Genomic DNA, 115,343 nt, shown 5'->3' with positions numbered 1-115,343 from the left:
GCCGACGGAGTACCGGACGAGTTGTGTGCCGCGATCGAGCAGGCAATGTCGGTGGATCCCGACTCTCGCCCGGAGACCGCAGCCGAATTCGGCGAGATCCTGCGCGCTGTGCAGGCCGACCACGGGTTGCGAGTCGATGATCTCGCGGTCGCCGGAGCCGAGAACGACGCCGACACGACCGCGGGCCACACCGCAGCGACGGCCGCCACGGGCGGGCGGGTGAGCACGCGGCGTACGGGCAGCCGATCGACCACTCCGCCGGCGCCGGCGACGAGATTCCGCCCACCCGTTCCGTCCAAACGACTCGTGGCACGGTGGTCGCTGCTGAATCTGCTCAGTGAGTCGCACCGCCGCAGGCTCATCGTCGTGCATGCGCCACCCGGCTTCGGGAAGACGATGTTCGCCATCGAATGGCGCTATCAGCTCGACAACCAGGGCGTTGCGGTGGCGTGGCTCAACGTCGACCACGACGACAACAACGTCGTGTGGTTCCTCGCGCACCTCATCGAAGCCATCAGGCAGGTTCGGCCGACTCTCGCGCAGGAACTGGGACAGGCACTCGACGAACACGGCGACGACGCCGAACGCTACGTTCTCACCTCCCTGATCGACGAGATCCACACCGCAGGAGAGCGGCTCGTGGTGATCATCGACGACTGGCATCGCGTCACCGACCCGGCGACCATCGCAGCCCTGGCCTTCCTGCTCGACAACGGGTGCCATCACCTCCAGGTCATGGTGGTCGGACGCACCCGTGCCGGACTGCCCGTGAGCCGCATGCGGGTGCTCGACGAGCTCGTCGAGATCGACCACCGCATGCTCACCTTCGACATCGACGAAACCAAGAAATTCCTTGCACGACACATCGGTACGGATCTCGACGACGACATCATCGCCGATCTCGTCGCCGCCACCGAAGGCTGGCCCGCCGCTCTGCAACTGGCGTCGGTGTCGCTGCACGGACACGACGATCCCGCGCATCTCGTGGCGCACCTGTCCGGCCGGCACCGCGGGATCGGACAGTTCCTCACCGAGAACGTCCTGAGCTTGATCGACGAGGAACTCGTCGACTTCCTGCTCACCGCGGCGGTGACGGAGCAGACGTGCGGGAGCCTGGCCTCGGCGTTGAGCGGGCACGGACACGGTCAGGCGATGCTCGAAGACATCGAGGACCGCGACCTGTTCCTGCACCGTGTCGACGAGGAAGGCCGGTGGTTCCGCTTCCAGCCGCTGTTCGCCGAGTTCCTGCGACAACGACTCGAACGCGACTTCCCGGAACGGATGCCAGGGCTCCACCGGATCGCTGCGCATTGGTTCGAACAGCATGCGATGACGTTGGAAGCCGTCGATCATGCTCTCGCGGCAGCCGACGACGACTACGCCGTCGACATCGTCGAACGTCACGCGCGGGACCTGCTCGCCGACGGCCGTGCCACCACACTGCTGGGGTTGGCCGCGAAACTTCCGCGCGGCGCCGTGGCAGCGCGGCCGCGCCTGCAACTCGCCCTGGCGTGGGCAAGCATCGTCGTCCACGACACCGCGCGTGGCCAGCGTGCACTCGCCATGGTCGAACGCGGTCTCGATGCGGACAAGATCACCGGCGACGAGGCCATCGACGTCGCCGTCGAGGTGGAAGTGGTGCGGCGCATCGTCGACGTGCGCCGCGACCGGACCGGCCCGGCCGACGGGCTCGCCGAGAGGCTCCTGGCGCGCGCGGACACCCTCGCGCCGATCGTCGTGTCGTCGGGTCTGAACGCCGCGACGTTCGATGCCGTCTACCGCGGTGAATTCGAGGAGGCACGGCGACTGCAGGATCTCGCTGCTCCGTACCACGATCTCAACGCCGGGCCGTACAACCTGATGCACGGCAACGCGCTCCTCGGACTCGCCGCACTCGAACAACTCGATCTCGATGCGGCGGGCGAACTCCTGCGAGAGGCGTGGAGATTGTCGCGGCTCGGTAGCGGTGCGTATTCGTCGTCGGCGTTGCTCGCCGGATCGGTGCTGGGTGAGTTCCTGTACGAGCAGGGAGATCTCGACGAGGCAGAGCGGCTGCTCGACGACGGTTACGAGCTGGGCGCCGAAGGTGGCGTCGTGGATTTCAAGATCGCCCGGTATGTGGTCGGTGCACGGGTGAAGGCGCTGCGTGGCGAGCATGGCATTGCGGTGTCCCGATTGGAGGACGGTGCGCGCGCTGCCGAGGCGATGAAACTGGACCGTCTCGCTGCGGCTGTCGAGAACGAACGTGTCCGGCTGGGATTTCCGATCGCGCATCCGCGACCGGTGGCCGAATACGGTCGTCCGCGTCCTGAGCCGGGAATTGCGTTGCACACCGCCCAGATCGAAGAGGACACCGCGATCCGGTTGCTGCTCGCGGATCCCTCGCCGGAGCATCTCGTGCTCGCCCACCGGTGGGCGAGTGAGTGGTTCGTATTTCTGCAGGAACTCGGATTCCTGCACCGCGCGCAGCGCGCCTTCGAACTTGTCGAAGAATGCGAAAAACACGGTGCCGCACCAGATCACAGTTGATCCGATGCGGCACCGCGTCGCTACAGGCCCCTGATCAGACCCACAGAGTGGTGATGTCGGTGGCCTTGCCCGCCGGCGCAGCCGGCTCGCCCGCCGGAGTGCGGGAGAACCGCGGAGCCGGAGCATGCTGGGTGATGCCCTCGATCTCGATGAGCGACCCGCGCGCCGCAATGTGCTCGTTCGCGGGTGCCTCCGCGAACGTGAGTACGGGGGAGACACACGCGTCGGTGCCCAGGAAGATCGCCGACCACTCGTCGCGTGTCTTCGACAGGAACTTCTCGGTGAACAGCTTCTTCATCTCCGGCCACGACGCCCGATCGTTCTGGGCGGGCAGCTCGGCCGCGTCGAGATCGAGCCCCTTCAACAGCAGCGCGTAGAACTGCGGCTCGATCGAGCCGACAGCCATGTACTTGCCGTCCTTGGTCTCGTACACCTCGTAATACGGGGCGCCGGTGTCGAGCATGTTCACACCGCGTTCGTCCGACCACGCACCGCGGCCGCGGAATGCCCACATCATGTGCGACAGCGCCAGCGCGCCGTCGACCATCGCCGCGTCGACGACCTGGCCCTTCCCGGACACACCCCGCTCGACGAGCGCGGAGAGGATGCCGAAGATCAGGAACATCGAGCCGCCGCCGAAGTCGCCCACCATGTTCAGCGGTGGCACCGGACGTTCACCCTCACGACCGATCGCGTGCAGCACGCCGGTGAGGGAGATGTAATTGATGTCGTGGCCGGCGGCGTTCGCCAGCGGACCTTCCTGACCCCAGCCCGTCATCCGGCCGTAGATGATCCGCGGGTTGCGTTCGAGCACCACGTCGGGGCCCAGACCCATGCGCTCGGTCACTCCGGGGCGGAAGCCCTCGATGAGCACGTCGGCGCGCTCGAGCAGTGAGAGCACCTTCTCGATGTCGTCGGGGTTCTTGAGGTCGGCCTCGATGATGCGGCGATTCCGCTGGATCGGGTCGCGCGCGCCCTCCGGCGGGATCCCGCCGGGGCGCTGGACCGTGACGACGTCGGCGCCGAGATCGGCGAGCAGCGTCGCAGCGTGCGGTCCGGGGCCGAGCCCCTTGAACTCGACGACGCGGATACTCGCGAGGGGGCCCTTCTTCTCAACTGCTTCAGCGGACACTCGTCGAACCTCACTCCGGTGCGTAGGGACTATGCAACGGAGAGTACCTTAGCGAGCGTTCAACATATTGGCTGTGTCACTGCTGTGTCACTGCTCGTAGAGGTCGGCCTCGCCGAGTCCGGTCGCTTCGAACGCGTCCTGGAGACTGGCGTGACGCACGACCGTCACAACCTGGTCCTCGACCACACGGAACGCGATGGCCTCCTCGACCGGGGTGCCGGGGTCGGATGCCCACGTGGACTTCTCTTCGACGACGACGATGCCGTGGTGTACGAACATGCGACCCATCTCGAGCGTGACACCCGACGAGGTCGCCCACTCGCGCAGTTCGTCGAGGCCCTGGTCGGGATCATCGTCATCGGTGGGCAGCACAATGTCGTCGCTGGACAACTCCACCAGGGTGTCGATGTCGTTGCTGTTGACGGCATCCTGCCAGGCCAGGACGGTCGCGATCTCCGAGGTGCTCATGCGTCCCAGCGTAGGTCAACGCGGTCGGAGTCGACACGATTGTGACCTGATCTGTTGCCGAGTGAGGTGCGTACGGAGCAGAGTGGGTGCCATGACGATCAGCGGCCAACTCGTGAGCTTCGTGCCGAGCACCGATCTCGATGTCTCGGAAATGTTCTATGTCGACACCCTCGGCTTCCGGAAGATCGATCGGGACAACTTCACGCTGGTGATCGACGGAGGCGAAGGAGCCCCCGTGCGGATCACCCTCGTGCAATCGCGCGGCGAGACCGGATACACCGCCCTGGGCTGGCGGGTGCTCGACCTCGACGAGACCGTCGACCGACTCCGGGCCAAGGGCGTCGACTTCATTCGGTACACAGGCATGGATCAGGACGACCACGACGCATGGACCGCGCCCGACGGGCTGCGTGTCGCGTGGTTCCGCGACCCGCACAGCAACGTGCTCTCGCTCATCGAGAATCACGTCTGACCGAGAAACACGACCGGCACAGCGCTCACGCCAGGAAGCTGCCCTTCACGAACCCGGCGAGCAGCACCGCGAACCCGCCGGTTTCGCCGATGATGAGCCCGGCCATCGCGACACCCAGGCCTCGCGTGGGATGTGCGAACTGGTTGGTGGTGTCGCGCAGCACGCCGTGGAGGATGTAACTCGCGATCGCGCCGACGAAGAACACCACGACCACCGCGGCCGCCGTCAGATTCACCCATGTCGGCCACGCGCTGAGCTCCACGAACACAGCGATGAGCAGCGTCGCGAATGCATACATCAACGCCGAGCGGTGCGCGATGTCCACATACGGGTGCGCGAGATGCGTTTCCGACGTCGCCATCTGCCGGTACTTCCACACACCCAACGCCAGAGCGAGCAGGAAGATCAGCCCTGCCGCGAGCAACGTCAGTTCGGTGTCGACCGCCAAGTCCATCCGGCCAGTATGCGATACGAGCGCCGATCAGCTGCAGCCACTCGTGTTACCGCATGACGGGCAGGCGTGACACGAGCCCGACCGCTGCATCTGCACGCCGCATTGCATGCAGTACGGCGCGTCCGAACCGGAGCCGGATCCTGCCGGACCCGACGCCGCATGCCCCTGACGGGTGTCGGCGGTGACGTGCGCATCGTCCGTGGTCTGCAGATCGGGGGCGAGCCCGTCCTGCGCGGCCCGTTCTCCACCGGTACGCACACCGAGTTCCCTCCGCTCGTCGGTGTCGAGGTAATCCACCGCGAGCCTGCGGAAGATGTAGTCGAGGATCGACGAGGCGATCCGCAGATCGGGATCGTCGGTGATGCCCGCCGGTTCGAATCGTGTACTGGTGAACGCCCGCACGAACGTCCGCAGCGGGACCCCGTATTGCAGGCCGTAACTGACGGCCATGGAGAACGCATCCATGATGCCGGCGAGGGTGGAGCCCTGCTTCGAGACGCGCAGGAACAGCTCTCCGGGGCGCCCGTCGTCGTATTCGCCGACCGTCACGAAACCCTTGCAGTCGGCAACCCGGAACTCGAACGTGCGCGAATTGCGGGTGCGCGGCAGACGCTCCCGACGAGCAGTCGCAACCGGAGTGCTGTCCGAGGCGGCCGGAGCCGGGGGTGTCGACGGTGTCGATGTCGACAGTGGTTGCCCGAGCTTGCAGTTGTCGCGGTAGACGGCGATCGCCTTGAGGCCCAGCCGCCACGCGTCGACGTACAGGTCGGCGATGTCGTCGACGGTCGCGGACTCCGGAAGATTCACCGTCTTCGAGATCGCACCCGACAGGAACGGCTGCACCGCCGCCATCATCGTCACATGTCCTCGCGGCGCAATCGCGTTGCTGCCCATCGATGTTGCGAACACCGGGTGATGTTCGACGCGCACATGCGGAGCGCCCGCGAGGGTGTGCTGCCGGTCCAGGTGGGCGACGATATCGGCGACCTCGGCGGGATCGTATCCGAGCCGTGACAGTGCGCGCGGCACACTGTGGTTGACGATCGACAGGCTGCCGCCGCCCACGAGTTTCTTCGTCTTGACCAGGGCCAGATCGGGTTCGATGCCGGTGGTGTCACAGTCCATCGCCAGACCGATCGTGCCGGTAGGAGCGAGCACCGTCACCTGGCTGTTCCGCACCCCGTGCTCGGTGCCGTCGGTGACCGCGCGATCCCACGCCTCACGTGCCGCCGCGAGCACGACCGGCGGAGCGAGTTCGGCGTCGATGTCGTCGACCGCGCCGCGATGCCGTGCGAGCACGCCGAGCATCGAGTCGCGGTTCTCTGCGTACCCGTCGAACGGGCCCAGCCGCTCCGCGAGGCGCGCCGACACCTCGTATGCGTGCCCCGTCATCAATGCGGTGATCGCGGCGGCATAGGCGCGGCCGGCCTCGCTGTCGTACGGAAGCCCCGATGCCATCAGCAGCGCACCGAGATTCGCGTACCCGAGGCCGAGCTGCCGGAACCGGCGGGACGTCTCACCGATCTTCTCGGTGGGGTAGTCGGCGCGACCGACGAGGATCTCCTGCGCGGTGAGCATCACCGCGACGGCGTGCCGGAACCCGTCGACGTCGAACACGCCGTCCTCCCGCAGGAATGCCAGCAGATTCAGGCTCGACAGGTTGCACGCGGAATCGTCGAGGTGCATGTATTCCGAGCACGGGTTGGATCCGTTGATCCGGCCGGTCGACGCCGCGGTGTGCCAACGGTTGATCGTGGTGTCGTACTGCATGCCCGGGTCGGCGCACTCCCATGTGGCAGCAGCGATGCGCTGCAGGAGGTCTCGTGCTCGGACCGTACGGACGGACTCGCCGGTCGTCACCGCGCGCAACGGCCACTGCGCGTCGTCGACGACGGCCTGCATGAACTCGTCGGTGACCCGCACCGAATTGTTCGCATTCTGATACTGCACCGAATGGATGTCGGAACCACTCAGCCCCATGTCGAACCCGGCGCCCGCGAGCACTCGCGCCTTGCGTTCCTCGATCGCCTTGCAGTCGACGAACTCCTCGATGTCGGGATGCGCGACGTCGAGGATCACCATCTTCGCGGCGCGGCGGGTCTTGCCGCCCGACTTGATGGTCCCCGCCGATGCGTCGGCCCCGCGCATGAAGCTGACCGGGCCCGACGCCGTGCCACCTCCTCCGAGATGCTCGACGGACGATCGGATGCGTGAGAGGTTCACGCCGGCCCCGGAGCCACCTTTGAAGATCACTGCTTCTTGCCGGTACCACTCGAGGATCGAGTCGATGCTGTCGTCGACGGACAGGATGAAACAGGCGCTTGCCTGCTGCGGAGTGTCGGGCACGCCGATGTTGAACCACACCGGGCTGTTGAATGACGCCTTCTGATGCAGGAGCAGATGTGTCAGCTCGGCGGCGAACGCGGACGGGTCGTCGAGGTGACCGTCGGAGGTGCCCCATGCGGTGATCGTGTCGACGATGCGCGCGACCACATCACGCAGCGAATGTTCGCGCGTGGCGGTGCCGAGCTGACCGCGGAAGTACTTCTGCGTGACGATATCCGTGGCGTTCTGCGACCAGAATTCCGGGAACTCGACACCCGGTTGCTCGAAGACGACCTCGCCGGTGCCGTGGTGGACGATGCGAGCGTCGCGGCGCTGCCAGGTCACCTCGTCGGCGGGATCGACCCCGGGTGTCGTGAACCAGTGGACATCAGCGCGAGCGCGGTGGACATCCCCGCGAGCGTGATCGGGACGCGCAATCATGGTGCGCTGCCCTGTGCTGCTCGACTGTGGTGCACTGCTCATCGCTTTCCTTCCGGGACGGCGACGGTTGCCACATATAGTCCCACCATGGTCTCACCGCGTCCCCGTATCTCTCCACGTCTCGGCACTCCGCTGTCTCCCTCCGCCACCCGTGTCCTGCTGCTCGGGTCGGGCGAGCTCGGCAAGGAGGTGACCATCGCATTGCAGCGCCTCGGTGTCGAGGTGATCGCGGTGGACCGATACGCCGACGCCCCCGGTCATCAGGTCGCGCACCGAACCCATGTCATCGACATGGGCGACCCGGAAGCCGTGCTCGCGGTCATCGAGGCCGAACGCCCCCATCTGGTGGTTCCCGAGATCGAAGCCATCGCCACCGACGCGCTCGCCACCGTGGAGCAGCGCGGCCTCGCCGAGGTGATTCCCACCGCGCGGGCCACGCAGCTGACGATGAACCGGGAGGGTATCCGCCGGCTCGCCGCGGAGGAACTGGGTCTGCCGACGTCGCCCTACCGATTCGCGAACTCGCTCGACGAGGTCCGGGTTGTTACCGAGGCGATCGGCTTCCCGTGTGTGATCAAGCCCGTCATGTCGTCGTCCGGCAAGGGCCAGTCGACGGTGCGTTCGGCCGACGACCTGAACGCCGCGTGGGAATACGCCCTGGCCGGGGGACGCATCAACCACGGCACTGTCATCGTCGAAGGATTCGTCGACTTCGACTACGAGATCACACAGCTCACCGTGCGCGCCGTCGGCGAATCGGGGGAGGTCGAGACTTACTTCTGCGAACCGATCGGCCACCTGCAGCGCGACGGCGACTATGTCGAATCGTGGCAGCCGCAGCCGATGAGCGACGCGGCGCTCGCCCGGGCGCGGGAGGTCGCGGCGGCCGTGACCGGCGCGCTCGGTGGCCGGGGAGTATTCGGCGTCGAACTGTTCGTCAAGGGCGACGAGGTCTACTTCTCCGAGGTGAGCCCCCGCCCGCACGACACCGGGCTCGTGACCATGGGGAGTCAGCGCTACTCCGAGTTCGAACTGCACGCCCGCGCGATTCTCGGGCTGCCGGTGGACGTGGAGCAGTTGCGTCCGGGTGCATCCGCCGTGATCTACGGCGAACTCGACGCGCCCGGTATCGCGTTCGACGGTGTCGCCGAGGCCCTGCGTACACCGGAGACGGATGTGCGCCTGTTCGGGAAGCCCGAATCGTTCCTGCGCCGCCGGATGGGTGTGGCCGTGTCGACCGGCCCGGACGTGCACACTGCCCGTGAACGCGCGACGCGCGCCGCTTCCCTCGTTCGCCCCGTCGCGCCGTGAGTGCGGGGGAAGAACTTCTCGTCGGCCTCGCGATCCTCGTCGGGCTGGTCGGCATCGTCGTGCCGATCCTGCCGGGTGTGCTGCTGATCTTTGCGGCGATCGCGGTGTGGGCGTTCATGACGGGCGGCACGGTCGCGTGGACGGTGTTCGCAGTGGCGACGGTCGCGCTGCTGGTCACCGGGGTCGTCAAATACACCTGGCCCGGTAAGCGGCTTCAGCGGTCGGGAGTGCCCAATCGGTCGCTGATCATCGGCGGGTTGGTCGGCATCGTCGGGTTCTTCGTGATCCCGGTGATCGGCCTGTTTCTCGGGTTCCTGCTCGGCATGTACGTGTCGGAGGCCCAGCGGCATCGGACCCACAAGGACGCGTGGCGTTCGACGGTGGAAGCGACGAAGGCCGTGGGCCTGTCGATGCTCGTCGAACTGCTCGGTGGGCTCGTAGCAGCCGGTGCATGGTTCGGTGCCGTGCTGTTCGCCTGAAACGAGACCGGCCGGGTGCCACATCCGTAGATATGGCACTCGGCCGGGAGAATTCGCAGGTGGTGGCGTTTACTTGTGGGGTTCCGAGGCGCGGAACATGTCCTCGCGCTCGACGACCTTCACACGCTCGCGACCCTCTGCCTCACCGAGGCTGCGCTCGTGCGCATCGAGACGGTACCAGCCCTGCCACGTCGTGTAGGGCAGCTGCTTCTCCTCGAGGAACTTCACGATGTCGTCCACACCCGGGGCTTCCGGGGTGTTGAGCCGACCCGCCGCGCGGTCCTCGAGCAGGTTCGCGACGGTCTCGTTGGCATCGCCCTTGGTGTGGCCGATGAGGCCGACCGGGCCGCGCTTGATCCAGCCGGTGACGTACGTGTGCGGCATGAACCGGTCGGGTCCTTCGACGGTCTCGTCGGCGAGCACACGCCCGGCCTCGTTGGGAACGGTGCCGGCCTGCTCGTCGAACGGCAGGTTCGCGATGTTCTGCGACAGGTAGCCCACTGCGCGGTACACGGCCTGCACGTCCCAGTCGCGGGTCTTGCCGGTGCCGCGGACGTTGCCCGTGCCGTCGAGTTCGGTGCGCTCGGTACGCAGACCGACGACCTTGCCGTTCTCGCCGAGAACCTCGGCGGGCGACTCGAAGAAGTGCAGGAACAGTTTGTGCGGGCGATTTCCTGCGTCGCGGATGGCCCAGTCCTGCAGGGTGTTGGCCACCATGTCGACCTGCTTCGAGTTGCGGCGCGCTGCCTCGGATCCGGCGTCGTAATCGATGTCCTCGGGGTCGACGATGACCTCGATGGTCGGCGAGTGGTCGAGTTCGCGCAGCTCGAGAGGGGTGAACTTGGCCTGGGCCGGTCCGCGACGCCCGAAGACGTGCACCTCGACGGCCTTGTTGTTCTTCAGGCCCTCGTAGACGTTCGGCGGGATCTCTGTGGGCAGCAGTTCGTCGCCGGTCTTGGCGAGCACGCGCGCGATGTCGAGCGCGACGTTGCCGACGCCGAGGACCGCGACCTTCTCGGCGTCGAGCGGCCAGGCACGCGGCACATCGGGGTGGCCGTCGTACCACGACACGAAGTCGGCGGCGCCGTAGCTGCCGTCGAGGTCGATGCCGGGGATCGTCAGTTCACGGTCGGCGTTGGCGCCGGTCGAGAAGATCACCGCGTCGTAGAAGCGGTACAGGTCGTCGAGAGTGATGTCGACGCCGTAGTCGAGGTTGCCGAGCAGGCGCACGTTGGGCTTGTCGAGAACCTTGTGCAGCGCGGTGATGATGCCCTTGATGCGCGGATGGTCGGGTGCCACGCCGTAGCGGATGAGGCCGAACGGCGCCGGCATGCGTTCGAACAGGTCGATGCTCACCCCGGGATCCTGCGCAGTGTCGGACTTCATGAGTGCATCGGCGGCGTAGATACCGGCGGGGCCGGCACCGACTATCGCGACGCGAAGGGGACGGCTCTGATCAGTCACAGGGGATCAACTACCTCTTCGGTGTGCGGACGGACATATCCAGCTTAAATTAAGGCTGCCCTCAGTGGGCGGGCGCAGGGTCGCGCGGGATGACGATGGAGGAGAACTCCGGGAAACGTCGGGAGAATCGCTTCAGCGACAACACATGTGGGCACTCACGCGGCACAGGTCGACGGCGAGGCGTCGGACGAGCGGAGTGGTGGCCATGGTCAATTCCTACCTCACTAGGGTTTATTGGCGCAAATGCAGCCGATCAGGGTGGATCCGCCGAGGATAGGATCATCCGCATGGCACAACGGCGTGACCCCGATCCCGAACCCGACGGTCTCGAACCGGACGGACCCACGAGCAGCACACCCTGGCCGTTCATCGGCGCGGTGCTCGTGATCGTCGTCCTCGCGCTGGTGCTCGTCGTCACGCAGTTTCTCTCGCCCGAAGGTGAGACCCTCGACGACAACGAACGGATCACGCGCACCACCAGCGACTACGTCAAGGCCGTCAACGCAGACGACGAGGACGTTCTCGTCATCCTCCGCTGCGGGGAACTGCGCCGCGGTGAGGGACCGCTCGCCGGGGTCGACAGCGACATCGAACTGCAGCGCACCGACAACATCGTCATCGACGGCGACAAGGCCACCGTCGACGTGACCACAGTGATCGACGGTGAATCGACGACCGAGATGTGGAACCTGACCCTCGCCGACGATGTGTGGCGCGTCTGCACTGCCTGATCAGCCCGGTTCGATCCTCGTGATCGTGCTCCGACCCACCTCCCGCGTAGTCGCGCGGGCTTGACCTGTGAAAAGGTATTCGCGTGAGCTACGCAGGTGATATCACGCCGCAGCACGCCTGGGAGCTGCTGCAGGAAAATCAGGATGCCGTGCTCGTCGATGTGCGCACCGACGCCGAATGGAAATACGTGGGTGTCCCCGACACCGCATCCATCGGGCGCCGCACGCTGTTCGTCGAATGGGTGTCGTACCCCGCGGGTGCCCCCAACGCGCGCTTCGTCGACGAGCTGAAGGCCGCCGGGATCGGCGGCGGACCGGTGATCTTCCTGTGTCGCTCGGGCCAGCGTTCGATCGGCGCCGCCGAAGCTGCGACGGCCGCGGGCCTGGCCCCTGCCTACAACGTTCTCGAAGGATTCGAAGGGCCGCTCGATGCCGACAAGCATCGCGGCGGACAGGGCTGGCGGGCCGCGGGCCTGCCGTGGAGGCAGTCGTGAGTGCAATTCCCCAGGGTGGTGCGTTCAGCAAGGCACTTCCCGATTCCGTGCGTCCCGCCACGCTCGGTGTACGGGGCGGGGTGATGCGATCCGGTTTCGAGGAGACGTCCGAGGCGCTATACCTCAACTCGGGGTTCGTCTACGAGTCGGCGGAGGCCGCCGAGCAGGCGTTCACCGGCGAGGTCGATCACTTCGTCTATTCGAGGTACGGCAACCCCACCGTGACGATGTTCGAGGAGCGGCTGCGGTTGCTCGACGGGGCGGAAGGCGCGTACGCCACGGCTTCGGGCATGTCGGCGGTGTTCACGGCGCTCGCCGCCCTGCTCGGCAAGGGTGACCGTCTCGTCGCTGCCCGCAGTCTCTTCGGCTCGTGCTTCGTCGTGTGCAACGAGATCCTGCCGCGGTGGGGTGTGGAGACGGTGTTCGTCGACGGAGAAGACCTCGACCAGTGGGAGAAGGCGCTGTCGGTACCCACCACCGCCGTGTTCTTCGAAACCCCGTCGAACCCGATGCAGACCCTCGTCGACGTGCGCAAAGTCTCGGAGATGGCCCACGCTGCAGGCGCAAAGGTGGTGCTGGACAATGTGTTCGCAACCCCGTTGCTGCAGCGCAGCCTCGACCTCGGCGCCGACATCGTCGTGTACTCGGGCACCAAGCACATCGACGGCCAGGGCCGGGTGCTCGGAGGAGCGATCCTCGGACCGCAGGACTACATCGACGGACCCGTCAAGAACCTCATCCGCCACACTGGTCCGTCGCTGAGCCCGTTCAATGCGTGGACCCTGCTCAAGGGCCTCGAGACGATGCCCGTCCGGTTGCGTGCCGCGGTCGATTCCACGTTGCGCATCGGCAAGTTCCTGGAGTCGCATTCCGAGGTGAGCTGGATCAAGTACCCGTTCCTCGAGTCGCACCCACAGCACGAGCTGGCGAAGTCCCAGATGAGCGGTGGCGGCACGATCCTCACCTTCGAGCTCGCTGCCTCCGAGGGCACAGGCAAGAAGCGGGCGTTCGAGCTGCTGAACAAACTGCGCGTCATCGACATCTCCAACAACCTCGGCGACTCCAAGTCGCTCATCACCCACCCCGCGACCACCACTCATCGGGCGATGGGTCCGGAAGGGCGTGCCGCGATCGGCCTGTCCGACGGCGTCGTGCGCTTGTCGGTGGGGCTCGAAGATCCCGAGGATCTGCTCGAAGATCTGGAGCAGGCGCTCGCCTGATCCGGGAACGCCGTGGGATACGCTGCGGGTGCTCTGCCAATCGGGCAGGGCACCCGCAGCGTTTCGGTGAAGCCGGTGAGAATCCGGCGCTGTCCCGCAACTGTGAGCCCGGCGTTCGGTCGGCGAGTCAGGTCAGCCGGCGCCGCGGGCACGTACTGGTCCTCGGACGAAGGACGGTGTCGTGCCGCAACTTGTCGTTGCAGCCGTGCTGTTTTCGTCCTCCGAGTCAACGGAGGATGGCTGTGCCCACCACTTCCCGCAGGTTTCTCACCGCCGGTGTCGCTGCCCTCGCACTGGTGATCGCCGGTTGCAGCAGCGGTGACGACGCTTCGTCCGACGGCACCACGACGGTGCCGTCCGATCGCACCTCGATCACCGAATCCGAGGCCCCGCAGGCCATCGTGTCGCTGAGCCCGACCACCACCGAGATGCTCTACGCGGTCGGTGCGGGCGATCAGGTGATCGCCGTCGACGACCAGTCCGATTACCCCGAGGGCGTCCCTGTCACCGATCTGTCGGGCTACAACCCCAATGTCGAGGCCATTCTCGGCTACGACCCGGATCTTGTGGTCGCCACCGACGACAACGGCAACCTCGTCGCCGGACTCGAGAACGCCGGTGTGGACGTCCTGATCCTGCCCGCCGCCGTCACCCTCGACGACACCTACGCACAACTCGAGCAGGTCGGTGCTGCGACCGGCCATGTCGGTGACGCAGCCGAACTCGTCGCACAGATGCAGAAGGAGATCGACGAGATCGTCGCTTCCGTGCCCGAGCGTGAGGCACCGCTGCGGTACTACCACGAACTCGACAACACGTACTACAGCGTCACCGACGACACCTACATCGGCGAGATCTACGCGATGCTGGGCCTGACCTCCATCGCGACCGGCGGTGACGGATACCCGCAACTGTCCTCCGAGTTCATCGTCGAACAGAACCCCGACCTGATCTTCCTCGCCGACTCGCAGTGCTGTGGTGTCACACCCGAAACCGTCGCCGAACGCGCCGGCTGGGCGGAGCTCACCGCCGTCCGTGACGGGCAGGTCCATGTCCTCGACGAGGACATCGCGAGCCGGTGGGGTCCGCGCGTCGTCGACCTCGTGCGTGAACTCGCCGCGATCGTCGTGGCCGCCCCCGCGGGTCAGCCTGCACCGTGATCACCTCGCGCCGCCGCGCACTCGTGCTGGGTGGCGCGGTGATCGCCCTCTTCGCGGCGATGCTCGTCGGGATCCTCGTCGGACCGGCCGGGCTCACCCCGAGGGCAGTGTTGCTCGACGTGCTCGACAAGGTTCCGTTCGTCGACGTCGAGTCGGGTCTGACCACGCGACAGCAGGCGATCCTGTGGAACATTCGGATGCCGCGGGTGGTGCTCGGCGTGATCGTGGGCGCGATGCTGGCGGTCGCCGGCGCCGCCTACCAGGGTGTCTTCCGTAATCCGCTCGCCGACCCGTACCTCCTCGGTGTGTCGAGCGGTGCGGGTCTCGGTGCAACACTCGCGATAGTCGTGGGTGGAGCAGCCGGATTCGCCGGGGTCCCCGTCGCTGCGTTCGCGGGCGGGATGCTCGCGGTCGGCGCGACCTACGCCCTCGGGCGCACCGTCGGGGGCAGCCGCACCGAGGTGATCATCATCCTCGCCGGGGTTGCGGTTGCGGCGTTCGCCAACGCCATTCAGACCTTCTTCATGCAACTCCACGACGACACGCTGCGGCAGGTCTATTCGTGGATGCTCGGACGCCTGGCGACGGACGGCTGGTCCGATGTGCGGACCGTGCTGCCGTACGTCATCGTCTCGGTGGTCGTGATCATGCTGCACCGACGCACCCTGGACGTCATGTCGGTCGGCGATGTCGAAGCCTCGAGCCTCGGCATCAACCCGGCCCGGGTCCGGCTGATCCTGGTGTGTATCGCGACGCTCGGCACCGCCGCCGTCGTCTCGGCCAGCGGCCTGATCGGGTTCGTCGGCATCGTCATTCCCCACGCTGTGCGGTTGCTGATCGGCCCGGGGCATCGCCTGCTGTTGCCGTTGTCGCTGATGGTCGGCGCCGCGTTCCTCGTTCTCGCCGATGTCCTGGCCCGCACCGTGATGTCCCCGGCCGAACTGCCGATCGGTGTCGTGACCGCGGCGATCGGCGCGCCGTTCTTCCTCGTCGTGCTGCGGCGGAGCCGAGGTGTTGCATGAACGGGGTGACCTGCCGCGGCCTGTGCGCGGAGCGCGGCGGCGTGCAGGTGCTGCACGACGTCGATCTCGTCGTCGGAGCGGGGGAGTGGGTGTCGCTCGTGGGACCCAACGGATCGGGCAAGACCACGCTGCTGCACTCGCTCGCGGGACTGGTGTCGGCGGACGGCGACGTACAGGTCGCGGGGGTGACGCCGCACCGCTCGGGGCGTCGTGCAGTCGCGCGCGCGGTCGCACTGATGCCTCAGCGACCCATCGTTCCCGAGGGTGTCACCGTGCGCGAGCTGATCCATCTCGGCCGCACCCCCCACATTCCCCGCTTCGGGAGCGAAACCCCGCGCGACCGCGAGATCGTCGAGCGGGTCATCACGCGGCTCGAACTCGAGGACTTCGCGTCGCGGCTCGCGACCGCGCTGTCGGGTGGCGAACTACAACGGGTCGTGCTGGCGCGAGCGCTCGCACAGCAACCGCAGGTCCTGCTGCTGGACGAGCCCACCAGTGCCCTGGACATCGGACATCAGCAGCAGGTGCTCGACCTCGTCGACTCGATGCGCCGTGAAGGAGAGTTGACGGTGATCGCGGCGATGCACGACCTGACGTCGGCGAGTCAGTACGGCGAACGGCTGGTGCTGCTGGATCGAGGGCGGATCGTCGCCGACGGACTGCCCGCGGACGTGCTCACCGTCGAGCGCATCGCCGAGATCTACGGTGCCCGCGTCGAGGTACTGGACCGACCTGCCGGCCGTGCGGTGCTGCCCTTGCGTGACCGGCCCGAACCCGTCGAATCACAGGAGCCGTGATGGAAGTACTGCTGCTGGGCACCGGTGCTGCAGATGGGTGGCCCAATCCGTTCTGTCGGTGCCGTTCGTGTGTGGATGCGGCGGACCGGCACGAGATTCGCGGTCAGACGGCCGCAATGGTCGACGACGTGCTGATGCTCGACTGCGGGCCGGAGGCGCCGCGCGCGGCGGTCCGGTTCGGCCGGACCCTCGCGGATGTGCGCCACATCCTGCTCACCCACGCGCACACGGATCACCTGGGCCCGCAGGCTCTGCTGTTCCGATCGTGGGTCGACACGGGGCACACCCTCGACGTGATCGGCCCGTCGGACGCCCTCGACGTGTGCCGGCCGTGGGTCGGGCCCGACGATCCGGTCCGGTTCGTACCGGTGGTGGCGGGCGACGAACTGCCGGTCGGTGAATACACGGTGCGAGTACTACCGGCGCAGCACAGGGTGTTCCGCGACGGAGATGCCGTACTGTACGACGTCACGGGGCCCGACGGATCGCGGATCCTGTGGGCCTGCGACACCGGACCGCTGACGGTGTCCTGGTTCGACGCGGTGCGTGCCGCCGCGTTCGATGCGGTATTCCTGGAGGAGACGTTCGGCGACCGAACCGACCTGTCTTCGGGCCACCTGGGTCTGCCCGAATTCGCGGAGACCGTCGAGGCTCTGCGCGGATGCGGCGCCGTGGTGGACTCGACGGATGTCGTCGCGGTGCATCTGGGACATCACAACCCGCCGATCGCTCGGCTTCGTGAACGGTTGCGGCATTGCGGTGCCCGCCCGGGAACCGATGGGGAGGTACTGGACATGGGATCCGGATCGTCAGGATCGTCGGGTTCCCGCACTCTCGTGCTGGGCGGGGTTCGCTCGGGTAAGTCGCGTCACGCGGAGGAACTGTCCGCGGCATACGAATCGGTGACATATGTCGCGACCGGGGGCACTCGCGAAGGGGACGAGGAATGGGCACGCCGTGTCGCGCTGCATCGTGAGCGGCGACCCGAGACGTGGGTGACGATCGAAACAGCCGACGTCGCCCAGGCGTTGCGTGAGGCCACCGAGCCGCTGCTGATCGACTGCCTCGGCACGTGGCTGACCGCGCGACTCGACGTGCACGATGTGTGGAACGGCGGAGATGTCGCGGCCGTCGACGCCGACATCGACGAGCTGCTCGACGCGTGGAAAGCGTGTCGTGTTCCCGTAGTTGCGGTGAGCAACGAGGTGGGCAGCGGCGTGGTGCCTGCCACCGCTTCCGGGCGATTGTTCCGTGATCTGCTCGGCCGGCTCAACGCGTCGGTTGCGTCCGTGTCGGATTCGGTGACGCTGGTCGTCGCGGGCATCCCGATGCGGCTGCGCTGACACGCGACGCACACAAATTGGACGTGGGCCACATTTCCTAGTTTCCGGCCTCGAATCGTGGCACACTGGATCCTCGGTGCCAGCAGGCAGAACATGGAGAGGAGGACCCGGATGCGTACCAGTCCATATCTGTGGAACGGATCGCGATCGATGATCCGACTCCTCGGCCATGAAGTCGAAAAGTCCGGTCGACCAACCGGATTCAGCTGCTGACATCCCGATTCCCGGGGTGTGTGCGCCCCGGGTTCGCAGTCTCCTCACGGTGACACCCCGGGCCGTTCACTCTTCGAGAATGTGCAATCCCAGAAGGACATGACGTCCCCGCTGCCTGTGTGGGACACACCTGTGCCGCGACGGCCCGGAAGGAGACAGACCCGATGACCATGACTTTGGCAGACCTGCTTGCTCCCACCTACGACGCCCCCGACTGGGACGTCGCCGCATGCCGCGGTGACGCACACCCCGATCGGTGGTTTCCGGACCCGAGCGAGGACTTCGACTACGCAGCCCGCGTGTGTGCCCGATGCCCGATCCTCGATGCCTGCCGCACCTACGCTGCCGAGGACAAGCAGTCCGGCGTGTGGGGTGGCCACGAGTACCGCCGAGGCAAGATCATTCGCTGACCCTGCGGTTCGGCTGCCTGGCGCCGGCGTGAAAAGGCTTGAGCCGGATACCTGTTCGTGGCCGAGTCAGAACGGGTTGCCGGTGCGGCCGACCAGATCGGCGACCGAGTCGATGATCCGCGTCGGGCGGTAGGGATACATCTCCACCGATGCGTGAGTGCTGATTCCGGTGAGCACGAGCAACGTCTGGAGCCCGGCTTCGAGACCGCAGACGATGTCGGTGTCCATGCGGTCGCCGATCATGAGTGTGTGTTCCGAGTGCGCGCCGATCGCCCGCAGCGCCGAGCGCATCATCAGAGCGTTGGGCTTACCGACGAAGTACGGGTTGCGGCCGGTGGCACGGGTGATCAGCGCAGCGACCGAACCGGTGGCGGGCAGAGACCCCTCGGGCGACGGGCCCGTCGGGTCGGGGTTGGTCGCGATGAACCGCGCACCGCGTTCGACGAGCCGGATCGCGGTGGTGATCGCCTCGAACGAGTACGTTCGGGTCTCGCCGAGCACCACATAGTCGGGGTCGCTGTCGGTCAGCACATAACCGATGTCGTGCAACGCCGTCGTCAGGCCTGATTCACCGACGACATAGGCGCTTCCGCCGGGACGTTGATTGGCGAGGAATGTCGCGGTGGCCAGGGCCGACGTCCAGATGGAATCCTCGGGCACATCGAGGCCCGTTCTCAGGAGCCGCGCCCTCAGGTCGCGCGGCGTGCGGATCGAATTGTTGGTCAGCACCATGAACGGAATCTCGTTCGCGCGGAGCTCTGCGAGGAGCGCGTCGGCGCCGGGAATCAGTGCGTCCTCGTGTACGAGGACGCCGTCCATGTCCATGAGGTAGTTCCAGACAGGTGCGGTGGCAGGGTCGTCATCCGAACTCACCCGCTCAGTCTCTCATCGGAATGTCAGGCGAGCAGCCGATACAGGCCGATCAGGCCGACCACGACGATCACCGTGCGCAGTGCGACGGGCGACAGACGCCGACCGTAGTGGGAGCCCAGCCACCCGCCGATGAGTGATCCGACCGCGATGAGGGCGGCGACGGTCCAGTTGATCCGGTCGAACGCGACGAGGACGTACGCTGACGCGGCGACGATGTTGACGACCAGTGACAGAAGGTTCTTCGCTGCGTTCTGTCGTTGGATGTGGTCCTGCAGCAACGCGCCGAAGAGTCCCATCAGCAGGATGCCCTGAGCTGCGGTGAAGTAGCCCCCGTAGATGCCGACGGCGAAGGTGCCGACGATCAGCAGGGTCGTGCGCACCGGACCGAGGTCGCCGTCGGCGTTGTCCCCGGTGCGTTGCAGGACCCACTTCTGGATCTTCGGCTGAAATACGACGAGAAGCAGCGCCAGGATCAGCAGAACCGGGACGACTGTTTCGAACACGGTCTCGGGCAGGTGCAGCAGCAACCACGCACCGAGGAGAGCGCCTGCGAAGGACGCAGGGATCTGCCAGCGCAGCCGCGGCCACTGGCCCCTCAGTTCCTTCCGGTACCCCCAGGTTCCCGACACTCCGCCCGCGACCAGGCCGATCGCATTGGACATCGTCGCGGTCACGGGCGGTACACCGAAGGCGATCAGCGTGGGAAACGTGATGAGGGTGCCGGAGCCGACGAGCGAATTGATCGCGCCGGCTCCCAGCCCGGCAAGGGCGATGAGAAACAGTTCGAGCGGGGTCACCGAGGGGAGTCTAATCCGCCACGACCGGGAGATTCTGCGCGGCTCACTCGCAGAGAGGCATCTACAGCCTCCCGCTCGAATCCGCAACAGCCGGGGGCCGTCTGTGGACAACTCTCAGACTTATGCACATTGGCACGCAACCCGTTTCGTCCCGTCTCGAGCACATGCACTCTGGTCTGATGATGGATTTCGACGAGCCGTTCAGAGGGACGGAGGCGGTCGCGACGGGAGTGCTGACGAGGCATCGTCTCGCCCGTCATTTCGTACGGCTTCATCGTGACGTCTACATCGAACCGGGTGTCGAGCCGACCGCGCTGCTTCGGGCAAAGGCTGCGTGGCTGTGGTCCCGCGGTTGCGGGATCCTCGCGGGGACATCAGCGGAAGCCGTGCATGGAACTCGATGGCTGGATCCGTCCGCTTCGGCCGAGATCGTCAGGGACGGTCATGTACGTGCGGTGCCGGGAATCATCGTTCGAACAGCTCAGGATGTGGAGTCCTGCGTCGTCGACGAGATGGTGGTGACGACGACGGCTCGTACCGGCTTCGATATCGCGCGGAGTGGCGGCGACGTCGGCCGACGCATAGAGATCCTCGATGCGTTGTGCCACGCGACCGGGCTGAAGGCTCGGGAGATCACGGCACACGCGGCTCGGCACCGAGGTGCTCGTGGTGCGGCCCAGGTGGAGCGCATCCTCGGACTCGTGGACGGTGGAGCTGCCTCACCGCCCGAGACTCACACGCGACTGCTGCTCATCCGTGCCGGGTTTCCGACGCCCGAAACCCAGATCGAGGTGTTCGACGGCGACCGCTTCGTCGCCCGCGCCGACTTGGGTTGGAGGCAATGGCGTGTTCTCGTCGAGTACGACGGCGCGCATCATTGGACGGACCCGAGCCAGCGCACGCGCGACATCGAGCGATATACGGTGCTGCCAGAGATGGGGTGGACGGTGATCCGTGTAGGGGCAGATCTGCTCTATCGCCGAACAGAGGTCCTCGTTGACAGGGTTGGGCAGGCGCTGCGTCGAGCCGGGCTTCGCTCTGATCGATCGGGAGGTTGTGTGCGAGATGCTGCCCGCCTCCGCACATAACCTCCCGCTCGTGGGCGGACATCCGTGCGGGCGCTGGGCATACTCGACGCAACAGCAGACGACGACGGTAGGAGACACCGGTGGCACAGGCTCTGAAGTTGGGATACAAGGCATCGGCCGAGCAGTTCGGTCCACGTGAACTGGTGGAACTCGGGGTGCTCGCCGAGGCGCACGGGATGGATTCGGCGACGGTGTCGGATCATTTCCAGCCGTGGCGGCACAACGGTGGTCATGCGCCGTTTTCGTTGGCGTGGATCACTGCGGTGGGTGAGCGTACCGAGCGGTTGCAGTTGGGGACCTCGGTGCTGACGCCGACGTTCCGGTACAACCCGGCGGTGATTGCGCAGGCGTTCGCGACGATGGGGTGTCTGTATCCGGGTCGGGTGTTTCTGGGTGTGGGGACCGGTGAGGCGCTCAATGAGATCGCGACGGGTTATGAGGGGCAGTGGCCGGAGTTCAAGGAGCGGTTCGCGCGTCTTCGTGAGTCGGTGCGGTTGATGCGGGCGTTGTGGTCGGGGGAGCGGACGGATTTCGCGGGGGAGTTCTACAACACGGTGGGGGCGTCGATTTATGACGTGCCCGATGGTGGTGTTCCGGTGTATGTGGCGGCGGGTGGTCCGGTGGTGGCGCGGTATGCGGGTCGGGCGGGGGATGGGTTCATCTGTACGTCGGGTAAGGGGATGGAGCTTTATACCGACAAGTTGTTGCCTGCGGTGGCCGAGGGTGCGGGGAAGGTCGGGCGTGAGGTGGCGGGGATCGACAGGATGATCGAGATCAAGATTTCGTATGACACGGATCGTGATCGGGCGTTGGAGAATACGCGGTTCTGGGCGCCGTTGTCGTTGTCGGCGGAGCAGAAGCACAGTATCGAGGATCCGGTGGAGATGGAGGCGGCGGCGGATGCGTTGCCGATCGAGCAGGTGGCGAAGCGGTGGATTGTGGCGTCGGATCCGGATGAGGCGGTGGAGTTGGTGAGGGCGTATGTGGATGCGGGGTTGAATCATTTGGTGTTTCATGCGCCGGGTCATGATCAGCGGCGGTTTCTGGAGTTGTTCGAGCGGGATCTGGCTCCGCGGCTGCGCGCCCTCGACTGAGTTCGGATCATGCGGGCCGCGCCGCGCGTCTGTGCGGCCCGCATTAGGGTGAGATCCATGAGCGCCAACGTAGGGTCAGTGTCGAGCATCTACATCGCGGCCCCCGAGGGTGACACCGGGAAATCAGCCGTTGCGCTGGGCGTACTGCAGATGTTGTGCGCCTCCACCGCACGCGTCGGGGTGTTCCGGCCCATCGCCCGCTCCGACAGCGACACGGACTACATCCTCGAACTTCTCCTCGAATACACCACCGTCGACCTCGACTACGACGACTGTATCGGCGTCACGTACGACGATGTCCATGCGGACCCTGAAGCGGCGCTCAGCGACATCGTCACCAAGTACCATTTCGTCGCTGATCGGTGCGACGCCGTCGTCATCGTCGGCAGCGACTTCACCGAGATCACGAACCCCAGCGAGTTGTCGTACAACGCGCGGATCGCCGCGAATCTCGACGCACCCGTCCTGCTCGTCCTGCGCGGTGCGGGGCGTACCCCCGACGAGGTCGCCCAGATTGCCGCGGTGTGTGCGCACGAACTGTCGGCGCACCACGCCCACCTCGGCGGAACCGTCGTCAACCGTTGCGATCCGGACCGACTCGAGGATGTCACGGCGGCGCTCGCCGACCGCACCGAAACCGTGTGGGCGCTGCCCGAAACCCCGATTCTGATGGCTCCGACGATGGGTGAATTGCTGACCGCCATCAACGGTGAACTCTACAGCGGTGACTCCGACCTGCTGCAGCGCGAAGTGCTGCGCATCATGGTCGGCGGTATGACAGCCGAGCACATCCTCGAACGCCTCACCGAAGGCGTCGTGGTGATCGTGCCCGCCGACCGGACGGACGTCATACTCGCGCTCGTCAATGCCAATGCAGCAGAAGGATTCCCGACGCTCGCAGGCATCATCATGAACGGTGGGCTGCTGCCGCACCCGGCCATCGCGCAGCTCGTCGCGGGTCTCAAGCCGAGCCTGCCGATCCTCACCACCGGGCTGGGCACCTTCGATACAGCGTCGGCGGCCGACCGCACACGAGGACGCATGGCGCTCTCGGCGCAGCGCAAAATCGAGACCGCGCTCGCGTTGATGGAGCAGCATGTGGATGCGTCGGAATTGCTCGAACGACTGCGGCTGCCGCGTCCCTCGGTGACGACCCCGCAGATGTTCGAATATCAGCTCGTCGATCGGGCACGCGAACAGCGACGTCACATCGTGCTGCCCGAGGGCGATGACGACCGGATTCTGCGCGCCGCGGGACGGGTCCTGCAGCGACGCATCGCCGACCTGACCATTCTCGGTGACGAGACCGCGGTGCGTCAGCGAGCCGCCGAACTCGGCATCGACATCTCGGCGGCGAAAATCGACGATCCGCGCAGATCCGCGCACATCGACACGTTCGCCGAGGAGTACACGCGGCTGCGGGCGCACAAAGGCATGACCGTCGAGCGGGCGCGCGAAATTATGGGCGATATATCGTATTTCGCCACGATGATGGTGCACCTCGGGATCGCTGATGGCATGGTGTCCGGTGCCGCGCACACCACCGCGCACACGATCCGGCCCTCCTTCGAGATCATCAAGACCGAACCGGGCGTCTCGACGGTGTCGAGCATCTTCCTGATGTGCCTGTCGGATCGCGTACTCGCCTACGGCGATTGCGCCGTGGTGCCCGACCCGACCGCCGATCAGCTCGCCGACATCGCGATCTCGTCGGCGACCACCGCGGCGCGATTCGGTATCGAACCGCGCATCGCGATGCTCTCGTACTCGACCGGCGAGTCCGGATCGGGCGCAGACGTCGACAAGGTCCGCACAGCAACTGCTCTCGTACGAGAACGGCGACCGGACCTGCCGGTGGAAGGGCCGATTCAGTACGATGCCGCGATCGAGCCGTCGGTGGCCAGCACGAAACTTCCCGACTCCGCCGTGGCGGGAAAGGCGACCGTTTTCATCTTCCCCGACCTGAACACCGGCAACAACACCTACAAGGCGGTGCAGCGCAGCGCCGGTGCGGTCGCTGTCGGCCCCGTGCTCCAGGGTCTGAACAAGCCCGTCAACGACCTGTCGCGCGGTGCGCTCATCCAGGACATCGTCAACACCGTGGCGATCACCGCAATCCAAGCCCAGGGAGATGCCCAGTGAGTGCTCCGAACCCGCTGACGGCAGGGACCGTCCTCGTGCTCAATTCGGGATCGTCGTCGATCAAATTCCAACTCATCGACCCCGAGACGGCCGACGCACCGGCACACGGACTCATCGAACGGATCGGTGAACCCGACGGGCGGATCATCTTCCACCACACCACGGGAACAGAGGAGCACCTCGGGGAGATCCCCGATCACCGGACCGGTCTGCGCAAGGTACTCGAGATGCTCGAAGGGCTCGGTCGTCCGCTCGAAGAGGTCGGGATCGTCGCAGTCGGCCATCGACTCGTCCACGGAGGCGACCGATTCTACAAGCCGACGCTCATCGACGACTCGGTGGTGCAGGCCGTCTCCGACCTCTCGGTGCTCGCGCCCCTGCACAATCCGGCGAACGTCATCGGCATGGAGGTGGCCCGCGAAGAGCTACCCGACGTCCCGCATGTGGGAGTGTTCGACACCGCGTTCTTTCATTCGCTGCCGCCCGCTGCGGCGACCTACGCGATCGACCGGGACATCGCGCGGGAGAACGGTATTCGCCGCTACGGATTCCATGGGACGTCGCACGAGTACGTCTCGAATCGTGCCGCCGCGTTCCTGCGCCGTGACTACGGTGAGTTGAATCAGGTGGTGCTGCACCTCGGGAACGGTGCGTCGGCGTCGGCGATCGCCGGTGGCCGCCCGCTCGACACGTCGATGGGTCTGACCCCCCTCGAAGGGCTCGTGATGGGCACGCGCAGCGGCGACATCGACCCCGGTGTCCTGATGCATCTCAACCGGGCCGCCGGGATGGACGTCGACGAGATCGACCGTCTCCTCAACCGCGGTTCGGGGTTGAAGGGACTCTCGGGTGTCAACGACTTCCGGGCCCTTCTCGCGCTGATAGCCGACGGCGACGCCGACGCGAAACTTGCCTACGACGTGTATGTGCACCGTCTGAAGAAGTACATCGGTGCCTATCTGGCGATCCTCGGCGGAATCGACACGATCGTCTTCACCGGCGGGGTGGGGGAGAACAACATCGACGTCCGCCGCGACAGTCTCGCCGGCATGGAACGGCTCGGCATCGTGGTGGATCCGGAGCGCAACGAGGCATCCGGTGGCGGTGAGCGTCGAATCTCCGCCGACGACTCGCAGGTCGAGGTGCTCGTGATCCCCACCGATGAGGAGCTCGCCATCGCGCGGGCCGCTGTCGCTTTCGCCTGATCCGATGTTCCGCGCGAGGACTACAGGAGGCTCCGGGGCCGGATGGCGTTGGCGAGGTCGACGAGCGTATAGCGATGCATGCGCGCCGGCGCCTGTCTCGCCAGTTGACGCAACGCGGCCTCGGTGCCTCGTCGCAATCCCCGCTCGGTGAACGGAACGTCCAGGAAACGGGTGTGTTCGTGCCGGGAGCTGTGGCCGGCGCGCACCCACTCGAGCGCGGTGCTGAGCACGAGCGCTTCCATCTGAAGGGCGCGTCCCTCATCCGGCGGTAGAGCGGACACCCGGCGCGCCGCTTCTCGGAGGTCGGATTCGGTGACCGACTCGATGTCGCCGTCCCGCAACAGGATCAGCGTGCTCGTCATGTTCGCTGCGCTGTGATGACGTGACGTGGCCGGCACCTGATCGAGGATCTCCACCGCCGAGGTGAGGTTTGCGCGCGCGGTGAGTTGACGCGCCAAACCGAATGCGGCACTGACGATGTTGTGGTCTGTGCGCCACACAGTGCGATAGGACTCCTCGCAGAATCGTCGCCACGCGGACGGGTCGTCGCTCTCCCAATGCTGAAGGATCAACTCGGAGGTGGCGGCCAGCGCGAGCTTGGGTGCCAGCTCACCCGGCAACGCCTCGATCACCTTCTCGAATCGTCCGAACGCAACCTCGAGTTCCTCCATGAGCACCGACGCGAGTCCCGCGTACCAGTCGATGCGCCAGTCGGAGCCGATTTCGTTCTCCAGACGTTGGAGGACCTCGACGGCGTGTTCGGCTTCCCCGAGATCGAGATAGGCGCGTGTCTCGGCGAGTGTGAGTTCGCGGGAGAAGGCCACACCCGCGCTCCCGACGACGCGCTCGATCCCGCTCTCGCGGGCGTGCCGCAGTGAGTCGAGGGTCTGTTGCGGTTCACTGTGGACTGCAGCGGCGAGCAGTGCCGCGCTCGGATCGTTCGGATCGAGTAGCGGAACGGGAAGTGCCGCAGCCACATCGCTCGCTTCGATCGTGGAGTCCCGGTCGACCCCGTCGACATACACATCGGTCTGCGCGACCGCCTCGTCGGTCCCGAAGGTGGTGCGCGGGGGACTGAACATGCGCGACAGACCCGGGTGTTCGGTGCCGCTCTTCTGCGACAGGATTTCTCGCAGAACTCCGGTCAGCTGGCCCGCGAGCTCGTCGGCCGACGCGAAACGCTGATTCGGGTCGGGATCGGTGGCGCGCAGCAACAGCCGGTGGAACGAGTCGTGCTCGGCGAGGAGCGGCGCGTCGACGGGTGTGGGAAGTCCGTCGAGATAGCGGCCCTTGTCGGAGGGCATGTCGAGGGTGAGCACCGCGAGGGTACGCCCGACGGTGTAGATGTCGCTGGCCACGGTCGGCCCGGTCCGTGCGATCTCCGGTGCCTGGTAGCCGGGCGTGCCGTACAGGTACCCGTAGTCCTCGATTCCCGCGACGGCACCGAGATCGATGAGCTTGAGCTGCTCGTCGGTGACCATGATGTTCTCGGGTTTGAGGTCGTTGTAGACCAACCCGATCTCGTGCAGGTAGCCGAGCGCGGGCAGCGTCTCGAGGAGATAGCCGATGGCCTGTTCGACAGGCATCCGCTTGTCGGGATAGGTACCGAGCACCTCGCGGAGCGAGTTACCACCCACGTACTCCATGACGATGTAGCCCATCGGGGTGCCGTCGGGCTGCGGGTGTTCGACGAAGTTGTAGATCCGGACGATGCTCGGATGGCTCACTTCGGCGAGGAACTGCTTCTCCGCGACCGCGACCGCCTGGGCTTCCGCGTCGCCGCTGTGGAGAAGTCCCTTGAGGACGACCCACCGGTCGCTGACATTCCGGTCGATCGCGAGGTAGATCCAGCCGAGCCCGCCGTGTGCGATGCATCCCTGTACCTCGTATTGACCTGCGACGAGCGCACCCGGCTGCAAGGCGGGCGTGAACTCGAAGCGTGACCCACATTTCGGGCAGTTCCCGGACGTGGCACCCGGGCCCTTCGGGGTGCTGCGCCCTACCGGGGTACCGCATTTCCAGCAGAAGCGTTTCCCCTCGGCGACATGGGGGTTGCGCAGGATCGCGGAGGACGGGTCGATGGGTGCGGGTACCGGGACCTCGACCAGATCCGCGACCCGTCGCCGCAGGTGCCCGCGCGAGCGTGAACGCCGTGTCGACGACCGTTGCGACGGAGTGCTCGCATGTGGTGCCGAATCGGGCAGTGGTGATCGCTGTGTGGCGGGAGCGGACCGTTGTGTCGGTCGCGTCGAATGTCCGGGTGACGATGTCGGAGGCGGCGATGCTGCGCCGGAGGTCGACCCCTCTGCTGCCGTCGCACTGCGTTCGGTTGCCGGGGTGGCCGCCTGCGTCACGGGGCCGGAGTCGGGTTCTTCGGGGACATCAGGTGATTCGGTGCCGGTCATGGATTACCTCGATCGACGTACGTCGGGGCCGGTGGGGCGGGCGCCGGACCGAGAACCTGGAGGTACCGGTCGTACAACTCTGTCCACGTGCCGTCGGCACGGATTCGCGCGAGGGTGCCGTTGACGGCGCGCACCACGGCGTCGTGGTCGCGGGGGATACCGATGCCGTACGGCTCGGAACCCAGCGACGGGCCGACGAGCTCGAGGTACGGGTCCTGCGAGGCGAGTCCGGCGAGGATCGTGTCGTCGGTGGACACCGCGTCGACCTGTCGCTGCTGCAGGACGACGAGGCAGTCCGCCCACGACGGAACGGTGAGGATCGACGCCGCTGGTTGCAGCTGCTGCATCCGGGTCAGCGATGTCGTACCGGCTGCGATACACACGCGCCGACCGGCGAGGTCGGATGCGCTGCGGATGTCGGAGTCCTTGACGACGAGTACCCGCTGCTGGGCCAGGAAGTACACCGTCGAGAAGTCCACATGCTCGCGTCGTGCGCAGGTGATACTCATCGTCTTCGCGACGATGTCGACCGTCCCGTCCTGCAGGGCTCGCTCGCGTTCCGCGGAGTTCAGGATCCGGAACTCCACGGCCTCGGGGTCGCCGAGGATGTCGCGGGCGATCTCGCGGGCGATGTCGACGTCGAACCCGGCGATACGACCGGTCGCGGGGTCGCGGTAGCTCATCAGGTTGCTGCCGGTGTCGAGCCCGACGATCAGACGACCACGGGCCGAGATGGCGTCGAGAGCAGGTCCGGTCTCGTTGCCTGTGGGACGCAGACTTGCGGTGGGATCGCCGCACTCCGGCGGGGTGGGGAACGCCGTCGGCGACGGAGCGAAGGCTGCGCCCTCGGGCATCGGCAGCGAGACGGTCGCGGTTTCGGTGGTCGACTCGCGTGGCGGTACCTCGGCGGAACACCCCGTCGTCACCGCTGCGGCAACACATAGGGCAGCGAGCCAGGGACCCACCTGGCGTCGCCGGGTCACTGGTACTCCCGAAGTCGTGGCCACAGCCCGATGATGACACTGATCAGAGACAGCACCATCAGTGCGATCGCAACGGGTGCGAGACCCGACAACGTGCGCGAGGCTCGGAACTCGTTGTCGCGAAGTTCGTTGCGGGTTTCCTCGATTCCTTCGCCCAACGCTGTGTCGAGACGGGCGAACTGTGCGGTCGCTTCGTCGGGACCGGGCCCGGTGGCGAGTACGGCAGCAGCGGCGTAATCGCCGCGCTCGAGTGCCGCCACGGTCCGTGCGTGCGAGTTGATCCATGCTGTCCGGGCTGCTTCGGCCCGGTCGGCCGCGTCGGTGCCGATCTCCACCGCACCGTTCGATGTGTACTGGTCGAGGAGATCCCCGAGTCGAGTGATCGTCTCGTCGAATGCCCCGGTGTACATGCCGGTCACATCGCGCCGCGCGAGCAGGAGCGTTTCGGCTGTGCGGGACTGTTGTGCGAGGATCCGGCTCTCGGTGAGATCGGCGAGCGGCTCCGCGCCCTGTTCGATGGCGCGTTCGGTGGCATTGGACGACACGAGCCCGGCTATCAGCAGCCAGCACAGCAGTGCTCCGGTAGCGCCGATGGCGATGATCAGCCCGGGGTTGAACGTGCGACGGGTCTTGCGGCTGATGAGGACATGGGCAGCACACAACGCGGCCACGGTGACGAGGAGCAGGCCGATCGCACTCCAGGGGGGAGCGACCGCGGCCCGCTGGGTCGAGTTCACCGCGGTCTCACCTTGCGTGTGGAGCTCCTGGGCCACCGGGAGCATCGACGTCTGCATCATGTTGGATGCTTCCGTCAGGTAGGCGGCACCCACCGGGTTACCGGTCCGATTGTTGGCGCGTGCGGTCTCGATCAACCCCGTGTACATGGGGAGCAGGCGCGCGATCACCGCGATGTTCGCGGCGCCGAACTCGTCTTCTTCTGCCAGGCCGGCCGCCGCGACCACGAGCTCTCCGGAGGCCTCCGCGATCGCCTCGACATAGCGGTCGCGGACCTCGACGGGTTCGATCCCACCCGAGATGAATCCGGTGACGGCTGCCGCATCGGCAATCGACAACGCGCTGTACAGATTCTGGGCGGCGTTCGCAAGCGGCTCGGTGGTGGCGAGGAGCCGGTCGTGCGTGGCCTTCCGGCTGCTCGCGACCTGGGCGGATGCCGTACCCGACACCACCAGCAGCACCGCGAGTACCAACCCCAGCGAGATCAATTTGGCGGGCGTCGAGCGGAACAGCTCCCGCAGGCCGTCGACCCGGCCGCCCGGCCCTTCGGAATCCTCTGCGGGCAGTGCCGAACCGCCGACGGAATCGATCGGAGGGGTCACTCGTACAGTCACGGCGAGCCCCTTCCTGGAAAACCTGATTGTGGCGAGCATATAAGTTGAATGGAGAGAATCGGCAGGCGTCCACATTGTCGGAGTTCCTTCCGGAGTTCGCGAGCCTCGGAGTCCGAACCTCGGAAACCCGACACATGAATCGGGACGTCGTGCTCTCGTGATGTCGAGAGCCAGGAAGGCGGAAGCAATGCGCGGTGACGGGGACGGCTGGGCCGTAGGACCCGACGGAGGACGTCGATGGGGTGTGCACGGCGCCGCGGGACTGCTGCTGCGTGCACCCTGCAGTGACGGAACCCCCTCGGTACTGCTTCAGCTTCGCGCGGCGTGGAGCCACCAGGGCGGAACCTGGGCGTTGCCCGGCGGTGCACGCGACAGTCACGAATCCGCTGTCGACGCCGCCGTACGCGAGGCACACGAGGAAGCAGGCATCGACAGCAATTCCGTTGCGGTGCGTTCCGAGAGGATCACCTCGGGAACACCTGGTTCCTGGACCTACACGACCGTCGTCGCCGACGCTCCCGCACCGCTCGATACCACCATGAACGGGGAGAGCACCGAACTGCGGTGGGTGTCGGAGTCCGACGTCGAATCGATGCCGTTGCACGCGGGATTCGCAGAGGCGTGGTCTGCGCTGCGCACCCGCCCGGTGCGGATGCTGCTCGACACCGCGAACGTGCTCGGGGCCAGTGGGCCGTCCGGCTGGTGGCGCGACCGGCCCGGCGCCACCGGCGCGCTGCTCGCAGACATCGCCGCGTCCCTGCCGCGCACCGTCGAACTCCCGGATGGAACGTTCGGGTGGGTGTCGCGGGTCGAGGCAGTTCTCGAAGGGCAGGCGCGCAGAGCAGTCGTCGACGATGCCCGTACCCACGTGCATACGGCCGACGGAAGCGGCGACGACGAACTTGCGCGGCTTGCCGCGACCACAATTCCCACCACGGCGACCGCGCTCGATCCGGCGGTGACGGTGGTGGTGACCGCCGATCGTGGTCTGCGTGATCGGCTACCTCAGGACACCGTCGCGTTGTCCCCGTCGACGGTGCTCGGCTGGCTGTAGCGCGTCAGGCGGGCAGCGCAGCCTTCAGCGCCGCAGCAGCAGCGCGGGGGTCGTCGGCCTTCGTGATCGCTCGCACCACAGCGATGCGCCGGGCGCCCGCGTCGAGCACCTGCGGGAGACGTTCGAGATCGACGCCGCCGATCGCGAACCACGGCCGCTGCGGATGCGACGTGTGCACCTCGCGGATCACGTCGAGCCCCGCTGCCGAGCGTCCCGGCTTCGTCGGGGTGTCCCACACCGGACCGGACGCGAAGTAGTCCACACCCTCCTCGCCGTCGGCGAGGACGGCCTGTGCGCGGCTGGCCGTCGACCGGCCGATGACGATGTCGGCGCCGAGGATCCGCCGCGCCTGCTTCACCGGCAGGTCGCCCTGCCCGAGGTGCAGGATGTCGGCGCCGGCGGCGAGCGCGATGTCGGCCCGGTCGTTGACCGCGAGCAGCGCACCGTGGCGTACGCACGCATCGGCGATCACCTTGAGTGCAGCGAGTTCCTCACCGGCCTCGAGTCGGCCGAACTTCTTCTCACCTGCGGAATCCTTGTCGCGTAACTGCACGATATCGACGCCGCCGACCAGGGCTTCTTCGATGAACCGGGCGAGGTCTCGGGTGTCGCGACGGGCATCGGTGCACAGGTACAACCGCGCTGTCGCGAGGCGTCCACGGGGGTCGGGATGGTTGCCGCGGTAGGTGGTCCGGTAGGTCGTCACGGACAAGACGGTAGCCTCTACCTCGGAAGTGACAACACGGGAGTCCCGAGGAACGCGGGGCTGAGAGGGGGCCTGCCGGCCCCGACCGTTATGACCTGAACCGGATCATGCCGGCGCAGGGAGTGAGGTGGATGTCGTGTCGACAGTAGCTGTCATCGGTGGCGGTGTGATCGGTCTTTCCGTCGCGTGGCGCGCGGCCCGAGCGGGGTGGACGGTCACCGTCCACGACCCCGATCCGGGGTCGGGCGCTTCGTGGGTGGCCGGTGGAATGCTCGCGCCGCTGTCGGAGGGATGGCCGGGGGAAGAACACGTCCTCGGTCTCGGAGCGGCGTCGCTGCAGCGCTGGCCGGAGTTCGCGCACGCCCTCGAACGCGACACAGGCGTCGACGTCTTCACAGCGGGCGCGTCGCTGACCGTTGCACTGGACGCCGCGGACGCCGCGGACCTGCGCACGATCGCGTCGTGGGTGGGGGAGCAGGGCCACGAGATGCGGATCCTCACGCGGGCCGAGATCCGCGATCTCGAGCCGTCGCTCGGCCCGAGGATCAGGCTCGGCCTGCTTGCCCCCACCGAACTGTCCGTCGACAACAGAAGACTCGTCGAGGCGCTGCAGAGTGCCGCTGTCGCTGCGGGCGTGCGGTTCGTCCACACTTCCGTCGGAGACCTCGACGAACTGCGCGAAGACCGCGTCGTCCTCGCGGCCGGTTCCGCATCGGCGACGCTGTGGCCGGGTCTTCCCGTCCGCCCGGTCAAGGGGGAGATCCTGCGGCTGCGCGTGCGGCCCGGAGCTACCCCGCCGCCGCAGCACACCGTGCGCGGCAGTGTGCACGGACGCCCCGCGTATCTGGTGCCGCGCCCCGACGGGCTCGTCGTGGGCGCGACCCAATACGAAGCGGATGATACCGAGGTCACGGTCGCGGGGGTGCGCGACCTGATCGCCGACGCCGAAATGCTGTTCCCCGCGATCGGTGAGTACGAACTGCGCGAGGCGAGCGCGGGCCTACGCCCGACGAGTCCCGACAATCTGCCGCTGATCGGCCGGTTGTCGGATCGGGTGATCGCCGCGACAGGGCACGGACGCAACGGGGTCCTGCTCACCGCCGTCACCGTCGATGCGGTCCTCGCCGAACTTGCCGACGATCCGCTCCCCGAAGCGACACATGCAGATCCCCGCCGATTCGTGAAAGAGAGTGTGCGATGACAAGTCCGATTTCGGTCGGTATCACCGTCAACGGTGAGGAGAAGTACTTCGCAGAGGCGCCGACCGTCACGGAGCTCCTGGTCGAGATGACTCTGCCCGAGAAGGGCATCGCCGTGGCCGTCGACGGTGTGCTGTTTCCGCGTGGCCGCTGGGCAGAGAAGCTCGACAAGGGTGCGCAGATCGAGATCCTCACGGCGGTGCAGGGTGGCTGAGCAGGCAACCGGATCGGTGGACCCGGGACACGACCTGCCGCCGCTGGTCATCGCGGGACGCTCCTTCTCGTCCCGGTTGATCACCGGCACCGGCGGCGCCGCGAATCTGGCGGTGCTCGAGGAAGCGCTCGTCGCCTCGGACACCGAGCTGACCACCGTGGCGATGCGCCGAGTCGACGCGACGTCGGGTACCGGTGTGCTGGATCTGCTGCGCAGACTCGGAATCGTGCCGTTGCCGAACACTGCCGGGTGCCGCGGCGCGAAGGAGGCCGTGCTCACCGCGCAGCTGGGCCGGGAAGCGCTCGAAACGGAGTGGGTCAAGCTCGAGGTCATCGCCGACGAACGCACGCTGCTGCCAGATGCCATCGAATTGGTTTCTGCTGCAGAACAACTCGTCGACGATGGTTTCAACGTCCTGCCGTACACCACTGATGATCCGGTACTCGCGCGACGCCTCGAGGACGTCGGATGTGTGGCTGTGATGCCGCTCGGGTCGCCGATCGGGACCGGGCTGGGTATCGCCAATCCGCATCACATCGAGATGATCGTGGAATCCGCGGGGGTCCCCGTGATTCTCGACGCCGGTATCGGCACTGCCTCGGACGCCGCGCTCGCCATGGAATTGGGCTGCGATGCGGTGCTCCTCGCCACCGCCGTCACCCGCGCGAAGGACCCGGCGCTGATGGCGTCGGCCATGCGACACGCGGTCGAAGCAGGGTTCCGTGCCCGGCATGCCGGGCGCATCCCCAAACGCTTCTGGGCCCAGGCATCGTCGCCCATGGAACCCTGAGGCCCTGGTCACGGCCGTGGTGCTGCGCTCCGGCCGGATTTACGGCAGTCTGTGGACCATGATCGAAGTGACCGGACTGACCAAGACCTTCGGTTCAACCACTGCCGTCGACAACGTGACGTTCACCGTCCCACCGGGAATCGTCACCGGGTTCCTCGGCCCCAACGGGGCGGGCAAGTCGACGACGATGCGCATGATCCTGGGGTTGGACCGTCCGACATCGGGTACCGCGCTCATCGAGGGTAAGCAGTATCGGGAACTGACCCGGCCGCTGCAGACCGTCGGCGCGCTGCTCGACGCGAAGTGGGTTCATCCGAACCGATCGGCGCGCGCGCACCTGCGGTGGCTGGCCGCCTCCAACGGATTGCCCGGCTCTCGCGTCGACGAAGTGCTGCGTCAGGTCGGGTTGAGCGAGGTCGCTGGCAAGCGTGCCGGCGGTTTCTCGCTCGGCATGTCGCAGCGTCTCGGCCTGGCGGGTGCGCTGCTCGGCGACCCGAAGGTGCTGTTGTTCGACGAACCCGTCAACGGTCTCGACCCCGAGGGCATCGTGTGGATCCGCCGATTCATGCAGGCCCTGGCCGCGGAAGGCCGCACGGTGCTCGTGTCGAGTCACTTGTTGTCGGAGATGGCCCAGACCGCCGACCACCTCGTCGTGATCGGGCGAGGCAAACTCATCGCCGACACTTCGGTCGAGGACTTCGTCGATCGCGCATCGGAATCTCTCGTGGTGGTCCGCAGTCCCCAACTCGACGACCTGCGCACCGCACTCACCGAACGCGGACATACCGCGGTCGATGTGGACGGGGCATTGCATGTATCGGGCGCCGGTGCCGCAGAGATCGGCGAGCTCGCCGCAGCGCGCTCGATCGTCCTGCACGAGCTGGCGAGCCGCCAGGCGTCCCTCGAGGATGCGTTCATGAAACTGACCGGAGGCGACGTGGAGTTCCACGGCACCGGTTTCGACGACGTGATGAAGGGCAGCCTGTAATGGCATCACCAGCAGTGGACACCTTGCGCGCGGAACGCATCAAGCTCACGTCGGTGCAATCTCCGTTCTGGTGCCTGGCGGTGATCGTCGCCCTGGGCATCGGTTTCGCCGCGATGATGGGCGCAGTGGCCCGCAGTTCGATGTCGCTCGACGACGAGGCCGCCCGGTTCTATCTGACCCCCGACATCGCCGCGACCGGTGTGACGGGGTTCGGCATCATGGTCCTCATGATCCTCGCGGCGCTGTCGGTCACGAGCGAGTACCGCTTCGGCGTCATCCGCACCACTTTCATCGCGAATCCCAACCGTTCTCTCGTGCTGACCGTGAAATCGGTGTTGATCGGTGTGATCGGCGCTGTGATCACCGGCGTTGTGGGCCTGATCGCCGTGTACATCGCGAAGGCGCTCGCAGGTCCGGAAGCGGGACGCGATCTCGTGCTCGAGGGCGACACGTGGCGCGCGATCTACGGCATCCCGTTCTACGCGTTCCTGGCGGTGTTCCTTGCGGTGGGTGTGGGGACGTTACTGCGCCAGTCGGCCGGCACGATCGCATTGCTGCTGCTGTGGCCCCTGCTCATCGAATCGTTGTTCTCGTTGTTCGGCCGGGTCGGTCGTGAAATTCAGCCGTTCCTGCCGTTCGCCAACATCAACAACTTCCTCGGAATGGAACAGGGCGTCGACTTCCATTGGGGACCGTGGGGTTCGCTGCTGTACTTCGCGTTGTTCACGGCGATCGTGTTCGGGGTGTCGCTGGCGGTGGTCGGAAAACGCGACGCCTGAACCGTGCCGGGACAGTACGCTCGGGCAATGATCGACACGGTGATCGGCCGCCGCACCGCCATGGTCGTGGTGGCGGCCGTGGTGCTCGCAGGCTGCGCGGACGATGGCGGTACGGACGCGGCATCCGTCGATCCGACCGTGCTCGCCGACAGTGTGCAGATCGACGCCCTGATGGGCCACCTCACCGAATTCGACCGCATCGCAACGGAGCACCACGGTAACCGTGCGCTCGGTACCGCGGGCTACGACGCGAGTGTCGACTACGTGGCGGGCGCGTTGCGCGACGCCGGATACGACGTGCAGACACCCGAATTCGAGGCCACCACCTTCGAGGTCGAAGCCCAGAGGCTCGAGATCGACGGACAGCCCCTCGACGTGCGGGCACTGGGTCTGTCGCCCACCACCGGACCCGAGGGGCTGACCGCACCCGTCGTGCGGGTGCCCACCGACGACACTCCGGGATGCGAGGCCACCGACTACGACGGTCTCGATGTTGCGGGAGCGATCGTGGTGGTCGACCGTGGCGTGTGCACCTTCTCGGCGAAGGAGACTCTTGCTGCCGATGCGGGGGCTGCCGCGCTGCTCGTGGTGAACACAGAGGACGGCCCCCTCGCCGGTGCGACGCTCGACGAGACCGTGGAGCGACGAATTCCGGTCGGCGGGATCGGTCCGGCAGACGGTGAGCGGGTTGCGGAGTCGCCGTCGGTGGACCTCGTCCTCGACACGAAGACCGAGACGCAGCGCTCCCGCAACGTCATTGCGCAGACCGCCACGGGCTCGACCGACGATGTGGTGGTCGTCGGTGCACATCTCGACAGCGTGCCCGAAGGACCGGGGATCAATGACAACGGCAGCGGTGTCGCGGCAGTCCTCGAGACCGCGCTGCAGCTCGGCAGCGAACCCGGCGTCACCAACGCCGTGCGGTTCGCGTTCTGGGGCGCCGAGGAGATCGGGCTCGTGGGGTCGAGCGAGTATGTCGCGTCGTTGTCTCCCGAGGAGCGCGATGCGATCGCCCTCTACCTGAATTTCGACATGATCGGGTCCCCGAACCCCGGTTATCTCCTCTTGGACGGCGACGATTCCGATACGGACGGTGCCGGACCGGGACCCGAGGGATCGGCCGGCATCGAGCGCACCCTCTCCGGATTCTTCGCCGAGCGCGGGATCGATGCCGGCGGCACCGATTTCGACGGTCGTTCCGATTACGGCCCGTTCATGGCAGTCGGAATCCCCGCCGGTGGCACGTTCACCGGCGCCGACGAAGACAAGACCCCCGAAGAGGCCGACAAGTGGGGCGGCGCTGCGGACGAGGACTTCGACCCGAACTACCACAGCCCGGAGGACACAGTGGACAACATCGACCGCGATGCCTTCGCGGTCGCCGCGGCGTCCGTCGCCTACAGCACCGCGGTCTACGCCGGCTCGCTCGACGGCCCGGACGGAGTTCCGAGCGGGGCGGCCCGTACCGAGGCGCGCGCTGCATTCACGGAGTGATCGGTCCTACACGGGCGCGGTCAGGGGCTGGATTGTCAGCGATGTTCGTGGAGTCGCCACAGCGGGTTGACCGGTCCGTGTCCGTGGCCGAGGTCGTACGACCACTCGAGGCACTTCGTCACCCATTCCTTCGCGAACGCCAGGGCGTCCGGCACCGACCGGCCGTGGGCGAGTGCCGATGCCAGCGCCGCGGCGAGCGTGTCGCCGCCACCGTGGTCGTTACCCGTGGCGAGACGCGGGCTCGGGAACTCGAGAAATCGGTCGCCGTCGAACAACAGATCGGTGCTCGACTCCGAAGTGCGCAGATGACCGCCCTTCACGATCGACCACTGTGCACCGAGCCCGTGCAGTGCTTCCGCAGCCTGCCTTGCGGTGCGGTCGTCGACCACCTCGATGCCGGTGATGAGCCGGATCTCGTCGAGGTTGGGAGTGACGACGGTCGCCAGCGGGATCAGCGCCGAGCGGACGGCCTCGAGTGCACTCGCATGCAGCAGGGGATCTCCATGCATCGACGCACACACGGGGTCCACGACGAGTGGGACGGCGGTGTCGCGGCCGATGCCGACCTCCGAGCACACGTCCGCGACCGCTTCGATGATCTCGGTCGACGCAAGCATGCCCGTCTTGGCCGCAGCCACTCCGATGTCGTCGACGACGCATCGCACTTGAGCTGCCACCGTCTCCGGTGGGATCTCGTGGAAGCCGCTCACCCCGACCGAGTTCTGCACGGTCACCGCGGCCACCGCGACACAGGCGTGGACGCCGCACATCGCCATCGTGCGCGAGTCGGCCTGGATGCCCGCGCCTCCTCCGGAGTCCGTGCCGGCGATGGTGAGCACACGAATTGGGGTGTGGCCTTGTTCGGCCAGGGGAAGCAGCTGCACGGAGGTGACCCTACCGGTCGTCGTTCGGGCAGCTGCCGGTGTCGGCACTCTGTCGGGGGAGTGGTGCCCCAGCGCTGTGCACATGTGCTCTATAGTGGCGTGCGTCACACTAGGTATTGAGGTTCGGGGAGGCGTTCGTGATCAACTTGTCGACGGCGGAGGTGTCCGACAATGCCGATCAGAACCGATTCGAGTTGCGTCTCAATGGTGACCTCGTGGGCATTCTCGGGTATTTCGATTCCGAGCATCCGGCGGGCATCCCCGGTAGGGGGCGTCCCGTCGTCGATTTCCTGCACACCGTGATCGTCGAAGACTTCGGGCACCGTGGCCTTGCCGGCATCCTCGTCGGCGGTTCGCTCGACATTGCGAGGAGGCGAGGTTGGCGAGTGCGGCCGGTGTGCACGTATGTGCAGAGGTATCTCACGTCGAATCCGGGCTATCGCGATGTGATCGTGCCGATCGAGCCCGCTCGGCGACCCTGATCCGAAAAATGTGAGCACTGCTCTTGCTTGATCGGTCCAAAGAGTGAACACTGATCTCGAAAGCGGTCGGTGTTCACTATTCGGGAGATCTCGCCATGAATCACGAAAATCCCCAACGACGGACGGTCGCCGCAACGCTGCTGGTGGTCGCGGGCATCCTGTTCGCTCTCTTCCCACTCACCCGGCCGTTCGCGCCCGGCGGTGGTGCAGACACCCTCGAACAGTTCGGCTCGATCTGGTGGACGGTCGCGCATCTCGCCGGCGCCGCCGCATTCATCCTGACGGCATTCGCGTTCGCGGAATTGCGCATTGCACCGCTCGCAACCGCAGCGATCGGGGTCGGTAGCGCTCTGACCCTGCTGTACTTCGGAGCCGAGACCTTCGCGCTGCACGAACTCACCGCCGTCGACGGCGATACCGCGCTCGAGCTTGCCGAACTGATCCGAACCGGAACAGCGGCGATGATCGCGTTCGGTGTGGGGTTGCTCCTCGTCGCCGTCGGGGTGATCGTCGTGCTCGTGTCAGCGGTGCGTAGGAGATGGACCCCGGTGCTTCCGGCGGGCATCTCGGCTGCAGGATATCTCCTGTACATCCCGCAGTTCTTCGTGTCGCCGACGGTGCGGATCGCGCACGGCGTCCTCATGCTGATCGGTTGCGCGTGGGTGGCGTACGAACTCGTGAAATCCGAGCGGGCTCCGGACGTGGACGCGGCCGACGCCCCGGACTATGTCGACGCCCCGGACTATGTCGACGTCCGGGACTATTCGGCGAGGTCGACGATCACCGGTGCGTGATCGCTCGCGCCCTTGCCCTTGCGCTCGTCGCGGTCGATCGACGCGGACGTGACCTTCGCAGCGAGGGTCGGCGATCCGAGCACGAAATCGATGCGCATACCTTGCTTCTTCGGGAAACGCAGCTGTGTGTAATCCCAATACGTGTACACGCCGGGCCCGGGCGTGTGCGGGCGCACGACATCGACGAACCCGGCCTCGGCGAACGCGGAGAATGCGTCGCGCTCGGGCTGCGAGGTGTGGGTCTTGCCTTCGAAGAACGCCGGATCCCACACGTCCTCGTCGGTGGGTGCGACGTTCCAGTCGCCGACCAGCGCGACCGGTTGGTCCGGGGCGGTGGAGAGCCAGCCCTGAGCGTCGGCGCGCAGCTTCGCGAGCCAATCGAGCTTGTAGGCGTAATGGGGATCGGTGAGCTCGCGGCCGTTGGGCACGTACAGGCTCCATACCCGGACACCGCCGCAGGTGGCACCGATGGCGCGCGCCTCACGCACGGGGGAGACCTCGGGGTCCTTCGAGAATCCGGGTTGATCCTCGAAACCGATCTGCACATCGTCGAGTCCGACGCGGGACAGGATCGCGACGCCGTTCCACTGGCTCAGGCCGACATGCGCCACCTGATAGCCGAGTTCTTCGAACCGGGCATACGGAAACTGCTCGTCCTTGCACTTCGTTTCCTGCATCGCGAGCACGTCGGTGTCGGTTCGCTGCAGCCAATCGACGATCCGATCGGTACGGGCACGGACGGAGTTCACATTCCAGGTAGCGAGGCGCACGGCACCCACTGTAGGCGACCTATCCGACGGGTTCTGTCAGGTACCCGTAGCGGTGATGGTCGACGAAACCCAGCCCCGAATACAGTTCGCGGGAGGCGGTGTTGCCGGCCTCGATCTGGACGTAGGCGTGGGTGGCGCCGAGCTCACGACCCCACTCCAGCAGCGATCCGCTGAGCAACGTGCCGACACCCTGACGGCGGTGCTCGGGAGCAACCTCGATCGCGCCCAGGCCGACCCAGCGCCGGCCGTCGGGAGCGTCGGTGATCGCGGCCCGCCCGATCGCGATCGGCGGTGTCCCGGGTGTACCGATGCGACCGAAACCGAGGGTGCCCGCGACGACCGCGCCGAGAACCGCACCAGCGACGTCCGGGAGGTTGCCGCCACGGTAGAGCGCGATCCAGTCGGCGTCGGGCTCTGGAGAGACCGCCACCGGACCGAGGCCCGGGGGAAGCGGAACGTTGTCGAGATCGGCCGCCATCACCTGGACCTGGCCGCCGGTGGGAACCCATCCCTCGGGGCTCGCCGCGAGCCGGTCGGGGAGCAGCAGACGCAGCGGCAGCCCACGGTCGGCGAACCATCCACGCAAACGCGCCCGCACGTCGGGATCATCGGGATCGGCGACCGTGCCGCGCGGTCCGAGAGGTGTCGCGGAATTCGCCCGCCCGGTGAATCCCCCACCCGCGCGCAGGAACCAGCCGTCGATCCACGCCTGCTCGAGACCTGGCCAGCCGGCGGCCATGGCGTGTTCGAGCGAGCGGATCTCGGCGGTGCGGATCGGGCGTGCGGACAGCGGCTTGAGCGCGACGACGGTATTCGGAGCGACCTGGACGAGTTTCTCCTCTGCGGTACGCACGACGACCACCGGTTCCACCGACACCAGATCGCCGATGACATCGGTCATCGGGTGGCTGTACCCCGCGGGCAGGCGGTACCGGACGACGACCCGCGTGCCGAGCGGGATCGCCGGCCACGGTGTTCCGGCGCGGCTGTCAGTCGTCATCTTCGTCATCGTCGTGACCGAACGGGTCGTCGACGCTCCCCGGCACCCACGTCAGGCCGGGCACACCCCAGCCGGCGCGCTTGATCGTCTTCTTCGCGGCGCGGGCGTTGCGTCCGATCAGGACGTCGACGTACAGGAAGCCGTCGAGGTGGCCGACCTCGTGCTGCAGCATCCGGGCGAAGAACCCGTGCCCCTCGATCTCCACGGGGTCGCCGTTCTCGTCGGCGCCGGTCACCTTCGCCCAGTCGGCGCGCCCGGTGGGGAAGGTCTCACCCGGAACCGACAGGCAACCCTCGAGGTCGTCCTCCGGGTCGGGCATGCTTTCCGGGATCTCGGAGGTTTCGAGCACCGGGTTGATCACGGCCCCGCGTCGGCGGATCACCTTGCCGGATTCGTCGCGATCGGGGCAGTCGTAGACGAACAGGCGCTTGGCGAGCCCGACCTGGTTCGCAGCGAGGCCGACGCCGTTCGCGGCGTCCATCGTCTCGTACATGTCGGCGATCAATTGCGCGAGTTCCGCGGGTGTTTCGGTCACCGGTTCGGTGGGATTGTGCAGAACGGGGTCGCCGGTGATGACGATGGGAAGGATGGCCATGGTGAACCAGGATAATGCGCGCGAGTCGTCGCCTCGTCCGGCCCGTATGTGTCGCACCCCCGTGATTGAATGAGTCGCGGAAACACACGGGTGTAATTGTCGTTACGGTGTGATTCGAAGCAGTCGAGGAGTGAGATGGACGGCGCAGCAGCGCATGGCACGAACCCATCCGAAGCGGAAGATCCGCGTCCGGGGGCCGAGAGCAGCCCGATCGATAGCGGCAGCCCGAACGAGAGCGGCGAGCACGGCCTGAGTCGCCGGGAGCACGACGTCCTCGCGTTCGAGCGCCAGTGGTGGAAGTACGCCGGGGCCAAAGAAGAAGCGATCAAGGAGTTGTTCGGGCTGTCCGCAACCCGCTACTACCAGGTGCTCAATGCCCTGATCGACCGTCCCGAAGCTCTCGCCGCCGACCCGATGCTCGTCAAGCGGCTCCGTCGATTGCGCTCCAGCCGTCAGAAGGCGCGCGCAGCTCGTCGCCTCGGATTCGAGACGACACGCTAGCGCACGACACGTGCCGGCCGATCGGCCAACTATGGTCGAGGGCGTGAGCAGAACCGCAGAGAACGCGAACCGGGGATCCTCCGGGTTACCGCTACGAGCCATTGCGATGCTGCTGATCTCCCTGGCGATCCTCTTCGCCGGGCTCGGATTCGCATCACTCGGCGGTTCGGACGACGATGCAGCGTCGACAGCGGCAGCCACCACCGAGACGACGTCCGCAGCGCCGGCACCCGCTACCGCCCCGCCTCCTGCCTCGCCGGCCGGGGCCGCGGGCGCCGCGTCGGCACCGGCAGCTTCGGAAACGGGATCGTCCCTGGGCGCAGGTGCTGCAGGCGGCGGAGCGTCGGACACGGAATCGTCGGATTCGAGGGGCTCCGGAGCAACCGCGTCGTCTGCGAGCGTGCGCGTCTACAACAACAGCAACATCGCCGGGCTCGCCGCGCAGACCGCCACTCTGCTCGAGGACGAGGGCTTCACGATCGCCGAGACAGGGAACTACAGCGAGGGCCTTCTGACGCAGACCTCCGTGTACTACGGCACCGGCTCGGGCGAGCAGGAAACCGCGGAGTCAGTGGCCGGTGCCCTCGGGGTCACCGCACAGCCGCGTTTCGACGGAATCGCGGATTCGGCACCGGGCGTGATCGTCATCGTCGCGGAACCGTGAAACGGGCCGAGACGGACGACACGGCCATCACGACAGGACACGCAAACGGGCCCCGCTATGATCAGGTGACTTTTCGGTACTTCGAAGGAGCGGTTTGATGGCCCCCAGTTCCACTCGTCGCATGACCTGGCGTGCCCTGGCCCCGATCGTCGCGATCGCCGCGGTGGGCCTGAGTGCGTGCTCGAACAGCGAGGAAGCCACCAGCGTGCCGGGCACCACGCCGCCGGTGTGGACGGGGTCTCCTGCGCCGGAAGGCGAGTCGCACGGCAGCGATACACACGGCAGCGAGGCCGAGGCCAACGCGTCCTCCGGTGACGGCGCGACCGCGTCGGGGACGGCGCTCACCGCCGACCTGGAAACCGTCGCGGGTGAGTCCGCCGGCACGGTCACCTTCGCCGAGAGCAACGGCAACGTCGAGGTGACCATCGACGTCGAGGGCCTCGAACCCGGATACCACGGCGTCCACGTCCACGAGTTCGGCGTGTGCGAGCCCGAGTCGGCACCTCCGGCCGGTGGCGAACCGGGGGCGTTCCTGTCCGCCGGTGGCCACCTGCAGGTTCCCGGCCACACTGCCGTCCCGGAGAGCGGCGACCTGCTCTCCGTCGTCGTCCACGAGGACGGCTCCGCGACCGCGACGGTCACCACCGCCGAGTTCACCCTCGAGGATCTCCAGGGTGATCGGGGCACCTCGGTGGTCGTGCATCAGGACAACGCCGGCAGCCGTCTCGCCTGCGGCGTCGTGTCCTGAGTGCACCACCCGTAATTCCGCTCACAGGGCCCGCCCGACCGGCACTCGGTCGGGCGGGCCCTGTGGTTGGATCTAATGGTGGTTGTCGAATTTCCGGGTTCTCCGCGCCCGACACTCGGTGTGGAATGGGAGATCGCGCTGGTCGACAAGACGACCCGCGAACTGTCCAACACTGCCGCGGTCGTGTTCGATGCGGTCGGCGAACTTCCTGGCGACACGCCGCGCTTGACCAAGGAGTTTCTGCGCAACACCGTCGAGCTGGTCACCGACGTGCACGACACCGTGGGTGAGGCCGTCGACGATCTGAAGGAATCGCTGAATCTGCTGCGTCGCGCCGCCGATCCGCTGGGCGTCGACCTGATGTGCGCGGGCACCCACCCGTTCGCCCAGTGGACCGACCAGATAGTCACCCAATCACCCGAATACGACGAGATGATCGAACGTACCCGATGGTGGGGTCGGCAGATGCTGATCTGGGGTGTGCACGTGCACGTGGGGGTCTCGTCGTCGCACAAGGTCATTCCGATTCTCAACGCTCTCCTCGTCAAATACCCCCACATGCTGGCGCTGTCGGCGTCGTCGCCGATCTGGGCAGGCCTCGACACCGGGTATGCGAGCAACCGGGCACTGATGTTCCAGCAGTTGCCCACGGCGGGCCTGCCGTACCACTTCGCGGACTGGGAGCAGTACACCCGGTTCATCGAAGATCAGCTCAGATCGGGTGTCATCAGCAAGCCGGGTGGGATGCACTGGGACATCCGGCCGGCACCCAAGTGGGGCACGCTGGAAGTCCGGGTCTTCGACGGCATCACCAACGTGGCCGAACTCTCGTCTCTCGTCGCTCTCGTCCACTGCCTCGTGGTCTACTACGACGAATGCCTCGACCGCGGCGAAGCACTTCCGACGCTTCAGCCGTGGCACGTCAAGGAGAACAAGTGGCGGGCGGCCCGCTACGGGCTCGACGCCGAGGTGATTCTCGACCCCGCGTGTCATGAGCGACTGGTCACCGACGATCTGCACGACCTGCTCGAGCAACTCACCCCGACAGCGGTGCGGCTGGGCTGCGCCGACGAACTCGATGCCGTCGCAGACATCCCTGTTCGGGGCGCGTCGTACCAACGTCAGCGACGCGTCGCCGAGAGCAACGGTGGAAGTCTGCTCGCGGTCGTCGATTCGTTGGTCGACGAACTGCGGGTCGACGAGTTGCGGGTCGACGAACCGCGCGGCTGAGCACCCACGGCCGGGGACGGCACACGTCTAAGCCCGGTACTGGGGGAAGTCCTCGTCGTCGAGCAGTCCGTCACGGCCGAGCTGTTCCCGGTAGGCGATGCGGCCCACACGGTGTGCGATCACAGGCGCGGTGAGCACCATGAACATGCCCGCCAACGCCAGCATCCACACGTCGAACGAGCCCCACAGGTTCAGCATCGCCCCGCCGAGTACGAACAGCAGACCGATGACCTGAGGCTTCGTTGCAGGGTGCATGCGGGAGAGCAGGTCGCGGAAGCGGACGACGCCGATCGCCGCGGTGAGCGAGATGACCGACCCGATGAGGATGAAGACGTGCCCGACGACGTCGAAGAAGTGGCTCATTCTTCGTCACGCACCCGGAATCGTGCGACCGAGACCGATCCGATGAAACCGACGAGCGTCAGTGCCACCACGCCCGGCGCGAGGGTGGTGTCGCGCGTGTACACCATCCAGATCGTCAGTCCGCAGATGGCAATGGCCAGTAGGGCATCGACTCCGACGAGGCGGTCGAGCGAGTTGGGCCCGGCGAGAACCCGATAGCCGATCAGGAGGGCGGAAACGAACAGCAGAACGCCCGACACCACGAGAATGATGGTCATATCGCTTCCTCCGTCCCGCTTCTCCACGGACTGGGCTGCCACTCCGAGTCCCGTTCGAATGTGTCGATGAGAAGACGTTCGATCAACCGCGCCGAGCGGTAGAAATCGGCAACGGCCTTGTCGGTGCTGACATCCAGCACGTGCACATACATGATCCGCCGAACCTGGTCGATCTCGAGCACCATCGTGCCCGGGATGTTGTTCATGATGTCCGTCCACAGGGTGAGCACAAGATCGGACTTGATCGTCAGTCGGCACCGCAGTACGCCGGTGACCGGAGGTGCTGCGGGCCGGATCGCCAGCCACGCGACCGAGATCGTCGACTTGATCGACTCGAAGAAGATGTAGACCCCGAGCCGCAGCGCCGACAGCAGGTGAGCGCGACCTTCCACCGGAACCTTCGGCAGCGGCAGCAGTACAGCGAGGAATCCCGCGACGAGGAGCCCGCCGATGACGTTGGCGATGCTGAGGGTGCCCCACAGCATCACCCACACGAACGCCATCCAGAGGATCACGGATACACGCAGAAGGTTGCCGCGTTTGATCATGGTGTTTCTCCCAACACGGCCTCGATGTACACCGAGCGGTCACGCAGATTCTCGGCGGCGCGGCCGCTGATGTCCAGAAGCGGACCTGCGAACACGGTCAGTCCGACCCCGATCACCACGAGCGCGATGGTGGGGATCAGCATGCCGGGAGGCATCTTCCCCACATCGGCCCGCTCTTCGAACGCGATGTCGGCTTCGGATTCGTCGATCAATGCCGACGGTCCTATGTCGGCGAGCTCGCCTTCGGGTGCGTCGGCGCGGGCACGCCAGAATGCCTTGGACCAGACCCGGGCCACCGCGTACAACGTCAGCAGGCTGGTGAGAGTGCCGCCGGCAACGAGGATCCAGGCGAGAACCGATCCGTCCTCGGCGCCGGCCTGCAGCAGTGCAACCTTGCCGATGAAACCGGAGAACGGTGGAATGCCCCCGAGATTGAGGGCAGGGACGAGGAACAGGATGGCCAGGAGCGGGCTCGTCACCGCCAGGGAGCCGAGTCGACGAAGCGACGCCGATCCGGCCTGCCGTTCGATCAGACCCACCACCAGGAACAGCGTGGTCTGGACGAGAATGTGGTGCGCCACGTAGAAGACCGCACCGCCGAGCCCGGCCTGATTCGACAATGCGATACCGAACACCATGTAGCCGATGTGGCTGACAAGGGTGAACGACAGTAGACGTTTGATGTCGTTCTGCGCGATCGCACCGAGGATACCGATGACCATCGTGAGTAGACCGGCGACGAGCAGGACGTTGTCGAGCTCACCCTGCGGGAAGATCAGGGTGTGCGCACGGATGATCGCGTACACACCCACCTTGGTGAGCAGGCCCGCGAAGACCGCGGTGACGGGGGCGGGGGCGGTGGGGTAGGAGTCGGGCAGCCACGACGACAACGGGAAGATCGCGGCTTTGATGCCGAAGGCCACCAGCAGCACACCGAAGATCGCGGTGCGAGTCCCGGAAGCCACGTCGTCCATCCGCAACGCCATCTGTGCCAGGTTCAACGTTCCCGTCGCGGCGTAGGCGAAGGCCATGCCCATCAGGAAGACCATCGACGACACCATCGAGACCATGACGTACGAGATCCCGGCGCGGACGCGGTCGGCGCTCGCCCCCAGCGTCAGCAACACGAACGACGCTGCGAGGAGCACCTCGAATCCGACGAACATGTTGAACAGGTCGCCCGCGAGGAACGCGATGTTCAGGCCCGCGGTGAGCGCGAGATAGGTCGGCAGGAAGATCGACACCGGCTGCTGCTCGTTGCCGTCGTGAATACCCTGGCCGACGGCGAACAACATGACGGACAGCAACACGATTGCTGCGATCACGAGCATCAGGGCAGCGAGTCGATCGGCCACCAGCGAGATGCCGAACGGTGCGTCCCATCCACCGACCTGCACGACCTCGATGCCGTCCTGGTCGGCGAAGTACAGCAGCGCGACTGCGACCGCGAGTGACGCGACCAGCGCGACGACGGTGACGAACCGCTGAGCGCGTGGGCGTCGGCCCAGGATCAGGGTGACCGCGGCAGCAAGTAGCGGAACGAGAATCGGCAGCGGGATGAGGAAGGCGGTGTCCAAGGTCATCGGTCGTCCTCCTTACCGTCGTCCTCGGTCTTGCGCTCGTCTTCGCCGACGCTGTCTTCGTCCTGCGCTTTCCTCTCGACTTCTTTCTTCGGCGCGAGCCGCGGGGTTCCGCTGCCGGGGTTGCGCGGATCGCTGTAGGCGGAGTCTGTGGGGTCGTCGAAATCGCCGTCGTGCAGATCCTCGTAGACCTCGAGGTCCTCGATGTTGGTGAGTGCCTCGAGCGGGATCGGATTGCCTTCGGCGTCGAACGCGTCGCCGCTCTTGCTCGGTTCGCCGGTGACGGGGTCGTCGGAGCGGTCGCGACCGGGTGCATCGGCGAGGGTCCGCCGCTGCGACACCATCGTGTCCTCGGGGTCGTTCTCGACCTCGTCACGTGCACGGAACGTGTACGAACGGTAGGTCAGTGCGAGCACGAACGCAGCGACACCCATCGTGATCACGATCGACGTGAGCACCATGGCCTGCGCGAGCGGGTCGGCCATGCCTTCTTGTCTCACGTTGTCGGCCCCGATGACGGGGGGGTCCCCGGCCGGGCCGCTGAGCGTGACGATCAGCAGATTGACGCCGTTGCCGATCAACAGCAGGCCGAGCAGCATCTTGATGATGCTTCGCTCGAGCAGGAGGTACACACCGCAGGCGACCAGCACACCGACGATGGCAACCAAAGTGAGATTCGTGGTCATCGGCGCTCACCCACGACCTCGGCGTCGAGCCGGGCGCCGAGACTCCGGAGCACATCGAGGATCAGGCCGACCACGATCAGATACACACCGAGGTCGAAGAACAGCGCGGTGACGAGTTTGATGTCGCCGATCAGTGGCAGCGTCACTTCGAGGACCGCGGACGAGAGCACGGGCGCGCCGAGGAACAGCGAGAACAGTCCGGTACCGGCGGCGAAGGTCAGGCCGAGTCCGAGGATTTTGCCGGCGTCGATGGGAACCGCCTCTCCGAGTTCGTAGCGTCCACCGGCCAGATAACGCAGGACCAGCGCCAACCCGGCGACGAGACCTCCGGAGAAGCCGCCACCCGGGGCGTTGTGACCGGCGAAGAAGAAGTACACCGACAGCACCATCATCGTGGGGAACACCAGTCGGGTGGTGACCTCCAGGATCAGCGACCGGTAGCGCGGATCGATGAGATCACCGCCGCGCAGCCACGTGATCTCGGAGTTCGCCCCGGCCGCGTCGAGCTGGGCAGCGGGTGCGTCGGCAACGCGCGGTGCGGTCCCGAAGCGGCGTGTACGGAATACCAGGCTGGCCACACCGGTCGCGGCGACGAGCAGCACCGAGATCTCGCCGAGAGTGTCCCAGGCGCGAATATCGACGAGCAGCACGTTCACCACGTTCTTGCCGTGGCCGAGTTCGTACGCAAGCTCCGGAAGTTGCAGTGAGATCGGCTCGGCGGTGCGAGCAGCCACAGCGAACGCTCCGACGACGGTCACCACCGAACCCACCGCGGCACCGAGCAGGGCCCGAGGACCGCGCTTGCCGATCTCGGCTTGTCGATCGCTCTCGGGAGGCAGTTTGCGCAGCACCAGCACGAACATCACCAGTGTGACGGTCTCGACCAGGAACTGCGTCAGCGCCAGGTCGGGGGCTCCCTGCAGGGCGAACAGGACACCGAGGCCGTAGCCGGTGACACCGACCATCAGGACGCTGGCGAGTCGGTTCCGCATCACCGTCGCGGCCAGTCCTGTGCCGATCATGATCACGCCGACGGTGAACTGCCACGGGGTGTCCCACGCGCGCACTTCCGGTGTGTCCCTGGCCCCGAAGGTGAGTAGCAGCACAGAGGGAAGAACCACCAGGGTGATGAGGATCGTGGCCTGGGTCAGCGGCAGCGAGCCTCGCTGGATGAAACTCGTCAACCTCGTCGACACGGTGTCCATGCCACGCAGCGTCGCGTCGTAGATGCGGTCGGCGTTGCCGAGCGGCGGGTGCTCGAACCGGAATCGTGCGACTGTGCGGTGGGCGAGATACAGGCTGATTCCGGCCACGATCACCACGGCGGTCAGGGCAAGTGGCAACGTCAACCCGTGGTACAACGCGAGGTGGTAGGGCTTGGCCAGCGAGGCCGGCAGTGTGTCGGCGTAGGGCGCGACGAGGGTGTCGACCCAGGGCGCTGCGAATCCGGCCGCGAGGCCGGCGACCGCGAGCAGCGACGGTGCCGACAGCAGCAACCAGCCGGGCGCGTGAAGGTCCTGTACCGCCGGGCTGGGCCGCTTGAGCTGCTTGCGACCGAAGGCCCCCCAGATGAACCGGATGCTGTAGGCGAGGGTGAGGATCGAACCGAGCACCATTCCCGCGACCGTGGCGATGCGCGCCCAGTCCGGAAGTACTTCGGCGACCAGTGCTGCTTCGAGCGCGGCTTCCTTGCCGACGAAACCGATGAACGGTGGTAGCCCGGCCATACTCGCCGCGGCCAAGGCCGCCATCACCGCCAGGATCGGGGTTCTCAGCCCGAGGTGTGCGAGCTTGCGGATGTCACGGGTGCCCGTCGAATGGTCGATGATTCCGACCACCATGAACAGACATGCCTTGAACATGGCGTGCGCGATCACCATCGTCAGTCCGGCCAGTGCGGCTTCACGACTGCCGATGCCGACAAGCGCCGTGAGGAACCCGAGCTGACTGACGGTGCCGAACGCGAGGATCAGCTTGAGGTCGAACGCACGGAAGGCGCGCCAGCCGCCCAGGATCATCGAGGCGAGGCCAAGGGTGATCACGATCGGGCGCCACGGCGCCACGTCGGCGAAGGCGGGTGCCAAACGTGCGACCAGATATATACCCGCTTTCACCATCGCGGCGGCGTGCAGATAACCGGAGACAGGAGTCGGGGCAGCCATCGCGCCGGGAAGCCAGAAGTGCAGTGGCACCACCGCGGACTTCGACAGTGCGCCGATGAGCACCAGCACGATGGCGACAGCGGGCAGCCAGCCGTCGGGCGCGGCCTCGATCACCGCGGACAGGTTGTAGCTGCCCACGAGCTGGCCGAGGATGATGATGCCGACGAGCATCGCGAGACCACCGGCCGTGGTCACGAGCAGTGCCTGTGTCGCGGCGCGGCGACTCGATGCACGTTCGGCATAGTGGCCGACCAAGAGGAACGACAGGACCGTCGTCAATTCCCAGAAGGTGTAGAGCACCAGCATGTTGTCGCTGGTGACCAGGCCGAACATTGCGCCGGCGAATGCCACCATCTCCGCTGCGAAGATTCCCAGACGAGGCTCGTCGTCCTGGAAGTAGCGCGCGCAGTAGAGCAGAATCAGTGAGCCGATACCGAGCACCAGCAGGCACATGACGGCGGAGAGCGAATCGAACCGCATGTCGAGATCCATCGACACTGCAGAGGCCCACTGGATGTTCAGTGTCTGCTCGGTGCCCCAGTTCGCGATGACCCAGCCGAGGCTCGCCAGCGGGACGAGCGCCAATGGCAGGAATGCATTTCTCCCCATGACTCTGACCAGCGGCGGTGCCAGGATCGCGGCGACCGCGTGAGCGATGAGTATGGCGAGCAAAAGGCACTCCGTCGGGGTCGGGCCGGTCGGCGGCGTGAAACTGTTCTGTTCTCAGCAGTCTGCAGCGGCGATGACCGTTGCAGAATTGTCAATGCGTTCGACACAAGAGCCGAAACGCGGGACGCCCCGACATGCGCGCCGTTCGCCGTTAATGGGCAAATCGGAATGCACCCATAGTAACGAGAGGCTTCGCACCCTTGCGAATCGGGGGTTGCGCGCGTAAAAGGTGTGGCTCAGCGCACTTGCCAGGCGCACACGGCACCCGTTGCAGCGAGTGCGAGCGCTGTCCACACGGTGTCTGCCGGCAGCAGCCAGAGAGCTCCGACGATCGCGGTCAGCGGCACCGGGAGCGACAGACCCAGGGCGGCGACGGCCGCCGACCCGGGCAGCGACGACGCGAGCGCCAGCCCGGTTCCCGCTGCGATGAGCGCCAGTCGAACCGGCAGGGGCACGTTCTCGGCGAACTGCGGCCACAGCACCGCAGCGGTGGACACTGCCAGTGCCACGACGAGCCCGGCGGCCGCGTACGGAACGTACGGGGTACAGCACACGCCGAGGGCGGCGGCCGCGACCACGAGCAGCGGCAGCCACCACTGCCCGCTGCCGAACAACTCGAGCATCACCGGATACACCGCGGCCACCGCGCCGACGACCGCCAGCACGAACCGGTCGTCTCCCGGGGGCACGACGCGGGCGGTGACCTCGGCGCCGATCACCATGACCACGAGAGCACCTACCGCGGCGAACCACATCCGTGCTCCACCGGACCCGGCCTCGGAGGTCACCAGTTCGCCGAGCAGCCGGTAACCGACGGTCAGCACGCCCGCAGCGAGCGCGGTGACCATGAGTAGCCGGGCGTCGAATCCCTGCGTACGGCCACCGGGCGTGGCGGTCAGTGCCGCCGCGACGAGCGCCACCAGCGCGAGCGCCAGCAGCCACTGGGTGATCGTCCATTGCACCGGATCCACCGGTACCTGCACACCGACCGCCGCGGCTGTGAGGAACGCAGACCACGCACCCGTGAGCAGTGCCCACGGTCCGTTCGACACCGTCCATGCTCCGGCGACCGCCGCTCCGAGCAGTACTCCGGTGGTCCCGGAGGTGACCAGCCCGACCGTGGTGAGAGTGTCGGCCGAGGCCCCCGCAGGTACCAGGTACCGGATGGAGCCCAGCACGAGGACAGCGCCGGCACCCAACGACCATGCCGTCCGCGGTGAACCAGACCGTTGCAGACCCACCACCGACACCACGGCCAAGACCGCCGTGATCATCGGTGAGAAGTCGCTGCGGGTGCCCGTCGGGAGTGCCGTCTCACCGACCATCAGGACGAACACTGCGACCGCGGAGGCACATGCCGCCGCAGCGAGCGCGGCCGGTGCAGTCGCCCGGACGGACGTCGAGGTCGGCGACATGTCAGCGTCCGTCCGCGTACGCCCGCAGATGCTCGACCTGGACGGGATCGAGCGACGGCCGGACGGCCTCGCGGGCCGCGACGACGTCCTCGGAGGTCACCGCGGCCGCATCGACCCGTCGCCGCATCGCGGCCAGCGCAGCCTCGCGGAGCACCGCGGCGCAGTCCGCCGCCGAGTACCCGTCGAGTTCCTCGGCGAGTGCGTCGAGGTCGACGTCGTCGTCCAACGGCACCGACCGGCCGGCGGTCTTCAGGATCGCGGCGCGCGCCTCGGCGTCCGGCGGCGGCACGAACACGAGCCGCTCGAGCCGCCCGGGGCGCAGCAGCGCCGGATCGATCAGGTCGGGGCGGTTGGTCGCCCCGACCACCACGACGTCGCGCAAGGGCTCGACACCGTCGAGTTCGGTCAGCAACGACGCCACGACCCGATCGGAGACACCGGAGTCCGAACTCTGTCCACGGCGTGGCACCAGGGCGTCGATCTCGTCGAGGAATACGAGCGAGGGCGCGGAGTCGCGTGCGCGCTGGAACAGTTCTCGCACCGCCTTCTCCGACGCGCCGACCCATTTGTCCATCAGCTCGGCGCCCTTGACTGCGTGCACGCTGAGACGGCCGGTGCTCGCCAGTGCGCGCACGAGGAACGTCTTGCCGCAGCCGGGCGGGCCGTACAACAGCACCCCGCGAGGCGGATCGACACCCAGTCGTGCGAACGAGTCGGGATGCTGCAGTGGCCACAGCACGGCCTCGGTCAGTGCCTGTTTCGTCTCGACCATGTCGCCCACGTCGTCGAGGCTCACGCTGCCTATCGCCAGTTCCTCGGATCCGGAACGGGACAGCGGCCGGATCACCTCGAGCGCGCCGACGAGGTCGTCCTGCGTCAGCTTCGGTTCGTCGGTGTCGCGGCTCGCGCGAGACGCTGCCCGCAGTGCGGCCTCGCGGCACAGCGCGGCCAGGTCGGCGACCACGAAGCCAGGAGTGCGTTCGGCGATCGCATCGAGGTCGAGGCCGGTGGACGGCACCGATCTCAACAGCACCTCGAGCTGGGCGCGGCGGGTGGCGCCGTCGGGAAGCGGCAGCGACAACTCGCGGTCGCAGATCTCGGGTGTCCGCACCCGCGGATCGACGCTGTCCGGCGTGGCGGAAGTCGCGACCAGAGCCACACCGTCGGTTTCGATCGCGCGGTGGAGTCGTTCGAGGATGAGCGTCGCCACCGGCTCCGCGTCGGCGGGCAGGACGGTGTCCACATCGGTGACGAGCAGTACGCCCCCGCTCCGCACCGCGTCGACGGCCGCGTTGATCCGCGCCAGCCGATCCTCTGCAGCGAGTGCGCCGATACTCGGGCCGTCGACTTCGACGACACGGCGGTTCGCGAGCACCGCCCGCGCGAACGTGGTCTTACCGACCCCTGCGGGCCCGGTCACCATCACACCGAGGTGGGGGGACGCGCCGAGGGTGCGCAGCAGTTCCGGCTCGTCGAGGGCGAGCTTGAGCCATTCGGAGAGCTTGCCGACCTGCGCCTGCAGACCGACGAGATCTTCGACGGGGGGCGCCGACGGCCGCTGCGTCTCCGTCTCGGGTGTGTTCTGGGAGAACGGTGCGGTGATCGACGGTGCGACAGGGCCAGGTCGAGTGCCGGTGATGGTCCCTGTGCTCCAGGACACCGCGGTGTTCGGCTGGATGCTGACCGGCCCGGACGGATCGACGGCCGCGACGGTGAGCAATTCTGTCGTCCACGCGATACCGAAGGTCCGCGACAGCGCACGCGTGGTGTCGGCGCTGCTGGTGCCGGGACCGAGGTCGCGCGGCAGTAGCGACACCGCGTCGCCTACGCCGACGACCTTGCCGAGCAGCGCCTGACGCAGAGTCGCGTCGGGGATCGAGCTGCTGGCGAGGGTCGAGCCGGAGACCGTCACTGCGCGTGCCCCGTACACGGTCACGGGTGCGACGACCACGGTGGCGTTCTCGCGTAGTCCGGTGTTGGAGAGGGTGACGTCGTCGAGGAGGATCGTCCCGGTGGGAGTACCGGCGGGTGCGTGCCCAGCGACGGCCGCGGTGCGTCGCGCCCCGGTGAGCGCGATCGCATCCCATTCGCGGAGCCCGAGAGCGGTGAGTACCTCCGGGTGCAGACGGACGACCCCGCGGCGGGCATCAGCCGCGGAAGTGTTGAGCCGGACGGTCAGCGCGAGTTGTGGGGTGGTCACGCGAACGAGCCTAGATTGTGGTCAGCGTCCACGCGGGCGACGCAGCCCGAGGCGCGCCGAGGAACGTCCTGTCGCGTTGAGCATGCGCCGGCCGACGGCGCGCCGGGGCAGCAGAGCCCGCGTCTCGGCGCGTATCGCCCGTCGTTCCGAGGGCTTGATGTCCCAGGTCGCGGGGCGTGCGGCGACCCACCGCTGCGACCGGATCGCGAACGGGATGTGCAGCAGGTACACACCCACCAGTGCCAGCATCAGGACGAACGGATAGGTGACGAGCGCTGCCGCGCCGGCTGCGACGAGCGCGAGCAGGCCGATCGCGAGGCGTGGCGGCACCGACACGGACTTCATGGCGAGGGTGGGAATTCTGCTGACGATCAGACCACCGGAGAAGAGCGTCCACGCCACGACGAGCGGAAACGATGTCCACCATCCGTCGCCCCACTGGATGTACGCCGCGATCGGGCTCAACGCGATGATGGCGCCGGCGGGTGACGGCACACCGACGAAGTATTCACGGGCGTACGCGGGGATGGAGTCGTCCTCGAGCAGGGTGTTGAAGCGGGCCAGACGCAGAACGATGCTCACCGCGTACAGCAACGCGATGATCCAGCCCAACGCGCTGCCGTCGAGCAACGTGACATACAGCACGAGTGCGGGTGCGACACCGAATGCGATGGCATCGGACAGCGAGTCGAGTTCGGCGCCGATCTTGCTGGTCGCGTCGAGCAGACGGGCGATGCGACCGTCGAGGGCGTCGAGGATCGCCGCGGCCCCGATCATTCCGAGGGCGATGCCGAGCTCCCCGTCGAGCGCGAACTTGACGGCCGACAATCCTGCCGACAGCGCGAGGATCGTGATCACGCTCGGAAGCAGGCGCACCGCTGCCGGGCGACTGCGAGTCTCTCCGCTGTCGTCCCCTGCCGGGACGTTCGGTTTGAGGGGAGTCACAGCACCGGATCGGACGGCAGCGCGGCAATGACCGTCTCGGCGCCGATCGTGCGCTGACCGCGCTCGACGAGCAGCGTGCTGCCTGCGGGCAGATACGTGTCGACTCGGGAGCCGAAGCGGATGAGTCCGTACGTGTCGCCGATGGGAAGCGTGTCGCCCACCTGTGCGTCGCACACGATGCGTCGCGCCAGCAGACCGGCGATCTGCACCACCCCGACCAGAGCACCGTCGCGCATCTCGAGCAGCATGCTGGTGCGTTCGTTGACCTCGCTCGCATCGGAGAGATCGGCGGAGAGGAACTTCCCGGGCTGGTGCACGACCTTGCGGACCGTGCCGCCGACGGGGCTGCGCTGCACATGTACGTCGAGCACCGACAGGAAGATGCTCACGCGGGGGAGCGGCTCGGTGCCGAGGCCGAGTTCGGCGGGCGGCACGGCCGTGTCGACGAGTGCGACCTCACCGTCGGCGGGTGCGACGACGACGCCGACCCGGTTCGGCGGGACCCGGTGCGGGTGCCGGAAGAACGTCGCGGTCGCGGCGGCGGATGCGAGGCCGGCACGGCGGACCCACTTGCGGTTGCGCCCGAGTGCAGCCACGACCAAGGGTGCAGCGACGAACGGCACCCCGCCCGGGTGAAGCGGCGGAACAGCTTTCTTGATCAGGTCGACGACATGTGCTGCACCGCTGGTCGGTGGTGTTCCAGCGGGTGTGGGCTTACGTGCCACGGCTCCTCTTCACTCACGTTCATCGGGTTGCCCGGCCGGGCCGCCCCCAGGACACCTGAGAGTACGTGAGTATAGAGGTGCGTGGTCAGACGGATGCGCGTGCCTCGGCTTCGTTCTTGATCCGGGCGAGTGTGGAATTCATGCCGACGACCATGTCGTCGTCGAAGTTCTCCTGACCTCCGAGGAAGTACTTGATGAGGGTCTGCGAGACCTTGCTGGTGCCGGTGGGAGCCTCGCGGCGCTGCACGATCCGGGTACCGGTCTCGGTGGGTTCGAGGACGAACGACCAGATCGAACGGTTCTCGTTGACACGGAAGCGCAGTTCGCGGCCGGGCTCGAACGTGAGGACCTTGGATGTGGTGGGCCACACCAGGATGCCCTTGCGGTTGATGTTGATCGTCGACGTTCCGGCGCCGACGCTGCCGCCGCGGATGATCATCTTGCGGCACTGAGGGCTCCACTCGCCCATCCGCTGCAGATCCGAGACCACACTCCACACCCGGGTCGGGTCTGCTGCGACGTCGATGGTGGCTTCGAGTGTCTTGGACATGTCTACTCCTGCTCAGTGTGTGGTACTCGAGGTTACAAAAAAGATCCGGCGTCGATCCTATCCGATGATGTGGTGGCGGTCACCAGGTCAGTCGCAGAAACGCTCCGAGGTCGACGAGTTCGTCGGGTGTCGCCGGGAGATGATCCGTCAATGCACGCGAGCGGATGACGATCGCACACCACTGTCCCCGTGAGAGCGCGACGTTGAGCCGGTTGCGCGAGAGCAGGAACGACATCCCGCGCGGTACGTCCTCGATCGCCGACGCCGTCATCGACATCACCACCACCGGAGCCTCACGACCCTGGAATTTGTCGACCGTGCCCACATCCACCCGGGTCAACCCGACATCGGACAGGCCGGACCGGATCATCGCCACCTGCGCGTTGTACGGCGCGACGACGAGCACATCCTTTTCCTCGATGGGTCTTGGTGCGGTTTCTGCGTTGTCGAGCCACCCGGTGCCCAGCAGTGCCTGCACCCGGCGCACCACCTCGTCGCTCTCCTCGACCGAGCACGTCGCGTTGCCGAAATGCTCGACCGTCACCGTGTGCACGCCGGGCGAGAGCCCGTCGAGGGCGCGCGACGTGGTGTGGTCGGACTGGGACAGCAGCCGCCCGTCGTACGACAGGTCCGACACCCGCGCGCACAGGTCGGGATGCATGCGCCAGGTGCGCGACAGGAAGAACCCCCGGTCGGCGGGCAGTGCGCCGTGCCCTTCGGCGAGCCGGCCGAGGGCCGACTCGTCGGCGGGTTCGGGGTGTGTGCCTTGACTGACCTGAGGCAACTGCTGAGGATCGCCCAGGAGCAACAGGTTCCGCGCACTCGTCGCGACGGCGACGGTGTTGGACAGGCAGAACTGCCCGGCCTCGTCTATGACCAGCAGATCCAGGCTGCCCGGCGTGATGCAGTTCGTGTTCGTGAAATCCCATGCGGTGCCGCCGACGACATAGCCCTCGTGGAGTCCGTCCAGATATCCTGTCAGGGCCTTGGTGTCCTTCGCGGGTGTCCATGTCGGCTCGGCGGTCCTTGCCTTGGCCTTCGCGACGACCTCGCCCGGCACGCCCGCCTTGACGATGCCGTCGAGCATGTTCTCGACCACGGAGTGCGACTGCGCGACCACCCCGACCCGCCAGCCGTGCTCGCGGACGAGTGCGGCGACGACGCGGGATCCCGTGTACGTCTTCCCGGTGCCGGGCGGACCCTGCACGGCGACGTACGAATCGTCGAGGTCGAGGACAGCAGCGGTGATCGCGGCGGGGAACCCGCCGTCGCCGACCGGAGGTAGCGCGCCGGAACGGGTGCGCGGCGGGGTCCTTCGCAGGATGTCGACGGCGGCCGTGGACGGTAGATCCGGCAGCGACGCGCACATGGCGCCCGCCGCCGATTCGATCGCCTTCTCGATACTGGCCGCCCCGATCGGGGAACCGGGCGTGATCGCCATCGGCAGAAACGAATACTCCTCATCGGTCTGCAGCAACTCCTCGATCACGAGCACGTCGTGGAAATCGCTGCCGGACCGGCGTTCGAGGATCTTCCCGCCCGACCACGCCCGCGTCCACGGGCCACCGTCGGGCAGTCCGTCCGGTGCCGGCGCTTCGTACAGCAGGAACACCGAATCGCCGGCGCGCACCGTGCTCCCGGTGTCGAAATCACCCGTGACGGCCAGATGGCGCCGGGCCTTGCGCTTGCGCGGCGGCAGGTGCCAGTCGGCCTCGACCGCGACGGAGGTCGCGACGAGCGTGTCGCGGGTGTCGGCCCATTCGTCCACCGGACTCGACAGGCGGTCGAAGTGGGCCCACCAGAACGGTTTCCGCTCCCGCCGGTGGTAGCCGAGCGAGGCCGCCATCAATGCTGCGGCCTGCTGGTCGTCGGTGCGCTCGCCCGTTGCCTCGCCCGCGAACTCCCAGAGCGTGACCTCCGCGGGATGCGGTTCGAGGGGGAGTGCGGCCTCCTCGTGTGTGACCCCGGTGGTGGCGACACCGTGCTCTGCGGCCCGGTCGAGCAACCAGTTGCGCAGCTGCCACGTCGACACGCAGTCGTCCTCGTTGTACGACGCGATCGAGTCGAGTAGCTTTGCGGCTTCTTCGGTCCGCTCGGCGTCGCGGAGATCGCAGTAGTCCGCATACGCGACTATCGACGCACCGGCATCGGGCACCTCACCCTGCCGCGCCGGCATGTACAGCGGCTCGAGCTTCTTGATGCTGTACGACGACTCGCCGGCGCGAAGAGCAGCGCGCACAATCGGATACAGGTCGACCAGAACGCCGTCGCGGAGCAGGCCGTCGACCTGCTCCTCGCCCACGCCGTGCCGGCCCGCCAGGCGCAGCAGTGCGGACTTCTCGTACGGCGCGTAGTGGTAGATGTGCATCTTCGGGTGCGTTCGGCGGCGCTGCGCGACGTACTCGAGGAAATCGAGTAGTGCGCGTCGCTCCTCGGCGCGCGTATGAGCCCAGAACGGGCGGAACGTCGGATCGGTCGCACTCGGACCCGAACCGTGTCCTTCCAGCACACCGAACAGGTACTCGAGTCCCCAGTCGGGGCCGCCGTGCTCGCACCACAGCGGGTCGCCCTCGAAGTCGAAGAAGATGTCTCCGTCGTCCGGGTCGGGCAGTGCGGCAAGGGAACCCGGCTCGTAGACGTCGACGACAGGTTCGCCGGTCTGCTCCTGCCGCAGCTGCACCTGCGCTTGTGCACGCAGTGCGGCGTATGTGCGGTGAGACATTCCCGGCACGGGCTCCTCCCGTGTGCAGAGATCGTCGATCGTCGTGATGCCGCCGGCGATCAGGCGGGCGCGCTGCATGGACCGCATGCCCGCGACCAGCAGCAGATCGCGATGGGTCGCCACCTGAGGTTCGCACGTGTTGCAGCGGCCGCACGCGGTGTGCCCTGCGTCGGCCCAGCCCACGGGAACTCCAGCGTCGTGATGGCCATCGACCAGGCGCTGCAGATGCAGCCGGCGCTGCGAGTAGACGGGAGCGATGTCGGCGAGGGGGTACGACGCGATCGTGCAGTCGCCGAGGATCAGGTGTGCGTGCGGCGCGACCGGGATTCCGGTGTGTGCGAGGGCATCGGCGTAGGCGGCGAGCTGCAACAGCGCCTCGACTCGCGCATGGCGGGCCAATTTCGTGTCGTATACGGCGTACGTCTCGCCGCTGCGGACGAGGAAATCGCAGAACCCCACGAACCGGCCGTCGAAGAACGTGCCCTGGTAGATCACGTCGGCACCGGATCGGGCGGCCTCGACCGTGGCGCGGGCAGCAGCGTCGTAGCCCTCGCGGGTGTGGTCGGGGCGGGCGAGCTGCACGACACCGTCGCCGAATTCGTCGCGGTACCGGTCCAGGACGCGTTGCTCGTGGGCGTTGCCGAGACGGGCGGTGCGGTCGAGCATCGGATCGACGACGGCATTGGGTCGTGGCCCGCGACCGAGGACAGCGTCGACTGTGCTGAGCAGTGCGAACTCGCACTGAGCGGCATCGGCCAGATCGCGCGAGCTGTAGACCAGCACATCGTCGAGCAGAAACATCGGCGCCGCCTCCCGCGTGGTGTCGTTGCCCGACTATGGCAGACGAGGGTGACAGCCGACGGCTACCTCGCGGACGGAGTTACCAACGCCGATGCGAGGTCGAGGCGAGCGGTGCGAGCGGTGCGAGCGGTCGTGCGCGTGGGAGCGGTGCGCAGCGGAGTTGTCCCCGGTGCGCGATCGAGTGGGCGCGCATGGCCTCCCGGTGCGCGATCGAGTGGGCACGCATCGCCTCCCGGCGGGCGAGCATTGCGGCCCGGGCGGCCTCTCGTCGTGCGTCGTGTGCGCGCGAGGAGCATCCGCCTCCTTCGATTCCGAGCACGGTCCGGCCGAGGAGTACCAGGCCCCACGGTCCGATGACCCACAGCGGCCACGGGTAGACCATCGATGCCGTCCCGAGTGACACCAAGGCCCAGACCAGCACGTTGATCGCGCTCACACCGAGCCACGCAGTCCACTCGATCCTCTGATGGACGGGAAGCCGCCGACGGGCGCGTGCCGTGGTCGGCGCTGGAGGAGTGGACCGGGGAAGGTCGGTGAACTGCGCGCGCGCCTCGGCGACGGTCGTCGATGCGTAGACGGCGGAGGCACGGGTGTCGAACTCGTCGATGGTGAGGCGCCCGCTGCCGACGTGCTGTGCAAGTTCGTCGACGAACCGCTCGCGTTCGGAATCGGAGATCCTGTCGGAGTCGGGAATGTAGGGGTTCTCGGTGGCCATGGGGTCCTCCAGCGGAGATTTCCTGCCCTGATGAGCTTCCATTGTGGAACGTCGTTGTTTCCATGATGGATATGACACAGTGGAATGTCAACGGTTTTCTCGAGACAGGATGCTCGAGACAGGATGAGGGGAGCGCGTGATGGCCGGACGTCCGCTCAACGCGACCGCAGCGTCGCTGCTGGGTTTTCTGCACGAGGGTCCGATGACGGGGTGGGACCTGGTGACCACGGCGCAGGAGCGGATCGGCAAGTTCTGGTCGCTCACTACCAGCCAGGTGTATCGGGAACTTACCGCGATGGAACGAGACGGCCTGATCGTGCCCGGTGAGAAGGGTCCGCGCGACCGCAAGCCCTACACACTCACCGACGCCGGCCGGCAGGCGTTCGCCGAATGGATCGATCGTGACCCCGGACCGGAGAACATCCGGCACCCGCTGCTCCTCACCGTCGCTTTCGCCGACCACCTGCGTCCGGAACGGCTCGCGGAGATCCTCGCGCACTATCGGGCCGCACACGAGAAGCAGCTCGCCGGTTACGAAGACCTCATGGCCCACCACGACCTGCCGGACTTCTCCGCTGCCACCGTCGAGTTCGGAATCGCATACGAACGCGCGGCGCTCACATGGCTCGAGGGCATGGACGCACGTCTCGCGAGCCGGCAGCAGAGTCCGTCAACGGAGCGGATCGAAATGCCGTAGCACCGGATCGGTATGGCCGGTCATCGCACCCGCGAGTAGCCGACCCGTCAGCGGTCCGAGCGCGACTCCCCACATACCGTGACCGCCCGCGACGAACACCCGCGGTGATCGGGTGCCACCGATCAGCGGCAGCCCGTCGGCCGTGCACGGTCTCGACCCGACCCATGCCTCGCTGCGGTCGTCCCAGTCGACGTCGCGCAGCAGCGGGCGGGTCGTGTCGACGATCGCGCGGATCCGCCGCGGATCGAGGGGCGCGTCGGGGCTGCGGAACTCCATCATTCCGGCGATGCGGAACCGATCGTGCAGAGGAGTGCAGGCCACGCGCTGCACAGGGAAATACACCGGGTTCTTGGGAAGTTCGTCGGGCACCACGCTGAAGCTGTACCCGCGACCGGCCTGAACCAGGGTGCGCACCCCGAAGTCGTGGGCCAGTGCATTCAGCCGCGCTCCGGTCGCGAGGACCACCGCATCGACGGACACGTGGTCTCCGTCGGCGGAGATCACGTCCACCACGCCGTTGCCCGGGTCGCGCACCTCGCTGACGTCGAAGCCGGTGACGATCTCACCACCGCGTGCTCGCACCGTATCCGCGAGCGCGGCGACGAAGCGCGGGGGATCGATGAATCGCTGACCGCGGATCCTCACTCCCGCGCGCACCTTGTCGCTGAGCAGGGGTTCGAGCGAGTGCACGGCCTCGGCGTCGAGGACCTCGTAGTCGACCTCGCCTCCCGTTGCTCGTACGTGGTCGAATTCCTCGAGCAGGTGGTCGCGGTCGGTTTCCGCGGTGAACGCCGCGAGGAAGGGGTCGGCGTCGCGGGTCTGCTCGGCAACGCCGCCGTCCGCCAGGTCGTCGTATGCCCCCAGTGCAACCCTGTTGACCTGGGCGAACACTTCCAGTGCCGCCATCTGATGTCGTGTGGTGCAGTGCCGGGCGAAATCCGCGAGGAAGCGGATCAGCTTCGGGTCGAGCGTGGGCGGCACGTACACCGGTGACGACGGGTTGAACATTGCGCGCAGCCCGTATTTCAGTACCGACGGCTCCGGTAGGGGCAGGGTCAGGGCGGGCGTGAGCCACCCGGCGTTGCCCCACGACGCGCGTTCGCGTCCGGTCGATGCAGGCGCGCGTTCGCGTCCGGTCGATGCAGGCGCGCGTTCGTGTCCGGTCGGGTCGGTGGCATCCATTGCGACGCCGGTCCGGTCGACAACGGTGACGGCCACACCTCGGTCCTGCAGAAACCACGCGGTGGACAGTCCCACGATGCCGGCACCGGCCACGGCCACTCGACGAATCGTCATGACCAACTCCTGTCGACGCAGAGGTACGTCCCTCCATCATGGCTCTATCGGGGGGTTCTGCACGCGTGTCGCCGGCCGTCCTAATATTCGAGGGGGAAATCTGCTTGTCGAAGGGGACATTGAGTTGAGTACACACGTCGAACAGCGCGAATTCCAGGCCGAGGCGCGCCAGCTGCTGGATCTGATGATCCACTCGATCTACTCCAACAAGGACACCTTCCTGCGTGAGTTGATCTCCAATGCGTCCGATGCGCTGGACAAACTCCGTCTGGAGGCGTTCCGGAACAAGGACCTGAACGTCGATACGTCCGATCTGCACATCGAGCTCGATGTCGACAAGGACGCCCGCACCCTCACCATCCGCGACAACGGCATCGGTATGTCGCGCGACGAGGTCGTCGACCTGATCGGCACGCTCGCTCGCTCCGGCACCGGTGAGCTGCGCAAGAAGTTGCGCGAAGCGAAGGACGCCGCGGCGTCCGAGGAGCTGATCGGGCAGTTCGGTATCGGCTTCTACTCCGCGTTCATGGTGGCCGACAAGGTCACGCTCGTGACACACAAGCCGGGTCAGGATGCAGGAACCCGGTGGGAGTCGAGCGGCGAGTCCACCTACACGATCGAAGACGTCGAGGATGCGCCGCAGGGAACCTCGGTGACGCTCCATCTCAAGCCCGAGGACGCCGACGACCATCTCTACGACTACACGTCGCAGTGGAAGCTCGAGGAGATCGTCAAGAAGTACTCCGACTTCATCGCGTGGCCCATCCGCATGGAGGTCTCCCGGACCACCAAGGGTGAGGACGGCACCGACGAGGTCACCTTCGAGACCAAGACCCTCAACTCGCAGAAGGCGCTGTGGGCGCGTTCGCGCGACGAGGTGTCGGACGACGAGTACCACGAGTTCTACAAGCACGTCGCCCACGCGTGGGACGAACCGCTCGAGATCATCCCGATGCGTGCCGAGGGAACATTCGAATACCAAGCCCTGCTGTTCATTCCGACGCACGCCCCATTCGATCTGTTCGCCCGCGAGCGCAAGACGGGCATCCAGCTCTACGTCAAGCGTGTGTTCATCATGGACGACTGCGAAGACCTCATCCCTGAATACCTGCGTTTCGTCAAGGGTGTTGTCGACGCGCAGGACCTATCGCTCAACGTCTCCCGGGAGATTCTGCAGCAGGACCGCCAGATCCGGGCCATCCGTCGTCGTCTCACGAAGAAGGTCCTGTCCACCGTCAAGGACATGGCGACCCAGGACGCCGACAAGTACCGGACCTTCTGGAACGAGTTCGGGCGCGTCCTCAAGGAAGGTCTGATCTCCGACACCGACAACCGCGACACGTTGCTCGCGATCTCGTCGTTCGATTCCACGGCGAGCGCCGAGGAGCAGACCACGCTCGCCGGATACGTCGAGCGCATGAAGGACGGCCAGGACGAGATCTACTACATCACCGGCGAGTCCCGTCAGCTGCTCGAGAGCTCCCCTCACATGGAGGCGTTCACGGCGAAGGGCATCGAGGTGCTGTTGCTGACCGACCCTGTCGACGAGATGTGGGTGACGTCGGTTCCCGAATTCGAGGGCAAGGCATTCCGGTCGGTCGCGAAGGGCGAGGTGGACCTCGATACCGAGGACGAGAAGAAGGCGGCCGAAGCGGAACGCGAGGAGCAGGAGAAGGAGTTCGGTGATCTCCTGACGTGGATGAAGGAGACCCTCGACGAGCACGTCAAGGAGGTGCGTCTGTCGTCGCGTTTGACGACGTCGCCGGCCTGCATCGTGGGCGACACGTTCAGCATGTCGCCGGCGCTCGAGCGCATGTACAAGGCGTCGGGTCAGCCGGTGCCGCACACCAAGCGGATCCTCGAACTGAACCCGGGGCACCCGCTGGTGTCGGGGCTGCGCGCGGCGCACGATGGTCGCACCGACGACCCGGCACTCGCCGACACTGCGGAGCTGCTGTACGGGATGGCCTTGATCGCCGAAGGCGGCGAGGTCGACGATCCCGCGCGCTTTACGCATCTGCTCGCGGACCGGCTCGCCCGCACGGTCTGAACCGGCTCACTCGGGCTATAGGCTCGAGGTATGAGCGACGTGGCGGGAGTGCTGTTCGACATCGAGGGCGTGATCGTGACGTCGTGGGAGCCGGTGCCCGGCGCCGCCGACGTCCTCGCGCAACTCCGCGAGAGCGGGGTACCGCGGGCGTTCCTGACCAACACCACGTCACGGACGTGTGCCGAGATCGCTGCAACGCTCAGCGATCTCGGCATGCCCGTCGAGCCGAGCGAGATCGTCACGGCCGCGTCGCTCACGGCCGAGTATCTGAAGCAGACGTACCCGGGACGCCGGTGCTGGGTGCTCAACGACGGCGACGTCGATGCCGATCTCGAGGGGATCGAGCGCGACGACGACGATCCCGATGTGGTGGTGCTCGGCGGTGCGGGGGAGCAATTCACGCATCGGACGATGAGTCGGGTTGCCGAGCTGATGCTCGACGGTGTCCCCGTCGTCGCGATGCACCGTGCGGCCAGCTGGCAGGGGCCCGACGGGCTGCGCCTCGACACGGGTGCCTATCTTGCCGGGCTCGAGGAGCTCAGCGGTCAATCGGTGGTGGCGGTGGGGAAGCCGTCGATGCAGGGCTTCCTCGCGGCCGCGGACATCATGGATGTCGACCCGTCGCGCATGGTCGTCGTCGGTGACGATCTCTACGGCGAGGTGCTGCCTGGGCAGCGGCTGGGAATGACGGGAGTCCTGGTGCGCACCGGAAAATTTCGCCGGTCCGTGCTCGAGCTCGCGGTCGACCGGCCGGACCACGTGATCGACTCGGTCGCCGATCTGCCGGAGTTGCTTCGATCGGTGTGATTCGGCTCTCGCGCGCCGCACCTGCGCCCGGTACCCTGCGCCCCGGGGGCATTCTCCCGCCTTCTTCCAGCGCAGAGGAGCACTTCTTGTCCATTCGTTCTCTCCGGTCCGTCTTCTCCGGCCGTCGTGTTGCGCAGGCGTTCGCGGCGGTTGCCGTCGGCGCAGCTTCGTTCGCCTCGGTGGGCGCGGGTACGGCGTCGGCCGCTCCGGTGACGTGTGTGTCGCCGCCGTCCGAGAATCAGATCCTGGTGTCGGATACGGCGAGCTGTGGTGCGACGACCACCGGCGAGGGCTTCGCGCGGGCATCGGCAGCCGACAGCGGCACTGCGGTGTCGGTCGCCGAGTCCGCGGGTGCCGCCGAATCCCAGGCAACCGGGTTCGGTACGGCGCTCAGTGCGGCGCGCGACGGCGGCCGCTCGTACGCGTACGCGCTCGGCGGCGGTCTGAGTCATTCGTGGGCTCAGGGTCCGGCGACCACGTTGTCGGTGGCGGGCTGGGGTTCGGGAGCGACGGCCGACACGACCGGTGTCACGTGCATCGGTGCCCAGTCGTTCGCAGTCAATACCGCCACGGGGCAGTGGTGCGCCGTGGGTGTGGGCTCCACGCCGCGCTAGTCGATGGGGTGCAGAAGCCTTCTGCACCGTGACGAGGGTGGTCGAGTGCCGGTAACCTTGCACTCGCCACCCTCGAGTGCTAAAAATGCAGTTGGCACTCACGACAAGCGAGTGCCAGGTCGGGACGGTGAGACCGGGAAAATATCGACACCCCTGGTCGTCCGTCGCGGGCACTGATTCCGGCCGAAGGCGTTACTTGGGCGACCGACGAGGGGTCGTTCAGTGACGATGGGCCGACCCGCAAACGGTCGTCCTGTGAAATGGGCCGACCCGACGAGCGGTCGACCTAGGTGTCACCCCGATATCCGGAGGATCACTTCGCAATGGCCAAGATCATCGCGTTCGACGAAGAGGCCCGTCGCGGCCTCGAGCGGGGCCTGAACAGCCTCGCCGACGCAGTCAAGGTGACGTTGGGCCCCAAGGGTCGCAACGTCGTGCTCGAGAAGAAGTGGGGCGCCCCCACGATCACCAACGATGGTGTGTCCATCGCCAAGGAGATCGAGCTCGAGGACCCGTACGAGAAGATCGGCGCCGAGCTGGTCAAGGAAGTTGCCAAGAAGACGGACGACGTCGCGGGTGACGGCACCACGACCGCTACCGTGCTCGCCCAGGCGCTCGTGCGCGAGGGTCTGCGCAACGTTGCTGCCGGCGCGAACCCGCTCGGCCTCAAGCGCGGCATCGAGAAGGCCGTCGAGGCCGTCACTGCCAAGCTGCTCGACACCGCCAAGGAAGTCGAGACCAAGGAGCAGATCGCAGCGACCGCAGGCATCTCTGCCGGCGATCCCGCGATCGGTGAGCTGATCGCCGAGGCCATCGACAAGGTGGGCAAGGAAGGCGTCATCACCGTCGAGGAGTCCAACACCTTCGGCCTCCAGCTCGAGCTGACCGAGGGCATGCGCTTCGACAAGGGCTACATCTCCCTCTACTTCGCGACGGACGCCGAGCGTCAGGAAGCCGTCCTCGAAGACTCGTACATCCTGCTCGTCAGCTCCAAGATCTCGACGGTCAAGGACCTGCTGCCGCTCCTGGAGAAGGTCATCCAGTCGGGCAAGCCGCTCGTCATCATCGCCGAGGACGTCGAGGGTGAGGCTCTGTCCACCCTCGTCCTGAACAAGATCCGCGGCACCTTCAAGTCCGTTGCCGTCAAGGCTCCGGGCTTCGGTGACCGCCGCAAGGCTCAGCTCGCCGACATCGCCATCCTCACCGGTGGCGAGGTCGTCAGCGAAGAGGTCGGCCTCTCCCTGGAGACCGCCGGTCTCGAGCTGCTCGGCCAGGCTCGCAAGGTCGTCGTCACCAAGGACGAGACCACCATCGTCGAGGGTGCGGGCGATCCCGACGCCATCGCCGGTCGCGTCAACCAGATCCGCGCCGAGATCGAGGCGTCGGATTCGGACTACGACCGCGAGAAGCTGCAGGAGCGCCTCGCCAAGCTGGCGGGTGGCGTTGCAGTCATCAAGGCCGGCGCTGCGACCGAGGTCGAGCTCAAGGAGCGCAAGCACCGCATCGAAGATGCCGTGCGCAACGCCAAGGCTGCCGTCGAAGAGGGCATCGTCGCCGGCGGTGGCGTGGCCCTGCTGCAGGCCGCTCCGGTTCTCGACGACCTCAAGCTCGAGGGCGACGAGGCCACGGGTGCCAACATCGTCAAGGTTGCCCTCGAGGCTCCGCTGAAGCAGATCGCTTTCAACGCCGGCCTCGAGCCCGGCGTCGTCGCGGAGAAGGTTCGCAACCTGCCCGCCGGCAGCGGCCTCAACGCCGCCACCGGTGACTACGAGGACCTCCTCGAAGCAGGCATCAACGATCCGGTCAAGGTCACCCGCTCGGCGCTGCAGAACGCTGCGTCCATCGCGGCCCTGTTCCTGACCACCGAGGCCGTTGTGGCCGACAAGCCGGAGAAGGCCGCCGCTCCCGTCGGCGACCCGACCGGTGGCATGGGCGGCATGGACTTCTGATCCAGCCCCCGGCACACGCCAGGTAGCTCGTCGCGAGGCCCGATCCCACTTCGGTGGGGTCGGGCCTCGTCTCGTGGTGTGGGTTCTGCCCCTGTGTCACGTACCAAGATCTTGACCCTTTCGTGACCTTCTGGTGGGGATCGTGTAGAAACAACGGTGTGATTCGGGGCTGGTCGGGGAGCGCCGGGGCGAGTCGTCCGACTCGTCGTGGGACGGGACGGTTTTCGAAGGGTGTGGGGTCTTGGGGTCGATGTGGTTCCGACGTGCATGTGGCGTCGTGACGGTTGGATTGGCGGCCGCAGTATGTGTACCGGCGGGGGTATCGGCAGAGCCGGGTCCGGGATCGTCGTCTGTGGGGGAGCGAGCTTCGGAGCTGTCGCATCTCGAGGTGGAGAACGATCGTACGGTCATCGCCCACGTGTATTCGGCGTCGATGGATACCGTCGTGCCGCTTCGGGTGCGGATGCCGGCCGACAGCAGTGAGCCGCGGCCCACGCTGTATCTGCTCAACGGATCGGGCGGTGGCCAGGGGATTGCCACCTGGGACGAGCAGACGGACGTCGACGAGTTCTTCGCCGACAAGAACGTCAATGTGGTGACTCCGCTGGGCGGACGCTACAGCTACTACACGGACTGGGAGCGGGACGATCCGGAACTCGGCCGCAACAAGTGGACGACGTTCCTCACCGAGGAGTTGCCGCCCATCATCGACGAGCAGTTCGAGACCACCGGAGCGAATGCGATTGCGGGCCTGTCGATGTCTGGAACATCGGTGCTCGGCCTGGCGACCGCCGCGCCCGAGTTGTACCGCGCTGTCGGTGCATACAGCGGCTGCGCAGAGACGAGTACCCCCGTGGGGCAGGCATACGTCCAGGCTGTGGTGCGGGTCAAGGGCGGCGACCCCGAGAACATGTGGGGTCCGGTCGGTGGACCGGGGTGGATCGAGAACGACCCGTATCTCAATGCAGAGAAGCTCCGCGGGGTCGAGTTGTACGTGTCGGCGGCGACGGGCCTTCCAGGTAAGCACGATCAGTTGAGCTCGAGGTCGATCAACTACGACCCACTCGGCCTCGTGGGGCAGCTCGTCGTCGGTGGGAGCATCGAAGCGGCCGTGCACCACTGCACGACGCGCCTCGCGGATCGGCTCGAGGAGTTGGAGATTCCTGCCCACTTCGAATGGCGGAACGGTACGCATTCGTGGGATTACTGGGAGGACGATCTGCACAAGTCGTGGCCCATGATGGCGGCAGCCATCGGGTTGTGACGGTGGTGGTACCCATCGTCGGCGAGGGCCGGCTCAGAGCCGGCCCTCGCCGTTCTGTGTCTGCTACTCGAATTCCGCGAATTTGACCGTTTCGTGACCATTGCGGAGCTTTATGGTGTAGAAATGGTTTCACTCCGGCCGGGCGGGGTGTCGTGACCGACGTTCGTCCGGCGGGTTCCCAAGGATTCGGGAGGACGGTCGGGTGGTCTCGTTCCGGCGAACGTGTGCGGCGTTGTCGGTTGCTGCGCTCGCATCTGTGTGGTCAGCGATATGTGCGACTGAAGTTGCTGCCGAACCGGTTTCGAATCTGTCCGGTATCGAGGTCGAGGGTGATCGTACGGTCGTCCTGCACGTCTACTCGGCTGCGATGGATCGGGTCGTCCCGCTCCGGGTGCGGACACCGGCCGACACCAGCGTTCCGCGGCCCACGTTGTACCTGCTCAATGGGGCCGGAGGTGGGGAGGGGAAGGCCACGTGGGACGCTCGCACCGATATCGATGAGTTCTTCGCCGACAAGAACGTTAACGTCGTCACTCCGCTCGATGGGTCGTTCACCTATTACACCGACTGGGAGCGCGACGACCCGGCGCTCGGCCGGAACAAATGGACGACGTTCCTCACGCAGGAGCTGCCGCCGATTGTCGACGAAACTTTCGGTACCACAGGTGTGAATGCAATTGCGGGGCTGTCGATGTCGGGCACCTCTGTCTTGAGTCTGGCGATCGAGGAACCGTCGCTGTACGAGGCGGTCGGGGCGTACAGCGGGTGTGCCGAGACCAGTACCGAGCTGGGGCAGCTCTATGTCCGCACCGTCGTCGAGAGTCGTGGGGAGGCGGACGTCGAGAACATGTGGGGCCCGCTCGATGGGCCCGGCTGGGTCGCGAACGACCCGTACGTCAACGCGGAGAAGTTGCGGGGTATCGACCTGTACATCTCGTCTGCGACCGGGCTGCCGGGGCCACACGAGAACCTGGGTGCGAGATCGGTCGAAGGCGATCCCGGGCTTCTGTTGAATCAGATCGTTGTCGGGGGTGTCATCGAGGCCGCGGTGAACGACTGCACGCACCGTCTGGCTTCCCGGCTCGATGAGCTGGACATCCCCGCGACGTTCGAATTCCGCTCCCAGGGAACACATTCGTGGGGCTATTGGCAGGACGACCTCCACGCCTCCTGGCCGATGATTGCGGGCTCTATCGGATTGTGATCGTGTGAGTTGCTCGCGGCCCGGCTTCTGGCTGGGCGGCCGAACGCTGACGTCATTCTCGAGAGCTATTGCGGTGCATGATGTTCGGAGTTCGCAATTTCAAATATTTTCTTACGCAACATCATTGACGATGCCGATGTCGTGTCGTAATGTGAGTTATGGCACACCGTGTTCTCGAGTTCGTCAGTGCCACATCACCTCAACCATTCGGGCGTAGGAGGATCAATGGGTAGCACTACCATCACCGAAATCATCACCTTCATCTTCTCGTTGCTTTCGCAGAGCGCAGAATTCCTCAGCTGAACTCACTGAATCTGTTGATCCGACGTCCGGAAGCGTGAGGCTTCCGGCGACACACTGGAGGAAAGATGGGCAGTATTACCGGCGGTCTCGAAGTCATCAACCAGCTCATCGGGCTCGTACTGGCCATTGCGCCGGCGCTACTCACCGGGTCGCTGTAGTTCGGAAGTGTTGAAAGGCCGTGGATCTCGTCTCTCCCGGGATTCACGGCCTTTGCGCTGTCATTCTGGGATGATCACCCAGAGTGCGAGGTACAGCAGGATTGCGGTGCCGCCGGTGATGAAGGACGCAACCACGGCAGCAGCACGGACGATGTTGACGTCGATGCCGAAGTATTCGGCGATTCCACCGCACACGCCGCCGAGCATGCGCTTGGAAGTCGAGCGGGTGAAGGTGCGGGGTGTGTTGTTGTCGAAAGTCATGAGGTAATCGTGCTCCTTGTCGAGTGTGTGCACATCAGGGCCGGCCCCGATCTTCACCCTGAACTTCTTCTCGGGGTCTCGTGTGACGGTGTCCCGCGGCGGTGCAGCCACTGGTCGGCGCCGAAGATGTCATTCCGGCAGAATGATCCAGAGTGCGAGGTAGAGCAGGACCGCGGTGCCGCCGGTGAGGAAGGCGGTGAGGACCGCGCCGGCCCGTACGAGATTGGTATCGATGCCGAAGTATTCGGCGATTCCGCCGCAGACGCCGCCGAGCATGCGCTGCGAGGTCGAGCGGATGAACGGACGCGGCGGGTTGTTGTCGAAGGTCATGAGGTTTTCGCCCTCCATGTGGGATATGCGAACAGTGGAGTGGGTGGGCGTCGGTACGTCGGACACAACGCTGGGTGTCAGCGGCATACGACGGTCAATCCGATACCGCGCCAGATCTTCGTTTCCTTGCGATCCCAGCTGTCGGTGCGGGAGTTGTACGTCGATTCGGTCTCGGTCCGGTAGCCGCGGTCGCGCTGCTCGGTCACCGCGCACGTGCCCGAGATGTTCCCCGAGCGGTTGGTGACCGAGTACGGCGTACCGCTGGCGGAGAGCGTCGAGGCGGCTGCGTGCTCTTCCATTCCGACGACGCTGGGCGCGGAATCAGCTGCGGCGACGCCCGTTCCGATTGTCAGAGCTGCGGCGCCGGTGAGCAGTGCGGTCATGATGGTCTTACGCATTTCAATCTCCCGAAGTGGCTGTATGAGGCTTTGTCGAACCGATGCATTGATCGTGCGCCTCGGACCACTTCGGGCACATCGGGGACAGACCCCCGTCTGTACCCTGAACTTTCGGTCAGGGTTCTCTACGACAGCACCCGCACGGAACTTGCCGTACGGGTGCTTCGAGTGTGCTGTGCTCGACGGAGAGCGTCAGGCACTTCTGCGTTTGGCGAGCGTCTTCTTGAAGACGATGTACGGCAGCAGCAAGCGCGCGATCAGTGCCACAGCCCAGACGATGACGGTAGCGAGAATCCAGGTCGTGATGCCATCGATCTGCAGGCCGTCGCTCACGATCGCGGTGACGATGAGCGCAAGAAGCGTCGAGATCAGAGCACTGCTCCCGATGAGCACCGGGGTCTTCGTCATCGCAACCTGCCGGATCAAGGGGTCGAGAAGAATCGTGGCGACAGTGAAGATCACGACGGCGATGACGAACGCGAACGAGCTCACTGTCATGCCCGGCAGGACCCAGGCTCCGACGATCAAAGCAATCGCATTGGCGATCAACGCAACAACTGTGGTGGCAAGCAGCCTGATCATGGTGTCAGGGTATCTCCGGTGGACCCGCTGCGCCCGGTATTGCGGCGTAGAGTCCCCGTCGCGCCGGGGATCGCTCGACCGTGGCACCATCGGACCATGGCCGATCGGATACGTGTTGCCCTCGCCCTCGGTAGCGGGGGCGCGCGCGGCTACGCCCACATCGGCGCGATCCAGGTTCTGGAGGAGCGCGGTTACGAGATCGTGGGCATTGCGGGCTCGTCGATGGGTGCCCTTGTCGGCGGGGTCTACGCCGCGGGAAAACTCGACGAATACACCCAGTGGGCGGAGAGCCTGACCCAACTCGATGTCGTCCGGCTCTTGGACGTGTCGGTTACGTCCCCGGGTGTCATCCACGCGGAGAAGGTCCTCAACAAAGTTCGCGATCTCATCGGGGATGTCGTCATCGAAGATCTCCCGATCCCGTTCACCGCCGTGGCGACCGACCTGGCAGCAGGTCGCCCGGTGTGGTTCCAGCGGGGACCGGTCGACGTTGCGATCCGCGCATCGATCGCGATCCCCGGTGTCATCACGCCGTATGTCCTCAACGGTCGTGTACTCACCGACGGTGGCACGCTCACTCCGTTGCCTGTCGCTCCGACGGTCGGTGTCTCGTCCGATCTGACGATCGGGATCAGCCTCGGCGCCGAGGAACGCGGTCGTACACACGCGCCGGAGAACGCTAGTGCGGAACCGCAGCCGGCGGAGGAATGGGTCGGACGCTTCCGGCGGTCTGCGTCGTTGCTGCTCGACAGCGACATCGTTCGTTCGGTCGTCGGCCGGTTCGGTACGGCAGCGGCCGACGAACAGGTCGGTCGCGACGACATCGACGCAGATCCGGCAGCCGACACCGACGCCGACTCGGCAGACGACGCTGATGCCGGCATCCAGGACGCCCACGAGGAGATCGCGGCTCCGAAGTTCAGCCGGGTCGCAGTGATGAACCGTTCGCTCGACATCATGCAGTCGGCTCTCGCTCGCCACCAGCTCGCGGCGTATCCGCCGGATGTGCTGGTCGAGGTCCCTCGCACCGCGTGCCGCAGCCTCGATTTCCACAAGGCCGTCGACATGATCGCTCTGGGACGATCGCTCACCGAGGCCACCCTCGACGCCGCAGGATTCGGAGCGCCCGCATCTCGGTCTGCTGACCAGGACGGCGATTCGGGCCTAGTCTGAATTGGTGGAGACCGTACCGATCCAGCTTCCCGACAGCACCACGACCGCGGTCCGTTTGTTCCCGGGACCGGATCACGACCACGAGAGCCGGCTCGACTCGTCGCGGGCCGTCGTGATGATCGTCCCGGGCCTCGGGATCCCGGCGGGATACTACGAACCGTTCGCGCACGCGCTCGCCGAACACGGATTCGATGCCGCGATCTGCGAGCTCGCCGGTCAGGGCGACAGCCGCCCGAAGCCGGGACCCGACAGCGCCTACGGCTACCAGGACATCGTCGCGGTGCATTTCCCGGCGATGTTCGAGGTGGTGCGTGAACGATTCCCCGACTCCACCCCTTTCCTGCTCGGGCATTCGATGGGCGGTCAGCTGGGCGTGCTGTACGCCGCGCGTATTCGTGGTCGCCTCGGTGGGCTTGTGCTCGTGGCCTCCGGCACCCCGTACTACCGTCATTTCCCCGGGGCGCGCGGGCCAGGGCTCCTGTTCGGCTCGACTGCGATGTCGCTCACCGCGAGCGTCGCCGGATTCTGGCCCGGCGACCGGTTCGGTGTCGCGGGCTTCGGACGGCAGTCGCGCCAACTGATCTCCGACTGGGCGAGGCTCGCGCGTAGTGGCCGATTCGAGCCGGCCGGGGCCGATATCGACTACGAGGAACGTCTCGCTCGGCTGGATGTTCCGATTCTCTCGATCACGGTCGAGGGTGACGACATGACGCCGGTCGCCTCGGCGCGGCATCTGCTCGAGAAGCTGCCCGCGGCCGACGTCACCACGTGGCATCTGGATCGGTCGCTCGGTCACAACGGATGGATCCGCGACAACGACGACACGGTCGAGCGGGTCGTGGCCTGGCTGCGCGACCGCTGAGACACCGCGACCGCTGAGACACCGCGACCGCTGAGACACCGCGACCGCTGAGACACCGAGATCCACAGTGTGGATCCGAGCAACCGGACTCGGATCCACACTTCTCCCTACAGCTTCTCGGCCAGGAATGTGAAGGTCAGCGCCGATTTGAACGCCGCCTGCGCGTTGTCCGCGGCGCCGCCGTGCCCACCCTCGATGTTCTCGTAGTACCAGACTTCGTGGCCCTGCTCCTCGAGGAGCGCCACCATCTTGCGAGCATGCCCGGGATGCACACGATCGTCGCGGGTGGACGTCGTGATCAGGATCGGTGGGTAGGCCGCGTCGGGATCGGTGTTCTGATACGGCGAATACTTCGACAGGAACTGCCACTCATCGGGATTGTCGGGGTCGCCGTACTCCGCCATCCACGACGCGCCGGCGAGCAGCAGGTGGTAGCGCTTCATGTCGAGCAACGGGACCTGACACACGATCGCGCCGAACAACTGCGGATATCGGGTGAGCATCACCCCCATCAGCAGGCCACCGTTGCTTCCGCCCTGGACCCCGAGTTGTTCGGTCGTTGTGACACCTCGCGCAACAAGATCCTTCGCGACCGCGGCGAAGTCCTCGAACACCTTGTGGCGGTTTGCCTTCAATGCCTGTGTGTGCCAGGTGGGGCCGTACTCACCGCCACCGCGGATGTTCGCGATCACGTAGGTGTTTCCGCGTTCGAGCCACGCCCGTCCCACGCCGCCGCTGTATGCCGGCACCATCGAATTCTCGAATCCGCCGTACCCGTACAGCAGCGTCGGTGACGGCGTCTCTGTGTTGCTACCGACGGCACTGCTACCGGCGACATTGCGGCCGACGACGAAGTAGGGGATCTGTGTGCCGTCGTCGGAGGTCGCGAAATGCTGCGTGACGGTGATGTCGCCGGAGTCGAAGAACGACGGCGCCTGCTTGATGGCCTCGAGTGGTTGCCCGATCGTGCCCGACAACAGGGTTGCGGGGGTCGTGAAGCCGCTCGAGTTGAGGAAGAAATCGTCGCCCTCGCGCGGGTCGACGTCGATGACCGAGGTCGTCGTGGCATCCGGGAGTCCGTCGAGGTCCTCGTCGGTCCACCCGTCGTGTCCCGGAGTGAGGACGCGCATGCGGGTCTGGACGTCGCGCAAGGTCACCATCAACAGATGGTTCTGCGTCCAGGTGTACTGCTCGAGCGACGTGTGCTCGTCGGGAGTGAACAGCACCGTCATGTCTCGCGAGCCCTCGAGGAACGACGGGTAGTCGGTCGCGAGCAGGGAGCCCGCCGGATAACCCAGCCACTCGGACCGGGGCCGGACGAGCATGTGGTCGCGATACACGCTCACCCGCGCGTCGTCCGGTACGTCGAGCTTGACCAGGGTGCCGTCGGGCTTCAGTTCGTACTGGTACGCGGCGTAGAAGTCGATGGCGCGGTCGACGAAGCTGCGTTCGTATCCGGGAGTGTTGTCGTAGCCGGCGCCCACGGCTACGTCGGTGGTCTCGCCTTCGAACACCGTCTCGGCGTCGGTAATCGGTGTTCCACGTCGCCAGCGCTTCGCGATCCTCGGGTAACCCGAATCGGTCAGGGATCCGGCGCCGAAATCCGTTCCGACGAAGACTGTATCGACGTCGATCCAGCTGATGTCGGTTTTCGCCTCGGGAAGTTCGAAACTGTCGGCACCCGACACGAACCGTCGTGTGACCAGATCGAACTCGCGGACGACGGTTGCGTCGGCACCGCCGCGCGACAAACTGATGAGCGCACGGTTCTGGTCGGGTCGTAGAACCTGAGCTCCCGACCACACCCAGTTCTCGCCCTCTTCCGCAGCCACGGCGTCGAGATCGACGAGGACATCCCACTCGGGGTCGTCGAGGACGTACTGGTCGAGGGTGGTGCGTCGCCACAGACCGCGTACGTGCTCGGCGTCGCGCCAGTAGTTGTACAGGTACCGGCCGCGGCGTCGGGCGTAGGGGATGCGTGCGTCGGTGTCGAGGATCTCCCGGATCCGGGATTCCAGCGTCGTGAAGTCGTCGGTGCGGGTGTAGGCGTCGACCGTGCGGTCGTTGCGGGCGCGTACCCAGTCGAGTTGCTTCTCGCCGGTGACGTCCTCGAGCCAGAGGCGGGGGTCGGTCGTGCTGTCGCTCATGTACCTATTTCTACCTGCCTCGGCTCCCGCACTCCGACCAGCCGGTGTTGACCACCTGCCCAGGTATGAGCGAATGAATCCCTCGCTCTGTTGATCGAGACGAACGGTACATTCGCTCGGTGTGGGGTGGTCGGTACGCTTGCCGCTGTGCAGCTGACTCCCTCCGACGCGCAGATGTACTGGCTCTCGGAGCGGATATGCAGCGATCAGTTCCTGCTGTACTGCTTCGAAGGAGACATAGGCGCAGATGCGGTACGCGCCGCGGTCCGGCGACGGGTCGCGCGGGTGGGGGAGCTCCGGTGCAGGATCCGCGAGGTGCCGAAGAACCTCGACTATCCGTACTGGGAACCGAGGGACTACGGCGACGATCAGGTCATCGAGCACCGCCTCGCAGACCAATCCTGGGCCGGCTTGCAGGCGGCGTTGGGGGCGCTCGTGGCCACCTCGATCGATGCCCGGACGAGCCCGTGGAGGGTGCACGTCTTCGCGGGTGTTCGCGACGCTCCTCGCTGCGGCGGGCCCGCCGCTGTCGTGGTCTTCCAGGTGTCGCACGCATTCGCCGACGGTGCTCGGGCGACGGAACTGGTGCGCGCGCTGTTCGGCATGGAGGAACCACCGGGCTCGTCGGCTCCGGAACCGGTCTCGATGCCGACGATGCTGGCGCGGTTGCTCCGGTTTCCGGTCGGGTTCGCGCGACTCGTCGCGGCCGGACGCAGGGCTGCCGCTGCCGCTCGGGCGCTGACCGACGCGACAACCGCAGGAGAGATTCCGGCGCCGGCCGCAGGGTGTCCTCTCGTCGGCGTCAATACTGCCCCCGGGGACGATCGGGCCGTTCGGATGGTGGTGTGCCCCGCCGAGATGTTCCGCGGGGCCGGCGTCACCGTCACGGTGTCGGCGCTGACCGCGATTTCCGTCGCCCTGCCGCGTTTCCTGGAGTCGCGCGGTGAGATAGTTCCGGATCGGCTCGGCGCCGAAGTCACGATCGCGGTCGGCGCGACAGGGCGGTCGCGCAACAACTACCGCAACGCCGGTGTCGACCTATTCGTGATCGAACCCGACCTTTGTATCCGGGCTGCTCGGATCGCCGACGAGATTGCGGATCGTCGCACCCGACTGTCGAGCCCGCTCTTGGCGCAACGTGATTCGGCGAACGATTTCGTCCCGGCACCGCTGCTGAAGTTCGGGGTCGATCGCTACTCGCTGGACGAGATTCCCGAGACGGTCACAGGGAACACGGTGGTGTCGAGCGTGAACCGAGGCCCCGAAGATCTCGAAATAGCGGGCGCCCCGGTCGTGTTCAGCGCGGGGTTTCCGGGATTGTCACCGATGATGGCATTGACTCACGGCGTGTACGGCCTCGGTGAGACCGTCACGATCGGGATCAATTCGAGCCCCCGCGCGGTGCCCGACCTCGACGAGTACGAGGCGATGCTGCGGGAAGCGATCGGCGAGGTCGCGGCAGCGCTCTGCGAGTGAGCGGGTTATCGGGTGGCTCGTCGTCGCATGTCCTCGTGGGCATGACGAAGGAGGTCGGTTGCGATGGTCGAGGTCCGAACGCCGGGATTGACGATCGCGATCCACCCCTGAGCCCGATAGACCGGATGAGGAAGAACGGTGTCGGCGACGCCGAAGTCCACCGAGGAATGTGCGGCCCGCGGTTCCTCGCCGGTGAGCTCGGCAAATCTCGCCCTGCCGACGTGGATGTTCAAGCGCCACCGGTCCGGCGGGTCCAGCTCGGACTCGGTGTCGCCGGGATAGTCCTTCGTCACGATCGTCGCAAACGGCTGCGTCCGCTGCGGGATCCGACCGTCGGGGGCGTAGTAGAAGAAATGATCGCCCCACGCGACCTCGGGGAACTCACTGCCTTCGGCGGGTGCGAGTTCGAGAATCCCGTCGAAGCCGCGCACCGTCTCGAGAATCTGCTTCATACTCATGCTTCAAGTGTGCGGTTGAAGTGCTGATGGAGGGTTCGGCAATGGTCCACGGCGACGACGTCGATCTGAGTACCGCTGCCGTGTCGGCGGCGACCGGTTACTCGGCACAGCAGATCCGGGACCTCGAGGCTCGCGGCGTCGTCGAGTGTGCGCCTCGGAAAACCAACGGGTACCGGGAGTTCTCCACACGACACGTTCGCGATCTGCGTGCGTACCGCGACCTCGCCCGTGCTGTCGGTCCGGTGGAGGCACGGCGAGTCATGCGGCAGATCCGTGTTCTCGTGCCCGACGAGGCAGCCGCACTGGTGGCCTCGCTCCACACCGGACTCACTCGCGAGCGCGACCACGCGCTCGAGGCCCGGCGCGCACTTGTCGTCATTCGCGCGGAAGCGGCGATCGAGCTCGAACCCGCAGAGGGCGACACCATGACGATCACCGAACTCGCAGGCGCACTCGGCGTTCGTACCTCGACGCTGCGATTCTGGGAGAAAGAGGGACTCGTGACGCCACATCGAGTGTCCACCCGCGCAGGATCTGCCCGTCGCTATCCGCTGGAGGCGATCCGTGAGGCCCGCATCGTGGCAGCGCTGCGGGCCTCCGGCTACCGCATACCCGACGTCCGTGGAGCCCTCACCGCACTCCGCGACCTCCAGGACATCGAGGCGTCGCTGAGGGCGTTGGACACGAGGGTCGGCGACATCGCAGCGCGAACCCTCTCGCTGCTGCGTGCCGGGGCCGTACTCGCCGATGTCATCACCTCACATGAGGCCGTCCACTCGACATGTTGTACTGGTCGGCACGACGTGAAGGGGGACACATGGGTACCTACGTAGTGACCGGTGCTGCATCCGGGATGGGTAGGGCGAGCGCGGAACGACTGCGCGCTGCGGGGCACACGGTGATCGGGATCGATCGGCGGGACACCGACGTCGTCGCGGATCTGTCGACAACAGCGGGGCGGTCGGCCGCGATCCGCAATACTCTCGATCGCGCCGGCGGACGACTCGACGGCGCCGTGCTCGCGGCCGGACTGGGCCCGATTGCAGGAAAGGAAAAGGTGATCGCCGAGGTCAATGTACGGGGCGTGATCGAACTGCTGGTGGGATGGCGGCCTGCCCTCGCCGCGACCGGCAACAGCAAGGTCGTCGTGTTCGGATCGAATTCGACAACTGCGACACCCGGTGTGCCGAAGTCTGCTGTGCGGTCGTTCCTCGCGGGCGACCTCGACAAGGGCGTCAAGCGGGCGAGCCGCATCCGCGCTGCCGCCGCGCCGTTCACCTACGCGGCGACGAAGATCGCGGTGACCCGTTGGGCCCGTCGCGCCGCGGTCACCGACGACTGGGCGGGATCCGGAATCCGGCTCAATGTTCTTGCCCCGGGCGCTGTCTCGACTCCGCTGCTCGAAACGCAGCTGGCCGGTCCGCAGGCGAAACGGGTCGAAGGCTTCCCCGTGCCGATCGGTGGTTTCGGTGACGCCGAGCAGATCGCCGAGTGGGTCGAGTTCATGCTGTCGCGCGCGGCGGATTTCATGGTGGGCAGCGTCGTGACCGTCGACGGCGGCACGGAGGCATATTTCCGATCCGGGGACTGGCCCGTTGCCGTTCCGCTCAGTGGCCTTCCGCGATACCTGCTCCAGATGTTCCGTTTCCGTCCCTGACACTTCGTGCATGCCTGCCCGCATCATCCGATCGGCTGATACGGATCCGACCCGCTCGGTCGATGTGAAGACCCGGGGCCGGCGGGCACGCTCTACGCATGCCCATCGTTGAAGTGACAGACCTGTACAAATCGTACGGAGATCGCACGGTCGTCGACGGCGTCGGTTTCGACGTCGGCGACGGAGAGATCTTCGGGATCCTCGGCCCGAACGGGGCGGGGAAGACCACCACCGTCGAATGTGTGTCCGGTCTGCGGGTACCCGACCGCGGCACGGTCCGTGTGGCAGGGCTCGATCCCGTCGCCGACCATCGCGCCGTCACCGAAATACTCGGCACGCAACTTCAGCAGAGTGCACTGCAACCGAAGCTGACCGTGCGCGAGGCGCTGGGCTTGTACGCGTCGTTCTATCCCGATCCGGCAGACGGCATGGCGCTCGCGGAGCGACTCGGTCTCGCGCCGGTCTTCGGCACCCGATTCGCGAAGCTGTCGGGTGGTCAGCAACAGCGGCTGTTCATTGCCCTCGCCTTGATCGGACGGCCGCGGGTGGTGGTGCTCGACGAGCTCACCACAGGCCTCGACCCGCGCGGTCGTCGGGAAACCTGGTCGCTGATCGAGGAGGTCCGCGACTCCGGGGTGACGGTCCTGCTCGTCACCCATTTCATGGAAGAAGCTCAGCGCTTGTGCGACCGCGTTGCAGTATTCGACGCGGGTGCGATCAAGGCGCTCGGCAGTCCCACCGAGCTGGTCGGACGGTCGGCCTCGGCCGTTGTCGTGTCGTTCCGCCCGACCGGTGGGGTGCTCGATCGGTCCGAGTTCGAAGCTCTTCCCGGCGCATCGGCGGTGCGGGGCGACGGCGAGCGGATCGTCATCGAGGGCAGCGACGACACCGTCGACGCGGCGCTGTCACTACTCGCGCGACGCGGACTGTCCGCCGAGCGACTTCGCGTCACCGACGCCACGCTCGACGACGCATTCCTCGACATCACATCCTCGGAGCCCGGACATGCAGGGAGCTGACATGCAGACCACAACCAATCCAGCGGTGGCAGTACTGAGCACCGAGGCCCGGCTGTTCGGGCGTGAGCCCGCCGCGATGTTCTGGATCCTCATCTTCCCCGTGGGGCTGCTGACGATTCTCGGAGTCATTCCGATGTTTCGGGAGACCGACCCGAGTCTCGGCGGCCTCCGACTGATCGATCTGTACGTGCCGGTGACCGTTCTCCTGGCGATGATCGTGGCCGGCATCCAGACCATGCCCGGTGTGTTGTCGTCGTATCGGGAGCGCGGAATCCTGCGGAGGCTGGAGGCGAGCCCCGCGAAGCCCACGTATTTGTTGATGGCGCAGATCGTCGTGCATGCGGTGGCTGTCGCCGTCTCCGTCGTTCTCGCGTTGCTCGTGGGTCGTGTCGTGTTCGACGTCGCGCTACCGGCACAACCGTTCGGCTACGCGCTGGCCGTCGTCCTCACGCTCGCCGCCGCCCTGAGCATGGGTGCGGCGATCGCGGCGGTGTCGTCGTCGATGCGGGTCGCGCAGACGGTGGGCACGATAGTGTTCTTCCCCATGATGTTCTGCGCGGGAGTGTGGCTTCCGGTGCAGACGATGCCCGACCTGCTCCGCCGGGTCGTCGAAGTGACACCGTTCGGTGCTGCCTCACAGATCCTCGATCAGGCGGCGTCGGGTTACTGGCCGAGCCTGACCGGTATCGCGGTGGTGGCGGGCTGGGCGATCGTGCTCACGGCAGCCGCAATCAAGTGGTTCCGTTGGCAGTGACGGATTTGCCGGTCACCCTGGAGACTGTGACTCCATCTCATCTGCGAACCTCATGCGTGGAACCGGCATCGCAATTCGGGGAGGACTCGTGGAGCCGGTTCCACCGCTGGAGCCCACCGGTACTGCTTGCACTCGGGATCGTGCTGTGTGTCGGGACGGCGTCGATGGTGATGACACCCGCCGAATGGATTCCGGTGTCGGTGCTGACCGTCGCCGCGGCGGCCTTGGAAGTATGGTGGTGGCGCACCGGTCCGGGCACAGGGTCTGTGTACTACATCCTGCGGACTGTGATTGCGTTCGCCTTGAGCTGGTTCAATCCGTTCTTCGCGATCTACGCTCTGGTGGGCTATTTCGATGCACCGTGGTTGATCACCGAGCGCTGGGCCCGTCTCGGTCTGCTGGCGACGGCAGTGACGATGGCCGGGTCACAGTCGGGAGGTCTACCTCCTTCGGATTCGATGCAGTGGACAGTGTTCGGCTTGCTGTTCGTGCTCAATGCAGTGATCTCGATGGTGATGTACCGGATCGGCGAGCGCGACCTGCGCAGGACCGAGGAACGGATCGAGGCCATCGCCGAACTCGAACGTATGAACACCCGCCTCGAACAAGCGCTTTCCGAGAATCGTGCGTTGCACGCCCAGCTGGTACAGCATGCGCGTGAGGCGGGGATCGACGACGAGCGCCGTCGTCTTGCGGCGGAGATCCACGACACCTTGGCGCAGAGTCTCACCGGGATCATCACGCAGTTGCAGGCTGCCGGGGACGCCGAGGATCCCGATGCGGCGCGGCGCCATGTCACCGTGGCGGCAAACCTCGCACGGCGCAGCCTCGGTGATGCGCGGCGCTCGGTGCAGAATCTCGCGCCGGAAATACTCGAACACGACACACTCGAATCGGTGTTGGCCGAGTCGGTGGATCGCTGGTCCGTCGAGCACGGGATCCGGACGGACTTCACAGTGACGGGGGATTCGGAACCGCTGCACGACGACATCGCCGTAACGTTGCTGCGAATCACCCAGGAGGCTCTCGCGAATGTCGCCAAGCACGCTTCGGCGCACCGCGTCGGTGTCACAGTGTCGTACATGGGTGACGAGGTGAGTGTCGATATCCGTGACGACGGGCTCGGCTTCGATCCGGCGGCGGTGTCGGCGGACGGATTCGGGATGAGGGGGATGCGTTCCCGTGTTGCCCGCGTCGCCGGTGTCATGGACGTCGAGTCCGAAATCGGCGCCGGAACAGCGGTCTCGGTGCGGGTACCGCAGGTGCGTGCGGGATCGGTGTCGTGAGCAGCGGACAGCAGGGGATCACCGTGCTGATCGTCGACGACCACCCCGTGGTCCGCGACGGCCTGCGCGGAATGTTGGCGGCCTCGGGCGAGTTCACGGTTCTCGGTGAAGCGGGGGACGGGCGTGAAGCGGTGGCGCTCGTCGCCCGGCTGGATCCCGATGTGGTGCTGATGGATCTACGGATGCCGCGAGGCGGCGGTGTCGACGCGATCGCCGAACTCTCGTCGAGACAGGTCCGTAGCCGGGTCCTGGTACTCACGACCTACGACACCGACGCCGACACCATTCCCGCGATAGAAGCGGGTGCCACCGGGTATCTGCTCAAGGACGCACCGCGCGACGAACTGTTCGCCGCCGTGCGCGCGGCCGCGGAGGGACGAACGGTGCTGTCGCCGGTGGTGGCGTCGCGCCTGATGTCCCGGGTGCGGGGTGCAGACACTCCACGGTCGCTCAGCTCCCGCGAACGGGAGGTGCTGGCACTCGTGGCGAAGGGGACGTCCAATCGCGAGATCGCGCGGGTGTTGTTCATCAGCGAGGCGACAGTGAAAACTCACCTCACCCATGTTTTCGGGAAGCTCGAGGTGTCGGACCGCGCCGCGGCGGTGGCCGCGGCCTACGAGCGCGGAATTCTCGGTTGAGCTTGCAGATCGGGTGGGGCGATGCCGAAGAGCATCGCCTCGATACCCGCGACGAACGCCGCGTCGTTGTCGAGCGGGTCGGTGGGGTCGGCCTTGTCAGCGTGGGCGAAAAGTGCTGCCAGGTGCGGGTAATCACCCTGTGTGAGCATGGTCGCGATGTGCTCGGCGCCGCCTCCCGACTCGGAGGCGACGTCGCCGGCGGATTCCTGCGCGGCGAAATTCGTCACCCACCCGCTCAGTAGCGCGACGCCCATCATGGTGGAGGTCGCGTCGAGCTTCGCCGGCGCGAGTGCCCCGATGAGGTGATCGAGATAGGCGACGGTGTTCGGACCCATGTCGGTGGCCGGGACCTCACGAAGCCACGGGTGGCGCTGGTGCAGCGCGCGCGATTGTTCCGCCACGGCCAGGACGTCGGCACGTACGTCGCCGCTGAGGGGCGCGAACTCGTATTCGCCGGCGACGTGGTCGGCCATCAGCGCGAGCAGATCGTCCTTCCCGGACACGTACCGATACAGGGATGCTGCCGAGGTACCGAGCGCCTCGGCGACACGGCGCATGGACAGCGCGCGCATGCCTTCTCGATCGACGAGGTCGACGCAGACCGCGGCGATATCGCCGAGTGTGTGTGTGGGGCGGGGGCCGCGCTTCGGTTCGTCGGATCGCAGCCACAGTGAGGTCGGCATGGACTCAGCATGCCTCGAGGAGACATTTGCGAACAGTGTTCGCGGATAGTTACACTACATCTGCGAACACTGTTCACAGATGAGGAGACCCCCGTGAACGTCATCGAAACCGAAGGCTTGACCCGTCGCTACGGCGACCGCACGGTCGTCGACGGGCTGGATTTCCGAGTGCGGAAAGGCTCGGTGCATGCATTGCTCGGGCCGAACGGCTCGGGTAAGACCACCACCGTGCGCATGCTGTCGACGCTCCTGCGCCCGACTTCGGGGCAGGCCCGGGTCCTCGGATTCGACACCGTCGTCGACGCTGTTCGGGTGCGGCAACGTATCGGGTCGGTCGGGCAGTTCCACTCCGTCGATCCTAGGCTGACCGGCGCCGAGAATCTCACGATGTTCGCGCGACTCTCCGGGATGCGGGCCCGTGTCGCTCGTCGTCATGCTCGCGACCTGCTCGAGCGCTTCGATCTTGCCGACGCGGCAGACCAGCGGGTCCAGAACTATTCGGGCGGCATGCGTCGTCGGCTCGACATCCTCGCAGGCACCGTCGTGCGCCCCGCAGTGCTGTTCCTCGATGAACCCACCACCGGTCTCGACCCGCGTAGTCGCAACGACATATTCGGATACATCCTGAATTTCGTGGCGGCAGGCACCACGGTGGTGCTCACCACCCAGTATCTGGACGAGGCCGAACGCCTCGCGGACGCCATCACGATCCTCGACGGCGGTCGCACTGTCGCCACCGGTACGCCCGCCGAGATCACCGCCGCGGTCGGTGCGGGCCTCGACCTGGTCGTCACGTCTGCCGATCGTGGCCGGGCAGTAGAGCTCCTGACCGGATTCGGCGCGCGAGAAGTCGGATCCACTGCCGTGCAGGAAGACTCGATCCGCCTGTCGTTCGGGCTGGACGAAGAACCGGAACTCCTCCCGATCCTGCGGGCTCTCGACGCCGACGGAATCGACGTCCACGACATCGGCAGACGCCGCGCGAGCCTCGACGAGGCCTTCCTTGCGCTCACCGAGAGGACCACGGCATCATGACCATCGACACCCAGGTGCATCCCTCCGTGGGCACTGCCACGGCGGCGCGAGTGGTGTTCGGCCGCACCGTCGCCACCTACCGGCACTCGCCGGCTCTGCTCGGAGTCTCGCTCGCAGCGCCGCTCGGCATGGTCGTGTTGTTCGGCTACGTCTTCGGCGGCACGATCGCCGGTGACGCCGACCCCTCGGCGTACAGGTCGTACCTCATGCCCGGCGTGTTCGTCCTCGTCGCGTCCCTGGGTTTGATGGCCACCGCGGGCACTGCCAACGCAGATCTGAGCAGTGGACTCACCGACCGGTTCCGTGCCCTGCCCATTGCGCGGGCGGGAGTGCCGACGGGGCTCGCACTCGCCGAGACCATGATCGGTGCGGTCGCCCTCGCCGCAATGATGGGGATCGGGTACCTGGTCGGGTGGCGTATCGATGCACCCGCCGGTGAAGTCGCCCTGGCTGTCCTTCTGCTGTTCGCCTTCCGGGCGGCACTGAGCTGGCTCGGCATCCTGCTCGGTATCGCGATCCGTGACGAACAGGTACTCCAACAGGCGGCACCCATGATCTTCGGGCTCATCATGCTCTCGAACGTGTTCACACCCACGGAAGCAATGCCGTCCGTCGTTCGCGCGATCGCGGAGTGGAATCCGATCAGCGCGGTGGTGGCGGCGCTACGGGAACTGTTCGGCTCGGGAACTGCGGTGGCGGCGGATGCGGCGTGGCCGATGCACCATCCTGTCATCGCGGCATTCGGATGGATCGCGGTGATCCTCGCGGTATCGGTGCCTGTCGCGGTGAGGCAGTACGGTGCGCAACGGTGAGTGCGCAAATTCACCTTACCGACGGGTAACCGGACCATCGGCAGACAGCGGGATCGGGCAGGACTACCCTGTATGGCTGTGACCTCACACTATGACGTCGTTGTCCTCGGAGCCGGTCCCGGTGGGTACGTCGCTGCTATCCGCGCGGCACAGCTGGGATTGAGCACCGCCATCATCGAGCAGAAGTATTGGGGTGGTGTCTGTCTCAACGTGGGCTGCATCCCCTCGAAGGCGCTTCTCCGCAATGCCGAACTGGCACATCTCTTCACCAAAGAGGCCAAGACCTTCGGCATCTCGGGAGATGTGTCGTTCGACTTCGGTGCCGCCTTCGACCGCAGCCGCAAGGTGGCCGACGGTCGCACCAAGGGTGTGCACTTCCTCATGAAGAAGAACAAGATCACCGAGTACGACGGTAAGGGCTCGTTCGTCGATGCCAAGACCATCGAGGTGGCGCTCACCAAGGGTGGCACCGAACAGGTGACCTTCGACAACGTCATCATCGCTACCGGCTCGGTCACCAAGCTGCTGCCGGGTACGCAGCTCAGCGACAACGTCGTGACCTACGAGGAGCAGATCCTCACCCGCGAGCTCCCCGGCTCGATCGTCATCGTCGGTGCCGGCGCCATCGGCATGGAATTCGGCTACGTCCTGAAGAACTACGGGGTCGACGTCACGATCGTCGAGTTCCTCGATCGTGCCCTGCCCAACGAGGACGTCGACATCTCCAAGGAGATCACCAAGGCGTACAAGAAGCTCGGTGTCACCATCAAGACCGGTGCGGGCGTCCAGAAGATCGTCGACAACGGTGCAAACGTCACCGTCGAGATCAAGGACAACAAGTCCGGCAATATCGAGACGTTGACCGTCGACAAGGTGCTGCAGTCGGTCGGTTTCGCGCCGCGCGTCGAGGGCTACGGCCTCGAGAACACGGGAGTGGCCCTCACCGATCGCGGCGCTATTGCGATCGACGAGCGCATGCGCACCAACGTCCCCGGCGTCTACGCCATCGGTGACGTCACCGCGAAGCTGCAGCTCGCGCACGTCGCCGAGGCGCAGGCCGTCGTCGCCGCCGAGACCATCGGCGATGCCGAGACCCTCGAGCTGGGCGACTACCGGATGATGCCGCGCGCGACGTTCTGTCAGCCGCAGGTCGCGTCGTTCGGTCTGACGGAGGAGCAGGCGAAGGCCGAAGGGTACGACATCAAGGTCGCGACCTTCCCGTTCACCGCGAACGGCAAGGCCCACGGCCTCGGCGACCCGAACGGCTTCGTCAAGCTGATCGCCGACAAGACCCACGGCGAACTCATCGGTGGCCATCTCATCGGCCCCGACGTCTCCGAGCTGCTGCCCGAACTGACTCTCGCGCAGAAGTGGGACCTGACCGTCAACGAACTGGCGCGCAACGTCCACACGCACCCCACGCTCAGCGAGGCGCTGCAGGAAGCCATCCATGGCCTCGCAGGACACATGATCAACTTCTGACCTTCCGCGCGGGTGGACCCCCGCTCGGATGTACCGGCTCAGCCCGCGGTGACTTGACCGTCGCCGCGGGCTGCTGTCGTTCCGGCTCCGTGCGGTGCGGGGTGCAATACGAGCTCGACGAGGCAGTTGCCGTCCTGAGGGTCGGGAAACACGTCGACGGTGTACGAGGCTCCGAGTGTGTCGGCATGGTCGTCGAGGACGCGTTGGATCAGGCCGCGCTGGATGCCGCGTACCACTTCGGGGTTGCTGCGCGCGATCTCGGCCAACGGGCAGGTGCACAGCGTGATGTTGTGGGTACCGAACGCGTTGGTCGCCGTTTGTGTCTCGAAGCCGAGCTGGTGGAGCGATTCGATGACGAGCGCTCCGGCGTCGGTGGTGGGGGCCGGGGAGAGCCCGAGCATTCCGGCCCAGTCGTCGCCGACTTCGAAGGCCTTCCGTTCTCGTTCGGTGGCGCTACCACCGATGCGCGCTGCGAGCAGCGCGACGAGATCGGTGTAGGACGGTTCCCTCACCGCGAGGTAGCCCATTCGCGGTCGTCCGACCTTCTCGGCCGGTAGCGGCCGGATTCGGACGAGCCCTTCGTCGACGAGCCCGGAGAGATGGAACCGGATCGTCGTGACATGGAGGTCGAGCGCGGCCGCGAGATGGTGCGCGTCGAGGGGTCCCGTGGATTCCCGGAGCATGTCGAGCACTCGCTCGCGTTGCTTCACCCGCCTTGCCAACTTGCACTCCTGTCGCGGCCCGCAGCGCCCCTTAGGTGAGGGTCGCCTTATTAAAAGGAGAAAAATCCCCTATAGTCGTCGCCATGAAGGCAGCGACCGATTCACCATCCACGGTACGACCGAGCCGCGGAGGTCTGGGAACTGCGGCTACCCTTGCCCTGGCGCTCATCGCGGTCGCGTCGATGGTGGTCGCCGCCGCGGCGGTATTCGTCGCCGTGGAGGTGCGTGGACAGGACCGGCAGCCGGTCGCCGAGTCGATGTCGAACGCCGCGATCCTCGCCGCGCTGCAGTCGCTCGCCGCCGACCGAGGCGCCGCGGCCACGGAGGCTCCCGCCGGCGAACCCGCGCCGACAGGCGAGGTCGAGCCTGCTCCGGAAGAGGGCGCTCCAACTGCGCCGGCAGTTGTGGCGCCGGGGCCCGTGCCTGCCGCTTCCGTCGCTCCGGCGCCCCAGGGCACGGCAGTCCCGGCGCCCGAGCCTGCGGCCGCCGTACCGCAGACGTCCGCACCCAGCGCCGAACAGCTCACTGCGACGCTCCACTCGGCGGTCGACCCGGCAAACTCGCTTTCGTACCGCCGGTCGCATGTCGAACGGGGTGCGGAAGCCGGAGCTGTTCTCGAGCAGATCGGGGCACGCGCAGGGACGATGCTGCAGGTCGTCCAGCCGCGCGTCGTCGACCCGATCGACTTCGACGGCACGACCGCCTCGGGTCGCCTCCAGGTGACGTTCGCCGGGGCTCCCGGTCCCGAGACCCCGCTGCGCCTGACCTTCGTATACCTCGACGGAATGTGGAAGCTGTCGGCGCGCAGTGTGTGCGACGTGGCATCGTTCAACGGATTCTCGTGCCCTTCCGGGTACGTGCGGTAGCGGCACGGTCGCTCGGTGAGAACACGGCGGTCCACCTCTTGACCACGACTCGGATGACCAGATCCACCAGCAGCGCGCAGACGATGATCGCAAGCGTCCACGCGAACAACTCGGGTGTCTGCAGCAGCGTCCGGGTCTGCGCGATAGCAGCGCCCACGCCGTCCGGGGCGGAAAGCAATTCGGCCATCACCGCGACACGCACGGACCCGGATGCGACCGCTCCCGTCGCCGCGACGATCGGCGGAAGGATCGACGGCACGACGATGAACACCAGCCGTCGCGAGCGACTCAACCGGAGGCCGGTGCCGAGTTCGAGCAGATTCGGGTCGATCGACTGCAACGCCGAAGCAGTTGCCGAGGCGATGAGCGGCACCATCACGGTCGCACACACAATGATCGTGATCGACGGGTCGCTGCCCATCCACAGCACGAGGCACACGATCAGCACGATCGGAGGTAGGCCCTGCAGGATCGCGCGGAGCGGTGCGAGTACACCGTCGGCGAAGGGCGACACCGTCGCCGCCCATCCGAACAGGATCCCGACACAGAGCGCGAGCACCGTCGCTGTGGCGGCGCGCACGAGCGTGAGCGTCAACTCGGTCGCGAGCGAGCCGTCGGCCACGATGTCCCACAGCGCTTCGAGTGTCTGCACCGGACTCGGCATCACGGCGGGGGACTGACCCAGTGACAACCAGTGCCAGACGCCCAGCAGGACGGCAACACACAGCGCGGCGCCGAGCGCGTACCGCGGTGACCGGGTGCCCACAGAGGAGGCGTTCACACTCGTCAGCTCGCGCCGTAGAAGCCGTCGGCCGGCATCTCTCCGCCGATCGAATCCGGCACCGTCCTCATGAGCGACTCGTAGAGCAACTCTGTGTCGGCGCGACCCTCTGCGGCCGGCAGGTAGGTCGGTCGCAAGTCCGGCAGGACCTGCCCGACCACATCGGCGGGGATCGGGACGATGTCGCTGATCGCGACTGCGCCCTGCTGAGGGTCGGACACGACCTCGATGACCGAGCCGAGCAGAGTGGTCTGCAGGGCGCCGACGAGATCCGGATACTCGCGCGCTACTTCGCCGCGGAGCACGAATCCGGCGAACGGCAGAGACGACGCGGTGGTCTGCTCCACCCACAGGTCCTGCATGCTCTGCGCTTCGACGATGTTGTCGCTTGCTCCGGCGACCACCGTCGAGAGGTGCTCCGGCAGGATCGCGTACTGCATCGACCCCGACGTCAATCCGGTCGCGATGTCGAGTGGTGTGGGGTGGTATTGCAGAGTCACATCGGGATTTCCACCGGCATAGGTCATCCCGGCGCTGTCGAGGATCTGCCGCGTCACCAGATCGATGATGTCGTTCTGGAACGGGATGTGGACGGTCTGTCCGCGCAGATCGTCGATCGTCGTGCCTTCGGGGCCCATCAAATACACGATGTTGCCGCTCACCGTGCCGACGAGAACGAGATCGATACCCTGCGCACACAGGTTCGCCGCGATGTTGATCGGCATGGCGGCGAGATCGTAGTTTCCGGCAATGAAGTTGGTGCGCAACTCTTCCGGTGTGCTCGCGGTACTCGTAGAGGTGGTTGTGGCCCCGATGTCGTCGAGTCCGGTCAACGGCGCAGCCATTGCCACGTTGTTCGCGACACCGACATTCAGAGAGTCGGGCAGACCCGAGCCGGCGCGGCTCTCGGTGGTCTCGGCTCCGCAGGCCGACATATCGTCGTCGGTGCCGCATGCGGTGAGCAACATCGCGGCGACAGACAATGCGACGACCAGCGCGCGAATCCTCGAGGGGAAATGATGACGGTTCACGGCGATCCTTTGATCGAATTCGACAAGGTGGGTCTGTCCCGGGAAGGCAGAGTGATAGTCGACGACGTGTCGTTACGACTCGACGCCGGTGAAATCCTGGTGATACTCGGCGAATCCGGGCTGGGAAAGACCACGGTGCTGCATGCTGCCGCCGGATTGCTCGAACCGTCGTCGGGCACCGTCACCCGGAGGTGCGAGCGGCAGGGAATGCTGTTCCAGGAGGCGCGGCTGCTGCCGTGGATGTCGGTGGGGAGAAACGTTCGGCTCGCCGCACCGGGGCGGAGCGCGTGGTCTCCGGGGCCGCACCCGGAGGTCGATCGTGCGCTCGACGAGGTCGGGCTCAGGGACGTTGCCGATCTGCCGCCCTTCCGTTTGTCCGGAGGAATGCAGCGCCGCGCAGCGCTGGCTCGGGCGTTGTTCGCGCGCCCGTCGGTGGTGTTCGCGGACGAACCGTTCGCGCACTTGGACTCTGCGTCCGCGAAAACCGTGGGGGTCGCGCTCGGTCGCGCGGCGGCCGAGGGCACAGGGGTGTTGATGACTGCGCATGAGATCACGGACGTCTTCACCACCATGGGAATTTACCGTACATTATTCCTGTAAATAGGATGCGAAGCGAGAGGCCGAAGACCATGAACGACACACACCCAGCCGACGACGCACTGCCGCTGGCAGACCGGGATGCTGCCCACCTGCCCGGACACTGGCTCCTCGCACGTCTCGGCAAGCGCGTCCTGCGTCCCGGCGGCAAGGAACTGACCGAGCGGATGCTTGCCGACGCGAAACTGCGCGGTGTCGACGTCGTCGAGTTCGCGCCGGGTCTGGGCCGAACCGCACAGAACATCCTCGACTTCGCACCCAAGAGCTACGTCGGAGTCGAATCCGACGAGAGCGCAGCCGAACTGACCAGAAAAGCCGTCGGTGGTGCGGGATCCGTCGTCAGCGGTGAAGCATCGAAGACCGGGCTCGACTCCGAAACCGCGGATGTTGTCGTCGGCGAAGCGATGCTCACGATGCAGACCGACAAGCACAAGTCGGAGATCATCGAAGAGGCGCTGCGCGTACTCCGCCCGGGCGGGCGCTACGCGATCCACGAACTGGCGATCGAGCCCGATGAGGTCGACGACGAGGTCAAGACCGAGATCCGCAAGTCACTTGCACGATCCATCAAGGTCAACGCGCGTCCGCTTACCGCAGCCGAATGGACGAAGCTCCTCACCGACGCCGGATTCGAGGTCGAGATCGTCGGCTTTGCGCCTATGGCGCTGCTCGAACCGCAGCGAATCCTCGCTGACGAAGGCCTCGTCGGTACAGTGAAATTCGTGGGCAACGTACTCCGGGACTCCGACGCTCGGGCGCGCGTGCTGCAGATGCGGTCCACATTCACCAAATACAAGAAGCACCTCGTCGCGATCGAGATCATCGCGAAGAAGAAGGCGGCACGATGACCGACACACCTGTTTCCAGCGGCACGATGACGGTGATCGAGGGACTCGCGCACCTCGACGTCAAGGACGGCGACGCCCCGCATCTCGAGAAGCTCGTGTCGAGACCGGGCGCCACCGTGATCCGAATGGGTTTCGCGCAGGGCCAGGTCCTGAAGGACCACCGTGCGCCGGCACCGATCCTCGTCCAGGCGACCAGCGGCGACGTGTCGTTCAGCACTGCTGAGAAGACGGTCTCGCTCGTGCCGGGTGTCGCGGTCCACGTCGACGAGGGCGTGATGCACAAGCTCGTTGCCAACGCCGACTCCGTGGTGATGCTGACAATCCTGCGTTGATCGGTCGCCCCGGGGCACTCAACTGCGGCCCGGACCGGCCTCCACAATCCGGGCCGCGATCACCGAAACGGGTGTATTGGTCTCCTGCGACAGCCGTACCATCATCTGGAAGGCCTGGTCGGCCCCCACTGCGAACCGCTCCATGAGCATGCCCTTGGCCTGACCGATCAGATCGCGGCTGGCGAGCGCAGACTGGAACTGCAGTTCCTTACGGGACGAAAGGACCGCGATCGCGGCATGCGCCGCAAGGACCCCGCCGACGTGGATCGACTCGGCATCGAACGAATCGGGTTCGGCTGCGAACAGGTTCAGGGCACCGGATTCGTCGCCGTGTGTGAACAGCCGGAACGACAACATGCTGAGCACGCCTGCCTCGACGGCGGCTGCGGAGAACCGCGGCCATCGTCGTTCCGAGCGCAGGTCGGCGGTGTGCGTCATCTCCGCTTCCAGCGCGGCGTCGACGCACGGGCCCTCTCCGAGCTCTGCCTGGACCTTGTCCACCCGTCTCGTCAACTCGGAGGTGGCGGCGTGTGACTCGAACTCGGACGGTCCGGTGACCATCAGGATCCCGGCAGTGTCGGCACCGGGAATCAGTTCGACTGCGGCTGCGGTCAGGCGTTCGAGGGACGACTCGAGATCGGTCTCGTCCGTCATCGAACGAGCAAGATCAGCCATGATCCGGCTCAATCGTTCGTCCTGATCAGGCATCGCTCGGCATCCCTTCGTCGTCTACTCGGGAACGATATCCTGCCGTATCCCGCCCCGGACGACATGCCGTTCAACTTGTCGTGTACGCCACCCAACCGCCGAATCCGGTGATGTCGACGGCGTCGGCGGATGCGTCGTGGGTGCAGCCGAATCCGACGACCCAGCGACCATCCGAGAGTTCGACGCTCGTGAGTGTCATCGGCGCCGGCAGGGCCGCGAGAAACCTGCCCAGCCCGGCCTCGGATACCCGGAACAGTTCGCCGACGATCGCGGCGCCCTCACCGGCGCTGTGGCGTACCAGGCCGGGCTTCGGCGGAGTGGTGTTCAGCGCCATCAACCGGTACGAGTCCGAGGTGTACACCTGCTCGGAGAAACGGGCACCGATGTCCTCGAGCTGGAAGTGCAACGGCTGCCCCCGCAGGTGGGCGCCGAATACCCCGAGCTCGACTCCGGCGTCGACGAACTGCGGTGCTTCGACGCCGGTGAGGCGTGCCGCGATGTCGACCGCCACCTGGTCGTCGAACCCGGGCACCACCACCATCACGCCGAACGGATGCCCCTCGGAGGTGGCGACGCCGGGCACCGCAACCGCGGCCATGTCCAGCAGGTTGCAGAAGTTGGTGTAGGTACCCATCCTGCGATTGATGCCCACCGGGTCATCCTGTACGGCAGCGATCGTCGGATGCTCGGTGGTGGTCGGGAGCAGCAGGCCGTCGAAGCCGTCCAGCAGCACGCGCGCATATGCCCGGGTGCGGATCAGGGAATCGAGGTCGGAGACCAGTTCGTGCGCGGCCGGTCTTGCTGCTGATGCGACGATCGCGGCAACAGTGGGGTCGGCGCCCGCCCGGTCGGTTTCGAGGAACTTGCCCACGGCCGCATACCGTTCGGCCACCAAGGCTCCGTCGTACAGCAAGGTTGCGGCATCGAGAAGCGGAGAAATGTCGACTTCGGTGATCTCGATGCCCGACCGGCGGGCATCGCGGACGGTCGCGTCGAACGCGTCGCGGTACTCGGTGCACAGTGCGGTGAGGTCTTCCGGTCGTGGCACCGCGATGCGGATCCGGGAAGGAGCAGCGAGCCGCACATCGGCCGGCCACGCGCGGCTACGCGGGTCGCGTTCATCCGGCACTGCCATCACGGCGGCCGCATGCGTAGCGAGGTCGAGGGACTCGGCGAACACGGTAAGACAGTCGTAGTCGACGCACGCCGGCACCACTCCGTGCGTCGGGATCACCCCGAGCGTGGCCTTGATCCCGACGAGGCCGTGCAGTGCCGCCGGTACACGACCGGAACCGGCTGTGTCGGTGCCGATTCCGATGTCGGCGATACCCAGGCCCACCGCAGCCGCGGATCCCGAGCTCGATCCACCGGAGACACGCCCGGGATCCCATGCACACCGCACCGCGCCGTATGGGCTGCGGGTGCCCACCAGGCCCGTCGCGAACTGGTCGAGGTTGGTCTTCCCGAGGACCACTGCGCCCGCGTCGAGGAGGCGGGAAATACCCGATGCAGTCGTCTGTGGCGTGTACGCGAACTCGGGGCACCCCGCAGTGGTTGGGAGGCCGGCGACATCGACGTTGTCCTTGACCGCGACCACGAGACCTGCGAGTGGAAGCGATTCGCCCGCCGCGACACGTGCGTCGACGGCGGCGGCGTCGGCGAGGATGTCGTCCGCGTCGCGCAGCGTGATCCACACCTCGGGACGGTCGACCTCCGAGATGCGGCTCAGAGCACGTCGCGCGCGCTCGGTCGCGGTTTCTGTGGACGTGGCGAAATCGGTTGTCATGCTTCAGGTCCGATCACGAGGAGGGGGGTGCCCGGCGCGACTTTCGCGCCCGGGGTGACGAGCACCTTCAGGACTGTTCCGGCCCGTTCGCTGCGGACCGGCATCTCGAGCTTCATGGCCTCGAGGATCACGGCGGTGGTGTCCGCATCGACGATCGCACCTTCGGCGACCTCGACACGCCACACGTTGCCGACGAGTGACGCTTCGACGACGGTGGAGCCGTCGGGCATCCCGGCAAGCGGGTCGGCCGTGGTGGAGACCTCGATCGGAGCGGCCTCGACGCGGTCGAATTCGCCGGAGTCGTGCCACGCCTTCTTCTCGATCTCGAATGCGCTGGACTGCTTCGCGTCGAACTCGGCGATGGACTCGGCGTTGTTCTCCAGGAACCGGAGATGGTCGGCGAGGGCGAACGTCCCCTCCGAGATGTCGGCGTCGAACCGCCCGGCCTTCGACGCAGCCCGGTACTCGAGCAACTGCTCCGGGGAGACGGGCTCCCAGACGATGCGGTCGAAGAACCGGAACAACCACGGCTTACCGTTCTCGAACGGTCCCGACTGCCGGTAACCGGACCAGATCGGCACCGTACGGCCGACGAGCTGGTAGCCGCCGGGAGATTCCATCCCGTAGACACACAGATACTTGCCTCCGATGCCCACGGCGTCCGACGGTGTCCACGTCCGAGCCGGGTTGTACTTGGTGGTCACGAGCCGATGCCGAGGATCGAGCGGAACTGCCAGTGGCGCGCCGAGATACACATCGCCGAGACCGAGAACGAGGTATTCGGCGTCGAACACGGTGTCGCGGACCTCATCCACGGAGTCGAGACCGTTGATGCGGCGGATGAATTCGATGTTGGAAGGCAGCCACGGCGCGTCGTCGCGCACACCGCTGCGATAGCGCGACAGGGCCTCGGAGATGGACGGGTCGTCGAACGACAGCGGAAGCCGAACCGTGCGGCTGGGCACCACGAGATCGTGTGTCGCCGGCAGTTCGGTTTCGAGATCCTGGAGCACGCCCAGCAACCGGTACTGGGGGAGGACGTCGGGGTCGAAGTGGATGTGCAGCGACCGCACGCCCGGGGTGACGTCGATGATGCCGGGCACTTGTGTTGCGGTCAGGGCTTCGGACAATGCGTGGACTCGCATGCGCAGGCCGAGGTCGAGGGTCATCTCGCCGTATTCGACGAGGATGTTGTCGTCGCCGCCGCGCAGGTACGCCACTTCGGGTCGGTCGAGCACCGCGTCGAAGTGGCCGAGACGCCCGCCGTCCCCGGTCGTGCGCGAGGTGAACGGTGGCACGTCGACGGTGCGCTGCGCGCCGTGGCGGAGCGCGGCGGCGTCTTCATCGGAGACCGGCACGAATCGGACGGAGTCGCCGGGGCGGATCTGACCGAGCTTCCAACGATGTCCCGACACCACGGTGAGGGGGCACGCGAAACCGCCCAGACTCGGTCCGTCGGGCCCCAGCAGGATCGGTGTGTCGCCGGAGACGTTGAGGGCTCCTACGCTGTACGGATTGTCGTGCAGATTCGACGGGTGCAACCCGGCGTCGCCACCGTCGGTGCGCGACCACGTCGGCCTCGGGCCGTCCAGGCGGATACCGGTGCGGTTCGCGTGGGTCTGCACGGTCCAGGTCGTGTCGTAGAACTGCGCCATGTCCTCGGGGGTGAAGTACGAGGGCGCAGGCTGCGGGCCTTCGGCGACCGCGAGATGCCAGGTGTGACCGAACTCGGGTCGCCGGTCTGCGGGTACGGGTGCCGGCGCTGTGACTGCGACGGACTCCGCAAGCCCCAGGACATCGCCGGTCGCAACCGCCGCACCGGTGAGACCGCCGAAACCGCCGAGCGTGAATGTCGAGGCGCTACCGTGGTAGAGCGGCACATCGAGGCCGCCGCGTACCGCCACGTAGGTACGCAGACCCGCGTCGCCCGGGGTTCCGACATCGAGCACCGAAGCTGCAGGCACGTCGATCGGTTCCCACATCGGAACAGCTTCACCGTCGAGTGTGACCTCCGTCGGTGCCCCGGTGACGCACACGACGGTGGCGTCGGAAAAGCTCAATCGCGGACCCTGGAGCGTGCATTCGAGTCCTGCGGTGCCTTCCGCGTTGCCCACCGCGACGTTCGCGGCGCGCATGGACAGGTCGTCCATCGGTCCGGACGGAGGAATGCCGACCTCCCACAAACCTGTTCGGCCCGGGAAGTCCTGGATGGTGGTCATGGTCCCGCCGCGCAGTACGTCGATCCGGCGCGTCGCTCCGGGCAGCGCGGCGAGCGTGGAGGTGGTGTGCTCGGCGGACAGCACAGTGGGCTCCGAGCAGATCGTCTGCAGTAGCGACAGATTGGTCTGAACGCCGTACAAGCTGGTGTCGTCGAGCGCTTCCGCGAGCCCAGCGAAGGCAGTGCGGCGCGATTCCCCTCGCACGATCACCTTTGCGAGCATCGGGTCGTAGAACGGGCTGACCTCGGTGCCGGTGTCGACCCAGGTCTCGATGCGGGTGTGCGCGGGGAACTCGACGTGCGTGAGCAGGCCGGAACTGGGCCGGTAGTCCTGGCCCGGATCCTCCGCATACAGGCGGGCCTCCACGGCATGACCCGTGAGCTCGGGTCCCGAATCGGGCACTGCGTCGAGCAGGGTCGTCTCGCCCCCGGCGAGACGCAACATCCACTCGACGAGATCCACACGGGTCACCTCTTCGGTGACCGGGTGCTCGACCTGCAACCGGGTGTTCATCTCGAGGAACGACACCTCGCCGCGCGATGTGTCGTACACGAACTCGACTGTGCCGGCGGATCGGTATTTCACCGACGACGCGAGTGCCCGCGACGATGAGAGCATCTGCTCGACGATCTCGTCGGGCAGATTCGGTGCGGGTGCCTCTTCGACGACCTTCTGATTGCGTCGCTGCAGTGAGCAGTCGCGCGTGCCGAGGCTGACGGTGCGGCCCAGGCCGTCACCGAAGACCTGGACTTCGACGTGACGGGCGTGCGCGATGAACCGTTCGAGGAAGACGCCCGAGGACGAGAAGTTCGCCGACGCGAGGCGTAGTACGCGGTCGTAGGCGTCGCGCAGGTCGTCGGGACCGCGGCAGGACTGCATACCGATGCCGCCGCCTCCGCCGACGGCCTTGAGCATCACCGGGTATCCGATTTCGTCCGCCGTGGCGAGCGCGTCGTCGAGGGAGCCGAGGAGGCCGCTTCCGGCGACCAGGGGAACTCCCACTGCGCGTGCGGCTTCGCGCGCCGTGTGCTTGTCGCCGAACACACGCAACTGTTCGGTCGTCGGGCCGACGAACGCGATGCCGACGGCTTCGCATGCGGCGGCGAACTCGGCGTTCTCGGAGAGGAATCCGTAGCCGGGGTGGATTGCGCCTGCCCCGGAGGCGAGTGCCGCTTCTATCACGATGTCCGCGCGCAGATAGGACTCTGCGGCGGGCGCAGGGCCGAGACGTACCGCCATATCGGCCAGTTCGACGTGTGCGGCGGACGCGTCGGCATCCGAGTACACCGCGACAGTCTTCAGCCCCATCAGGTGCGCGGTGCGCATGATGCGGCACGCGATCTCACCACGATTCGCGACGAGAAGGGTGTCGAAACCGAATGCCACGGCGTTCTCCTTCGAAATTGGCGGGCGAACAGGAGCCACATCGAACAGCGCGGAAATGAGTGTGCCGCTGCTGTATCCGTCGTTGTGGACACTGCTGTATACGCTATGGGCCCGGTGTTTCGTCCCGGTTTCCTGCGGTAAAGCGTCGGTTAGAAAGAGCTGTCACCGCTGGTGCCGGGTGGAGCGCAGAATGCCGGAAGCTGCCGGCGTGTCAGAAGAGAAACGGAAGCGTTAATCGCCGCCGAAGTCGCGGTCGAGTCGAAGCACACCGATGGTGGCGGCGAGACCGTCGTATTGCGTGACGAGAAGGCAGAATTCGATCATGTGTCGATCGTCGAAGAACTCCGCGAGGACCGCCCAGGTCTTGTCGGTGAGGTCCCGGGTGCCGACCAGTTCGTCGACGGCGGTCAGAACTGCGCGCTGACGTCGGCTCAGGCCCTCGGCGGACGGCCCGGTGACAACTCGTCCGCGGATCTCATCGGTGATCCCGGCACGCCGGCCGAGGCGTGTGTGGTGGTCGAATTCGTAGTCGCAGGCACGCAGGTGGGCCACGCGCAGGATGACCATCTCCGCTTCGAAACGGCTCAGCTTGCCGAACGGCATCAGCATGCCCGAATAGTGCAGCCAGCCGCGGAAGAGTCGGCCCGATCGGCCGAGGGTGCTGAACAGATGTGCGTCGGGCGTGCCCGCGGCACGGGACAGTGCTTTCCACGCAACCCAGTTGATCGGGCCGAGTTCCTTCAGTCGTCCGGGCTGGATTCGTGGCGTCACGGTCGTAGTGTGCACGAGTGCCGGGCACGAGTCACGCGCGACACGTGCATGTCAGTCCCGGAGCGCTTGCGCGAAGCGCGCCATCGCGCGCGCTTCTTCGGCGCGCCGGATCACGACGGCCCGGGAGGTGTCGATGTGGCCGAGCAGCACCCGGTGAGCGTCGTCGAGTTTGCCGTCGAGCAGGAGTTCGGCCACCTCGATGTGCTCGTCGATGGTCGCGGCCATGCGATCCGGAGTCAGGTAGTCGAACATTCGTACCGGCCGGACCTTGCCGTTCACCGTGGCGAGGGCGTCGCACAATGCGCGGTTTCCGGACGACGCGAGTACTGCCAGATGGTATTGCTCGTCGAGAGCGACGAAACCGGCATCGGGTGCAGGCGGGTCGGCGCGCAACGTGTACCAGTTGTCCAACTCCGGGCCGAGGACAGCGGGGTCGTGACGGATCGTCGGATTCTCCAGTGCACGCCGAATTCCGTGTAGCTCGAGGGTGATCCGCAGTTCGTACAGGTCGGCGAGGTCGTCGAAACGCGGTCGGTACGGGAACAGGCCACCGGTGCGGCGTTCGACGAGCCCGTCGGAGACCAACCTGGCCAATGCCTCGCGCACCGGTGTGCGCGATACCTCGTAGCGATCCGCGAGCTTCTCCTCGCCGAGTCGTTCGTCGGCCGCCAAGGCCCCGGACATCAGGTCGTCGCGTAATGCCCGGTACACCCGGTCGCGGTGGGTAGCGGTCGTCATCAGATCGCCATCGCTTCGCGGACGGTGTGTGCCGCCTCGGCGCCGCCGTCACCGGTAGAGGTGACGCGGCCTGATTCGACGACGTAGTACCGCAGGGCGTTGTCGAGCGCGAAACCGATGTGTTGCTCGACGAGCAGCACACCGAGGTTGCCCGAGCGGCTCAATTCGACGATGGTGTTCTCGATTTCCGCGACGACCGATGGCTGGATGCCTTCGGTGGGTTCGTCGAGGATGAGCATGCGTGGTTCGGTGATGAGCGCTCGCGCGATGGCGAGTTGCTGTCGCTGACCACCGGACAACAGACCCGCGCGTCGGTCGAGGAGCGGGACGAGCGCGGGGAAGAGTTCGAGCATGTCCGCGATCAGTTTCTTGCCGTTCTTGCGTCCGTCGGCGACGACCTGCAAGTTCTCGGAGCAGGTGAGCTGACCGAACGACTGCTGGCCCTGCGGCACGTATGCGAGGCCGCGCGCGACGCGGGCGGCGGGTCGCAGGCCGGTGATGTCCTCGCCGTCGAAGAGGATCTTTCCTCGCGTGACGGGCAGCAGGCCGACGGCGGCGCGGAGCAGCGTCGTCTTACCTGCCCCGTTGTGGCCCATCACGGCAACCACTCCGTCGCCGGGGACTTCGAGGGAGACGCCGTGGATGATCTCGGTGCGACCGTATGCGACGCGCACGTCGACGAGTTCGAGCATCTCACGCCTCCTGTACTGCAGCGGTGGTCCCGAGATAGACCTCCTGGACCTGCGGATTGTTCTGTACTTCCTCGACCGTGCCGTCGGCGATGACCTTGCCGCGGGCGAGCACCGTCACCGATGTCGCGAAGGCACGCATGAAGTCCATGTCGTGTTCGACCACCACCACGGTGCGCTGTGCGCCGATCCGCCGGAGCAGTTGCCCGGTCTCTTCGCGTTCGGCACCGCTCATGCCGGCGACGGGTTCGTCGAGGAGCAGGACGTCGGCGTTCTGCACGAGCAGCATTCCGATCTCGAGCCACTGCTTCTGACCGTGAGCGAGGATGCCGGCGAGGGTGTCGCGGTGAGTGGTGAGGCCGATCGTCTCGAGGGCCTGTTCGATCTCGGGTAGGACGTCCTTGCGACGGCGGAGCAGCTGCCACGGTGAGCGACCGGCACCGGCGGCGATGTCGAGATTCTGCAGCACCGACAGTTCCTCGAACACGGATGCGGTCTGGAAGGTGCGGCCGACACCGAGACGTGCGATCTTGTGGGTCTTCCTGCCGAGCAGTTCGACACCGGATTTGGTGACCGAACCGGTCGCGGGGACGAGACCGGTGACGGCATCGACGAGCGTCGTCTTGCCGGCGCCGTTGGGACCGATGAGGAACCTCAGATCACCCTGGAACAGGGTGAGGTCGACACCATCGACGGCGGTGAACCCGTCGAATTGTACTCGCAGATCGCGGATTTCGAGGTACTCCGCTGACATGCCGGCATTACCGCCGAATTCGGGTGCGCTCATCGGGCCGGCTCCAGTTCTGGTTCGGACGGGGACGTCGTCGGATCGTCGGTGGAATCCGCCTTCGTGCGGCGTCTGCGGAGCTTGGCGAGCCCGGCGATTCCGGCGGGGAAGAAGCCGATGACAACGATGAACAGCAGGGCTTGGGCGTAGGTCCAGGCGGAGGGGAAGCTTTCCGACAGGGTGGTCTGGGCCCATGCGACACCGATCGCGCCGAGGACGGGGCCGAGCAGAGTAGTGCGGCCACCGATCGCGACACCGATGAGGAAGGCGATCGAGGGCACGATCCCGATATCGGCAGGGGAGATGATGCCCACGATCGGAACGAACATCGCGCCCGCGATTCCGGCGAAGAACGCGGCGACGGTGTAGGCGACGACCTTGATGTTGGCGGGGTCGTACCCGAGGAATCGGACGCGTTCTTCTTGGTCACGGACTGCAACGAGTAGTTCCCCGTAGCGAGACTGCATGAGCTGGCGGGTCGCGGCAACGACGAGCAGCAGGATTGCGGCGACGATGAAGAACAACATCCGCCTGTTGGCGGGATCTGCCAGATCGAAACCGAAGAAGCTACGGAATCGGTTGAGGCCGTTGGATCCTCCGGTCGACTGTTGACCGATGAGCAGGATCGCGAAGGCAGCGGCGAGCGCCTGCGAAAGAATGGCGAAGTACGCGCCCTTGACGCGGCGCTTGAAGACACCGAGGCCGAGCAACAGTGCGACGAGAGCCGGGAGCAGGGCGATCGCGAGGATGGTCACGATCGGGGAGGCGAACGGCGCCCAGTAGCCGGGTAGCTCTCGGATTCCGGCGATCTGCATGAAATCGGGGACGGTGTCGCCGCGGAGTTCGGCGTCGGCGATCTTGAGGTGCATCGCCATCATGTAGGCGCCGAGTCCGAAGAACACGCCTTGGCCGAGGGTGAGCATGCCGCCGCGGCCCCACGCGAGTCCGATACCCACGGCGACGATCGCGAAGCACAAGAACTTGCCGAGTAGCCCGAGACGGAAATCGGACAGCACTGCGGGGGCGAGGGCGAAGAGAATCGTTGCGGCGAGGGCGAATCCCGCGGCTGTGCGCACGGGGCCGGGGCGGGTGAGGTCGCGAGGGTGGAAGGTCGTCGACATCAGACCAGACTCCTTGTCTTGACCGCGAACAGGCCCTGCGGGCGGACCTGGAGGAAGATCACGATGAGCACGAACACGATCACCTTCGCGATCGAGGCGGTGGTCGAGTACTCGATGAACGAGTTGAGCAGGCCCAGGGCGACAGCGGCGATGACGGCGCCTTCGATTCGGCCGAGGCCTCCGATGACGACGACGAGGAACGCGTCGATGAGATAGGCCGACCCGATGGTCGGGCTCGTCGACCCGATGAGCGTCAGCGCCACCCCGGCGAGGCCGGCGAGTCCGGAGCCGAGGAAGAAGGTGGTCAGGTCGGTGCGGCGGGACGAGATTCCGACGGTCTCCGCGAGGTCGCGATTCTGCACGACCGCGCGGATCCGGCGACCCATGGACGTGTACTTCATCGCGGTGATCAGGGCGACCACACACGCGGTAGCGAGTACGAGGATGAACAGGCGGGTCTTGGGAACCACCGCACCGAGGATCTCGACGCCTCCGGAAAGCCATTCCGGTGCAATGACGTTGACGGCAGGTGCGCCGAAGATGTCGCGGGCGAGCTGCTGGAGGAGCAGACCCACTCCGAACGTGACGAGCAGTGTGTCGAGGGGGCGGTGGTACATCCGCCGGATGAGAGTGACCTCGAGGAGGACGCCGAGTGCACCGCCGACGAGGAAACCGACGATAAGGGACACGAACAGGGAGATGCCTGCGGACGAGATCACCTGCTGTACCACGAATGCGGTGTAGCTACCGGCCATGATGAATTCGCCGTGGGCCATGTTGATGACGCCCATCTGACCGAACGTCAGCGATAGCCCCAATGCTGCCAGCAATAGGATCGATCCGATGCTCAATCCTGTGAACAACTGTCCTGCAACAATATCCATGTCGGTCCTCCTCGTCGACGGTGGTACCGGTCAGTTCCCGGAGAGGGACGAGGCCCAGTCGTAGGTTTCGAGGTACGGATCGGGATCGACCGGTCCGTCGGACTCCCAGACCGTGTAGATCAGGCCGTCGCCGCGGATCTCACCGATGCGGGCGGTCTTCGTGATGTGGTGATTGTCGCCGTCGATCGTCACGGTGCCTTCGGGCGCGTCGAACGTCACTCCGTCTGCGGCCTCCTGGATCGCTGCGACGTCGAACGACCCGGCCTTCTCGACGGTGTTCTTCCACAGGTACACCGAGGTGTAGGCCGCTTCCATGGGGTCGGATGTCGGCTTCGCGTCGCCGTACTTCGCCTTGTACGCCTCGACGAAGGCGGTGTTCTCGGGGGAGTCGACCGTCTGGTAGTAGTTCCACGCGGTGAGCTGGCCCTCGATGTTCTGCGCGCCGATACCCACGACCTCTTCTTCGGCGATCGAGACCGACACGACGGGCATCTCCGCGGCATTGAGACCCGCGTTCGTGTACTCCCGGAAGAACGCGACATTGGAATCGCCGTTGAGAGTGTTGAACACGGCGTCGGCGTCGGCCGTGCGGACCTTGTTGACGATGGTGGAGAAGTCGGTCGAGCCGAGCGGTGTGTAGTCTTCGCCCTTGATCTCGATGTCGTTCGCCTCGGCGTACGCTCTGATGATCCGGTTGGCCGTCTGCGGGAAGACGTAGTCGCTGCCAACCAGGTACAGGGACTGCACGCCCTGTTCCTTCAGGTAGTCGAGGGCGGGGACGATCTGCTGATTGGTCGTTGCACCGGTGTAGAAGATGTTCGAGGACGACTCGAGTCCCTCGTACTGAACGGGGTAGTACAGCAATGAATTCCGGTCTTCGAACACCGGAAGCATCGCCTTGCGGCTCGACGACGTCCAGCCGCCGAACACCGCTGCGACGCAGTCGGAGCTGATGAGCTTCTCTGCTTTCTCCGCGAACACGGTCGGCTCGGAGGCACCGTCTTCCGCGACGATCCGGATCTGCTTGCCGAGCACGCCGCCGTCGGCGTTGATCTGCTCGACGGCCAGGGCGATCGAGTCGCGCACGGTGACCTCGGAGATCGCCATGGTTCCGGACAACGAATTCAAGGAGCCGACCTTGATGCTGTCACCGGCGGTGTCGACGCACGACGCACCAGCGGAGGCGGATGCGTCTCCCGCCGAGGTGTCCGCAGCCCTGCTTCCGCACGCGGTGAGGGTGAGTCCGACGGCGACCAGCGCTGCGGCGCTCGTTGCGAACTTGGATCGGGCAACTGTCATGGGGGTGTCCTTCGTGGAAGGGGACCGGGCGGCGTATACAGCGCTGTATCCGTGGATCCATACGATAGGTGGGTGTTATTGCGCCGGAGTGTCTTCCGGTGACCGTTCCATGACATTGATGACGTCGGTGTTACGTCGTGCTCACACGGGGTTACGTGGGGTCGAGGACGGAACCCATGACCCGCTCGACCACAATCTCGATGACGACGCGGCGCGGGTTGGGGCGGGGCTCACGGTAGCGGGCCGCGTACAGGCGCTCGCCCTCGGCGATGGAGTCGCTGTCGCGGGTGACATGCGCCGGACCTTCCAATGTCAGCCACCGCCGGCCGTCGATCTGGCTGACAGCGGCGTATCCGCCTCGCTCGACATTGAGTGCCTTCTGCGTGCCCTCCGACGTGATGATCCGGACGAGTCCGGTATCGGCATCCCACGTGAACCCGACCGCGACGACGTGGGGGGTCCCATCCTTGCGCAGCGTCGTGAGGGTCGCGAGGTGGTATTCGGACAGGAACTCGAGGGCCCGGTCGCCCAGTGCGGCGGAAGTGCGTGACATGTGGCCAGAGGATACTCAGCGGACGAGGTACGGCGAGACGGAGCTGCGGTGTTCGTTGATGTCGATGTCCTTGCCGAGGGGCGGGAAGGCGCGCTGCGGGCAGTTCATCCGCTCGCACACCCGGCAGCCGGAGCCGATCGGAGTGCCGGGGTTCGACTCGTCGAGATCGAGGCCTTCTGCGTAGACGAGCCGGTGCGCATGGCGCAGTTCGCAGCCGAGGCCGATCGCGAAGGTCTTCGACGGTTGACCGAAGCGGGCGGCGCGGCGTTCGACTGTCCGCGCGACCCACAGATAACGGCGACCATCGGGCATCTGCGCGATCTGGGTCATGATCTTGCCCGGGTATGCGAAGGTCTCGTACACGTTCCACAGCGGGCAGGTGCCACCGCTCGTCGAGAAGTGGAATCCGGTGGCGGATTGCCGCTTGGACATGTTGCCCGCGCGGTCGACGCGGACGAAAGAGAACGGCACACCCCGCAGCTTCGGACGTTGCAGCGTCGACAGGCGGTGCGCGACTGTTTCGTAGCTCTGACCGTAGAACGCCGAGAGACGTTCGATGTCGTAGCGGAAGTCCTCGGCGATCTCGTGGAACTGCGAATAGGGGAGAATCAGTGCTGCTGCGAAATAGTTCGCGAGTCCGAGACGCGCGAGCGTGCGCGACGAGTCGCTGGTGAAGCCACCGTCGTCGACGAGCTTGTCGATGAGGTCACCGCACTCGAGGTAGGCGAGTTCGGTCGAGAGCTTGAACACCTGCTGTCCTCCCGACAGCTGCGGTGCTATCTCGAGGACCCGGGTCTCGGGGTCGTAGCGGTGCAGGACGTTTTCGCCGAGGTCGATGCGCTTGACGACCTGCACGTCGTGGACCGCAGCCATGCGTTTGGCGATCTCGCCACCCACATCACCTCGGTGGAATCGGATCCGGTTGGCGAGCTCCTCGGCTGCGGTGTCGAGTTCGTGGAGGTAGTTCTGCCGCTGATAGAAGTAGTCGCGGACCTCTTCGTGCGGCATCGTGATCGCGCCGCTTCCGCTGCCGTCGCTGTAGCGGTCTTCTGTTGCGGCGGCGAGCTGTGCGGTGGTGTTGCGGAATCGGCGGTGCATGTTGACCATCGCCCGCGCGAGACCGGGATGCGCCGCGACCATCTCGGCGATCTCCTGCGCGTCGGCCTCGATACCCATCTCCTGGTCGAGCGCGACTTCACGCATCTCGGCGATCAGGCGGGTGTCGTCCTGCGACGAGAAGAACGTCGTGTCGACGCCGAACACTTCGCTGATCCGCAGCAGCACCGGTACGGTGAGCGGCCGGACGTCGTGTTCGATCTGATTGAGATAACTCGCGGAAATCTCGAGTGTCTTCGCGAGTGCGGCTTGGCTGAGTCCACGCTCGGTCCGTAGCTGGCGCAGGCGGGCGCCGACGTAGGTCTTGGCCATTCGCCCAGCGTAAGACGCTTTCATCAGCTTTGCAACGTAGGGTTCGCAACATGGCTAAGGGGCGGGTGCATGTTCGCTCTCGAGCCCGAGCCAGGAGCCCGGGGCGAACGCTTCGAAATGGATCGATGCCGGTGGCAGTCCGGCGCCGATCAGTTCGCGACGGATCGACCGCATGAACTCGACCGGGCCGCAGACGTACGTCTGCGCATTCCAAGGCAACGGGACGCGCGTCAGCGGGTTTCGGCCGTCCTCGTGCTCGCCGTCGAAATCCTTGTAGCGCAGGAACAGCTCGGCGTTGGGCAGTGACTTCACCACCGCACTGAACTCGATGCGCCTCACGTGTTCGTATGCGGACTTCTCCACATGGACGATCGTCAACTCACGCCCGGGGTTGTACATGGCCAGGTATTGGAGCGTCGCCAGGGTGTTGGTGACACCGATTCCGGCGGAGATCAGGAGCAAAGGGGAGTCGTCGTTGTCGACCACGACGCCGCCGAACGGTTGCGACACGGTGAGATGATCACCTTCCGCGACCTTGTCGACGAGGATCGGCGACACGAGTCCGTCCGGCACCCGTTTGACGGACAGTGCCCACTCACCCGATTGGCGTCCGTGAGTGACCGTGTACTGACGGATCTCTTCTGACTCGTCGGCGAAGCGGATACGGACCGAGGTGTATTGGCCCGGGCGGTGGATGCGGAACGGTTTGCCGTCCAGCGGACGCAGGAACAGGGTTGCGGCGTGGGCGCCGTCGTACTCGCGCGCAGCGACCAGGGCCTGCCTCCACACCTGGCCTTCGGCCACACCCACATCCCGGTACAGTTGCGACTCCTGTTCGGCGAGGGAGTTGGCCATCAAGGTGTAGACCTCGTTCCATGCGGACGCGACCTGGGGAGTGACTGCGTCGCCGAGGACCTCCACGATTGCGGCGAACAGGTGGGTGCGCACAACCTCGTAGAGGTCGGATGTCACGCCCAGGGATGCGTGCTTGGCGGCGATCCGGGCCATGATCGGGTCGATGTTTCCGGGTTCCTGGGTGACGAGCAGCGTTGCGAAGGAGGCAACCGAACTTGCGAGCGCCTGTTGCTGGGTGCGGCTCGATTGGTTGGTCGTGTTGAACAGGTTGGTGCGCAGCGAGGGGACTGCGGCGAACAGTTTCTCGTAGAACACCTCGGAGATCACGCCGATGTTTGCCCCGACCACAGGCAGGGTCATCTCGACGATCGAACGCGACGTGGGTGAAAGGATGACTGCTCCTCGGTTGTGCGGACGGCAACCGAAGCAGGAGGCGCGCAGCACTCTGCGCGACCGGCCCCGATCCGGTCGTGCGGCACATCGTACGACCGGAATGGGTGCTTTCAAGGTCATTTACATGGCGTGTGTAGGTCGCGGAGTCCTGTGAAGACGGTCACATCCGGGAACCATCAGGGGCTCGCGGGCCGGCTTTTCGCGAGGAAGTGCCGCATCGCGATCGGCAACATGCAGGGCGGGAAAAGGCAAGGTCAGTGCTACTGATGGGTAACTTCTGCCGACGAGGGTGCAGTCGTTGGTGCCCCCATTGATTAGCAATCTTTGCAAAGCGCCGAGCAAAAATTTCCGATATTGGCATTAGCAACAGGTAGCGAGGGGTTTTCAGTTGTGTCATTGTCGTCTTGTACATCCGAATGGGCCGCAAAGGATGTGAAGTAGTACAGACGTACTGCTGACGCCGAGCGGAGTAGATCTAGAGAGTGGAGCTTTGATGTCGACCACCGGCACCCCGAGGACCGCTGAAGAAATCCAGAAGGACTGGGACACCAATCCCCGCTGGAAGGGAATCACCCGCAACTACACGGCCGAGCAGGTCGTCAAGCTGCAGGGCTCCGTCGTCGAGGAAGCCACCCTCGCCCGTCGTGGTTCGGAGATCCTGTGGGACCTCGTGAACAACGAGGACTACATCAACTCGCTGGGCGCCCTCACCGGCAACCAGGCCGTTCAGCAGGTTCGCGCCGGCCTGAAGGCCATCTACCTTTCCGGCTGGCAGGTCGCCGGCGACGCCAACCTGTCCGGCCACACCTACCCGGACCAGTCGCTGTACCCGGCGAACTCGGTCCCGCAGGTCGTTCGCCGCATCAACAACGCGCTGCTCCGCGCCGACGAGATCGCCAAGGTCGAGGGCGACACCTCCGTCGACAACTGGCTCGCTCCGATCGTCGCCGACGGTGAGGCCGGCTTCGGTGGCGCCCTGAACGTCTACGAGCTCCAGAAGGCCATGATCGCGGCCGGCGTTGCCGGTTCGCACTGGGAGGATCAGCTCGCGTCGGAGAAGAAGTGCGGTCACCTCGGAGGCAAGGTGCTCATCCCGACCCAGCAGCACATCCGCACCCTGACCTCGGCTCGCCTCGCAGCCGACGTTGCCGACGTCCCGACGGTCGTCATCGCCCGCACCGACGCTGAGGCTGCAACCCTGCTGACCTCCGACGTCGACGAGCGCGACCGCGAATTCCTCGACGGTACCCGCACGGCCGAGGGCTTCTACGGTGTCAAGAACGGCATCGAGCCCTGCATCGCTCGTGCCAAGGCATACGCCCCGTACTCCGACCTCATCTGGATGGAGACCGGCGTGCCGGATCTCGAGGTCGCGAAGAAGTTCTCCGAGGCAGTGCGCAGCGAGTTCCCCGACCAGCTGCTGGCCTACAACTGCTCGCCGTCCTTCAACTGGAAGGCTCACCTGGACGACGCGACCATCGCGAAGTTCCAGAAGGAGCTCGGCGCGATGGGCTTCAAGTTCCAGTTCATCACCCTCGCCGGCTTCCACTCGCTCAACTACGGCATGTTCGACCTGGCTCACGGCTACGCCCGCGAGGGCATGACCGCCTTCGTCGACCTGCAGGAGCGCGAGTTCAAGGCTGCAGAAGAGCGCGGCTTCACGGCCATCAAGCACCAGCGTGAGGTCGGCGCCGGCTACTTCGACTCGATCGCCACCACGGTCGACCCGAACACCTCCACCGCTGCCCTGAAGGGCTCCACGGAGGAAGGCCAGTTCCACTAGGAGCTGGACCGCCTCTCCGGATCTCGGCGTACAAGACCGGCGGCCCGCGACTTTCGTTGCGGGCCGCCGGTGTCGAATCCAGAGGCTTGTGGACGTACCCGGTGAGTTACCCATGTACTCGCCTACATCCGTTGTCACCGAGCACAGGCAGGTTGAGGAGATTCGAGTGACCAGCGACAAGATTCAACGCGTCGGTGTGATCGGTGCCGGCATCATGGGCTCGGGTATCGCCGAGGTGAGTGCGCGCGCTCATGTCGATGTGCTGGTGTTCGAGAAGACCCGCGAATTGGCCGCGGCCGGGCGTGCACGGATCCTCCGGTCCCTCGACCGCGGTGTGAGCACCGGGAAGATCACCGAACGTGAGCGTGAGCAGGCTGCATGGCGGCTTCGATTCACCTCCGACCTCGAAGACTTCGCGGATCGGCAGCTCGTGGTGGAAGCGGTCGTGGAGGACGAGAAGACCAAGGCCGAGATCTTCACGGAACTCGACAAGGTCGTCACCGACCCCAATGCCGTTCTCGCCTCCAATACGTCGTCGATCCCGATCATGAAGCTCGGCATCGCAACCACGGCACCCGAACGTGTCATCGGCATGCACTTCTTCAACCCGGTACCGGTGCTCCCTCTCGTGGAGGTCGTGACCACTCTCAAGACCGGCCGCGCGGTATCGCAACGCGCGGAGTCCTTCGCAAGCGACATCCTCGGCAAGCAGGTCGTCCGCTCGTCCGACCGGGCAGGCTTCATCGCGAACGCGCTGCTCGTGCCCTACCTCCTCTCGGCAGTCCGCATGGTCGAATCCGGTTTCGCCACCAAGGAGGACGTCGACAAGGCGATGGTGCTGGGGTGCGCCCACCCGATGGGTCCGCTCGAGTTGACCGACCTGGTCGGGCTCGACACCGTCAAGTCGATCGCGGACTCCATGTACGACGAGTTCAAGGAGCCGCTCTACTCGGCACCTCCGCTGCTTCTCCGTATGGTCGAGGCCGGACTCGTCGGCAAGAAGTCGGGAGCCGGCTTCTACGAGTACGCCGACAACGGTCGCGCGACCAAGAAGGCCGGCTAGTCAGGCGGCACCCACCGAGAAGTTGTCGCGTACCGTGCGCGACGTGCAGTGAGGGAGAGGTCGATTCCGCCATGGCAGGCCACGGCTCGAGCATTCTCGGTTACCCGCGCATCGGACCCCGTCGTGAACTCAAGCGTGCTCTCGATTCCTACTGGCACGGCGACGGCACACGCGCCGAGGTCATCGCGGTCGGTCGCGAACTGCAGGAGAACATGTGGCGTGAACTGTCTGCCACCGGGTTGACGCAAGTCCCCGGCAACACGTTCTCCTTCTACGACCACGTGCTCGACAATGCACTGCTGTTCGGCGCGGTCCCGGATCGGTTCCGTCCACTCGTCGACGAACTCGACCCACTCGACTTCTACTTCACGATGTGTCGTGGCCGCCCGGACTTCCCGCCCCTCGAACTCGTCCGCTGGTTCGGGAGCAACTACCACTACCGTCAGCCCGAACTCGACGAGTGCACCGTCTTCGACCTGAAGTCGTCCCCGTTGCTCGACGAGTTCGATCGGGCCGTGGCCGAGGGCGTCGAACTCCGGCCAGTCGTGCTCGGCCCCGTCTCGCTGCTGCTGCTGTCGAAGGTTGCGCCGACTTCCCGGCAGAACGGATTCACGACGCTCGACCTGCTCGATCCGCTGCTCGAGCAGTACGAGCGACTCTTCGAGCAACTCGCGAAGCGCGGTGCCACATGTGTGCAACTCGACGAGCCGTCGTTCACCGAGGACCGCAGCGTCGACGAACTCGCGGCGCTGAAGCGGGCCTACGACGTGCTCTCGCACGCACCGTTGCGGCCCCGCATCCTCGTCACCGGACCCTACGGCCATCTCGGTGAAGCACTGCCGATCCTGGCGGCGTCGAAGATCGAAGCGCTCGGCCTGGACCTCGTCAACGGACGGATGACTCCCGACGAGCTCGCCGCCGTCCCCGGCCTGAAACGCAAGCGGATCTACGCGGGCGTCGTAGACGGTCGCAACGTGTGGAAGGTCGATCGGCGCCGGACGCTCGAATATCTGCAGTCGCTCGCTGCGATCGCGCCGGATCTCGTCGTCTCGACGTCGTCCTCGCTGCTGCACGTGCCGTACGACCTCCTCATCGAATACGACATCCCCGGTGACGTCGCCGACCGGCTCGCGTTCGCGAAGCAGAAGGTCGGCGAGGTCGTCTCGCTCGCGAAGGCGCTCACCACCGGCGCCGAGGAGAAGTGGCGCCGGCCGCCCGTCTCGGTGCATTTCAAGCAGAAGCACACGGTGCGGGCCCGCCTCAACGCTCTCACCGCCGAGCATCGCGTCCGCGCCCCCTACGAGGAGCGTCGCGTCGCCCAACAGAGGCGCCTGAATCTGCCGCCCGTTCCCGCGACCACCCTCGGTTCGTTCCCTCAGACAGCCGAGGCGCGGAAGGCGCGGTACGAACTCGACCAGGGGCGACTGTCGTACGAGGAGTACGCCACGCTCATCGAGGCCGAGATCGAGTCGACGATTCGGCTGCAGGAGGACATCGGCCTCGACGTCCTCGTGCACGGCGAACACGAACGCAACGATATGGTGCAGTACTTCGCCGAACTGCTGGAAGGTTTTGCCACCACCCGTTTCGGCTGGGTACAAGCCTACGGGTCACGCTGCACACGCCCCCCGATCCTGTACGGCGACATCGTGCGGCCGAAACCGATGACGGTCGAGTGGACCGCGTTCGCGCAGTCGCTCACCGACAAACCGGTCAAGGGAATGCTCACCGGACCCGTCACGATGCTGGCGCGTTCTTACGTGCGGGCGGACCAACCGCGTCACGAGACGGCCGACCAATTGGCACTCGCGATCCGAGACGAGATCTCCGATCTGGAGAAAGCGGGGATCGTGATCATCCAGGTCGACGAACCGGCAATCCGTGAACTGCTGCCGCTGAGGCAGGACGGGCGCGCCGAGTATCTCGACTGGGCCGTCGATGCGTTCCGCCTCGCGACCGGCGGGGCACAGCCCGAGACCCAGGTGCACACACACCTGACCTACTCGGGTCAGAAGTCGGTGGTCGACGCGATCGAACGACTCGATGCCGACGTCACCGCGATCGTCGCGACCAGGTCGATCGGTTGGGTGCTCGAGGCGATCAAGGACCAGGCCCTGACCCACGGTGTCGGGCCGGGTGTCTACGAGTCGCGTTCGGCGCGGATCCCCGACATCGACGAGCTCGACGAGCTGCTGACCGAAGCAGCCCGGTCCGTGGACCTCGACCGGCTGTGGGCGAATCCGGATGGTGGCCTCAAGTCTCGCCGGAACTGGCAGCTCGAGCCGTCGCTGCGCAACCTCGTCGCGGCGGCGCGCAGGCTACGTCGCCGGGCCGCATCCGACGAGCGACCCGAGTAGGGACCGGACCCCGGATGCGCCGGCCCTTCGCAAGCGAGCATAGGAGCATGAGCGACTCGTCTGTTCCGACCATCACTGCTGCCGCCTTCACTGCTACATCCGCAGATGCCCCGCTGACCGCACTATCTTCGGCGCAAGCTCGGCCGTTCACGGCCGGGACAGCCGATCTCACGACCGGTGTGTGTCGGTGGTCGCTTGTACGGTGCGGGCGTGCAACTGCGATACCAATACCGCGTGTATCCGACGCCAGGCCAGCAGGACATGCTGGCCCGCTCGTTCGGATGCGCACGGGTGGTATTCAACGATGCACTGCGCGCCCG

General features: G+C 66.2%; 108 protein-coding genes and 2 riboswitches (1 of these 110 running past the window's edge). Of the genes, 56 read left to right on the top strand and 52 right to left on the bottom strand.

Annotation, left to right across the window (positions count from 1 at the left end; translation table 11 throughout):
• Positions 1 to 2,529: the 3' portion of a protein kinase domain-containing protein gene (locus tag Q7514_RS25915; protein ID WP_330136133.1), read on the top strand. 744 nt of this gene lie to the left of the window's left edge; the window shows 2,529 of its 3,273 coding nt (coding positions 745–3,273); its start codon lies beyond the left edge, outside the window; it ends in the stop codon at positions 2,527 to 2,529.
• 34 nt (positions 2,530 to 2,563) lie between these two features.
• Here Q7514_RS25915 and Q7514_RS25910 read toward each other — a convergent pair whose 3' ends face one another.
• Positions 2,564 to 3,661, bottom strand: coding sequence for a CaiB/BaiF CoA transferase family protein (locus Q7514_RS25910; RefSeq protein WP_330136132.1), 1,098 nt, complete (start codon positions 3,659 to 3,661; stop codon positions 2,564 to 2,566).
• An 87-nt stretch (positions 3,662 to 3,748) separates the two neighbouring features.
• Entirely contained in the window at positions 3,749 to 4,129 is a 381-nt protein-coding gene (locus Q7514_RS25905; RefSeq protein ID WP_330136131.1) for a nuclear transport factor 2 family protein, read from the bottom strand.
• A 91-nt stretch (positions 4,130 to 4,220) separates the two neighbouring features.
• On the opposite strand from Q7514_RS25905, the gene Q7514_RS25900 reads away from it, so the two are divergent.
• Positions 4,221 to 4,601 (top strand): VOC family protein, encoded by a 381-nt coding sequence (locus Q7514_RS25900; protein WP_054718184.1) that lies wholly within the window; start codon positions 4,221 to 4,223, stop codon positions 4,599 to 4,601.
• Positions 4,602 to 4,626: 25 nt separating this feature from the next.
• Here the strand turns inward: Q7514_RS25900 and Q7514_RS25895 are convergent, their stop codons facing one another.
• Both Q7514_RS25895 and Q7514_RS25890 read right to left on the bottom strand, forming a co-directional pair.
• Complete coding sequence (locus tag Q7514_RS25895; RefSeq protein ID WP_330136130.1) at positions 4,627 to 5,055, bottom strand: hypothetical protein; 429 nt, start codon at positions 5,053 to 5,055, stop codon at positions 4,627 to 4,629.
• Positions 5,056 to 5,082: 27 nt separating this feature from the next.
• Positions 5,083 to 7,821 carry a vitamin B12-dependent ribonucleotide reductase gene (locus Q7514_RS25890; protein WP_330136219.1) on the bottom strand — a complete coding sequence of 913 codons (2,739 nt, stop codon included), beginning with the start codon at positions 7,819 to 7,821 and terminating at the stop codon, positions 5,083 to 5,085.
• A gap of 87 nt (positions 7,822 to 7,908) precedes the next feature.
• On the opposite strand from Q7514_RS25890, the gene purT reads away from it, so the two are divergent.
• Together purT and Q7514_RS25880 are read left to right on the top strand one after the other, a co-directional pair.
• On the top strand, positions 7,909 to 9,132 hold the full coding sequence (purT, locus tag Q7514_RS25885) for a formate-dependent phosphoribosylglycinamide formyltransferase (RefSeq protein WP_330136129.1): 1,224 nt from the start codon (positions 7,909 to 7,911) through the stop codon (positions 9,130 to 9,132).
• Complete coding sequence (locus Q7514_RS25880; protein WP_330136128.1) at positions 9,129 to 9,611, top strand: DUF456 domain-containing protein; 483 nt, start codon at positions 9,129 to 9,131, stop codon at positions 9,609 to 9,611. The genes purT and Q7514_RS25880 overlap by 4 nt, the downstream gene beginning before the upstream one ends.
• A 69-nt stretch (positions 9,612 to 9,680) precedes the next feature.
• Here Q7514_RS25880 and Q7514_RS25875 read toward each other — a convergent pair whose 3' ends face one another.
• The gene (locus tag Q7514_RS25875) at positions 9,681 to 11,075 is read right to left on the bottom strand and encodes an FAD-dependent oxidoreductase (RefSeq protein ID WP_330136127.1); all 1,395 of its coding nucleotides are present in this window, start codon (positions 11,073 to 11,075) and stop codon (positions 9,681 to 9,683) included.
• A gap of 287 nt (positions 11,076 to 11,362) precedes the next feature.
• Here Q7514_RS25875 and Q7514_RS25870 point away from each other — a divergent pair, with 287 nt between their 5' ends.
• The 8 genes from Q7514_RS25870 to Q7514_RS25835 all read left to right on the top strand — a co-directional run bounded on the left by Q7514_RS25870 (position 11,363) and on the right by Q7514_RS25835 (position 18,465).
• Complete coding sequence (locus tag Q7514_RS25870) at positions 11,363 to 11,806, top strand: Rv0361 family membrane protein (RefSeq protein WP_330136126.1); 444 nt, start codon at positions 11,363 to 11,365, stop codon at positions 11,804 to 11,806.
• An 83-nt stretch (positions 11,807 to 11,889) separates the two neighbouring features.
• Entirely contained in the window at positions 11,890 to 12,300 is a 411-nt protein-coding gene (locus Q7514_RS25865) for a rhodanese-like domain-containing protein (RefSeq protein WP_330136125.1), read from the top strand.
• Positions 12,297 to 13,520 carry an O-succinylhomoserine sulfhydrylase gene (locus Q7514_RS25860; protein ID WP_330136124.1) on the top strand — a complete coding sequence of 408 codons (1,224 nt, stop codon included), beginning with the start codon at positions 12,297 to 12,299 and terminating at the stop codon, positions 13,518 to 13,520. The genes Q7514_RS25865 and Q7514_RS25860 overlap by 4 nt, the downstream gene beginning before the upstream one ends.
• Positions 13,521 to 13,532: 12 nt before the next feature.
• A riboswitch (cobalamin riboswitch) is annotated at positions 13,533 to 13,678 on the top strand.
• 78 nt (positions 13,679 to 13,756) lie between these two features.
• Complete coding sequence (locus Q7514_RS25855; RefSeq protein ID WP_330136123.1) at positions 13,757 to 14,680, top strand: ABC transporter substrate-binding protein; 924 nt, start codon at positions 13,757 to 13,759, stop codon at positions 14,678 to 14,680.
• 59 nt (positions 14,681 to 14,739) lie between these two features.
• On the top strand, positions 14,740 to 15,702 hold the full coding sequence (locus tag Q7514_RS25850) for a FecCD family ABC transporter permease (protein WP_330136218.1): 963 nt from the start codon (positions 14,740 to 14,742) through the stop codon (positions 15,700 to 15,702).
• Positions 15,699 to 16,499 carry an ABC transporter ATP-binding protein gene (locus Q7514_RS25845; RefSeq protein WP_330136122.1) on the top strand — a complete coding sequence of 267 codons (801 nt, stop codon included), beginning with the start codon at positions 15,699 to 15,701 and terminating at the stop codon, positions 16,497 to 16,499. Before Q7514_RS25850 ends, Q7514_RS25845 begins: the two co-directional genes overlap by 4 nt.
• Entirely contained in the window at positions 16,499 to 17,842 is a 1,344-nt protein-coding gene (gene cobU, locus Q7514_RS25840) for a bifunctional adenosylcobinamide kinase/adenosylcobinamide-phosphate guanylyltransferase (RefSeq protein ID WP_330136121.1), read from the top strand. Before Q7514_RS25845 ends, cobU begins: the two co-directional genes overlap by 1 nt.
• A 377-nt stretch (positions 17,843 to 18,219) precedes the next feature.
• Positions 18,220 to 18,465, top strand: coding sequence for a WhiB family transcriptional regulator (locus Q7514_RS25835; protein WP_330136120.1), 246 nt, complete (start codon positions 18,220 to 18,222; stop codon positions 18,463 to 18,465).
• Between the two features lie 66 nt (positions 18,466 to 18,531).
• Here the strand turns inward: Q7514_RS25835 and Q7514_RS25830 are convergent, their stop codons facing one another.
• The gene (locus tag Q7514_RS25830) at positions 18,532 to 19,290 is read right to left on the bottom strand and encodes an HAD-IIA family hydrolase (protein WP_330136217.1); all 759 of its coding nucleotides are present in this window, start codon (positions 19,288 to 19,290) and stop codon (positions 18,532 to 18,534) included.
• A gap of 71 nt (positions 19,291 to 19,361) precedes the next feature.
• Entirely contained in the window at positions 19,362 to 20,135 is a 774-nt protein-coding gene (locus Q7514_RS25825) for a sulfite exporter TauE/SafE family protein (RefSeq protein ID WP_330136119.1), read from the bottom strand.
• Positions 20,136 to 20,314: 179 nt separating this feature from the next.
• Here Q7514_RS25825 and Q7514_RS25820 point away from each other — a divergent pair, with 179 nt between their 5' ends.
• The 4 genes from Q7514_RS25820 (at position 20,315) to Q7514_RS25805 (ending at position 25,664) form a co-directional block, all read left to right on the top strand.
• Positions 20,315 to 21,223 (top strand): endonuclease domain-containing protein, encoded by a 909-nt coding sequence (locus Q7514_RS25820; RefSeq protein ID WP_330136118.1) that lies wholly within the window; start codon positions 20,315 to 20,317, stop codon positions 21,221 to 21,223.
• Positions 21,224 to 21,303: 80 nt separating this feature from the next.
• Entirely contained in the window at positions 21,304 to 22,317 is a 1,014-nt protein-coding gene (fgd, locus tag Q7514_RS25815; RefSeq protein WP_330136117.1) for a glucose-6-phosphate dehydrogenase (coenzyme-F420), read from the top strand.
• Between the two features lie 57 nt (positions 22,318 to 22,374).
• A complete protein-coding gene (gene pta / locus Q7514_RS25810) occupies positions 22,375 to 24,459 on the top strand; it encodes a phosphate acetyltransferase (RefSeq protein ID WP_330136116.1) in 2,085 nt (694 codons plus the stop codon).
• A gap of 14 nt (positions 24,460 to 24,473) precedes the next feature.
• Positions 24,474 to 25,664 carry an acetate kinase gene (locus Q7514_RS25805; RefSeq protein WP_330136216.1) on the top strand — a complete coding sequence of 397 codons (1,191 nt, stop codon included), beginning with the start codon at positions 24,474 to 24,476 and terminating at the stop codon, positions 25,662 to 25,664.
• A 20-nt stretch (positions 25,665 to 25,684) separates the two neighbouring features.
• Here Q7514_RS25805 and Q7514_RS25800 read toward each other — a convergent pair whose 3' ends face one another.
• From Q7514_RS25800 to Q7514_RS25790, 3 genes are read right to left on the bottom strand one after another with little or no spacing between them, the layout of a single operon-like run.
• Positions 25,685 to 28,069, bottom strand: a complete 2,385-nt coding sequence (locus tag Q7514_RS25800) for a serine/threonine-protein kinase (RefSeq protein WP_330136115.1) — start codon at positions 28,067 to 28,069, stop codon at positions 25,685 to 25,687.
• Positions 28,066 to 29,052: a glutamate ABC transporter substrate-binding protein gene (locus Q7514_RS25795; RefSeq protein WP_330136114.1), complete on the bottom strand. Its 987-nt coding sequence runs from the start codon at positions 29,050 to 29,052 to the stop codon at positions 28,066 to 28,068. The genes Q7514_RS25800 and Q7514_RS25795 overlap by 4 nt, the downstream gene beginning before the upstream one ends.
• Positions 29,049 to 30,401 carry a hypothetical protein gene (locus Q7514_RS25790; RefSeq protein ID WP_330136113.1) on the bottom strand — a complete coding sequence of 451 codons (1,353 nt, stop codon included), beginning with the start codon at positions 30,399 to 30,401 and terminating at the stop codon, positions 29,049 to 29,051. Before Q7514_RS25790 ends, Q7514_RS25795 begins: the two co-directional genes overlap by 4 nt.
• Before the next feature lie 187 nt (positions 30,402 to 30,588).
• Between Q7514_RS25790 and Q7514_RS25785 the strand changes: the two genes are divergently transcribed.
• The gene (locus Q7514_RS25785) at positions 30,589 to 31,455 is read left to right on the top strand and encodes an NUDIX hydrolase (protein ID WP_330136112.1); all 867 of its coding nucleotides are present in this window, start codon (positions 30,589 to 30,591) and stop codon (positions 31,453 to 31,455) included.
• Between the two features lie 4 nt (positions 31,456 to 31,459).
• Here the strand turns inward: Q7514_RS25785 and thiE are convergent, their stop codons facing one another.
• Complete coding sequence (gene thiE / locus Q7514_RS25780) at positions 31,460 to 32,161, bottom strand: thiamine phosphate synthase (protein ID WP_330136111.1); 702 nt, start codon at positions 32,159 to 32,161, stop codon at positions 31,460 to 31,462.
• A 26-nt stretch (positions 32,162 to 32,187) separates the two neighbouring features.
• Positions 32,188 to 32,302, top strand: a riboswitch (TPP riboswitch).
• Here thiE and thiO point away from each other — a divergent pair.
• The 6 genes from thiO to Q7514_RS25750 all read left to right on the top strand — a co-directional run bounded on the left by thiO (position 32,298) and on the right by Q7514_RS25750 (position 37,625).
• On the top strand, positions 32,298 to 33,362 hold the full coding sequence (gene thiO, locus Q7514_RS25775; protein ID WP_330136110.1) for a glycine oxidase ThiO: 1,065 nt from the start codon (positions 32,298 to 32,300) through the stop codon (positions 33,360 to 33,362). Its footprint overlaps the riboswitch before it by 5 nt.
• Positions 33,359 to 33,574 carry a sulfur carrier protein ThiS gene (gene thiS, locus Q7514_RS25770; RefSeq protein WP_330136109.1) on the top strand — a complete coding sequence of 72 codons (216 nt, stop codon included), beginning with the start codon at positions 33,359 to 33,361 and terminating at the stop codon, positions 33,572 to 33,574. The genes thiO and thiS overlap by 4 nt, the downstream gene beginning before the upstream one ends.
• A complete protein-coding gene (gene thiG / locus Q7514_RS25765; RefSeq protein ID WP_330136108.1) occupies positions 33,567 to 34,364 on the top strand; it encodes a thiazole synthase in 798 nt (265 codons plus the stop codon). Before thiS ends, thiG begins: the two co-directional genes overlap by 8 nt.
• Positions 34,365 to 34,422: 58 nt before the next feature.
• Positions 34,423 to 35,352, top strand: coding sequence for an ABC transporter ATP-binding protein (locus tag Q7514_RS25760; protein ID WP_330136107.1), 930 nt, complete (start codon positions 34,423 to 34,425; stop codon positions 35,350 to 35,352).
• Positions 35,352 to 36,131: an ABC transporter permease gene (locus tag Q7514_RS25755; protein WP_408016186.1), complete on the top strand. Its 780-nt coding sequence runs from the start codon at positions 35,352 to 35,354 to the stop codon at positions 36,129 to 36,131. Before Q7514_RS25760 ends, Q7514_RS25755 begins: the two co-directional genes overlap by 1 nt.
• 27 nt (positions 36,132 to 36,158) lie before the next feature.
• On the top strand, positions 36,159 to 37,625 hold the full coding sequence (locus tag Q7514_RS25750; protein WP_330136106.1) for a M20/M25/M40 family metallo-hydrolase: 1,467 nt from the start codon (positions 36,159 to 36,161) through the stop codon (positions 37,623 to 37,625).
• A gap of 35 nt (positions 37,626 to 37,660) precedes the next feature.
• Here Q7514_RS25750 and thiD read toward each other — a convergent pair whose 3' ends face one another.
• On the bottom strand, positions 37,661 to 38,509 hold the full coding sequence (gene thiD / locus Q7514_RS25745) for a bifunctional hydroxymethylpyrimidine kinase/phosphomethylpyrimidine kinase (protein ID WP_330136105.1): 849 nt from the start codon (positions 38,507 to 38,509) through the stop codon (positions 37,661 to 37,663).
• A 137-nt stretch (positions 38,510 to 38,646) separates the two neighbouring features.
• On the opposite strand from thiD, the gene Q7514_RS25740 reads away from it, so the two are divergent.
• Both Q7514_RS25740 and Q7514_RS25735 read left to right on the top strand, forming a co-directional pair.
• Positions 38,647 to 38,991 carry a GNAT family N-acetyltransferase gene (locus Q7514_RS25740; protein WP_408016185.1) on the top strand — a complete coding sequence of 115 codons (345 nt, stop codon included), beginning with the start codon at positions 38,647 to 38,649 and terminating at the stop codon, positions 38,989 to 38,991.
• A 95-nt stretch (positions 38,992 to 39,086) separates the two neighbouring features.
• Entirely contained in the window at positions 39,087 to 39,785 is a 699-nt protein-coding gene (locus tag Q7514_RS25735; RefSeq protein WP_330136104.1) for a hypothetical protein, read from the top strand.
• On the opposite strand, the gene Q7514_RS25730 is transcribed toward Q7514_RS25735, so the two are convergent.
• Genes Q7514_RS25730 through Q7514_RS25720 form a run of 3 tightly spaced genes read right to left on the bottom strand, consistent with a single transcriptional unit; the run spans position 39,752 to position 42,150 of the window.
• A complete protein-coding gene (locus Q7514_RS25730) occupies positions 39,752 to 40,555 on the bottom strand; it encodes an exodeoxyribonuclease III (RefSeq protein WP_330136103.1) in 804 nt (267 codons plus the stop codon). The genes Q7514_RS25735 and Q7514_RS25730 overlap by 34 nt on opposite strands.
• A gap of 19 nt (positions 40,556 to 40,574) precedes the next feature.
• A complete protein-coding gene (locus Q7514_RS25725) occupies positions 40,575 to 41,555 on the bottom strand; it encodes an N-acetylglutamate synthase, CG3035 family (protein WP_330136102.1) in 981 nt (326 codons plus the stop codon).
• The gene (locus tag Q7514_RS25720; protein WP_330136101.1) at positions 41,545 to 42,150 is read right to left on the bottom strand and encodes a peptide deformylase; all 606 of its coding nucleotides are present in this window, start codon (positions 42,148 to 42,150) and stop codon (positions 41,545 to 41,547) included. Before Q7514_RS25720 ends, Q7514_RS25725 begins: the two co-directional genes overlap by 11 nt.
• A 135-nt stretch (positions 42,151 to 42,285) precedes the next feature.
• Here Q7514_RS25720 and Q7514_RS25715 point away from each other — a divergent pair, with 135 nt between their 5' ends.
• The 4 genes from Q7514_RS25715 (at position 42,286) to Q7514_RS25700 (ending at position 45,293) form a co-directional block, all read left to right on the top strand.
• Positions 42,286 to 42,651 (top strand): DUF3263 domain-containing protein, encoded by a 366-nt coding sequence (locus Q7514_RS25715; RefSeq protein ID WP_330136100.1) that lies wholly within the window; start codon positions 42,286 to 42,288, stop codon positions 42,649 to 42,651.
• Positions 42,652 to 42,682: 31 nt separating this feature from the next.
• Complete coding sequence (locus Q7514_RS25710) at positions 42,683 to 43,315, top strand: LytR C-terminal domain-containing protein (RefSeq protein WP_330136099.1); 633 nt, start codon at positions 42,683 to 42,685, stop codon at positions 43,313 to 43,315.
• A gap of 97 nt (positions 43,316 to 43,412) precedes the next feature.
• The gene (locus Q7514_RS25705; RefSeq protein WP_330136098.1) at positions 43,413 to 44,063 is read left to right on the top strand and encodes a superoxide dismutase family protein; all 651 of its coding nucleotides are present in this window, start codon (positions 43,413 to 43,415) and stop codon (positions 44,061 to 44,063) included.
• Positions 44,064 to 44,141: 78 nt separating this feature from the next.
• Entirely contained in the window at positions 44,142 to 45,293 is a 1,152-nt protein-coding gene (locus Q7514_RS25700; protein WP_330136213.1) for a glutamate--cysteine ligase, read from the top strand.
• 27 nt (positions 45,294 to 45,320) lie between these two features.
• Here the strand turns inward: Q7514_RS25700 and mnhG are convergent, their stop codons facing one another.
• From mnhG to Q7514_RS25635, 13 genes are all read right to left on the bottom strand, one after another.
• Positions 45,321 to 45,656: a monovalent cation/H(+) antiporter subunit G gene (mnhG, locus tag Q7514_RS25695; RefSeq protein ID WP_054716313.1), complete on the bottom strand. Its 336-nt coding sequence runs from the start codon at positions 45,654 to 45,656 to the stop codon at positions 45,321 to 45,323.
• Complete coding sequence (locus Q7514_RS25690; RefSeq protein ID WP_054716316.1) at positions 45,653 to 45,913, bottom strand: monovalent cation/H+ antiporter complex subunit F; 261 nt, start codon at positions 45,911 to 45,913, stop codon at positions 45,653 to 45,655. The genes mnhG and Q7514_RS25690 overlap by 4 nt, the downstream gene beginning before the upstream one ends.
• Positions 45,910 to 46,458, bottom strand: a complete 549-nt coding sequence (locus tag Q7514_RS25685) for a Na+/H+ antiporter subunit E (protein WP_330136212.1) — start codon at positions 46,456 to 46,458, stop codon at positions 45,910 to 45,912. The genes Q7514_RS25690 and Q7514_RS25685 overlap by 4 nt, the downstream gene beginning before the upstream one ends.
• Positions 46,458 to 48,044 carry a Na+/H+ antiporter subunit D gene (locus tag Q7514_RS25680; protein WP_330136097.1) on the bottom strand — a complete coding sequence of 529 codons (1,587 nt, stop codon included), beginning with the start codon at positions 48,042 to 48,044 and terminating at the stop codon, positions 46,458 to 46,460. Before Q7514_RS25680 ends, Q7514_RS25685 begins: the two co-directional genes overlap by 1 nt.
• Positions 48,041 to 48,727, bottom strand: coding sequence for a Na(+)/H(+) antiporter subunit C (locus Q7514_RS25675; protein ID WP_330136096.1), 687 nt, complete (start codon positions 48,725 to 48,727; stop codon positions 48,041 to 48,043). The genes Q7514_RS25680 and Q7514_RS25675 overlap by 4 nt, the downstream gene beginning before the upstream one ends.
• Positions 48,724 to 51,561, bottom strand: coding sequence for a Na+/H+ antiporter subunit A (locus Q7514_RS25670; RefSeq protein WP_330136095.1), 2,838 nt, complete (start codon positions 51,559 to 51,561; stop codon positions 48,724 to 48,726). Before Q7514_RS25670 ends, Q7514_RS25675 begins: the two co-directional genes overlap by 4 nt.
• Positions 51,562 to 51,794: 233 nt before the next feature.
• Positions 51,795 to 52,973, bottom strand: coding sequence for a hypothetical protein (locus Q7514_RS25665; RefSeq protein ID WP_330136094.1), 1,179 nt, complete (start codon positions 52,971 to 52,973; stop codon positions 51,795 to 51,797).
• A gap of 1 nt (position 52,974) precedes the next feature.
• Positions 52,975 to 55,173, bottom strand: coding sequence for an AAA family ATPase (locus Q7514_RS25660; protein WP_330136093.1), 2,199 nt, complete (start codon positions 55,171 to 55,173; stop codon positions 52,975 to 52,977).
• A 21-nt stretch (positions 55,174 to 55,194) separates the two neighbouring features.
• Complete coding sequence (locus Q7514_RS25655; protein WP_330136211.1) at positions 55,195 to 56,049, bottom strand: CDP-alcohol phosphatidyltransferase family protein; 855 nt, start codon at positions 56,047 to 56,049, stop codon at positions 55,195 to 55,197.
• A gap of 65 nt (positions 56,050 to 56,114) precedes the next feature.
• A complete protein-coding gene (locus Q7514_RS25650; RefSeq protein WP_330136092.1) occupies positions 56,115 to 56,843 on the bottom strand; it encodes a phosphatidylserine decarboxylase in 729 nt (242 codons plus the stop codon).
• Positions 56,844 to 56,928: 85 nt separating this feature from the next.
• On the bottom strand, positions 56,929 to 57,393 hold the full coding sequence (locus tag Q7514_RS25645; protein ID WP_330136091.1) for an SRPBCC family protein: 465 nt from the start codon (positions 57,391 to 57,393) through the stop codon (positions 56,929 to 56,931).
• Positions 57,394 to 57,472: 79 nt separating this feature from the next.
• Complete coding sequence (locus Q7514_RS25640) at positions 57,473 to 60,916, bottom strand: TM0106 family RecB-like putative nuclease (RefSeq protein ID WP_330136090.1); 3,444 nt, start codon at positions 60,914 to 60,916, stop codon at positions 57,473 to 57,475.
• A 79-nt stretch (positions 60,917 to 60,995) separates the two neighbouring features.
• Positions 60,996 to 61,631, bottom strand: a complete 636-nt coding sequence (locus Q7514_RS25635) for a DUF1707 SHOCT-like domain-containing protein (RefSeq protein ID WP_330136089.1) — start codon at positions 61,629 to 61,631, stop codon at positions 60,996 to 60,998.
• Between the two features lie 139 nt (positions 61,632 to 61,770).
• Between Q7514_RS25635 and Q7514_RS25630 the strand changes: the two genes are divergently transcribed.
• Complete coding sequence (locus tag Q7514_RS25630) at positions 61,771 to 62,328, top strand: PadR family transcriptional regulator (RefSeq protein WP_330136088.1); 558 nt, start codon at positions 61,771 to 61,773, stop codon at positions 62,326 to 62,328.
• Here Q7514_RS25630 and Q7514_RS25625 read toward each other — a convergent pair.
• Positions 62,302 to 63,624 (bottom strand): NAD(P)/FAD-dependent oxidoreductase, encoded by a 1,323-nt coding sequence (locus Q7514_RS25625; protein ID WP_330136087.1) that lies wholly within the window; start codon positions 63,622 to 63,624, stop codon positions 62,302 to 62,304. The genes Q7514_RS25630 and Q7514_RS25625 overlap by 27 nt on opposite strands.
• Positions 63,625 to 63,748: 124 nt before the next feature.
• On the opposite strand from Q7514_RS25625, the gene htpG reads away from it, so the two are divergent.
• From htpG to Q7514_RS25595, 6 genes are all read left to right on the top strand, one after another.
• A complete protein-coding gene (gene htpG / locus Q7514_RS25620; RefSeq protein WP_330136086.1) occupies positions 63,749 to 65,674 on the top strand; it encodes a molecular chaperone HtpG in 1,926 nt (641 codons plus the stop codon).
• Between the two features lie 30 nt (positions 65,675 to 65,704).
• Entirely contained in the window at positions 65,705 to 66,481 is a 777-nt protein-coding gene (locus Q7514_RS25615) for an HAD-IIA family hydrolase (protein ID WP_330136085.1), read from the top strand.
• 86 nt (positions 66,482 to 66,567) lie between these two features.
• Positions 66,568 to 67,095, top strand: a complete 528-nt coding sequence (locus Q7514_RS25610) for a DUF6764 family protein (protein WP_330136084.1) — start codon at positions 66,568 to 66,570, stop codon at positions 67,093 to 67,095.
• A 323-nt stretch (positions 67,096 to 67,418) separates the two neighbouring features.
• On the top strand, positions 67,419 to 69,044 hold the full coding sequence (groL, locus tag Q7514_RS25605; protein ID WP_330136083.1) for a chaperonin GroEL: 1,626 nt from the start codon (positions 67,419 to 67,421) through the stop codon (positions 69,042 to 69,044).
• A 250-nt stretch (positions 69,045 to 69,294) separates the two neighbouring features.
• Entirely contained in the window at positions 69,295 to 70,308 is a 1,014-nt protein-coding gene (locus Q7514_RS25600) for an alpha/beta hydrolase (RefSeq protein WP_330136082.1), read from the top strand.
• Positions 70,309 to 70,492: 184 nt separating this feature from the next.
• Complete coding sequence (locus tag Q7514_RS25595) at positions 70,493 to 71,512, top strand: alpha/beta hydrolase (RefSeq protein ID WP_330136210.1); 1,020 nt, start codon at positions 70,493 to 70,495, stop codon at positions 71,510 to 71,512.
• A 521-nt stretch (positions 71,513 to 72,033) separates the two neighbouring features.
• On the opposite strand, the gene Q7514_RS25590 is transcribed toward Q7514_RS25595, so the two are convergent.
• From Q7514_RS25590 to Q7514_RS25575, 4 genes are all read right to left on the bottom strand, one after another.
• Positions 72,034 to 72,234: a PspC domain-containing protein gene (locus Q7514_RS25590; protein WP_330136209.1), complete on the bottom strand. Its 201-nt coding sequence runs from the start codon at positions 72,232 to 72,234 to the stop codon at positions 72,034 to 72,036.
• Positions 72,235 to 72,363: 129 nt separating this feature from the next.
• Complete coding sequence (locus Q7514_RS25585; protein WP_054714624.1) at positions 72,364 to 72,564, bottom strand: PspC domain-containing protein; 201 nt, start codon at positions 72,562 to 72,564, stop codon at positions 72,364 to 72,366.
• Between the two features lie 77 nt (positions 72,565 to 72,641).
• Positions 72,642 to 72,962, bottom strand: coding sequence for a hypothetical protein (locus Q7514_RS25580; RefSeq protein ID WP_330136081.1), 321 nt, complete (start codon positions 72,960 to 72,962; stop codon positions 72,642 to 72,644).
• A gap of 192 nt (positions 72,963 to 73,154) precedes the next feature.
• Positions 73,155 to 73,544 carry a phage holin family protein gene (locus Q7514_RS25575; RefSeq protein WP_330136080.1) on the bottom strand — a complete coding sequence of 130 codons (390 nt, stop codon included), beginning with the start codon at positions 73,542 to 73,544 and terminating at the stop codon, positions 73,155 to 73,157.
• A 96-nt stretch (positions 73,545 to 73,640) separates the two neighbouring features.
• On the opposite strand from Q7514_RS25575, the gene Q7514_RS25570 reads away from it, so the two are divergent.
• Together Q7514_RS25570 and Q7514_RS25565 are read left to right on the top strand one after the other, a co-directional pair.
• Positions 73,641 to 74,717 (top strand): patatin-like phospholipase family protein, encoded by a 1,077-nt coding sequence (locus Q7514_RS25570; protein WP_330136079.1) that lies wholly within the window; start codon positions 73,641 to 73,643, stop codon positions 74,715 to 74,717.
• A 4-nt stretch (positions 74,718 to 74,721) separates the two neighbouring features.
• Positions 74,722 to 75,579 (top strand): alpha/beta hydrolase family protein, encoded by an 858-nt coding sequence (locus Q7514_RS25565; RefSeq protein WP_330136078.1) that lies wholly within the window; start codon positions 74,722 to 74,724, stop codon positions 75,577 to 75,579.
• 107 nt (positions 75,580 to 75,686) lie between these two features.
• On the opposite strand, the gene Q7514_RS25560 is transcribed toward Q7514_RS25565, so the two are convergent.
• The gene (locus Q7514_RS25560; protein ID WP_330136077.1) at positions 75,687 to 77,726 is read right to left on the bottom strand and encodes a prolyl oligopeptidase family serine peptidase; all 2,040 of its coding nucleotides are present in this window, start codon (positions 77,724 to 77,726) and stop codon (positions 75,687 to 75,689) included.
• 147 nt (positions 77,727 to 77,873) lie between these two features.
• Here Q7514_RS25560 and Q7514_RS25555 point away from each other — a divergent pair, with 147 nt between their 5' ends.
• Positions 77,874 to 79,202, top strand: coding sequence for a wax ester/triacylglycerol synthase domain-containing protein (locus tag Q7514_RS25555; RefSeq protein WP_330136076.1), 1,329 nt, complete (start codon positions 77,874 to 77,876; stop codon positions 79,200 to 79,202).
• A gap of 5 nt (positions 79,203 to 79,207) precedes the next feature.
• Here Q7514_RS25555 and Q7514_RS25550 read toward each other — a convergent pair whose 3' ends face one another.
• Complete coding sequence (locus Q7514_RS25550) at positions 79,208 to 79,660, bottom strand: DUF6194 family protein (protein ID WP_330136075.1); 453 nt, start codon at positions 79,658 to 79,660, stop codon at positions 79,208 to 79,210.
• Between the two features lie 26 nt (positions 79,661 to 79,686).
• Here Q7514_RS25550 and Q7514_RS25545 point away from each other — a divergent pair, with 26 nt between their 5' ends.
• From Q7514_RS25545 to Q7514_RS25520, 6 genes are all read left to right on the top strand, one after another.
• Positions 79,687 to 80,493 carry a MerR family transcriptional regulator gene (locus Q7514_RS25545; protein WP_330136074.1) on the top strand — a complete coding sequence of 269 codons (807 nt, stop codon included), beginning with the start codon at positions 79,687 to 79,689 and terminating at the stop codon, positions 80,491 to 80,493.
• Positions 80,478 to 81,317, top strand: a complete 840-nt coding sequence (locus Q7514_RS25540) for an SDR family oxidoreductase (protein ID WP_330136073.1) — start codon at positions 80,478 to 80,480, stop codon at positions 81,315 to 81,317. Before Q7514_RS25545 ends, Q7514_RS25540 begins: the two co-directional genes overlap by 16 nt.
• 98 nt (positions 81,318 to 81,415) lie before the next feature.
• Positions 81,416 to 82,336, top strand: coding sequence for an ABC transporter ATP-binding protein (locus Q7514_RS25535; protein WP_330136072.1), 921 nt, complete (start codon positions 81,416 to 81,418; stop codon positions 82,334 to 82,336).
• A 1-nt stretch (position 82,337) separates the two neighbouring features.
• Complete coding sequence (locus Q7514_RS25530) at positions 82,338 to 83,090, top strand: ABC transporter permease (protein ID WP_330136071.1); 753 nt, start codon at positions 82,338 to 82,340, stop codon at positions 83,088 to 83,090.
• Between the two features lie 56 nt (positions 83,091 to 83,146).
• The gene (locus Q7514_RS25525) at positions 83,147 to 84,376 is read left to right on the top strand and encodes a sensor histidine kinase (RefSeq protein ID WP_330136070.1); all 1,230 of its coding nucleotides are present in this window, start codon (positions 83,147 to 83,149) and stop codon (positions 84,374 to 84,376) included.
• Entirely contained in the window at positions 84,373 to 85,014 is a 642-nt protein-coding gene (locus Q7514_RS25520) for a response regulator transcription factor (protein ID WP_330136069.1), read from the top strand. The genes Q7514_RS25525 and Q7514_RS25520 overlap by 4 nt, the downstream gene beginning before the upstream one ends.
• On the opposite strand, the gene Q7514_RS25515 is transcribed toward Q7514_RS25520, so the two are convergent.
• A complete protein-coding gene (locus Q7514_RS25515; RefSeq protein WP_330136068.1) occupies positions 84,990 to 85,697 on the bottom strand; it encodes a TetR/AcrR family transcriptional regulator in 708 nt (235 codons plus the stop codon). The genes Q7514_RS25520 and Q7514_RS25515 overlap by 25 nt on opposite strands.
• Before the next feature lie 93 nt (positions 85,698 to 85,790).
• Here Q7514_RS25515 and Q7514_RS25510 point away from each other — a divergent pair, with 93 nt between their 5' ends.
• The 3 genes from Q7514_RS25510 (at position 85,791) to lpdA (ending at position 89,026) form a co-directional block, all read left to right on the top strand.
• Positions 85,791 to 86,732: an ABC transporter ATP-binding protein gene (locus Q7514_RS25510; RefSeq protein WP_330136067.1), complete on the top strand. Its 942-nt coding sequence runs from the start codon at positions 85,791 to 85,793 to the stop codon at positions 86,730 to 86,732.
• Entirely contained in the window at positions 86,729 to 87,544 is an 816-nt protein-coding gene (locus tag Q7514_RS25505; RefSeq protein ID WP_330136066.1) for an ABC transporter permease, read from the top strand. The genes Q7514_RS25510 and Q7514_RS25505 overlap by 4 nt, the downstream gene beginning before the upstream one ends.
• 78 nt (positions 87,545 to 87,622) lie before the next feature.
• Positions 87,623 to 89,026: a dihydrolipoyl dehydrogenase gene (lpdA, locus tag Q7514_RS25500; RefSeq protein ID WP_330136065.1), complete on the top strand. Its 1,404-nt coding sequence runs from the start codon at positions 87,623 to 87,625 to the stop codon at positions 89,024 to 89,026.
• A gap of 38 nt (positions 89,027 to 89,064) precedes the next feature.
• Here lpdA and Q7514_RS25495 read toward each other — a convergent pair whose 3' ends face one another.
• Complete coding sequence (locus Q7514_RS25495; RefSeq protein WP_330136064.1) at positions 89,065 to 89,748, bottom strand: helix-turn-helix transcriptional regulator; 684 nt, start codon at positions 89,746 to 89,748, stop codon at positions 89,065 to 89,067.
• 83 nt (positions 89,749 to 89,831) lie between these two features.
• Here Q7514_RS25495 and Q7514_RS25490 point away from each other — a divergent pair, with 83 nt between their 5' ends.
• Positions 89,832 to 90,614, top strand: coding sequence for a hypothetical protein (locus Q7514_RS25490; protein ID WP_330136063.1), 783 nt, complete (start codon positions 89,832 to 89,834; stop codon positions 90,612 to 90,614).
• Here Q7514_RS25490 and Q7514_RS25485 read toward each other — a convergent pair.
• Positions 90,577 to 91,395 carry an ABC transporter permease gene (locus Q7514_RS25485; RefSeq protein WP_330136062.1) on the bottom strand — a complete coding sequence of 273 codons (819 nt, stop codon included), beginning with the start codon at positions 91,393 to 91,395 and terminating at the stop codon, positions 90,577 to 90,579. The genes Q7514_RS25490 and Q7514_RS25485 overlap by 38 nt on opposite strands.
• A 5-nt stretch (positions 91,396 to 91,400) precedes the next feature.
• Complete coding sequence (locus Q7514_RS25480) at positions 91,401 to 92,426, bottom strand: ABC transporter substrate-binding protein (RefSeq protein WP_330136061.1); 1,026 nt, start codon at positions 92,424 to 92,426, stop codon at positions 91,401 to 91,403.
• Between Q7514_RS25480 and Q7514_RS25475 the strand changes: the two genes are divergently transcribed.
• From Q7514_RS25475 to Q7514_RS25465, 3 genes are read left to right on the top strand one after another with little or no spacing between them, the layout of a single operon-like run.
• The gene (locus Q7514_RS25475) at positions 92,412 to 93,026 is read left to right on the top strand and encodes an ATP-binding cassette domain-containing protein (RefSeq protein ID WP_330136060.1); all 615 of its coding nucleotides are present in this window, start codon (positions 92,412 to 92,414) and stop codon (positions 93,024 to 93,026) included. The genes Q7514_RS25480 and Q7514_RS25475 overlap by 15 nt on opposite strands.
• Before the next feature lie 29 nt (positions 93,027 to 93,055).
• Positions 93,056 to 93,871, top strand: a complete 816-nt coding sequence (locus Q7514_RS25470; RefSeq protein WP_330136059.1) for a class I SAM-dependent methyltransferase — start codon at positions 93,056 to 93,058, stop codon at positions 93,869 to 93,871.
• Positions 93,868 to 94,203 (top strand): cupin domain-containing protein, encoded by a 336-nt coding sequence (locus tag Q7514_RS25465; protein WP_330136058.1) that lies wholly within the window; start codon positions 93,868 to 93,870, stop codon positions 94,201 to 94,203. The genes Q7514_RS25470 and Q7514_RS25465 overlap by 4 nt, the downstream gene beginning before the upstream one ends.
• 18 nt (positions 94,204 to 94,221) lie before the next feature.
• Here the strand turns inward: Q7514_RS25465 and Q7514_RS25460 are convergent, their stop codons facing one another.
• The 13 genes from Q7514_RS25460 to Q7514_RS25400 all read right to left on the bottom strand — a co-directional run bounded on the left by Q7514_RS25460 (position 94,222) and on the right by Q7514_RS25400 (position 109,787).
• Entirely contained in the window at positions 94,222 to 94,911 is a 690-nt protein-coding gene (locus tag Q7514_RS25460) for a GAF and ANTAR domain-containing protein (RefSeq protein ID WP_330136057.1), read from the bottom strand.
• A 70-nt stretch (positions 94,912 to 94,981) separates the two neighbouring features.
• On the bottom strand, positions 94,982 to 96,697 hold the full coding sequence (gene atzF, locus Q7514_RS25455; RefSeq protein ID WP_330136056.1) for an allophanate hydrolase: 1,716 nt from the start codon (positions 96,695 to 96,697) through the stop codon (positions 94,982 to 94,984).
• Complete coding sequence (uca, locus tag Q7514_RS25450; RefSeq protein WP_408016188.1) at positions 96,694 to 100,242, bottom strand: urea carboxylase; 3,549 nt, start codon at positions 100,240 to 100,242, stop codon at positions 96,694 to 96,696. Before uca ends, atzF begins: the two co-directional genes overlap by 4 nt.
• A 291-nt stretch (positions 100,243 to 100,533) precedes the next feature.
• Positions 100,534 to 101,073, bottom strand: coding sequence for a carboxymuconolactone decarboxylase family protein (locus Q7514_RS25445; RefSeq protein WP_330136054.1), 540 nt, complete (start codon positions 101,071 to 101,073; stop codon positions 100,534 to 100,536).
• Between the two features lie 51 nt (positions 101,074 to 101,124).
• A complete protein-coding gene (locus Q7514_RS25440) occupies positions 101,125 to 101,811 on the bottom strand; it encodes a GntR family transcriptional regulator (protein WP_330136053.1) in 687 nt (228 codons plus the stop codon).
• Positions 101,811 to 102,503 carry an urea ABC transporter ATP-binding subunit UrtE gene (urtE, locus tag Q7514_RS25435; RefSeq protein ID WP_330136052.1) on the bottom strand — a complete coding sequence of 231 codons (693 nt, stop codon included), beginning with the start codon at positions 102,501 to 102,503 and terminating at the stop codon, positions 101,811 to 101,813. The genes Q7514_RS25440 and urtE overlap by 1 nt, the downstream gene beginning before the upstream one ends.
• A 1-nt stretch (position 102,504) precedes the next feature.
• Positions 102,505 to 103,287 carry an urea ABC transporter ATP-binding protein UrtD gene (gene urtD / locus Q7514_RS25430; protein WP_330136051.1) on the bottom strand — a complete coding sequence of 261 codons (783 nt, stop codon included), beginning with the start codon at positions 103,285 to 103,287 and terminating at the stop codon, positions 102,505 to 102,507.
• A complete protein-coding gene (gene urtC, locus Q7514_RS25425) occupies positions 103,284 to 104,408 on the bottom strand; it encodes an urea ABC transporter permease subunit UrtC (RefSeq protein WP_330136050.1) in 1,125 nt (374 codons plus the stop codon). The genes urtD and urtC overlap by 4 nt, the downstream gene beginning before the upstream one ends.
• Entirely contained in the window at positions 104,408 to 105,292 is an 885-nt protein-coding gene (gene urtB / locus Q7514_RS25420; RefSeq protein ID WP_330136049.1) for an urea ABC transporter permease subunit UrtB, read from the bottom strand. The genes urtC and urtB overlap by 1 nt, the downstream gene beginning before the upstream one ends.
• A 30-nt stretch (positions 105,293 to 105,322) precedes the next feature.
• Positions 105,323 to 106,591: an urea ABC transporter substrate-binding protein gene (gene urtA, locus Q7514_RS25415; protein ID WP_330136048.1), complete on the bottom strand. Its 1,269-nt coding sequence runs from the start codon at positions 106,589 to 106,591 to the stop codon at positions 105,323 to 105,325.
• 151 nt (positions 106,592 to 106,742) lie between these two features.
• Positions 106,743 to 107,144 carry a TIGR03618 family F420-dependent PPOX class oxidoreductase gene (locus Q7514_RS25410; protein WP_330136047.1) on the bottom strand — a complete coding sequence of 134 codons (402 nt, stop codon included), beginning with the start codon at positions 107,142 to 107,144 and terminating at the stop codon, positions 106,743 to 106,745.
• Positions 107,145 to 107,159: 15 nt separating this feature from the next.
• Complete coding sequence (gene ramB / locus Q7514_RS25405; RefSeq protein WP_330136046.1) at positions 107,160 to 108,572, bottom strand: acetate metabolism transcriptional regulator RamB; 1,413 nt, start codon at positions 108,570 to 108,572, stop codon at positions 107,160 to 107,162.
• Positions 108,573 to 108,626: 54 nt separating this feature from the next.
• A complete protein-coding gene (locus tag Q7514_RS25400; protein WP_330136045.1) occupies positions 108,627 to 109,787 on the bottom strand; it encodes a globin domain-containing protein in 1,161 nt (386 codons plus the stop codon).
• 526 nt (positions 109,788 to 110,313) lie between these two features.
• Here Q7514_RS25400 and aceA point away from each other — a divergent pair.
• From aceA to Q7514_RS25380, 4 genes are all read left to right on the top strand, one after another.
• Positions 110,314 to 111,603, top strand: a complete 1,290-nt coding sequence (aceA, locus tag Q7514_RS25395) for an isocitrate lyase (protein ID WP_330136044.1) — start codon at positions 110,314 to 110,316, stop codon at positions 111,601 to 111,603.
• A gap of 166 nt (positions 111,604 to 111,769) precedes the next feature.
• Positions 111,770 to 112,666 (top strand): 3-hydroxybutyryl-CoA dehydrogenase, encoded by an 897-nt coding sequence (locus tag Q7514_RS25390; protein WP_330136043.1) that lies wholly within the window; start codon positions 111,770 to 111,772, stop codon positions 112,664 to 112,666.
• Positions 112,667 to 112,737: 71 nt separating this feature from the next.
• Complete coding sequence (gene metE / locus Q7514_RS25385; RefSeq protein WP_330136042.1) at positions 112,738 to 115,023, top strand: 5-methyltetrahydropteroyltriglutamate--homocysteine S-methyltransferase; 2,286 nt, start codon at positions 112,738 to 112,740, stop codon at positions 115,021 to 115,023.
• Between the two features lie 177 nt (positions 115,024 to 115,200).
• Positions 115,201 to 115,343, top strand: a 143-nt coding sequence (locus Q7514_RS25380; protein WP_330136208.1) for a helix-turn-helix domain-containing protein, incomplete at its 3' end; no start/stop codon positions are given.

The sequence above is a fragment of the Rhodococcus artemisiae genome, from assembly GCF_036327795.1.
Classification (GTDB): domain Bacteria; phylum Actinomycetota; class Actinomycetes; order Mycobacteriales; family Mycobacteriaceae; genus Rhodococcus; species Rhodococcus artemisiae.
The sequence above is the reverse complement of the archived record's forward strand: the minus strand, read 5'-3'. Positions and strand labels throughout refer to the sequence as shown.

Bases quoted from the DNA above. Each gene is read 5' to 3' on its own strand.
- Q7514_RS25905 (WP_330136131.1), bottom strand. From the start codon at position 4,129: ATGAGCACCTCGGAGATCGCGACCGTCCTGGCCTGGCAGGATGCCGTC.
- Q7514_RS25900 (WP_054718184.1), top strand. From the start codon at position 4,221: ATGACGATCAGCGGCCAACTCGTGAGCTTCGTGCCGAGCACCGATCTC.
- Q7514_RS25895 (WP_330136130.1), bottom strand. From the start codon at position 5,055: ATGGACTTGGCGGTCGACACCGAACTGACGTTGCTCGCGGCAGGGCTG.
- Q7514_RS25890 (WP_330136219.1), bottom strand. From the start codon at position 7,821: ATGATTGCGCGTCCCGATCACGCTCGCGGGGATGTCCACCGCGCTCGC.
- purT (WP_330136129.1), top strand. From the start codon at position 7,909: ATGGTCTCACCGCGTCCCCGTATCTCTCCACGTCTCGGCACTCCGCTG.
- Q7514_RS25870 (WP_330136126.1), top strand. From the start codon at position 11,363: ATGGCACAACGGCGTGACCCCGATCCCGAACCCGACGGTCTCGAACCG.
- Q7514_RS25855 (WP_330136123.1), top strand. From the start codon at position 13,757: ATGGCTGTGCCCACCACTTCCCGCAGGTTTCTCACCGCCGGTGTCGCT.
- Q7514_RS25850 (WP_330136218.1), top strand. From the start codon at position 14,740: ATGCTCGTCGGGATCCTCGTCGGACCGGCCGGGCTCACCCCGAGGGCA.
- Q7514_RS25845 (WP_330136122.1), top strand. From the start codon at position 15,699: ATGAACGGGGTGACCTGCCGCGGCCTGTGCGCGGAGCGCGGCGGCGTG.
- cobU (WP_330136121.1), top strand. From the start codon at position 16,499: ATGGAAGTACTGCTGCTGGGCACCGGTGCTGCAGATGGGTGGCCCAAT.
- Q7514_RS25835 (WP_330136120.1), top strand. From the start codon at position 18,220: ATGACCATGACTTTGGCAGACCTGCTTGCTCCCACCTACGACGCCCCC.
- Q7514_RS25830 (WP_330136217.1), bottom strand. From the start codon at position 19,290: ATGGACATGGACGGCGTCCTCGTACACGAGGACGCACTGATTCCCGGC.
- Q7514_RS25820 (WP_330136118.1), top strand. From the start codon at position 20,315: ATGATGGATTTCGACGAGCCGTTCAGAGGGACGGAGGCGGTCGCGACG.
- pta (WP_330136116.1), top strand. From the start codon at position 22,375: ATGAGCGCCAACGTAGGGTCAGTGTCGAGCATCTACATCGCGGCCCCC.
- Q7514_RS25800 (WP_330136115.1), bottom strand. From the start codon at position 28,069: ATGACCGGCACCGAATCACCTGATGTCCCCGAAGAACCCGACTCCGGC.
- Q7514_RS25785 (WP_330136112.1), top strand. From the start codon at position 30,589: ATGCGCGGTGACGGGGACGGCTGGGCCGTAGGACCCGACGGAGGACGT.
- thiS (WP_330136109.1), top strand. From the start codon at position 33,359: ATGACAAGTCCGATTTCGGTCGGTATCACCGTCAACGGTGAGGAGAAG.
- Q7514_RS25760 (WP_330136107.1), top strand. From the start codon at position 34,423: ATGATCGAAGTGACCGGACTGACCAAGACCTTCGGTTCAACCACTGCC.
- Q7514_RS25755 (WP_408016186.1), top strand. From the start codon at position 35,352: ATGGCATCACCAGCAGTGGACACCTTGCGCGCGGAACGCATCAAGCTC.
- Q7514_RS25750 (WP_330136106.1), top strand. From the start codon at position 36,159: ATGATCGACACGGTGATCGGCCGCCGCACCGCCATGGTCGTGGTGGCG.
- Q7514_RS25735 (WP_330136104.1), top strand. From the start codon at position 39,087: ATGAATCACGAAAATCCCCAACGACGGACGGTCGCCGCAACGCTGCTG.
- Q7514_RS25725 (WP_330136102.1), bottom strand. From the start codon at position 41,555: ATGACGACTGACAGCCGCGCCGGAACACCGTGGCCGGCGATCCCGCTC.
- Q7514_RS25720 (WP_330136101.1), bottom strand. From the start codon at position 42,150: ATGGCCATCCTTCCCATCGTCATCACCGGCGACCCCGTTCTGCACAAT.
- Q7514_RS25715 (WP_330136100.1), top strand. From the start codon at position 42,286: ATGGACGGCGCAGCAGCGCATGGCACGAACCCATCCGAAGCGGAAGAT.
- Q7514_RS25710 (WP_330136099.1), top strand. From the start codon at position 42,683: ATGGTCGAGGGCGTGAGCAGAACCGCAGAGAACGCGAACCGGGGATCC.
- Q7514_RS25705 (WP_330136098.1), top strand. From the start codon at position 43,413: ATGGCCCCCAGTTCCACTCGTCGCATGACCTGGCGTGCCCTGGCCCCG.
- mnhG (WP_054716313.1), bottom strand. From the start codon at position 45,656: ATGAGCCACTTCTTCGACGTCGTCGGGCACGTCTTCATCCTCATCGGG.
- Q7514_RS25690 (WP_054716316.1), bottom strand. From the start codon at position 45,913: ATGACCATCATTCTCGTGGTGTCGGGCGTTCTGCTGTTCGTTTCCGCC.
- Q7514_RS25680 (WP_330136097.1), bottom strand. From the start codon at position 48,044: ATGACCTTGGACACCGCCTTCCTCATCCCGCTGCCGATTCTCGTTCCG.
- Q7514_RS25675 (WP_330136096.1), bottom strand. From the start codon at position 48,727: ATGACCACGAATCTCACTTTGGTTGCCATCGTCGGTGTGCTGGTCGCC.
- Q7514_RS25665 (WP_330136094.1), bottom strand. From the start codon at position 52,973: ATGTCGCCGACCTCGACGTCCGTCCGGGCGACTGCACCGGCCGCGCTC.
- Q7514_RS25645 (WP_330136091.1), bottom strand. From the start codon at position 57,393: ATGTCCAAGACACTCGAAGCCACCATCGACGTCGCAGCAGACCCGACC.
- Q7514_RS25640 (WP_330136090.1), bottom strand. From the start codon at position 60,916: ATGTTTCTGCTCGACGATGTGCTGGTCTACAGCTCGCGCGATCTGGCC.
- Q7514_RS25635 (WP_330136089.1), bottom strand. From the start codon at position 61,631: ATGGCCACCGAGAACCCCTACATTCCCGACTCCGACAGGATCTCCGAT.
- Q7514_RS25630 (WP_330136088.1), top strand. From the start codon at position 61,771: ATGGCCGGACGTCCGCTCAACGCGACCGCAGCGTCGCTGCTGGGTTTT.
- Q7514_RS25625 (WP_330136087.1), bottom strand. From the start codon at position 63,624: ATGACGATTCGTCGAGTGGCCGTGGCCGGTGCCGGCATCGTGGGACTG.
- Q7514_RS25615 (WP_330136085.1), top strand. From the start codon at position 65,705: ATGAGCGACGTGGCGGGAGTGCTGTTCGACATCGAGGGCGTGATCGTG.
- groL (WP_330136083.1), top strand. From the start codon at position 67,419: ATGGCCAAGATCATCGCGTTCGACGAAGAGGCCCGTCGCGGCCTCGAG.
- Q7514_RS25600 (WP_330136082.1), top strand. From the start codon at position 69,295: ATGTGGTTCCGACGTGCATGTGGCGTCGTGACGGTTGGATTGGCGGCC.
- Q7514_RS25590 (WP_330136209.1), bottom strand. From the start codon at position 72,234: ATGACTTTCGACAACAACACACCCCGCACCTTCACCCGCTCGACTTCC.
- Q7514_RS25585 (WP_054714624.1), bottom strand. From the start codon at position 72,564: ATGACCTTCGACAACAACCCGCCGCGTCCGTTCATCCGCTCGACCTCG.
- Q7514_RS25580 (WP_330136081.1), bottom strand. From the start codon at position 72,962: ATGCGTAAGACCATCATGACCGCACTGCTCACCGGCGCCGCAGCTCTG.
- Q7514_RS25575 (WP_330136080.1), bottom strand. From the start codon at position 73,544: ATGATCAGGCTGCTTGCCACCACAGTTGTTGCGTTGATCGCCAATGCG.
- Q7514_RS25570 (WP_330136079.1), top strand. From the start codon at position 73,641: ATGGCCGATCGGATACGTGTTGCCCTCGCCCTCGGTAGCGGGGGCGCG.
- Q7514_RS25560 (WP_330136077.1), bottom strand. From the start codon at position 77,726: ATGAGCGACAGCACGACCGACCCCCGCCTCTGGCTCGAGGACGTCACC.
- Q7514_RS25550 (WP_330136075.1), bottom strand. From the start codon at position 79,660: ATGAGTATGAAGCAGATTCTCGAGACGGTGCGCGGCTTCGACGGGATT.
- Q7514_RS25545 (WP_330136074.1), top strand. From the start codon at position 79,687: ATGGAGGGTTCGGCAATGGTCCACGGCGACGACGTCGATCTGAGTACC.
- Q7514_RS25540 (WP_330136073.1), top strand. From the start codon at position 80,478: ATGGGTACCTACGTAGTGACCGGTGCTGCATCCGGGATGGGTAGGGCG.
- Q7514_RS25535 (WP_330136072.1), top strand. From the start codon at position 81,416: ATGCCCATCGTTGAAGTGACAGACCTGTACAAATCGTACGGAGATCGC.
- Q7514_RS25530 (WP_330136071.1), top strand. From the start codon at position 82,338: ATGCAGACCACAACCAATCCAGCGGTGGCAGTACTGAGCACCGAGGCC.
- Q7514_RS25515 (WP_330136068.1), bottom strand. From the start codon at position 85,697: ATGCCGACCTCACTGTGGCTGCGATCCGACGAACCGAAGCGCGGCCCC.
- Q7514_RS25505 (WP_330136066.1), top strand. From the start codon at position 86,729: ATGACCATCGACACCCAGGTGCATCCCTCCGTGGGCACTGCCACGGCG.
- Q7514_RS25490 (WP_330136063.1), top strand. From the start codon at position 89,832: ATGAAGGCAGCGACCGATTCACCATCCACGGTACGACCGAGCCGCGGA.
- Q7514_RS25475 (WP_330136060.1), top strand. From the start codon at position 92,412: ATGATGACGGTTCACGGCGATCCTTTGATCGAATTCGACAAGGTGGGT.
- Q7514_RS25470 (WP_330136059.1), top strand. From the start codon at position 93,056: ATGAACGACACACACCCAGCCGACGACGCACTGCCGCTGGCAGACCGG.
- Q7514_RS25465 (WP_330136058.1), top strand. From the start codon at position 93,868: ATGACCGACACACCTGTTTCCAGCGGCACGATGACGGTGATCGAGGGA.
- Q7514_RS25460 (WP_330136057.1), bottom strand. From the start codon at position 94,911: ATGCCTGATCAGGACGAACGATTGAGCCGGATCATGGCTGATCTTGCT.
- atzF (WP_330136056.1), bottom strand. From the start codon at position 96,697: ATGACAACCGATTTCGCCACGTCCACAGAAACCGCGACCGAGCGCGCG.
- uca (WP_408016188.1), bottom strand. From the start codon at position 100,242: ATGCGCACCGCGCACCTGATGGGGCTGAAGACTGTCGCGGTGTACTCG.
- Q7514_RS25440 (WP_330136053.1), bottom strand. From the start codon at position 101,811: ATGACGACCGCTACCCACCGCGACCGGGTGTACCGGGCATTACGCGAC.
- urtE (WP_330136052.1), bottom strand. From the start codon at position 102,503: ATGCTCGAACTCGTCGACGTGCGCGTCGCATACGGTCGCACCGAGATC.
- urtD (WP_330136051.1), bottom strand. From the start codon at position 103,287: ATGAGCGCACCCGAATTCGGCGGTAATGCCGGCATGTCAGCGGAGTAC.
- urtC (WP_330136050.1), bottom strand. From the start codon at position 104,408: ATGTCGACGACCTTCCACCCTCGCGACCTCACCCGCCCCGGCCCCGTG.
- urtB (WP_330136049.1), bottom strand. From the start codon at position 105,292: ATGGATATTGTTGCAGGACAGTTGTTCACAGGATTGAGCATCGGATCG.
- urtA (WP_330136048.1), bottom strand. From the start codon at position 106,591: ATGACAGTTGCCCGATCCAAGTTCGCAACGAGCGCCGCAGCGCTGGTC.
- Q7514_RS25410 (WP_330136047.1), bottom strand. From the start codon at position 107,144: ATGTCACGCACTTCCGCCGCACTGGGCGACCGGGCCCTCGAGTTCCTG.
- ramB (WP_330136046.1), bottom strand. From the start codon at position 108,572: ATGGCCAAGACCTACGTCGGCGCCCGCCTGCGCCAGCTACGGACCGAG.
- Q7514_RS25400 (WP_330136045.1), bottom strand. From the start codon at position 109,787: ATGACCCTGCCTGTGGTCGGGGCAAACATCGGCGTGATCTCCGAGGTG.
- aceA (WP_330136044.1), top strand. From the start codon at position 110,314: ATGTCGACCACCGGCACCCCGAGGACCGCTGAAGAAATCCAGAAGGAC.
- metE (WP_330136042.1), top strand. From the start codon at position 112,738: ATGGCAGGCCACGGCTCGAGCATTCTCGGTTACCCGCGCATCGGACCC.